The sequence below is a fragment of the Achromobacter sp. NFACC18-2 genome (assembly GCF_900108985.1).
Lineage (GTDB): Bacteria > Pseudomonadota > Gammaproteobacteria > Burkholderiales > Burkholderiaceae_B > Achromobacter.
On record NZ_FNYM01000011.1, the window covers coordinates 57,181 to 172,523 of the forward strand.

The window sequence follows — 115,343 nt, forward strand, 5'->3', positions numbered from 1 at the left end:
GTGGATCTTCGACGACACCAAGGGCAAGCTGCGCACGCGCCTGGCCAGCTCTACGGCGGCCACGCAACTGGGGCTGGGCCATCTGGTGGAACAGGGCCTGGACGAGGCCAGCCGGGGCCAATGGCGTGGCACGGGCTTCGAGCTACGCACGGATGCCTGGGCCGTGGTGCGTTCGGGCCAGGGCATGCTGATATCGGCCAGGGCGCGCGAACAGGGCAAGTCGACGCAGGCCGACGCGCAGGAAGCGCTGCTGCTGCTGCGCGGCGCGCAGGACGCCTCGCGCCGGCTCAACGACAGCGCGCGGCAGCATCAGGCGCGGCCCCTGGCCGCCGCCGACGGCTACGACGACCTGCTCAAGGCGCTGGACCCCGAGCAGGACGGCCGCTACCCGCGCCAGGTCAACGGCCAGGCCGCGGGCAAGGCCGCCAATGGCCAACGCACGGCCGAGGCCAATATCGAACGCATCGATGGCCCACACCTGCTGGTCGATGCGCCGAACTCGCTGAATCTGGCCACGCCGGCCAGCGCCGTGCTGCACGCGGGCGAACATCTGCATGCCACCGCGCAATCCGATGCGCATGTGGCGGCCACGCAAACCTACGCCGCCGTTTCGGCCAAGTCGGCAAGCGTCTTCGCGCAGCAAGGTCCGCTGCGCGCGATCTCGGCGCAGGCACCCGTGTCCCTGCATGCGCACACCGATATCCTGGAGGCGCTGGCAGGCCAGGACATCACCGTGACCTCGTCGGCCGAGGGCATCGAAATCCTCGGCAACCAGCGCGTCACCCTGCAGGCGGCGGGCGGCAGCGTCACGCTCGATGGCGCGGACATCGTGTTCAAGGGTCCTGGCCTGTTTTCGGTCAAGGGCGCCACGCACAATTTCGTGGGACCGGGCAGCGATGCCGCCAGCCTGCCTGCCCTGCCCAGCACGACCGTCGATGATCCGCTCATCGTGAGCGCCGAGCTGGTGCACAAGGACGGCGTCGTCGCCGCGGCAGCCAAGAAGGCCGGCGCCAGCCTGATGGCGGGCTTTGGCGGCGCAGCGGGTGCGGGGGCTGGTGAAGCTGCGGCTGCGGGCACGGGCATGGGCGCATTGGGCGATGCCGTGCCTGGCGGCTTGAGCGCGCTGGGCAAGACCGCCGCCGGCGCCGCAGGCAAGCTTTCCCAGTTGGCCGGGCAGGCAAGTTCGCTGGCCGGTCAGGCGAACGCGCTGGCCGGCAAGGCAAGCGCGCTGGCCAGCCTGGCCAAGAATCCGATGGGCGCACTGTCGGCCGCCCCCGGCCTGCTGGGCTCGGTCGCGCCGGGCGCAAGCGGCATGCTGAACAGCGCCGCGTCCGCCGTGGGCACCGTCTCCAAGGCGGCTGACCTCATCAAGAACCCGATGTCCGCCCTGCCCGCCGCCACCGACATGCTGGCGGCAGTCGCGCCGGAGGGCGCGTCCAACATGATCCGCAGCGCGGCGGGACTGGCGGGCGTGGGATCTGGTGCGGCGGGTGTCGATGCGGGTGCGGAGGCAAGCGCGGCGACGGCGTCGGCCGCTGGTGACGTTGCGGGCGCGACGGCCGCAGCCGGTACTGCCGGAAGTGCAGGCGCCAACGCGGGCGCAACCGGTGCTGGCGGTGTTGCTGGAAGCGCAGGCGCCGCCACAAGCGCAACCGCCGCTGGCGCAGTTGCCGGAGGTGCAGGCGCCACCGCAGGCGCAACCGCCGCTGGCACTGTTGCCGGAGGCGCGGGCTCCACCGCAGGCGCAACCGCTGCTGGCGCTGTTGCCGGAGGCGCGGGCTCCACCACAGGCGCAACTGCTGCTGGCGGTGATGCCGGAAGCGCGGGCGCCACCGCAGGCGCAACCGATGCTGGCGCTGTTGCCGGAAGCACAGGCGCCACCACGGGCGCAACCGCCGCTGGCGCTGTTGCCGGTAGCGCAGGCGCCACCACAAGCGCAACCGCTGCCGGCGCTGTTGCCGGAAGCGCAGGCGCGGCCACAAGCGCAACCGCTGCTGGCGCTGTTACCGGAGGCGCAGGCGCAGCGGCCTTTGCCGGCGCGGCCTCGTCCGCTCCGGGAAGTCCCGCGGTCGGAACTGGAATGGACATCGCCCAAGACAACGTGGCGACCCAATATGCAACGCAGGCCGCGCCCCCTTCGTCAATGGCCCCGACCATGACCGCGACGCCGGCATTGGCATCGGCGTCGGCGGCGGGCGCGGCGGCGCCAAATGCAGAGGCCGTGCCATTAGCAACTGCCGCGACGGCCGCAACGCCCGACGCATCCTCCAGCACGACGCCGATGCAAGCCAGCGCGACAACAGGCGTCGCCTACGCGGATTCTGGGTCGGGCTTGGGTTCAGGCTTGAATTCGGACTCCGGTTCGGGTTCGGGTTCGGATTCGGGTTCGGATTCGGATTCGGATTCGGGTTCGGGTTCGGGTTCGGATTTGGATTCTGGCTCGGGCGCGGGCTCAGCGGCAGGCGACGCTTTCAGCCGCGCCGCCGCGACCGCCGACGTCTCGTACCCCTCCTCCACGGGAGCCGCATCGGGTGTCGCCCCCAACGCCATGCCTGCAGGCGCGGGCGGGGCCTTGGCCGCCAGCGCCGCCGATGCAAGCACTCCGGCCGCTTTGACCGCTGGGGCAGTTGGCGCGCGTACCGCCGCCGCCTTCACCGCAGGAACGGCAGGCGCGGCTGCGGGCGGGGAGCTCACGGCTGGCGTATTCGCCGCCAGCCCTGCCGCAGGCGCGCTCGCTGGCGCAGCCGCCGCGAGCAACGGCTCGAACCTTGCCGCCGGAACCGGGGCGAGCGCAACACCAGCAGCGGCAGCCGCAGCAACAACGGCAGGAGCAAACGCAGCAACCACGGCAGTAACAACGGCAGCCGCAACGCCAGCAACAACGGCAGCAGCAATGGCAGGACCAGGAGCAGGCACCGGCAATGCGACGAACCTCGATAGTGGAGCAACGAGCACCAACGCCCGAGCGACAAGTGCAAACAGCGGCGTGACGAACACGACCGACACGACCAACACGAACACCCATCTGGCCGCCCGCATCTCCGACGGCAGCATCGCCACAACGGGAGCGTCGGCGCAACACGGCGCCGGTGCCTCGCCGTCCGACTCCGCCCTGAATGCCGCGCGACCCTGGACCGCCCCCGATTCCGCCATCACGACACCGCAGGCGGCGGCCGTCTCGGCTTCGCAACCGGATGCGGACCGCGCCGGCGCGTGGGGCTCGGCCGCAAGCCTGCTCGCGACGGCCGCCGGCGCGATGGCGGCGGCCCAGCCCGCAACGGCCCACGCCGAAGGCGACAGCCGCCATGCCGAAAACACACGCGGCACGCCTCCCGACGCTGATGGCTCCACACAGCCCGCGCCACATGGCCTGACGCAGACCGCCCACGCAGCGCCTCTTGCCCCCCTCTCGCCCGATGCCCCCGATGCGCTCAACCCGCAATCCGGATCGACAGAGGCCAAGCAGACCGCACAGGCGGCGATGGCGCTGTTCGCGGGCAGCGCGGCGCATACCTCCACGGCCTCGCCCCCGTCAGCCGACAAACCGGCCTACTACGGCGCCATCAGGCCGGCAACCCCGCCGACCGACTCGCAAGGCGGCACTGCGCAGCACGGCACGGCCCGCGACGGCACCACGGCGCGCCCGGCCAAGCGGCCGGACGCGGCATTGCTCGCGTCGCTGGCTGCGGGCGCGGGCAGCTTGCTCAGCGCCACGGCGTCGGCGGCCAGCGATGCCGGACACCTGGCGTCCGCCGCATCTACCGACCATGGCGCCACGCCTTTCGCGGCGGATGCGCCCTCTCCCGCCTCTCCGTCCGGCGTGGCCACGTCCGGGATGCCCGGGCGCGGCGCGATGCACGGCGATCTCTCCACCGCCGCCACGGCCACGACCGCCCCGATGCAGGACGGGTCCGCCGCCGCCATGTCTGCTTCCGGCACGGTGCCGCAAGGTGCGCCGTCGCTTGCCGGGTCCGATTCCGTCCTGAACGAAGCGCCGTCGCTTGCCGGGTCCGATTCCGCCCTGAACGAAGCCCCAACGCTCGCCGGGTCCGATCCCGTCCTGAACGAAGCCCCAACGCTCGCCGGGTCTGACGCCGTCTTATCCCCAACGCAGACGCTGCCGGCCTCCGATACTGGCTTGAACACGGCGCCCGTCTTGGCAAACGCCTCCGCGCAAACGCCGGGCTTCGTGCCGGGCTCCGGCATGGCAGGCCTGCCGCAAGACGCCGGCATGCCGCCCGGAACGGGCGCAGGCATCGCAGAAACCGGCGTCGCCGCCGGCACCGCGACGTCCGGCAGCGCCGCGGCGGCAGATGCTGCGCCCGCGGTAGCCACCGGCGCCAGCGCCGCGGGCGTGGGCGCAGAAGCAGGACCGGGCGCAGCGGCGGCTACGGGCGCGAGCGCCAGTGCGTCTGCATCCGCCAGTACAGACATGGATGCCGGAGCAAGCGCAAGTACCGGAGCCGGAGCTGCTGCGGATGCGGGTTCCAATGCTGGAGCCGCTGCCGGTTCGGATGCCGGCGCTGGTGCTGGTGCGGGTGCTGGTGCCGGTGCCACTGCGGGTGCCGGTGCCACTGCGGGCGCTGGTGCCACTGCGGGGGCTGGTGCCCCTGCCGCTCCCGGAGCCAATGCCGATCCCCGCGTCACTGCCGCTCCCGGTGCCGATGCTGCCCCTGGCCCAAGTGCTGGCGCTGTTGGACAAGCCGGTCCGGCCACAGGCACAGGCTCCGTCACTGACGCAGGTTCACCCCCCATCGCCAGCCCTGGCGCGGCTTCCGCCCCCACCGACGCTTCCCCGATGAGCGGCCCTGCGGCGACGCCAGGCATTTCCCCCTCCAACACCGGCCCCGCCACGGCGGCCCCGCCTACGGCGGTCTCCCCGGCCGCCAGCCCTGACACCGTGCTCGGCAGCACGACGGCGCGCGCGGCCGGCATGTCCGACAGCGCGCCGGCCACCCGCGCCACCGACCTGTCCGCCGCAGGCGGCGCAGGCGCGGCGGCGGGCGCAGCCACCACCGCAAGCGCCGGCGCGGCGGGCGCGTCGGCCGGCAGCTCGGGCGCCGCGGGCATCGCCGCCGTGGGCGCTGGCGGCGGGCTCGCCGCCTTTGCGCAGCAGGCCAGCGCCGCATCCACGGCCATGAACAGCGCGTCCACGCTCATGTCCGGCGGCGTCAGCGCCAACGTCGGCGCCGCCATCGTGCCCGTCATGACGCAGGCGCTGAACGCGGCCGGCGACCGCGCCGCCGCGCTGGGGTCGGCCGTCGACACCCTCTTCAACCTGCCCGACGTCAAGCAGGCCAACATCCCCGCCGTCGCCGGCGCCATCCTCAGCATGCCGGGGCTGTCGTCCTCGTCGGTGCCGGGCGTGATCGGCGCCATCCTGCAGTCCCCCACGCTGGCCACCGAGACGCTGCCCAAGGTGGCCGAGGTGCTGATGAAGATCCCCGGCGTGGCGGATTCGCCGCTGCCGCAGATCGCCCGCGACGTGCTGGACACGATCGGCCTGGGACCCGTGGCGCGCACGCAGGGCACCAACCTGCCCGGCGGCATGCCCTCGGCGGGCGGCGCCGGCCACGGGGTGCCGGGCATATCGACGTATCGCGGCCGCCAGGACGGCGCCCGCCTGCAATACGTGAACCTCGAAACGGCGGACGAACGCTGGAACGACGGCAGCGCGTTGACCACCACCGAACGGCAAACCCGCCGCCCGCGCATCCACGTGGAGTTCAACCGCCCCGGCGCGCACCGGTTCACCATCACCGTCAAGGCCGACCCCGGCAACATCGCCTACTCCTCCCGCGAACGCGGCCGCCGCGCCAGCTATCAGGAACCGCACGCCAACCCGCGCAGCTACGTCACGAACGCCGACGGCACCCGCATCGTCGATGACATCGACCTGCCCGCCGCCGGCCGCAACGTCTACCTGTTCGAAGTGCGCGACGAACGCGGCCAACTGATCAAGACAGAACGCGTCGAGACCGCGCGCCGCCTGTACATCCAGGAAGTCATGTGCATGAGCGCGCGCCCGGCGGCCCACCTGGCCGACGTGACCCCGGTCACGGCGGAGTTCGCGCTGCACGGCATCGACATGATCCAGTTGCCGCGCCTGCAATTCCGGGGCCGCTCGGCGGTGGACGCGGCCGACAACGTCGACGCCCAGCAGGCCATCATGGACGCCGTGCGCCGCGTGTACGCCAACTCCCCCGGCAAACAGCGCGAGCCCTACACCCTGGTGGTCTGCCACGTCGACCGCCTGGCCGCGCCCGGCACCAGCGGCGACATGCGCATGCCGGTGCCCGCCGGCCCCGGCGGGCGCGTCATGACCGTCCCTATCGTCAACGACGACCGCACGCTTGCCAGCCTCTGGTACGAGTTCGACGACAGCGACGACTGGCTGGTCCACGCCCGTTATATCTACACGGACGCCTCGGGCGCGGAACGGTCGATTCCCATCCCGCGCCACCTGATGACGCCGATCCGCGAAAGCTCCGGCGCCGTCTTCTCCGTGAAAGTCGACCTGACCCAGATTTCGTCCACGCCCTTGCGCGGCGTGCTCAACATCCAGTTCAACACGGTGGCCGCCAGCTACGCGGGCCTGGCCATCACGGGCACCAACCTGCTGTTCGTGTCCACGCTGGACCCGTACGAGCCCAACTCGCAAGCGTACCTGACGGAAACGCTGGCGCACGAAATGGGCCACTTGCTCGGCATGGTGCCCAGCGGCCCCGACTGGCCCGGCCTGCGCAACGAAGACCCCTCGGCCGACGACTCCAAGCTGGATCCGCCGCCGCACTTCTACTACAACATGGGGGGGCACTGCTACTTTGGCCTGCCCAACCGGAATGGACAGTACAGCGATGAGATCGGGCAATGCGTGATGTACGGCATCACCTGCGCCAACATCCACTTCTGCCCCAGCTGCAGCAAGGCCGTGCGCAAGGTGGATTGCTCCGAAGGCTGGACCTCATTCTGACGAAGCCACCCGCCACCGAAGACCATTGCAGCCCAATACGATTTCGACATGCCCATCATGACTACCGACTGGATCGAGCCCGCCACCTTCGCCTCGGTGCCCTCGCACTCGCAGAAAGAGCACGCCTGCATGCCGCCGCTGCAAGGCTATGACGCGCAGATGCGCATCGCCGCGCCCTCGCGCGTGAAGATCCGCGACGGCAACACGCTCACCATTCCCATCTGCGCGCGCGGCATCCTGCCCGTGGTCGACAACCCGCAACTGCCGCGCTTCGTGGCGGTGGATACACGCACCGGCAAGGTGTATCGCGGCATCGCGTTCAACTACGTGCGTCCCACGCTGCCCAATGTGTCGGTCGACCCCAGGGAGGGCGGCCCGACGCCCCCGAAGATCCCCCTGCCGCCCGGCATGACGGTCGAAACGCGCTTCACCACGGACATGGCCGGCGTGCTGCACCTGCCCGCCACGCCGGCGACGTATGAAGTCTATATCGAGGCCGAGGACGTGAAATCGAACACCGTGACCATCGAGGTCGAAGACGGCCAGAAGTAAAAGACGTTCAAACAAAAAAAGACGGCCCTGCTTCGCAGGGCCGTCATGCCATCACCGCCACGCCGCCGCTCAGGGCCGCACGGGCGTCATCTGCCGGATGTTCTGCTCGTTGCGCGCGGCCATCGCCTCCACCCGTTCGGCATTACGCATGTCCTTGGCGCGCTGCTCCATCTCCGCCTTCGTGTCGGTCTTGGCGAACACATCCTTGTCGCGCACGCGGAAATACATCGAGGTGCTGGCCAGCAGATGGTCAGGCCAGCTGCTCAGCATGGCGTCATGCACCAGCCAGTCGAACAGCGTCATGACCTTGGGCGGCAATTGCGTCTTGCCATCGCGCGCATCGCGCCAGGCATTCAGCAGGCGCTTCTGCACGGCGCGTTCAGCCTTCATGTCGGCAAGCGGATCGGGGAGCTTATCCACATAGTCCGGATCGCCCGGCTTTCTGCCATGGCGCATGTTTTCGTTGACGATCGTGTCCCGATCCCACATTTCGAGAGTGCGAAGCTGGTCCGGCATGTCGCGCTCCCATTCCTGCCGCCGCTGCTCCGTCGCCGCATCCTGGCGCTCGGCCTTTTCAAGGCTCTCGTACTCCGCTTCTAGGCGTTCCCACAACGGCAGAAAGCGCTGCGGCGGCGCTTCGCCCCGGCTGGCATTGGCGCGCTCCCGGCGTTCATTCACCAGCGCTTCCAGCTCGCGCGCGCGCGCCGTGGTCTCGGGCTTGGCGAGTTCCTCGGACGACAGCATGGACAGGCGGCGGTGTTCTTCCCTGAGCTCCTGCTCCGGTGTGAAGAAATCCCGGTCCTTGATCCATTGCTCGGCAGGGTCCGACATCCCGGCGCGAAACACGGGGTCCTGATAACGCACGGCGAGCCAGCGCAGGAAGACTTCCATGTGCGGCACGAAATCGCAGCCGGGTTCGTATTTGACGAGTTCGCGATAGGCGGCGACCAGTTCCTGGACATAGTGTTTCTCGCCTTCGTCTTCGATGGGGTTGGCGAGGGTCAGCATGCGATAGACGGGCGGATTTTCCAACAGCAAGCTCTCCATGCTGTGGATCGCCGCGCCATGCGAGATTGCTAGATTCATCATTTCGCGCAGCGGAACACGCGATAACGACGTTCGGGTGCCCAACGAACCCATAGGTGCGACGCCGGCGACGTCACCGCTGGAACCGGGGTAAAGGTACTGCATCCCCCGCGTCTTCTCCAGCGAATCCATCCGCTGATTGCGGCGCAGTTCGTGCGCCGCCGCGAAATGCACACACTTTTCGACCGCTGCGGGTACGGTAAGGGTTCGATCCTTGAAGTTTTGCTTGAGCAAATCAGTAAACGGAAAAAAACCCAGGAAGGTCCTTTCGTCCATGATCGACGCGACTGAATCAAAAAGCCCCAGAAACCGGATGCGAATCTCCGCATCCGGCGCACCGTCCTTGCCCGCGATAACGAGATCCAGATCATGGCGCCGCTTGTACTTTTTCACGATGTCGTTGACGAACTGCTTCGCAATCACCCCGCCACGGTCCGCGCCGAAAACCGAGATCTCGATCCTCACGACTTTCTCCGTGCCTGCGTTCGACGCTTGGTAGGCCTGCTCAAATTGCCGCTTGGCCGCGTCCAGACGCGTGTCCACGCCCGTTCCCATTAAGTAGGCGACAGACTCATTGTCACGCACGACCGGAACGCCTTCCATGATCGTCGCCTTGGCTGCATTCTTCGTCGCCGTCCAGGCGACTTTCAGAGGGTTCTTTTTAAAGTCGGCCCAGAAGCCGCGAACCGTTGCCTTTGCCCGGGCTTTAATCCGATCTGGATCCAGGGCGGTCCAGATTCTGACGGTCTTGTCAGGAAGGCTCTTAACGTCCTGGATGACGTCCTTGTACGCCTTGACCATGGGTTGATAGGAGCCATCCTTGATCGACTGTTGGGTGGCCGTCCGCAACCGACCTACCCCATCCACATCAGGCACTTCATCCAGACGAGTGACGTTCTTCGCTGCATCTTGCGCACTGGAAATCGCCTTCTCAGCCATCTTTCCGCCGGCAATCGAGAGTGCACTGACAATGACGTCGGCCTTCGCGCCCTCGTTCAACTCCACGCCCAACCCAGAGTAATAGAACGAGAACCAACGTTGCTTCTTTGGCTGGGAGCGGTCGTCCTGGGCGAAGTGCGCCATCCATAACCGGCTTACGTTCGAGAAGAACGTCGGATTCGCCTTATCCAGGTCCTTGTTGCGGCCGAACCCATCGAAGAAAAATCCCATTCGTAAGGTAAGACCGCATTCCGTGCAGGAGTCTTTGGGGTACGCGGCTTCGTTCTGCGCCATTGCTTTCAAGACGGATGCAGGCGTGCGATCCTGCTCTGGCAATTCGATGTCAGACATTCTTATCTCCGGGCGGCGAGCCAGACGCCTTCAACTGTGCCAGCTTTTCTTTCGACAGCGACGCCACTGCGCGACCAAAGGCTCCGGGCGTTCGGTTCGGGTCTTTCAAGATGGCCGCAAGTTGCGCATCCTTGTCGAAATTCGAAGCCACAGTGAAATAGAGATACATGTATGCCCGCATATCTTCCGCGTCTTCGATCCGGTACTGCACCCAGCCCTGCTTGGCGACTTTAGGAAGAACGTCCGCCAACTCGTGGATATTCTTGTATCCAGCAAGTTGGTCGCGATGGTTTTCATACAACCACCGAAGGGTATCAACGATAGGGATCCTGACCTGCCCCAGCAATTTGCGACTCAGCGCAAGTTCCATATGTTCATCAGGATAGATGTGCAACTCCAGGATAAGCGACCCTTCGCCTTCGGGAACTTTTGCGGGGGAAAACTGCAGCGCCGTTTCCTTCTTGAAGATTACATCTTCGTACTTCCCGTCGAACATGTGCTTGCGCATCAGCGCAGCATCGCCGCCACTCCACGTCACGGTAAAGTTCGTTCCGCTCAATGTATAGCAGCATGCCACTCGCCCTTCTCCCCCGCCAGCGGGAATCGCGCCGGACCCGGCAGTATTGCCTGAGGCGTCACGTAGCTGCACTGACTCGAGATTCCAAGGCGTATAGTTGTAAGTAATGAAACTAACGCCGTGGTATGTGGGTTCACCATTGCAGCCTGCCAACAGACCCAGCCATAGCAGTACACCGATCAAGCCCTTACGCATTCCTTGCTCCCAAATCGTTCCGCGCCATACCTGCCCATCGCGACGGCTTCATAATCCTTGCCCATGTCACAGCCCGTTCGTCGGGGCAGGCAGACCTGACAGCATCGTCAGACATTCTTGTCTCCCGGCGCCGTTCCCGCAGCCTTGATCTGCGCGAGCCTGTCCTTGGACAACTTGAACACCGCCCGGCCAAAATCGCCGGGCTTTCTGTTCGGATCTTTCAGCAACGCCGTGATATCCGGGTCCGTGTCGAAATCCGAGGCGACAACAAAATACAAATACATGTAGCCGCGCATATCCTCGGCATCTTGGATGCGATAGCGAACCCACGCTTGCTTCGCAACCTTGGCGAGGACATAACGCAATTCGTGTATATCTTCGTAGCCCGCCAGTTCCTTTCGGTGGTGTTCGTAGAGCCACCTGGTCGTATCCGGGATTGGAATTCTGACTTGGCCCAACAGCTGTCGGCTCAATGCCAACTCCATAAGCTCGTCGGGGTAGATGTGCAATTCCAAAATGACGGGTCCGTCGCCAGGAGGGGCATCCTGAGATGGCAGATGCACCGTCGTCTCTTTGGCAAAGATCACCTCGTCGAACTTTCCATCGAACATGTGTTTACGCATCAAGTCGGCATCACCACCTTTCCACTTGACCGTGAAGTCAGTGCCCTTTAGCGTGTAGCAACACGAGACACTTCCCTCACCTCCTCCCGATCGAATCATGCCGCTTCCGGCAACGCCGCCGAACGCATCTGCTATTCGAACGGATGTCAGATCCCAAGGCGTGTAGTTGTAGGTAACTACGCTGACCCCCTGATAAGTGGGCTCGGCTTTGCAGCCCGCCACCAGGCCCAGGCAAAGCAATACGCCGACCAATGCCTTACGCATCGCGGCCATCCCGTCCAGCCCGATGCAGCGACTGAACCTCATCCCACACCGCATCCGGCACGCCTTCCAACGCCCGCGCCAACCCGCCCTCGGCACCCGGCCGATACGCGCGCAGTCCCTCGCGGATCAAGGCGTGTTCATCAAAGCGCGGCGAGATCGACACGCCCCAGGCCACGTAGTCGAACGTGTCCTTGTCGCCCGCCACACCGTGCGCACGCGCACGTTCCAGCTGCGCTTCCACGCGCGGCACCAGCGCATCCTGATCGGGATTGCCAGGCAACAGGCCTGCATAAAGGCGGCGCAGCTGCACCGCCAGCTTGTCGGGGTAGTCCAGATCGAACAGCATCTGATGCTGTTCGGGCGTGAAGCGTTCGATCCCGGCCGCACGCGCGGCCGGGAGCCGGCCCTCGCCGGCCAGCTCGGCCAGCGCGCCATCGCGCTGCGCATAGCGCAACGTGATGACGGGCGCCGCGAAGCGCGCACGCTGCTCGGGCGTCCACACCTGCAAGGCCCGCGCCAGGATGCGGCTGTCGTACCAATGCAGGAAGAACTCGCTGGCGTCCGGCAAGGCGTAGTCGCAGAAGGGGCCGAAGTGCGCAATCAGCTTTTCCAGCGGCACGGCCGACGCGAAACTCATCATCGCGTAGCGGCCGCCCGGGCGTTCGTGCAGCGCCTCCAGCACGCGCACCAGCACGGTGTTGAAGTCTTCGTAGCGCGGCCCGCGCAACACGCCCTGCGAGGCGCCGTCGATTTCGATCAGCAAGGGCGCCACGTCGCCATAGATGTCCAGGCCCGTCTGTGCCCAGATCGAGCCGAAGCTCAGGTCTTCCGTGGTGCGCAGCCGCGCCAGCAGATCGGGATGGCCGCGGAAATCGACGATCGCATAGACGCGCGCAGCCTCGCCGTAGGGGCCGCGGTGATGGGGCAGTTCATCGAAGGTGGAGCGCAGCGCGTCCTGCCAGGAATATTCCATCGCCGTCATGCCTTGTCGGTAATGGACTGCACGCTCTCCTGGGCGTCCAGGATGCAGGTCTTGCAGACGGTGAATTGCGGGAACGGATACGGCATCTGCGTCGGCCCGGAAAATTGCTTGTTGCCGGTCTTGACGTCGATGCGGCCCGGCGCCGTCACGGTGATGTTGCCGCCTTCGATCACGATGCTGGCGCCCGCCGCGTTGGCGATGCGGATGCGCTGGGGCGAGGCGTATTCGATGCCGGCGTTGGCGCTGACCATGCGCAGGTCCTGCTGCGCCTGCACCGTCAGCGTGTCGTGTTGCGAGATGACGTCGACCTCGCCGGTGCCGGCGATGAGATCCAGGCCGGATTCCGCGCCGCCCTTCTGCACGCCGGCCACGATGCCCAGCGCCTGGCCGGTATGCACGCGCAGCGAGCCGATGACGGCCAGGTTGTGGTCCTGGCCCGACGACCAATGCACCAGTTCGCCGGCCGCGACCTGGACGTTGCGCCCCGCCGCCTGCGTCAGCCCCGCGCGGCCCGCCATCAACACCAGCGGATCGGTCAGGTGCGGCACCTTGCCGTCGACCACTTCGGTGTGCTTGGCCGATGCGTCGCCCGCGGCGCCGCCCACTGCCTCACCTGCCACGGTGCCCGACACCGCGTGCGCCATGGCAGCCAGCGGCGAACGTTCGCCGTCCAGCCGGCTGGCTCCCGCGGAGGCCGTGCCGCGCGCCGAGGCCAGCCGCACGCCCTGGTGCGCGCCGATCACGCCATCGAACGACTGCGCCATGATGTCGGCCTGCCCGGCCAGCGCCAGCGGCGCCGCGGCGTCGCCTGCCGGCTCGCTGCCGCCGGCGGAATACGTGGTGAGCAGCACGCCGCCCCCGCCACGCACCGCGCCGAACGCGTCGGTGCGCAGTTCCGCGCCCACGCCGCGCACATTGCCGCGATAGTTGCCGCTCTGGTGAATCAGGTGGCCCAGGTTCAATTCGCTGGCCGCCTGCGAGGACTTGATCTGCATGCGCAGTTGACCGTCGCTGTCGTCGAATACGATCTGGTTGTAGCCGTCGCCGCCGAATTCCTTGCTCTTGAAGCCGCTCAAGGCGGCCGCGTTGCGATGCTGATCGTCGCCGCTTGCCGCGCCATGCCATGCGGGCGCGTTGCCGCTGGCCAGGTTGGCCTGCGCGCTGGGCTTGCCATCGGCGGCCGCCGCGTAGACCTCGGTGTTCATCGGCTCGCCCGCCTTGCCGCCGGGCGTGGACGGAATGCCGCCTTCGCCGCGCCCGTTGTAGAGCGCGCCCACGACCAGGGGTTGGTCGATGTCTTCATCCAGGAATCGCACCAGCACTTCCTGGCCGATGCGCGGCACGAAGCTCATCCCCATGCCCGCGCCCGCCTGGCGCTGCGCCACGCGCGCCCAGCGGCTTTTCGCCAGGCCCTCGCCATCGGATTGCCAATGGAAGCGCACGCGCACGTCGCCGCGCGCGTTGCGGTGGATCTCGTCTTCCCCGCTGGCCTCGGTGGCGCCTTCGGCGTTGGTGACGATGGCCGTGTGGACACCGACGGCGGAGGGCGCGCCCGCCAGCCTGGCGCCGCGCGCCGCCCGGGGCAAGGGGCGCCACGGCCGGTCGCAGCGCACCGCGCGGAACCGGTTGGCGTAGCCGACGTCGTGCGCGCGCGCCATCACCGCCGCCTCGGGGCGTCCCACGCCGATCGCGGCGTCGTCCTGGTCCTGCCTTATGTCCTGACTTCTGTCCTGACTTCCGTCCTGATCGTAGTCCGGGTCATCGTCCGACGTTTGCCCCTGGCCGGCATCGTCCTCATCTTCAAAGCAAAGAAAGTCGTCCAACGCGCCCAGCCTGTCCGCCAGGCTGGCGTCGTTCTGTCCGGGCAGGTTGTTGACGCCCACATGCTCCACGCGGTCGAGCGCGAAGACGGGCTCAAAGCCGGATTCCCCCGCGGGCCCCAGCGGCGACATGTCTTGCAGCGTGAAGCGCGTGCCCGACCGGAAGGTGCGCACATTGCCGCGCCCGACGAAGGTCTCGGCGCTGGCCTGCACCGCCTCCATCAGCAAGGTCGCCTGAAACTGGGCATGTGTCTGGTTCAGCAGTCCGCCGTGCCCCAGCGGCTCAAACCATTCCAGCCCGGCGCTCTCGTCGTCGGCGCCGCTGGCGGCGCCGGCCAACGCCTGGCCGGCAATGGCGTGCTTGCCGCTGTCATGCCAGGCCAGCACCGTCACGCTTTCCACGCTCCGGCGCATCCGGCGCGCGATGGCCTGCACGCCATCGCGCGATTCTGTGGCATGGGCGCGCTGGAAGCGCACGCCCGCGCCCGCGGACTCGGCGTCTTCGGCCAGGCCGCGGCTATCGGCAAAGATCAGCACGGCGTGGCGCGCGGGCGCGCTGTCGTCTTCGACGGTGGTCCAACCCAATCCGGCTTCCACCAGAAGACGCGAAAGAAAGGCGTAATCGGTTTCGCGATACTGCGTGGTGTAAGGGCGCGCCGGCAGGTCGGCCAGGTGGTTCTCGACGTCGGCGGACAGCTTGTAGGTGTAGCCTTCGTAGCCGTCCAGCACGTGGCGCACGATATCCAGGACGGACTGGTTCTCATAGATACGGCTGTCGCGCCGCTGCGTGGCCAGCCACAGCCAGGGCGCCACGGTCAGGCGATAACGCGCCATGCCCGCATTGCTGCCCAGCAATTCGGCCGCACGCACCACGCCGCTGCGACCGGCCTCGGTGCCATCGGCGCGCGTGGTCCACAGGGTGGCGGGCCGCGTCACCATGTCGTCCAGATCCAGCGCGGCGTCTTCGGCCAGCGCGACCACGCGCATCTCGCCCAGCATGGACAGGCCTTCGCGCGCGACCCAGCCTTCGACCTGCAGGGACGACAGCGCGCCCTCGCCATCGAGCCGGTAAAGACGGGACTGGGCGCTGAAACCGCCGCTGCTTGCGTTGACAGCCATGGAACAAAAACCTCGTGGGGACGTGGGCAATACCAGCCGATTCCGGCCGGAAGAAATTCAGGGTTCGATCGTGGCTTGCGGCGTGGGGCATTCCACTGCCGTGCCCCATTGGCCCGCGCACACGCGCAGGCGGCACTGCTCGCTCTCGATGAAGCTCAGCCTGCGGCATTCCTTCAGCCGCTCGGACAACGGCGAGCCCGGCATTTCGCGCATGAAGACGCCTTCCGTCTTATAGACGCGCGTGCCCGGCGGCGATGCCGGCGGCAGACCGTAGCTCATGAGCGCCGACAAGAGCGCGGCATCCTTGTCGGCGGGCCGGGTGTTCTTGCCCGGCACTGGCGCGGCGGGCTTGGCCGCGCGCGGCCCATTGCCCTGCTGCGCGAGTTGCGCCGCGGCCTGGCGCGTGGGACCGGGCGCGGGCGCTGCGGCGGCCGGTGACGGCGTCATCGCCAGCACGGACAGAGGGTTGGTGGGCTCGCCTTGCGGATCGGGTTCGCCGCGTCCCAGGTTCGCATCGCGCGCGGGCGGCGCTTCATCGATGATGGAGGCCACTTCGGCCGGCTTTTCCAAGGCGGCGAGCGGATTGTTGGCGGTGGCCGCGGACGACGGGGAATGCGATGCCTGCTGCGCGGAAGGCGCGGGAGTGGACCCGGGCACGGACCCAGGCACGGACGCGGGCGCGGCGGCAGGGGCCTGCGCCACCATCGGCGCGGCGCCTTCTTCATGAATCGTCCAGACGATGCCGCCCGCCAGCAGCGCCAGCACCACAGCCAGCGCCATCCAGCGGCGGGCGCGCGAGCCGCGCGTTGTCGTCAGGGGGTTGGCCTCGACTTGCGGCGCACGTCCTTCCAGTGCGGCCAGGATTCGCGTCGAGTCGGCATCGCCACGCGCGGCGCGTGATGCGCCGAGCAGACTCGGCGCGGTCATCGTGGGGCGAGCGTCTTTTTTCTCTTCTGCCATGCGGATTCCCGTGTCAGCAGGAGGCGTGTGCAGCCCCCCTGTAACCAAGCCCGCCGAGAATACCCGATAGGGGTCTTTCAATCATCGATTCTTGTTACGATTCCTAAGGCTCCGACGCTGTTTGCAACGCCCGAGCACTTGCCTCATGGGCGAATAGAACAAAAGATTACGCCTTCACATGAGGGACACATCTTGCTGTTGCTACTGCCCCTGTATTTTTTACTGGCGGTGGGCGTCTCCGCGCTCCTGTTTTTCCCGGCTCTGCGACAAGGCGCCGTGCGGGGATTGCGCGCGTGCGTAACGGGCGTGGCGCGGGGCGCAACGCGCGGCGCGAGCCATGCCGGAGGCGCCGTGGGCGGCACCGCGGGCGCCATCGGCAAAGGGGTCGGCGCGTGGATGGACTGGGTTTCAAGGTACCGATGGCAGGTGGCGATCGGGCTGACAGTTGTGTCCGTTCCGTCACTTTTCGCTTTCGTCATGCGACACAATCACACATTCGTTTACAGCACCTCGATGACCGGTCCGGACCCCCGGATCCAGGCCTTGCTGGAAGGCGAACGACTGGCTCCGCCCCCCGCCCTGCCCCCCGAAGCGTTCACCACGCGCGAAGTGGAACTGGTGCGTCCCAAGCTGGGTGGCGCGAGCCGGAACTGGGATCTGCTGGATGCCGACTTCCGTCAGCGGCTGCTGCTGGCCTATCGCATCATGCGCGAGCAGCATGGCTATGAAATGGCGCTGATCGAGGGCTATCGCAGTCCCGAGCGGCAGGAAGAGCTGGCCGGCATGGGCTCGCACGTGACCAACGCCGGCGCGTTCCAGAGCTATCACCAATTTGGCCTGGCCGCGGACAGCGCGTTCTATCGCGACGGCAAGATCGTGATTTCCGAAAAAGACCCCTGGGCGATGCGCGGCTATGAGCTGTTCGGCGAGACGGCGGAGCTTGTCGGCCTGACCTGGGGCGGCCGCTGGAAGATGATGGACTTCGGCCACGTGGAGTTGCGCCGGCCTGGCGTCATGCAACGGGCGCGGGAGGCCGCGAAATAATGGCTCGCGTGTTGAAAAAGGGGCTGCTCGTCCTGGCCCTGTTCGCCGTCGCATGGCTGGCCGTCATCATCTGGTGGCAGGAGTCGCGCACCCTGCCCACCGGCGTGGACATCGGCCTGTATCTGTTTGCGTTGCCGCTGGCGATCCTGATTGCCTTCCTGGTGGGCGCGCGTCTCGTGCGGGCCGCCCGCGCCCCCAAGGCTGCGCCCGTCCAGGCCGGGACAGACGCGCCGGCCGACGTGCCGGCCCGCCCGGCCGAACTGCGGCTCGTGGCGGTCGCCGCGCGCGCCGCCGCGGGCGCCGACGCCCCGGCCATCGTCGAGGCGCTGGCCGAACACAAGCGTCCCGAGCTGGACCCCGAACTCAAGACGCCGCAGGGCTTTCCGATCTTCGCCGCGCGCGTGCCCGGCATGGACGACATGGAACTGTACGCGGCCGCGCGCGATCTGGGCGCGCCGCCGGAAGCCTTGGCCACGGCCCCCTTGCGCGTCACCGCCTTGCTGACCGAGATCGCACGCGCGTTGACCCGCGATGCGCATGCGCGCGTGACCGAACTGGACGTGCCCGCGCGCGAAGAAGACTGGCCGCTGCTGCGCCTGGACGTGCTGATGCCGGCGCACTGGCCCGAAGCCGCGCGCCTGCGCGCGCTCGCGGCCGTGCGCGCGGCCGCCGGCGCCTGGCCCGATGCCCGCATCAGCACCGCCGAACATCCGGCCCAAGACGCCATGGCCGCCGACCATCTGCTGCGTCAGCTCGCCAGCGAGCCGCGCGACGCCCAATCCGAACCGCAATGGCGCATCGTGCTGGCTGGCGACGGCTATATCGACGCGGCACAGGTCGCCCAGTGGGATGGCTTGTCCATGCTGTTGACGCACGCCAATCCGCAAGGCCGCGTTCCGGGCGAAGCGGCCGCCGGCCTGCTGCTGGCGCCGCCCGATGCCGACGCGGACCTGCGGGTCACGCTGTCGCCCGTGTTGCAGCGGCAGAAGTCGGCCGACGCGCGCGGCGCCCAGGCCGAAGCGCCGCTGGCGGACCTGGCGCGCGATCTGCTCAACGCCGCCGACGTCTCGCCCGACAGCGTCGTGCACCTCGTCAGCGACGCCGATCACCGCGGCAGCCGCCCGCTGGAACCGCTGGGCGTGGCCTCGCAATTGTTTCCCCACCTGGATGCCGGCAAAGACTGCCAGGCCGTCGGCGTGGCCTGTGGCCACACCGGCGTGGCGGCATCGCTGCTGACGCTGGCCGTGGCCGGCGAAACCTGCCTGCAGTTCGACCAGCCAGTGCTGGCCCTTACCCTGCAAGACCCCGCATTGCGCGCTGCCGCGCTGGTCTCCCGGCCAGCCGCCAGCGCCACCGCCTGACCCCTAAAAAAAACAGCGAAAACCATGCGTAGCCCATCAGGATTGCTTTCTCGATTTTCCAGCGCCATGAGCGACGCCCGCTACTGGACCGGGCGCGCGTTCGCCAACCCGCGCACCTTCATGCTCATCGGCCTGATCGCGCTGGCCGTTTTCCTTTTCCTGTTCGCAGACACCCTGCAGATCGGCCTGTCCTGGGCGGGCGCGGCGCTGGGCGTGCTGCTGCTCCTGTGGCTCTGCGTCTACCTCTGGCGGCGGCGCCGCACGCGGCGCGCCAACCAGAAACTGGGCGACATGCTGGAACAGCAGGTGCAGGCGGGGGCCGCCGCCAGCCCCGCCACCAACCGCAGCGAAATCGACGCGCTGCGCACCCGCCTGGCGCAGGCCGTGCGCACCATCAAGACGTCCAAGATCGGGCAGACGTCCGGCAACGAGGCGCTGTACGAGCTGCCCTGGTACATCGTCATCGGCAACCCCGCGGCGGGCAAAAGCAGCGCCGTCATCAATTCGGGCCTGCAGTTCCCCTTTGCCGACAAGAACGGCGCGGCCGTGCGGGGCGTGGGCGGCACCCGCAACTGCGACTGGTTCTTCACCACGGAAGGCATCCTGCTGGACACGGCCGGCCGGTATTCGGTGCACGAAGAAGACCGCAACGAGTGGATGAGCTTTCTGGATCTGCTCAAGCGGCATCGCCCGAAGGCGCCGATCAACGGCATCATCGTGGCGGCCAGCATCAGCGAGCTGACGGACGCCGGCCCCGAGTTCGCCATCAACCTCGCCAAGAATCTGCGCCAGCGCGTGCAGGAGCTGACCGACCGGCTGGAAGTCTTCGCACCGGTATATGTGATTTTCACGAAGGCCGACCTGATCGCGGGCTTTTCCGAGTTCTTCGCCGATGCCGACGCGCGCGAGCGCGACCGCGTCTGGGGCGCGACGCTGCCGTACGGCGCCGACGAAAGCCGTGACGTGCTGGCGCTGTTCGACGAACGCTTCGACGAACTCTATGAAGGCCTGAAGGAAATGGGCACGGCGCAGATCTCGCTGCGCCGCAGCGGCGCCCTGCCCCCGGGGCTCTTGACCTTCCCGCTGGAATTCGCCGGCATCAAGCCGGCGCTGCGCACCTTTCTGTCCACGCTGTTCGAAACCAACCCGTTCCAGTACAAGCCCGTATTCCGGGGCTTTTACTTCACCAGCGCGCTGCAGGAAGGCGTGTCGCGCAGCACCTCGACCGAGAAGCTCGCGGAACGCTTCGCCTTGCGTCCCGCCTCGCGCGAAGCGGCGCGCAGCGTGACCTCGCACAATGGGTTCTTCCTGCGCGACCTGTTCTCCAGCGTGATCTTCGCCGACAAGAAACTGGTGCGCCAGCACGCCAGCCCGAACAAGGTCCGCATGCGCTACCTGACCTTCTTCGGCCTGGTGCTGGCGTTGGGGCTGGTGCTGGGCGGCTGGAGCTGGTCGTACCTGGGCAACCGGCAACTGGCCAGCAATGTGCAGGCGGACCTGGACAAGGTGGTGCGCCTGCAAAGCGAACGCACCGACCTGCAAAGCCGCCTGGAAGCCATGGAGATCCTGCAGGACCGCATCGAGCAGCTGGACCGCTATTCGACGAGCCGGCCGCTGTCGCTGGGCCTGGGCCTGTACCAGGGCGATGTGCTCAAGCAGCGCCTGCTGGCCGAGTACTACAACGGCCTGCGCCAGTTCATGCTGGTGCCGGTCAAGGCCAGCCTGGAAGACTATCTGGGCCGCGTGGACGTCTCGCAGGCCGCGGCGGCCGGCGCCGCTCGCGCGGCGACGCCGCCGCAGGCCCAGCCGGTGCGCGCCAATGCCGGCGATACGCTGTTCCAGGACGCCTCGCCCACCAACGTCGACGACGCCTATAACGCGCTCAAGACGTACCTGATGATGGCCAACCGCGAACACGTGGACCCCACGCACCTGTCCGACCAGATCACGCGGTTCTGGCGCGGCTGGCTGGAGACCAACCGCGGCGCCATGCCGCGCGACCAATTGATCCGCAGCGCCGAGCGCCTGATTTCGTTCTACGTGGCGCGTGCCGCCGATGCGGACTGGCCGCAGATCGAAACCAACCTCGCCATGGTGGAACGCACGCGCGGCAACCTGCGCAGCGTGATGCAGGGCATGCCGGCGCGCGAACGCGCCTATGCCACACTGAAGGCGCGCGCCGCCACGCGCTTCCCCGCGATGACCGTCGCGCGCATCATGGGCGAGGCCGACGCCGCCATCGTGGCGGGCAGCTACGCGGTGCCGGGCACGTTCACGCGCGAGGCCTGGGAGCAGTACATCGAGCCGGCCATCGGCGAAGCCGCGCGCCACGAAGTGCAGACCAGCGACTGGGTGCTGGGCGTGAATGCGCGCGACGATCTCACGCTGGAAGGCAGCCCCGAGCAGATCCAGAAGAGCCTGGCGACGATGTACAAGACCGAGTACGCGCAGGAGTGGCAGAAGATGCTGCGCGGCGTCACCATCAAGCCCTTTACGAGCTTCGATCAGGCGGTGCAGGGTATGAACCGTCTGGGCGACCCGCAGAACTCGCCGCTGGTCAAGCTCATCAACACCACGTACGAACAGACCTCCTGGGACAACCCGTCGCTGATCAACACCGGCATTGCGCAGGCGCAGACCGGCGTCGTGGCCTGGTTCAAGCGCGTGATCCTGCGCCAGAACCAGCCCAGGCCGACCGAGGCGGCGCCCGGCGGCGAGCAGATTCCGATGGGACCGGTGGGCCGCGAGTTCTCCGACGTGGCGCGCCTGGTCGTCACGCGCGACAACCAGTCCCTGCTGGGCAATTACATGAATGCCCTGTCCAAGATCCGCACGCGCTTTAACCAGATCAACAACCAGGGCGATCCCGGCCCGGGCGCGTTGCTGCTGATGCGCCAGACGCTGGAAGGCAAGGATTCGGAACTGGCCGACGCGCTCAAGCTGGTGGACGAGCAGATGCTCGCCGGCCTGACGCCGGCCCAGCGCGAGACGCTGCGGCCGCTGCTGGTGCGCCCGCTGATCCAGGGCTACGCCGTCGTCATGCAGCCGGCCCAGGCCGAGCTGAACAAGGTCTGGAACGCGCAGGTCTATCAGGCCTTCATGCAGAACCTGTCGGAGAAGTATCCGTTCTCGACCAAGGCGGGCCTGGAGGCCAGCGGCGAGGAGATCGCGCAGGTGTTCGGCCCGCAGGGCAGCATCGCCAAGTACGTCAATGAAACCCTGGGGCCGCTGACCGTGCGCCGGGGCGACATCCTCACGGCCCGCACGTGGGGCGACATGGGCATCGATCTGCAACCGTCGTTCACCGCCAACTTCGCGCAATGGGTCGCGCCGCTGTCGGGTGGCGCCGCCGGTTCGGGCGCGGCCAGCCAGCCGCAGACCCTGTTCCAGATCCAGCCCAAGCCCGCGGGCGGGATCACGGAATACACCATCGAGATCGACGGCCAGCAACTGCGCTACCGCAACACGCCGCCGCAATGGGTCAACTTCGTCTGGCCCAACGCGCAAGGGGCGCCCGGCGCGCGCATCACGGCCACCGCCTTCGATGGCACCGTGGTCGAAATCGTGAACGAGCCCGGCCGCTTCGGCCTGGAGCGCCTCATTTCCGGCGCCCAGCGCAAGCCCAACCCGGACGGCAGCTTCGAGATGAGCTGGACCAAGTCCAACATCACCGTCCCGGTCCGGCTGCGCATCATCAGCAATGCCCAGGCCGCCAGCGCCGGCGGCACCGAGCCGGGCAGCCAGGGCCTGCGCAACCTGCGCCTGCCCGCCACGGTCGCGGGCACGTCCTCTCAACCCTCCGTCGCCCCGACGCCTGCCGGAGCGCAGCAATGAGCAATCCGCAGTCCCCCATGTTCCGTACGGCCTACTTCGGCAAGATTCCGTCGCGTGGCGACTTCGTCAAAAACACCTCGCATCCGCAGTTGATGGCGACGCTGGACGCCTGGGTCGCCAACACCATGGAGATCCTGGCGCAGGACCCGCACTGGAAAGCCCTGTACGACGAGGCGCAGCCGGTGCCGTTCGCGGTGCTGGGCTCGCGCGGAAAGCTGGCCATCGCCGGCCATCTGCAGCCCAGCCGGGACCAGTCCGGGCGGCGTTTCCCCTTCATCAGCGCGACCTCCGTGGAAGTGTCGCGCCCGCTGGACTTCATCGCGCGCAGCCCGCTGGCCTTCAGCCGCATGTGGAATCGCATGGATGCGGCCGCCTCGCGCCTGATGCAGGAAGGCGACCCGGCTGCCGTGCTGCAGACGCTGAATGACCTGGAAGGCGAAATCCGCACGGCGGCGGATGACGGCTTCGACGCCTTCATCGACCTGCAGACGATCGAGCGGGTGGAAGCCATGCTGCGCGGCAACGGCCACGCCGCCAACATGCACGACATCGTGCTGGCGCTGGGCATCCTGCTCGCGCCGGTCATGTCCAGCGGCTCATCGCAACTGGACACCGGCCTGGCGCTGCCCCTGCCGGACGACCCGCTCTACATCAATCTGGTCGCGACCTACTGGATGACGCTCATCGCGCCCTTCCTCACCCGCGCCGACTTCGAGATCGCCATTTTCATCGGGCGGATCGCGGGCAAGCACCGGCTGGTGGTGGGCTTCCGCGGCGCGTCGCCCCAGACGCTGGCGACGCTGCTGTCGACGCCGCAAACCCTGTCGCAGCACTACATCGTGCTGGAAGACGCGCCTTGGGTGCGTGACCACGTCAACGCCAGCCACGGCCTGGCCAAGCTGTCGAGCTATCTGGATCAACCGCGGCTGTCCCTGCGGCAGGCGCTGGAAACTTTCCGCGAAGTCTTTATCGGAGCCTAGGACATGCGCACTCTCTCTCTGGTCCTGGCCGCCGCCTGCTCCTGGTCGGCCTATGCCCAGGACGCGGCCACGGTGGTTCCGGCCAATGTCATTCCCCAACCCGGCCAGGTGGTCGCCAGCGGCGCGGTGCCGGACGAGGCCACCAAGGCCGACGTGCTGCAACGGCTGCAAAAAGTGTATGGCGTGGGCAACGTGATCGACCGCATCGATGTGGGCGGCGTCGTGGCCCCGCCCAACTGGTCGCAACACGTCGGCAAGCTGCTGGACAGTCCGCTCAAGCAGATCAACCGCGGCCAGCTTGAAATCGACGGCACGCAGATCCGGCTGCGCGGCGAGGTGGACAACGAAGCCTCGCGCCAGCAGATCGCCAGCACCTTCGCGACTTCGCTCAATCCCACCTACAAGATCGTCAACGGCTTGCGCGTGTCGGCCAGCAAGGACGAGCAGGACGTGCTGGACAACCTGCTGAGCAATCGGGTCGTGGAATTCGAGACCGGCAGCGCCCGCTTGACGGCGCGCGGCCGCGAGCTGCTGGACCGGGTGGCCGACGCGGTGCCCAAGCTGCGCGCCGACAAGATCCAGATCATCGGCCACACGGACAGCTCCGGCAGCCGCAGCACCAACCTGGCGCTCAGCCAGGCCCGCGCGGACGCGGTGCGGGATTATCTGGTGGACAAGGGACTGCCGGTGTCGCGCTTCGAGGCCATGGGCGCGGGCCCCGACCAGCCGGTGGCCACCAACGCCACGCCGGAAGGCCGTGCCAAGAACCGGCGCATCGAATTCCGCGCCGCGCGGTAAGGGCGCGCGTGGCGGTCAGCGGGACCGGGCCGGTCCCGCCAAGCCGGCGCATGACACGGGGAGCGCCCGGCCAGCGCCGCGATCCCTGCGCGCCGGCTCGCCACGTCATGCGGCGGCCAGGCCGCCTCAACTGCCCTCGCCGGCCTTCTTGATGCCGAGCAGCTCTTCCAGGCCCGACAGCGTTTCGTCGTTCTTGACCACCGTGCGCAGCCACAGGTGCAAGGACATTTCGCCCCAGCTCGCCGCCTTCTCGGCCAGATACGCGACCGGACTGTGCGGCTCGGTGCGCCGGAAGAAATCGGCGACCTCGCGCAGTTGCGCCAGCGCCTGTTCGCGGGTCTGGATGGGTCCGCGCGCGGCGGCCGGTGCAGCGCCATGCGCCGGCGCATCGACGGCGGGATGAGAATCGGTGGCGGACAAGGTGGGCTCCACTCGGACAGGCTCCGCGGGCGCGATGGACGCGGCCGGCGGGGCCGCTGCCTGGTCGGCGCGGACCAGCAGGCCGGCGTCGCGCGCGAACCGATGCACCAGCTCCCTGACCGTGCGCAGCGACTCGCGCACGCGCGAGAACGCCGGGCTGTCTTCGCCCAGCCGCTCGTCCAGCGTGCGCTCCAATTGCGCGAGCGCCTGCGCGCAACCGTCGAGCTGCACATCCAGCTCGGAATAGAACGACGGCGGCGTATCGCGCCGCGCGGCATCGAAGCGGTCCAGCGTCAGCTTGCCGCGCGTCAGTTCATGGGCGTTGTCCGGCGTGCGTTTGACGGCATTGGCCAACTGGCTCGCCGCCTCCCACAGCACCGCGCCGTAACGCGCGCCATCGGCCTGGGTCAGCGGAATCTCGCCGATAAGCTGCTGCGACCGCGACAACAGCCACGCCAGATTGCCGACGCGCTGCTGCACGTCGCCATCTTCCGGCACCGGATGCAAGCCCTCCCAGTAATCGCGGCAAAGCCCATCGATCAGCAGGTACCCATCACGCAGGCCGGCAAATCCGCGCGTCTTGGCCCAGGCTTCCGCCAGCCAGGACGCAATGCGGATGTCTTTGCTGCGATCGCGCAGCACCGTCGTGCAGATGCGCGTCACCTCCGGCCAGTCGGCCTCTTTCAGGTCGATGACCCAGTCGCCCTGGTCGAGTTGCGGATCATCATGCCGACGCGCCTCGCGTATCGCGTCGAACTCAGGCGAAAAAACCAGATCGACGCCGCAAGGCGCGTCGCCGGGAATCGGTTGCAACAAGGCGTTGATGTCGGTCATAGGCGCAGGCATGTAAGTAGGCGCAAATCATCCCACAACTGTTTACGTATAAGGTTCAAAGATGACACGTCCTATTACAAAGCGCATCACGATGCTTCGCTATGATTTGCGCTCTACCGAGGAGCCTCCATGACGACGAAATCGATCCGCATGCTGCCCGACGGGCGCTTCATTGCCGGCACCCCGCGCCGCGCACCCGACGGCACACTCGTCGGCGGCGACGGCCCGATCACTCGGGCGCCGGACGGCACCTACGTGGCCGGAACCCCGCAACGCGCGCCGGACGGCTCCTACAAAGGCGGCGGCGGCCCCGTGCGCATGGCGCCCGACGGCACGTTCGTGGTCGGCCCGGCGCGGCTCGCGCCGGACGGCTCGTATCTGTAAATCACTCTCTCGCGCGCACCATGTCCCAACGCTCCGTCATCCGCAAAGGCGATAGAACCTCGCACGGCGGCGTCGTCGTGACCGGCGACGAAACCGTCGTCATCTTCGGCCAACCCATGGCCCGCGTCGGCGACCGCGTCACCTGCCCGCAATGCGGCGACACCCATACCATCGTCGAAGGCGTGCAGAACGTCAGCTCGGACCGCATGACGGCGCTGGAGGGCATGCGCACGTCGTGCGGGGCGACGTTGATCGCGAGCCAGCATTTTTATCAGTTGGAATATGGTTGAGGCGGGGATGCGGCAAAGTGAATGTGCGCCCATGCCTGGATCCGCGCAGCATGCGACGTCTTCACCGCAGTGATAATCCATGGCACACCCCCCTTGCAACCGCTCGGGCATCCTTGTAGAGTCTGACCATTCTAGTCAGAATTGGGGATTGCCATGCACGCCTGGCAAATGCAAGAAGCCAAATCCCGCCTGTCCGAAGTCGTCAAAGCGGCCGGAACCCAAGGTCCGCAGGAAATCACTGTGCACGGACGTTCCGTCGCGGTCGTGCTGTCTCGGTCGGACTTCGACAAATTGTCGGGCACCGGGGAATCTCTCGTCGCTTTCATGCGCCGATCGCCGCTGGCCGGTGACGAAGAACTCGACTTTCCCCGAGACAACAGCCTGACGCGCGAGGATGGACTTTGAGCTATCTCGTCGATACCAATGTCTTGTCGGAGTTGCGTCGAAAACAACCAGATGGCAACGTGGTCAGATGGCTGGAGAAGAGACCGCCCACCACCCTGTTCCTCTCTGCCCTGACGATGGGGGAGTTGCGCAAAGGCATCGAGCTGATGTCGGAAAGCGAACGCAAGCGCAGCTATCTGGACTGGTTGGAGGTTGAGCTTCCCCGGTTCTTCGGTGGCCGCATATTGGCCATTGATGAACCTGTCGCGGATTGCTGGGGGCGCCTGGTGGCTCAAGCCAGGCGCGCGTTGCCGGCTATCGACAGCTTGCTCGCCGCCACGGCGCTGACGCATGGACTGACGCTGGTCACGCGCAATGAACGGGATTTTCGGCACCCAGGTCTGGATGTCATCAATCCTTGGGCGGACTGAATCGTAGGAAGGGACGCTTCGGCGGTGGCACCGGCCGTGGTCCTCGAAGACCGTAGTTCGAACAAAGTGCGGTCAAAATTCCCAGAAAGCAAAAAGCCCACCGTTTCCGGTGGGCTTTTGCAGATTCTCCGCAAGAGAGAATCCAGAATTCTGGTGGGCTGTGAGTGGCTCGAACACTCGACCTACGGATTAAGAGTCCGCTGCTCTACCAACTGAGCTAACAGCCCTGCAAGTCACTCAGTTTTGACCGCGGTTAGCGCGTTGCGCTGTTGCGTCTCAATACGTGTGTGCTGCGAAGAAGAAAGATTATATGGGGCTTTTTTTCTTTGTGCAAGTCGTCCTGCAAAAAATTTGATGCGGATCGGCATCACGCCGCGTAGCCGCCGTCCACGGCGAGGCTGGCGCCGGTGAGGTAGCGGCCTTCGGGGCCGGCCAGGAAGGCTACCGTTCCGGCGATGTCGCGGGGTTCGCCATAGTGGGGCAAGGACAGCACGGCCACCAGGTCCGCGGCGCGGTCGCCGTCGGCGGGGTTCATGTCGGTGTCGATGGGGCCGGGGTGCACGATGTTTACCGTGATGCCGCGCGGGCCCAGGTCGCGCGCCAGGCCCTGGGTCAGGCCGACCAGCGCCGCCTTGCTGGCGGCATACAGCGCGACGCCGGCGCGGCCTGCGCGGGCGGCCAGGCAACTGCCGATGTTGATGATGCGTCCGCCGTCGGGCATGGACGCCTGCGCTGCCTGGATGGCGACGAATGGGGCGCGCACGTTGATGTCCATCGTCCGCTCGTAGTCGTCCAGGCTGGCGTCGCCGATGGCGCCGGCCAGGAAGACGCCGGCGTTGTTGACCAGGATGTCGACCGGGCCGAGTTCGCGGATGGCCTCTTTTACGGCGTGGCTGACCGCGGCGGCGTCCGCGGAATCGGCCTGGATCGCCCTGGCGCGGCGGCCCTGCGCCGCCAATTCCTGCACCAGCGCCTGCGCGGGCGCGGCGGAGGAAGCGCTGACGTACGTGAAGGCCACGTCCGCGCCGTCGGCGGCGAGTCGTCGCACGATGGCGGCGCCGATGCCGCGGCTGCCGCCGGTGACGAAGGCCACTTTTCCGTTCAGGTTCTGCATCTTCAACCTTATTTTGTATTGATCAGTACAAATATCATCGCCGCGGCCGTCGCCTCGCGTCAACAATTTTTTATCGATCAACACAGAATAGGCCGCACGGGTAAAATCGCGGGCATGGCTGAACGTGGGCGCCCCCGGAACTTTGACCGTGACCAGGCTTTGAAGAAGGCCATGGAAGTTTTCTGGTCGAAGGGATATGAAGGAGCATCGCTGACCGATCTGACGGAAGCGATGGGCATCAATTCGCCCAGTCTTTATGGGGCGTTCGGGTCCAAAGAGAGCCTGTTCCGCGAAGCCGTCGCGCTCTACCGGGAAACCGAGGGAGGTTCCGCGCGGCGCGCGCTGCTCGAGGCCCCGACCGCGCGCGATGCCATGCACGCGATGCTGCTTGCGTCCGCCGAACGCTTCACGACGCCGGGCCTGCCGCCTGGCTGCATGATCGTGCTGGGCGCGCCCGCCGGCTGTGAAAGCCACGCCGGCGTGGGCGATTTTCTGGGGGACAACCGGCGCGAGATGCAGAGCCGCATCCTGGCGCGCCTGAGCGCGGGCGCCGCGCAAGGCGAACTGCCCGCCGGGGCCGACCTGAAGGGACTGGCGGCCTTTTACACGACGGTGCTGCACGGCATGTCCATCCAGGCCCGCGACGGCGCCTGCCGCAAGACGCTGCAGGCGGTGGCGCGGCAGGCAATGCGCGCCTGGGACGCACTGGCCGGCGACGTGACGCCCCCCTCCGGCGCTCCCCCGGGTCGCGCCCGCAACTGACGGATGCCGTCATGTTCCGCGTTGACCTGCGGCGTCTCATCCTGTGGATCAGCCTGCTGTCGGTCATTGTGGTGCTGGCGGGCGGGCTGCACGCCAGTTACCTGGTGCAGCGCGACCTGTTGCTGCAGAACGCGCTTGAAGTGAACCGGGTGTACGCGGCCAAGCTTGCCGTCACCACCGACAGCCTGCTCAGCGACATCCGCCGCTATCTGGCGTACAGCGCCGACGCCCTGGCCAACATGGAAAGCCACCCCGAGCAGATGACCGCCGAGACGCGGCGGCTCGAGCAGCAGCTTGGCCACTTCAATTCCACCTTCGTCGCGTCGCCGCAAGGCAAGGTGCTGGCGGTGTCGACGTCCTACCCGCAACTGCTGGGGCATCAGCTCGTCAGCGATGCGGTCAGGGAGGCGCTGGCGGCCCGGCAGCCGACGATCAGCGAACCCTTCAAGGCGAGCAACGGCCGATGGCAGATCCTCTACACCCAGCCGATCTTTTCGCGCGATTACCGGTATCTGGGATTCATCGCCGGTTCGCTCTACCTGCACGAGGACAACGTGCTGGACCGGCTGCTGGACCGGCACTTCTACCGCGACGGGTCGTTTCTTTACGTCATCGACCGCAAGGGCACGCTGATCTACCACCCCGATCGCAGCCAGCTCGGCAAGACCGCGCCCGACAGCGAGGTGTTCGCGCCCGCCCGGCGCGGAGAGGCCGGCGGACGGCGCTTTGTGGACGCCGAGGGGCAAGAGATGGTGGCGGGCTACGCGCCCGTGGCCAGCACCGGCTGGAGCATCATCGCCCAGCGTCCCGTGGCCAGCACGCTGCAGCCGCTGGGCGACCTGCTGATGGCCACGGCGCGCAACACCTTGCCACTGTTGCTGCTTGCTGTGGCGCTGATCTGGCTGCTGTCGCGCTGGATCGCGCGGCCGCTGGGCCAGATGGCCAGCATCGCCAAGCGCATGCAGGATCCGGATTCCGCCGACCGCATCCGCGAGGTCCGCTCATGGTATTTCGAGGCGGCGCAGCTCAAGCGCGCGCTGTCGATGGGGCTGGCGTCGATTCACCACAAGCTCACCGACCTGCGCCGCGAAAGCACGACCGATACGTTGACGGGGCTCTTGAACCGGCGCGGCATGGACGAGGCGCTTGCCCTGGTGGCGGCCGAGGGCACGCCGGTGGCGATCGTGGCGGTGGACGTCGACCACTTCAAGCGCATCAACGATCGCTATGGCCACGCCGCGGGCGATCGGGCGCTGCAGGCGCTGGCGCAAGTCATGCGTGAGTGCTCGCGCGGCGGCGATGTGCTCGCGCGCACGGGGGGAGAGGAATTCGTCATGCTGCTGCCGGGCGCCAGCATGACGGCGGCCATCGCCATCGCGCAGCGGCTGCGCATGCGCCTGGCGTCCAGCGAGGCCTCGCCGCTGCCCGCCCCCATCACCATTTCGGCGGGCGTGGCGCACCATCCGAAACAGGGCGCGACGCTGGACGCCGCGCTGCAGCGCGCTGACCAGGCGCTCTACTACGCCAAGAACCACGGGCGGGACGGGGTTTGCGTGGCGGACGGTACCGTGCCGGAAGGTTTCCGGCGGGTATCCGCTCCCTGACCCGGCGTCGCGGCCGCCCCGCGCCTGAACTACTTGCCCTTGGCGGGCGCGGGCGCCTTGGGCGGCTTGCGCATCTGCTCCAGCAGCGGGCCGCAGGCGTTCTCGTCCGTGGTGCTGGGCGCGATCAGCGCCAGCAGGCCGGCCGCGGGCGTCAGCAACACCCCCAACGCCACCATACCCGCGCCGCGCGCCGCGAGCGGCGCCACGTGCACGCCCACGTCGGGCGACCCGAAAGACCCGCGCACGTACAGCGGCGAGCGCAGCGAAAAGATGCGGAATCCCTTGCTGTCGGGCGAGATGTCCAGGTCCACCGTCTCGTCCTTGAAGTTGGCCGTGCCCGAAATGCTGATCAGCGCGTTATCGGTATCGAAGACGAAGACGCGCGGGGTCATTACGCCACGCTTGAGTTCAAGGTCGGCCGCGCCGCAGTTGATCTGCACTTCGTCGTCGCCGAACAGTTTGGAGACGACGTAATTGGCCACGTTCAGGCCCGCCAGCTCCATCAGGCTGCGGCTGATCACGCCGTCGTTGACCAGCATTTTCACGTCGCCCGTCGCGGTGCCGAGCAGGGCGGCGACGGAGTTTCCGGCGCCGCTTATCGCCAGGTCGCCGTTCAGTTCGCCCAGCGTCTTCTGCATGGATTCGGCCGACGGAAAGAGCTGCTTGAGCTGCAGGCGGCGCGCGCGCATATCGACGCGGCCCGTGAGGGGCGTGCCGGACCCGTCCAGCCGCGCCGTGGCGCTCATGGTTCCCCCCGCCATGCCGAAGCGCAGCGGATCGAGCGTGAGCTTGCCATCCTGCAGCACGACGTGCGCCGACAGGTCGGACAGCGGCAGCTTGCTGTCGTGGACGATGCGCGCGGCGTCCAGCGAGACGTCGGCATCCATGTCGCGCCAGCGGTCGGTGCGAAACGCCTGGGTGGGCAGCACCTTGCCGCCCTTGGGCTTGGCGGGCGCGTCCGCGGACTTGTCCGAGGCGGCGGCCGCCCCCCCGCCCGAGGGCACGCCGATCAGGGGCCCCAGGTCGGCCATGCGCAGGAGCTTGGAGGACAGCTTGCCGGTCAGCTTGGGACGCGGCGCACCCAGCGCGAAAGTGATGTCCCCGCGCAGGTCGCTGTCGCCGACCTTGCCATTGAAATCCCGGTACTCGAACACCGCGCCGCCCGGATTCTGCAGCTTGGCCACGAGATGGCCGTCGGTGCTGTAGGGCGGCGTGTCGGGCAGCGTCACGCCGGTCAGCGGATAGAGCTGCGCCATGGAGGCGCCCGACAGTTTCAGGTGCAGGTCGAGCGCGCCCAGGTTGACGGGATCGGTCAGCGTGCCGGCGACCGACGCGCGCGTGCCGCCGATGGCGACGTCGGCCTGCAAGGGGAATGGCTGCCGGGGATCCTGCATTGCCAACATGCCGCCGACCTTGCCCTCGCCCTTGGTCGGCAGCCCCTTGTACTTGCCGTCGACCTTCCAGCCAAACACATAATCGCGGGGCGCCGGGGCCGAGCCGTCCTGCGGCACGAAGGACTTGCCGGCCACGTCGGCGAACGGCACGGGCTTGCCCAGCGGGTCGACCAGCACGGTCAGGTCGGCCTTGAGCATCTGGTCGACGAACCCGACGCGTCCTTTGTCGAAGCCGATTTCGTTGATGTCCAGCACCCAGGGCGACGGCTCGCCCGACTCGGGAAGGGTGAAGACCCAGTTCGCGCGGCCGTCTTCCAGACGCTCCAGGTCCGCGGCCGGCTCGGTCAGCTGGATGCGGCGGATGACCACGCGCTGGGCGAGCAGCGGCAAGGGCGCCAGGCTGAACTCGCCGCGCTTGAGCGTGGCGAAATGCGGCGCCTTGGCCCAGGGCGCGTTGGCGATCGTAATGTCGTGGGCGACCACGCGCGGCCAGGGCACCCACGACCGCCAGCCGCCTTCGCCGGTTTCGCGCTCCCAGCGCACGCTCAGGTCGCCGTTGATCGCAAAGGGCCGGCCGAGGGCGGCACTGGCCCGCTCATTGATCATGGGCTTGGCGCGGTTCCAATCAAAAGTGGCGATCACGACCACCAAGACCGCCACCAACAGGGCAATGCCCCCTACAATCCCGATCGCTATTTTTCTTGTTCGCGTCATGGTTACTATCCTTGGCTTGCTGCCGGCCACCCGGTGCCGGCCATGGTTACCACCCAAGGGTATCGCGGCCCGCAGCGCCGGCCGGACTGGGCAGCGCCATAATGTGTACGGATTTTTCCAGGCGTCGCATCGGAGATGTCCGGCCCGGCGCAGGCGCCCGCGTGACGGGGCAGCAAGTGCCGTACCCGGGCGGCGCGCGACCGTTACAAAGAGAGATGACTCGGGCGGGCGGAATCAGCCGGATTCCCCGCAATTGCCGAATTTTTGACGACGGCGCGGTTCCAATGGCATTTGATCGAATCCGCCCGAGCCGGGCCGGAAAGCAGAACAACCTGGAGGCCCGATGCGGCATTCAACCCTGATTTTCGTAGTGGCGGCCTTTGCGCTGCTGACGCTCAGCCGCCTGGCCCTGGCGCTCTGGCAATGGCAGCGCGTGCGCAATGCGGGCGGCCTAGCGCCCCTGCTGCTGCGCGGGCTGCGCATCGACGCGCATCAGATCGCGGTGCTGGCGGCGCTGCCGGCCGTGCTGTCGCCGCTGTTCGGCCACATCCCCGCCGCCGCCGCCGTGACTTCGGTGTGGTACCTGGTTGCCTTCGTCCTGCTGGCTTTCCTGGAAGTGGCCACGCCGCCCTTCATCATCGAGTACGACTCGCGCCCCAACCGGCTGTTCGTGGAATACCTGAAGCACCCGCGCGAAGTCTCGGGCATGCTCTGGCGCGGCTACAAGGGCGCGCTGCTGGGCGGACTGGGCGCCCTGGCGGTGATCGGCTGGGCCGCCTGGGCCCTGCTCGGCCATGCGCGCCCCGATGCGCCCCTGACGTGGTGGCAGATGCCGCTTGCCAGCGTCGCGATCCTGGCGGTGGTGATCCTGGCCATCCGCGGCACCTTGAGCCATCGCCCCATCAATCCCTCGTCGGTGGCCTACTGCGCCGACGGCATGCTCAATACCCTGGCGCTGAACTCGCTCTATAACGTCTTTTATGCGGTCTACAGCATGAAGAACGAGAAGTCGGCGTCCGCGGTGTATGGCGGCATGGACGACGACAAGATGCACGAAATCGTGCTTGCGCAGTCCGGCCTGCCGTATCCGCCGCCCAATCCCGACTTCCCCAGCCTGCATCCCCAGCCCGCGACGCGCCAGACGCCGCGTCCGCTCAACCTGGTGATCATTCTTGAAGAGAGCCTGGGCGCGCAGTACAGCGCCGCGCTGGGCGGGGCCGACCTGACGCCGGAGCTGGACGCGCTGGCGCGCGAGGCCTGGACCTTCACGCGCGCCTACGCCACCGGCACCCGCTCGGTGCGCGGCCTGGAGGCCGTGACCACGGGCTTTTTGCCCACCCCCGCGCAGGCGGTGCTCAAGCTGCCCCGGTCGCAACGCGGCTTTTTCTCGCTGGCCGACCTGCTGGGCCGCCATGGCTATCACTCGCGCTTCATCTATGGCGGCGAGTCGCACTTCGACAACATGAAGGGCTTTTTCCTGGGCAACGGCTTCCGGGAGATCGTGGACCGGCCAGACTTCGTCGACCCCGCCTTCGTCGGCACCTGGGGCGCGTCGGACGAGGACATGTTCAACCAGCTCGACCGCCTGCTGCGCGAGGACGGCGACCGGCCTTCCTTCACGCTGGCCTTCAGCGTATCCAACCATTCGCCCTGGGAGTACCCGGAGGGCCGCATCCAGACCGAGGGCAATCCGGCCACGGTGGAAAACACCGTGCGCTACGCGGACTGGGCGCTGGGCCGCTTCTTTGAACGGGCCAAGGCCTCGCCCTACTGGGAAAACACCGTCTTCCTGGTGGCGGCCGACCACGACTCGCGCGTGTTCGGCGCCAGCCTGGTGCCGGTGCGCCATTTCCATATCCCCGCGGTCATCCTGGGCGCCGGCATCGCGGCGCGGCGCGACGACCGCCTGATCAGCCAGATCGACCTGCCGCCGACGCTGCTGTCGCTGATCGGCGTGGATACGGAACACCCGATGATCGGGCACGACCTCACGCGCAGCACGCCGGGGCGCGCCATCATGCAGTACGACAACACCTACGGTTACCTGAAGGGCGATGACCTGCTGGTGCTGGCGCCCAACAAGACCCCGGTGCAGTACCGCTACACGGCGCCCGAAGACTACGCGCCCGTGCCGCTGGACGCGGGCCTGGCCACCGAGGCGCTGGCGCACGCGCTGTGGCCGAGCTGGGCTTACCGCGAGGGCCGGTATTGCCTGCCGTCGCAGGCTCCGGTGCAGACCGAGCCGCGCACGCAGCCGGCCAGCTGAGCCGGCGCCGCGGCCCGGCAACGGGCGACGAGCGATGGGCGACCAGCGACGAGCGATGGGCGACCAGCTACCAGCTACCGCCCCGCCGGCCGCACGAAGGCCTTGCGCTTTTTCTCGATGACGGCGTGGCAATGGCAATCGGGACTGTGGTCGTTGACCATGCCCACGGACTGCATGAACGCATAGACCGTGGTCGGCCCGACGAATTTCCAACCCAGTTTCTTGAGCGCCTTGGACAGGGCTTCGGACTGCTCGGAGGTGGACGCGCCGTAGGTGGATGCGTCGCTGGCCGGGGCTTCGAAGCGCCAGAAGTAGGCCGCCAGCGACCCCTCGCGCTCGACCATTTCCAGCGCCCGGGTCGCGTTGTGGATCATGGCTTCGATCTTGCCGCGATGGCGCACGATGCCCGGATCGGCCAGCAGCGCCTGGACTTCCTTTTCGCCGAAGCGGGCGAGCGCCGCGGGATCGAAGTTGGCGAAACCGCGGCGGAAGGCCTCGCGCTTGTTCAGGATGGTGCGCCAGCTCAGGCCCGACTGGAAGCCTTCCAGGCAGAGCTGTTCGAACAGCGCGCGATCATCGGCCTCGGGGCGGCCCCATTCGGCATCATGGTAGGCCATGTATTCGGGGGAGGTGTCCACCCAGCCGCAGCGGGCCAGGCCATCGGGAAAATCGGTTTTGGCGGACAAGGGAATGCTCCTGAGGGCAGACGGGCCACCGATGCTACTCCAGCAACGTCCCTGGAAAAAGTCGTAGCGGCCGGCATTCAAATCCAGATAATATTTCCCGCCTTGATTCGGCGCCGGCCTGGGCCGCGCGCACCCCGGATCAGCATGGCGGGCCGGCGCGATGCGGGCCCCATGCGTCAATGCGGGGAGCCGGACAGGCCAACCCGGACTTCTGCCCCATGTCCCTGCCACTGACCACGCTCATCTCGTTCGTATCGCCCGCCGTGCTGGCCGGCGACGATCCCGCCGCCAATCCCTGCCTGGACTGCGGCGCCTGTTGCGCCCACTTCCGCGTGTCCTTCTACATCGGCGAGCTGGCCGGCGAAAACGGCGGCCAGGTGCCGCTGGACCTCGTCACCCAGATGAGCCCATTGCGAGCCTGCATGAAGGGCACGGAATTGGGTGGAGGACGCTGCATTTCGCTGCGCGGCGAACTGGGCAAGCCCGGCATCCACTGCGCCATCTACGAGAACCGCCCCACGCCCTGCCGAGAATTCGATATCTGGATGCCGGACGGCTCGCCCAACCCGGACTGCCAGCGCCTGCGCCTGGGACTGGGGCTGGCGCCCGTCCCGCCCCGGCCCGATGCCGAGAACGATCCCGAGGGGCCGCTGCATCCGGACCAGCCCGCCGCGGCCTGAATTCCGCACCGCCCCGCCCTGCCGCCGCGCGGGGACGCCCTAGGCGCGGCCCGCGAGATACCGCGTGGGCGTCATCCCGAAGGCCGTGCGGAAACTGCCGATGAACGCGCTGGTGCTCTCGTAGCCGACCGACAGCGCGACCTGCGTGACCGACCCGCCGCGGAACAGCATTTCCAGCGCCCGCAACAGCCGCGCCTGCTGGCGCCACTGCCCCAGCGTCACGCCGGTTTCCCGGCGAAAGCGCCGCATCAGGGTACGCGAAGACATGTTCAGCCGATGGGCCCATTCGTCGATGCCGGCCGTGTCGTCCGGGGTGTCCAGCAGGGTGTTCGCTAACTCTTGCAGGCGCGGATCCGCCGGCATCGGCAAGGGCACGCACGCCTCGCCGCTGCGCTGCCTGAGCTCTTCCAGCAGCACGTCGAACAATTGCGCTTGATAGGACGGCGGCGCGTCTTGCCACGCGCCCTGGGTAAAGCGCTCGACCAGCGCCTCGATCAGCCGGGAAGAAGGCCACGACCGGCAGACCGGCGGCAAGCGCCCGCAGATGCCGGGGTGCACATGCAGGAACGATCCGCGCGCCTCGCCAAACCAACGCGCCCCATGCAGCACGCCCGGCGGCACCCAGCCCAGGGTGCCCGGCAGCACCGACAGCACGCGCCCGCCCGACTGCACCACCACCAGCCCTTCGTGGACGAGCACCAGCATGCCCTCCTGATGCACATGCGCGGGCACCGAAATGCCCTTGGATTCGCGCCGCCTGCGCACGCTGAACGGCGTCAGGAGGACGTCGGGCAAGGTGGGAGCGGCGGCCGCTTCAAGCATGATTGGCAGGTTTGAGCTACAGGTTGTCGGGTTCCCGTTAGCGGGTCTACTTGAAAATGTACATCATTCTCATCAATCGGACATCAGCCCCCGAATGGAGAAATTTCATGGACCACACACGGCTGCGCGACGCCGGCATCAAAGCCACCTTCCCGCGTTTGAAGATCCTGGACATCTTCTACCGCCACGCGGACCAGCACATGAGCGCCGCGGACATCCACCGCCGCCTCGTCTCGGACCACAGCAATATCGGCCTGGCCACGGTTTACCGGGTGATCACGCAACTGGAACAGGCAGGCCTGCTCCGGCGCACCCAGCTCGATACGCACAACATGGTGTTCGAACTCAGCGACAAAGGCCATCACGACCACTTGGTCTGCACGCGCTGCGGGCAGATCCGGGAAGCCAGCGATCCCGCCATGGCGCAACGGGTCGGAAAGATCGCCCGGCGCAGCGGCTTCGCGCTGGATTCCTACAGCCTCGTCCTCTATGGCAGCTGCGGCTGCGCCGACGACCAACCCGCCCTGCCCCACGGAGCCTTCGAATGAACCCCGATCAGTTTTTCTTCCACGACCTGACGCACTTTCCCATCGTCACAGCGCGCCACGACGGCGCGCAACCGGGTTACTCGACCGGGTGGATCCGGGAAATGGAGTGGCTGGTGGAGAACCCGCACAGTTTTGTCATGGTGGTGCCCGACATGCGGCACGAGGCCGCGCACGAAGACCGCAAGGCCATGATTGCGTGGCAGACGGCCAACCTGCCGCGTCTGCGGGCGCGCTGCCGGGCGTTCATCGGCGTGGAGCGGGATCCCGCCGCGCGGGACACGCTGCGCAAGCGCGCCGAAAAGATGTCCCGCGCCTTCGGCCTGCCGTTCCTGACCGTGGCCACGCCGGGCGAAGCCCTGCAATGCGCCCGCGAACTGCTGGGGCAAGCGGGGCCGGGCGGCTTCAACGTGGATTGAGGGTCGGATCGCCGATTTAAGACTGGGCGCGCGCGGCCGTTGTTCAAGGCAGGCGCCGACCTTGCGCGGCCGCTTTTCGCCCACCCCATCCCGGCCGCCCCGATGAATCACGCCCTCGCCTGTCTGTTTTGCCAATCCACGCTCGCGCAGGGCGCGGCGCTGCTCGAACAGAACGGCGCGGCCATCTGCAAGGCCTGTGTCGACCGGTTCTCCGTGCGCTTTGCCGAGCGCGCGTGGGCGATGGCGGCCACGCCGCAGGAGCAGCTGGATGTGTTGCTGGAAGAAAGCCGGCGCGCCCTGGAGCAGAGCGAAACGCTGGCCGAGCGGGCGCGTTGCTGCGGCCTCAGCCTGAACGAGCTATCGGCGGCGCTGCCCGCCCGCTCGCTGTCCTGAGCGCACGGCGGGTCGCATCGCGTCGCATCGCGTTGCGTCAGAACGATGTCAGAACGATCCCACCGCGCTGCCCAGCGCGATGACGGCGGCCAGCCCGATGATGGGCCCCACGATGCCCACCACGACGATGTTCATGTAGCCCTCGCGGTGCGTCGATCCGCATACGGCCAGCAGCGTCACGACGGCGCCGTTGTGCGGCAGGCTGTCCAGCGTGCCCGCGCCGATCACCGACACGCGGTGCATCAGCGCCGGATCGATACCCAGGGTCTGCGCCAGTTCCATGTACGTGCCGGCCAGCGACTGCAGGGCGATGGTCAGGCCCCCGGAGGCCGACCCGGTCAACGCCGCCAACACGTTGGTCGCCACGGCCAGCGACACCAGCGGCCCGCCCTCGATCGACAGCACCCAGTCGCGCACCATTGCGAAGGACGGCAGCGACGCGACCACCGCGCCAAACCCGACCAGGCTCGCCACGCTCAGCAACGGCAGCGCCGACGCATTCACGCCCGCGTCCATGGTGTCCCGCACCGAAGGCAGCCGCCGGAAGTTCAGCGCCACCAGCACCGCAATCGCGGCCAGCAGCGCGGTGATCACCGACCAGACCCCGCCCACGGCCGCCAGGCTGGTGCCGCCCCAGCGCGCATCGGCAAGCCAGCCAGTGTCCATGCGCGGCAGGACGACCAGCGTCATCAGCAGATTCACCAGGATCACCACCACCAGCGGCGTCGCGGCCACCAGCGTCGAGGGCGCGTCCGGGCTGCGCTGGCCGTGCTGGATCTCGGCGGGATCGAACTCGCGCGCCACGGTCGCGCGTTCGCGCACGACCACGTCTTCGGAGACGTCGACGGCCATGCCCGCCGGCGCGACGTAGCCTTCGCCCGCGCGCCGCGCCGCCGCCTCCGCGCGCGTCAGCCACCACAGGCCGAATCCCAGCATGATCGCGCTGGCGACAATGCCCAGCCCCGGCGCGGCGAACGGCGTGGTCGCAAAGAACGGCATCGGGATGGCGTTCTGCACGGCCGGCGTGCCGGGCAAGGCGGACATCGTGAACGTGGACGTGCCCAGCAGGATGGCGGCGGGCATCAGGCGCACCGGAATCCCCGCGGACTTGAAAAGGGCATGCGCCATGGGCGCCAGCACGAAGAACGCGACGAACAAGCTGACGCCGCCGTAGGTCACGATGGCGCCGGCCAGCACCACCGCCAGGATGGCGCGCCGGGCGCCCAGCTTGCGCGTCATGGCATCGGCGATGGCCGTGACGGACCCGCTGTCGTCCATCAGCTTGCCGAACAGCGCGCCCAAGAGGAACAGCGGGAAGAACTGGGCCACGAAGCCGGCCGCGCCGCCCATGAAGGTCTGGGTCCAGTGCGCCAGCAAGGGCTCGCCGGCCGCTGCCGCGGTGATCGTGGCGGCCGCCGGCGCCAGCAGCAGGATGCTCCAGCCGCGATAGGCCAGCCAGATGAGCAGTACGAGGGCGAGCAGGATGCCTGAGAGTCCCATGATCAGACCTCGCCCAGCATTTCATCGATGTCGAGCGTGGACCGCTTGCCCAGGTCGGCGCCGTGGGCCTGCAAAAAGCTGTCCGCCGCCCTGCGCCCTTCGTCGCGCAGCATGCACAGGAAGGCCCATTCGGCATTGAGCTTGGACGAATAGCCCAGCTTCACCATGAGGTCCGACGACACCCGGTGGATCCGCATGCCCGCCCACATCGCGCCTTCGCCGTTGCCGGGATCGGCCACCTGGCGCAGCAGCGCGATCATGCGCAGCTCTTTGAGGAGCGAGGCATTGAAGGTCACTTCGTTCAGGCGGTTCATGATCTCGCGCGCGCTGCTGGGCAGCCCCGGGCGTTCGACGGGATTGATCTGCACCAGGATGGTGTCGCGGGACTTGCATTCGCGCACAAGCGGCGTGATGGTGGGGTTGCCGCTGTAGCCCCCGTCCCAGTAGGGGTCGCCGTCTATCATCACGGCCCGGAACATGGTGGGCAGGCAGGCCGAGGCCAGCAGCACGTCGGCGTTCACCTCGGCGTTCTTGAACACGCGGCCGCGGCCCGTGCGCGCGTTGGTCGCGGTGACGAACAGGTGGATGGGCGCCCGCGCCAGCTCGTCGAAATCGATCAGTTCGTCGAGGATCCCGGCCAGTGGATTGGCCGAGGACGCGGTCAGGTCATATGGGGAAAACACGCGCGAGGCGAGGTCGAAGGCGACGAACATGGGCGAGTGGTCCAGCGACCACGAGCCCATCAGCACGTCGAGCGGACTGCGGCGAAACGGACTGAACGTGGCCGCCTGCGACACGCGGCGCCAGAAATCGTCGAGCGCGGCGCGGGCCCCCTCGGCGCCGCCGCGCGCGTGGCCCAGCACCAGCACCGCGGCGTTCATGGCGCCGGCCGAGGTGCCCGAAATGCCGTCTATGCCCAACCAGGGCTCTTGCAGCAGGCGATCCAGCACGCCCCAGGTGAACGCGCCATGCGCGCCCCCGCCCTGCAGGGCAAGGTCGATCAACAGGGGCTCGGGTGCTGTCGCTGACGCTTTGGATCGGGCCACGGCGGTACTCCTTGCGGGAGGCTTAGGGGTGAGCTTGCGATCGGTGTGACTGCGACATGCACCATGTTGCGCTGCACATATCGTACGGTTGTTATACGCGATGCACCTGGAAAACGGAAGGCAGCGCGCGCGCCGTCCCGCCGCGGCGCGCCGGCATGGCTTGCGAGCACCGGTATGGCCGGACCTCCCGCGGCGCGGCGCGGCGTTGACGTCAGTCCGCGCGCGCGCGCTCGCAGAGTCCGCGTATACCGGCGATATCGCCCTGGCGGGCCAGGCGGCGGAACTGTTCCCCGAGGTCCCGGAAGGCCGCGTCGCGGGCCTGCAGCGCGCGCGCCCAATCGATCAGGTCCGAGATGGCGCCGCTGTCCAGCAGCCGTTGCACCTGGGCGAGATCGGCGCCGGACAGGCGCGGGGTCTGCACCGGCGCCGGCTCGGCGTCGTTGGCCGTTTGATTGACCGGCAGATGCAGCAGCCTGCCCAGCACATGGCGCAGTTCGACCAGGCTGATGGGCTTGAGCAGACTGGCGTCGTAGCGCGCGCCGTCCACGGCCAGCGTGTCATGGGGCGTTGCCGACACCGCGACGACCGGCAGGTCCGGCCAGCGCGCGCGGGCGGCCGCGAGCACGGCCGCGCCGTCGGCGCCTTCCATGCGGTGGTCCGTCAGGATCAGGTCGGGACGGCGCGCGTCGCTGGCCTGGATGCGCGCCACGATGCCCCGGCCATCGGATTCGCTGTCCACGTCAAAGCCCATGCTGGCCAGTTCCTCGACCAGGAATTCACGGATCTCCGGCGTGTCCTCGGCCAGCCAGAGCAGCTTGCCCGAGCCATCCAGCGTCGGCAGGACATGCGGCGCGGCGGCGATGTAATGATGCGAGATGCGGGATTCGTCCATCCTCCGGACCGGCAGCGACACGCTAACCAGCGTGCCCTGCCCCACGCCGCTCTCGACGACAATGCTGCCGTCCATGCGCTGCACCCATTGCTGGACGATGGGCAGGCCCAGCCCCACGCCCGGCTGGTTGTCCGCGGAAGCCAGCCGCTGGAAGGGTTCGAAAATGCGCTGCCGGTCCTGCGGCGCGATGCCGCAGCCCGTGTCGCGCACCGACAGCACGAGCAGCCCCGACGCCTCGCCCGCGCCGGGCTCCGTGTAGTCGGCCGTGAGCGTCAGCACGCCGCCCCGGGTGAACTTGGCGGCGTTGTCGATCAGGTTGGACAGCACCTGCCGCACACGCTTGCCATCCATGTCCAGCACGGCGGGCACCGACGCCGACACCCGCAACAGGAACTGGTTGTTCTGCCTGGCCGCGATCGGCGCGGATTCCTTGGCCACGGCGTCCAGCAGGGCATGCACATACTCGGGCGAGACGCGCAGCGCCTGGCCGCCAGCGCCCGCGGCGTAGTCGATCAGGTCATTGACCATGCCCAGCATGTGGTCGGCGCTGCGGCGGATGATCGCGCCGCGCGGCGCGTCGTCGCGCCCGCCCGCCTGGATCAGGTCCGCGAACCCGATGATCGAGGTCAGCGGCGTGCGCAGGTCATGGCTGATGCGGGCCAGGAAATCCTGGCGCACGCGGCCGGCCTCGTCGGCCTGGATGAGCGCCGCCTGCAAGGCCTGGGTGCGCTCGGTAACGGCCTGGTCCAGCCGCTTGTGTTCGCGTTCGCGCGCCTGCGTCAGTTCGCGCTCGACCGCCAGCTTGTCCTGGCGGTGCTGACGCGTGCGTCCATGCACCAGGATCGCCAGCATCAGCGAGATCGACAACAGATCCCAGGCCACCTCCGGCCCCCCCTCCCATCGTCCGGGCAGCAGCCCCAGGATGAAGGCCAGCCGCAGGAAGAAGCAGGCGCAGTACACCGCGAAGGACAGCAGGAAGATCCGGGCGTTTGCGTGTCCTCGCCGCCAGCCGTCGGCCATGGACACCAGCCAGACCAGCGCCCACAGCAGCATCAGTCCGATCAGCGTCTGCGAGGCGGCGCGATAGTCGCCCCATGCCGACCACGCGGTGCCCGCGAGGCCCAGGGCGATCAGGGCGCCATACACCCAGCGCCAGAGCCGCACCCGGTGCAAGTCCGCGAACCGCATCACCGTGAAGCCGAACAAGGTGGCCGCCAGCGTCCCCAGCACGCTGGGCGCGCGCAGCACCGCTTCGCCCCCGCCCGTCAGCACATAGCGATATAGCAATCCCTGGAACGCGATGCTGTAGAAAATTTCGATCAGGATGGTGGCGCCCATCAACAGGAACACCAGGTCGCGCTGCGCCACGCCCAGCACCCCCGTGTAGATCACCACCATCAACAGCGCGCCGATCAGCAGCGCCAGGACCAGGGTGCCTTGCTGCGCGGCGCCCACGAACGCGGACGGCGTCCACAAGGCGGGTTCCATGCTGATGGCCGAGCGGCTCTGCACGCGGACCAGCACCGTCATGCGCTCGCCGGGCGCGAGCAGTAGCGACACCACCGACACGGCAGACGGCACTTCGCGCTGCGCGAGCGGCTCGCGGTTGCCCGCCAGCACGACTTTGAAGGGCTGCCGCTGGCCGTCGGGAAACAGGTAGAAGCGCACGTCTTCCAGCCGGGGCACGCCCAGGGACAGCCAGCGTTCAACCAAACCGGCTGTGGGATTGCGCACGTCCAGCCTGAGCCAGAACGCCGACGCGGAAAAGCCCCGGTTCAGCCAGGCGGGCGTCACGGGCTGCCAGGGGCCGTCCAGGAGCTCGCTGGCGTCCTTGGCGCCGGTCGGGTCCTCGATGCCCTGCAGTTCACCGACTAGCGGCAATTTTCCGGTCACGGCGGTCAGGTCCACCGACGGCGGCGCGGCGCCCGCGCGCACGGGCGCCAGCAGGCACGACAGGACCAGCAGCAACAACAGGGAGAGCGGCAGCCAACCCGGCCAACCCAGGCGGCGATCAGGCATGGGGATCGAATTCCTGGCGCAGGGCCGTCGGCGGCATGCCGAAGCGCTCGCGGAAGGCGGTGGAAAAATTGCCCCGGTTGCCATAGCCCACCGCTTGCGAAATGGCCTGGATGTCCAGGCTGGTCTCGCACAGCAGGCGGCGAGCCTCGCGCATGCGCTCTTCCCGCAGAAACTCGAAGACGGTCGTTCCGGCGCAGCGCCGGAAGGCCTGGTTCAGCCGCCGCGCGTTGGTGTTCAACGCCTGGGCCAGCGCCATCAGTTCGGGCGTGTGATCCAGCCGCTCGCGCAGCAGCTTGCGGGCGGCGCGGAACAGGACGCCATCCAGCGTCGCCCCCGCCGCCGCGGCGGAAGTGCCATCTTCCGCCCCCCCCGCTGCCAAGGCGGGCGCGGGCGCAGGCGCGGACGCCACGCGCAGATGAATCAGCAGGCGCAGGCGCACTTCCTCGAAATCGAACGGCTTGGCCACGTAATCCACGGCGCCCGCCGACAGCCCCGCCACCCGTTCGCCGGGAAGGGCCGCCGCGGTCAGGAAGATGACGGGGATGCCGCGCGTGGCCTGGTCCGCCTTCAACAGCCGGCAGGCCGCCAGGCCGTCGCAGACCGGCATGGACACGTCCATCAGGATGATGTCCGGCTGCACCATTTGCGCTTTGCGGTAGCCGTCGTTGCCGTCCTCGGCGACATAGACCCGGCAGTCCTGGCTGGTCAGGAAGTCCACCAGCAGCATGCGGTCTTCGGGGCGATCCTCGACCACCAGCACGCGCAGGCCGGCGAGTTGGCCCGGCGCCATCGAAAGGAAGTCGTCGTTCATGCCGCGCATTCTTTCATGCCGCCCGACGCCCGCGTGGCGAACAGGAGACAGTACCGAGGCCGCAGCTCGAATAATTTTCCTTGCGGCAAACCTACCCTGCATTCCAGCAAACCTCGGTAATGGAATAACTGCGCACTTACGATAATGTTTGTTACAGCGCGAAACTGGATTAGTGACAGTTCGTTCCATGACTTTGTGGCTTGCACGCGACAAAGGGACGGAACACCGCATTTTTTCCAGCGTTCCCGGGCGGTTACCGCCAGAGAGCCGGCATGTTTCAGCGCTTAACAACGACGCAGAATAGTGTTTACGCACGCCTGAATCGTATGTCAAATAGCTTCTGCTAAGTCGAAATGTAACAAATCGCCGTCCGAGCTTTCATGCCCCGCCTATCCCGATTCTGTCGTCCCGCCGTCCGTTTCCTGTCCCCCATTTCCCTGCAAGTCGGTCTTGCCTCAACGGTTCTGGCGCTGGTCGCCGGCCCCGTCCAGGCGCAGAGCGTGCGTCCGCAACTGCCTTCGGCCGCCGAGCCGGGGCGCCCGCTGCCGCAACCCGTGCTGCCCGAAAGCACACCCGGCGCACCCCAGGTGACCGTGCAGCAGGGCAGCGCGTCCGAGGCGCCGGCCGGCGCCGACAAGCTGAGCTTCACGCTCACGGACATGCGCGTGGACGGGGTCACGCACTACCCTCCCGCGAAAGTGAGCGCGTTCTATCAGGATCTGGTGGGAAAGACGATCACGGTGGCCGATGCCTTCAAGGTGGCCAACGACATCGAACTGCTCTATCGCAATGACGGCTACGTGACCACGCGCGTCATCGTGCCGGAGCAGACCGTCGAGGGCGGCGTGTTCCGCATCGTGGTGGTCGAAGGCTATGTCTTCGATGTGATGTACGACGGCGACATCGGACCGGCGCAAGCCGCGGTCGAGAAGCTGGTGGCGCGCCTGCGCGGCGTGCGCCCGATCAACGTGGCCGAGGTCGAACGCCAACTGCTGCTGGCCAACGACCTGAATGGCCTGATCGTGCGCGCATCGCTGGAGGCTTCGCCCAAGGAAGTGGGCGGCTCGGTGCTGGTGGTGCGCAGTGAACGCAAGCCGGTCGACGCGGCCGTGGGCTTTGACAACCGTGGCTCGCCCTATCTGGGCTGGAGCGAAATGACCGGCCAGGTCACGCTCAATTCGTTCGGCGCGCGCGCCGACACCTTCACGCTGAGCGGCCGCCTGGGCTTTCCCTCCTATCGCAGCCAGGCCGTGGCCGGCAACTACGACATGCTGGTCACCGACAGCGGCATGACCTTCGGCCTGGCCGCCAGCTATGCCAAGAGCGAGCCCGGCCGCGACCTCGCCCCGTTGAACGTCGCCAGCGACGTGCAGGCCTACGCGGCCACCGTCACCTACCCGCTGATCCGCTCGCGCCTGGAAAACCTGCGCGCCTTCGGCACGTTCGACGTGCGCAACGTCACCACCGACATCACCGAAGCGCCCTTCACGCGTGACCGCCTGCGCGTCCTGCGCGCGGGCCTGAGCTACGACCGCACCGACAGCTGGAACGGCATCACCGCCATCCGCGGCACGGTGCATCAGGGCCTGGACGCGATGGGCGCGACGCAGCAAGGCGCCGAACTCGCCTCGCGCGCCAATGGCCGTTCGGATTTCCTGAAGTTCACCGCCGAATTGACCCGCCTGCAGCAATTCACCGAACGCCTGTCCATGGTGGCCACGTTCGCGGGCCAGTACAGCACCAGCCCGCTCCTGGCCAGCGAGGAATTCGCGCTGGGCGGCCCGAATTTCGGCCGCGCCTACGACGATGGCGAAATGTCCGCCGACAACGGCGTGGCCGGCTCGCTGGAGCTGCGTTACGCCGTGTCGACCGACCGCTTCCTGCCGCACGGCGCGCACGTCTATTCGTTCATCGATGGCGGCCGCATCTGGTCGCGCAGCGAAAGCGCGCCCCTGACCCGCTCGAACGTGTCCTCCATTGGCGCGGGCATGCGCGCCAACCTGAGCAAAACCGTATACGCCACCTTTGAAGTGGCCAAGCCCACCAGCGGGGATGTCCTGACCCAGGGCAACAAGAATCCCCGTGTGTTCTTCAGCATTTCGGCCCAGTACTAAGCAAGCGACCGACAAGAGACCGACCATGAATGGCAAACCCCGCAGCCTCGCCCAACCCGCTCGCCGCTTGCGCCTGAAAAAAGAAGCCACCCTGCCCGCGCTCAGCACGCTGGCCATGGTGATCGGCTCGCTCGCATCAAGCGGTGCGCATGCCAATCCCACCGGCGGCAACGTGGTGGGCGGCTCGGCCACCATCATCGACCGTGGCAACGGCACGCTGGACATCAAGCAGTCGACCGGCAAGGCGATCATCAACTGGAAAGACTTCAGCATCGGCGCCAACGAGACGGTCAACTTCCGCCAGCCCGGCAGCAAGAGCGTCACGCTGAACCGCGTGGTCGGCAATGACCCGTCGGCCATCTTCGGCCAGTTGAACGCCAACGGCACGGTGATGCTGGTCAACCCGAACGGCGTGGTGTTCGGCAAGGGCGCGCGGATCGACGTGGGCGGCCTGGTCGCCACCACGGCGAACATCAGCGACAAGGACTTCCTGGCCGGCAAGTACAAGTTCAACCAGGCGTCGTCCAAGACCGATGCCATGATCGTCAACGAAGGCACGATCAGCATCAAGGACAGCGGCCTGGCCGCGCTGGTCGCGCCGTCGGTGCGCAACTCGGGCGTGATTCAGGCCAAGCTGGGGCGTGTGGCCCTGGCTGGCGCCAACACCGTCACGGTCGACTTCCACGGCGACGGGCTGCTCAGCTTCGACGCCACCTCGACCATCAACGAACTGCCCAAGGATGAAAACGGCAAGCCGGTTTCGGTGCTGGTCACCAACACCGGCGAAATCCGCGCCGATGGCGGCATGGTGCTGATGACCGCGCGCACGGTCAAGGGCGTGATCGACAATGTCGTGAACACCGATGGCATCGTCACCGCCCGGTCGGTCGGCACGCAGAACGGCAAGATCGTGCTGTCCGGCGGCGACGCCGGCACGGTCAGGATCGCCGGCACGGTCGACGCCTCGGGCGTGGGCGCGGGCCAGCAAGGCGGCAAGGTCGTCGTCACGGGCGAGCATGTGGATGTCACCCGCACCGCGGCCATCGACGTCTCGGGCGCCGCCGGCGGCGGCGAGATTGCCCTGGGCAGCCTGGGCGTCGCGCCGGACGACGGTTCGGCCGCGTTCAGCGGCAAGTCGACCAGCGTCAAGGTGGCGGCGGGCGCCACGCTCAAGGCCGATGCGCTGGTCAAGGGCAACGGCGGCAGCGTCACGATGTGGTCCAACGAGGCCACGGCGTTTGCCGGCAGCCTGTCGGCGCGTGGCGGCGAACAGGGCGGCGACGGCGGCTTTGCCGAAGTCTCCAGCAAGAAGAACATCGGCCTGACCGGTTCGGTCGACATGCGCGCCCCCAAGGGCAAGACGGGCCTGTTGCTCATCGACCCGACCGACCTGCGCATCGTCGATTCCGCCAACGGCTCGGGCGCGCTGGACGGCAGCGCGGGCGACGGCGCCATCAATGGCGGCGATGCCAACGCCGCCAACAACACCGTGTCGCGCGGCCTGCTGGAAAGCCTGGCCGGCACGACGAACATCAAGCTCGAAGCCACCGGCCAGATCACGATCGCGGACATGGCCGCGATCAATCTGCAAACCGTGTCGGGCAACAGCTTCACGCTGCGTTCGACGCAGACGGGCGGCATCCGCTTCGAGAATTCGAACACCGAAATCAGCACCCAGGGCGGCGCCATCACGCTGGAAGCCCTGGGCGTGGGCAGCACGCTGGACAACATCGGCAAGCTGACCAGCCGCGGCGGCGCGATCACGCTGAACGCCACCGGCGACATCAACCTGGCCAACGTCATCGATGCCGGCAGCGGCGCGGCGCTGGTGCGCGCCAGCGCGGGCGCCATCCGCAATACCGGCGGCGCCAATCAGGTGGTGGCGGGCAACACCGTCACGCTGGACGCCAGCGGCGGCAGCATCGGCGAGGCCGGCAAGGCCGTCAACACCCAGACCGCCCGGCTGGCGCTGGCCACGGGCGGCAACCTCGCCGTGGCCAACCGCTCCGTGCTGAGCTCGCTGGACATCACCAGCCGCCACGCGCAACCCGGCGTCAACAACACGTATCAGCTTACGTCCGCCGGCGGCATGGTGTTCTCACTGACCGACACGGGCAGCTACCAGCTGAACACGGTCGCCCAGGACGGCCTGAACTTCTCGTTCACGGGCGATCGCACGATCAACGCGGGCAATATCGCGCTGGGCGCCGGCGCCCTGGCGCTCACTTCCACGGCCGGCGACATCCTGGCCCGCAACGGCTCGGACATCATCACCGCTGGCAGCATCGCGCTCAAGGCGGCCGGCAGCACCGGCAACAACGGCGCCATCGGCGCCGCCGCCCAGGCCCTGAACACGCAGACCGCCACGCTGACGGCCGCCAGCGGCGCCGGCGGCGTGTTTCTGAACAATACGGGCAGCCTGGCGCTGCGCTCGATCGACACCACCGGCTCGCTGTCCGTCTCGGCCGGCGGCCCATTGACGGTCGGCGCCATCAAGGCGGGCGCGATGGCCACGCTGACGTCGGGCCTGGGCGGCATCGTCGACGACGGCGACGACGCCACCATGATCTCCGCCAACGCGCTGACGCTGTCGGCGCAGAACGGCATCATCGGCGCCGCGTCCCGCAGCCTCAAGACCAATGCCAGCAGCGTGTCCGCCACCGCGGGCTCGGGCGGCGTCTATCTGGACAGCGCCAGCACCAACCTGACCATCACCCAGGCGCAGGCCAACAACGCCGGCATTGTGATCACCGGCGCGGGCAGCGTGTCGGCCAACAACGTCAGCTCGGGCGGCGGCGCCATCAACCTCACCGGCAACAGCATCTCCGCCGGCCAGGTCAACGCGGGCGGCGGCAACGTCACGCTCACCGCGCGGGCGGGCAGCATCACGGGGTCGTCGGCATCGCTTATCACGGGCAATGTGGTCACCCTGCTGGCCCCGACGGCCAGCAGCGCCTACACCGTGGGCACGGCGGGCACCTACCTGCGCACCGCCGCGGGCGAACTGAAAGCCACCGGCAACGCCATCTACCTCAGCCAGGCGCAGGGCTCGGTCCTGCTCGATGACCTGAAGGCCACCAACGGCATTTACGTCCTGGGCGCGGTGGACCTGACCGCCAACCGGCTGGATGCCGGCACCGGCACCCTGTTCCTCAATGCCCTGGGCGGCGACATCCTGCGCGCCAATGCGAACAGCGAACTGGCGGGCAACAGCATCAACCTGCAGGCCCAGCGGCACATCGGCACGGCCAGCGATCGCATCAAGACCGCCACGACCAGCCTGGCGCTGGCCAGCGGCGGCGACATCTACGTCGACAACCCCGGCAAGACGCTGACCTACCTGGCGGTCAGCAATACGCACGCCGACCCCGCCCGCCGCAACACCCTGCTGGTGTCCGCGCCCTTCCTCGCTTTCGACGTCAACGACGACCTGGGCACCGCGTATGAGCTCAAGCAGGTCTACAGCTCGCTGCTGAACCAGTTCGTGTTCACCGGCGACCAGAGCCTGAAACTGGGCAACATCCGCGCCGGCAGCATGGTCACGCTGACCTCCACGCAAGGCAGCATCCTGGACGATGGCATCGCGGATACGCGGGTCACCGCCAGCACGGTCACCCTTTCCGCCAATCAGGACATCGGCACGAACGCCGACTTCGTGTCGGTCAATGCGCCCTACCTGTCGCTGGCCACGCGCGGCAACCTCTACGCCACCAACATCGCCGACCTGGCCTCCCTGACCGTCAACGCGCGCCACAAGGGCGAGGACGACCACTATGTACTGGACGTGCGCGCGCCGTCGCTGCTGTTCAACGTCATCGATGATGCCAGCGGGCACACGATCCGCGAAGTGCGCGACGCCAACTGGGTGAGCTTCAACTTCACCGGCGACCGAGACATCACCGTCGGCAGCATCGATGCCGGCTACGGCGGCAGCATCACGCTGAACGCGACCGGCGCGATTCACGATGACGGTGACAAGACCACCCAGTTGCTGGCCAATTCGGTGAACCTGAATGCGGGACGCGGCATCGGCGCCGCGGGCACGGGGCACCTGGACATCCTGACCAGCTACCTGTCCGGCTCGGCCGCCGATGGCGGCTTCTACGTCCAGTTGCCCAACCCCGTCGGATCCGGCAACACCACCAGCAGCGTCACGCTGAACAACATCAGCGCGACGGAAAAGGTGGAGATCGACGCGCGCCAGGGCGACATGCTGGTATCCGGCTCGGTGCGCAGCTGGAACGACGACGTCATCCTGAACGCCGCCAACGGATCGATCCTGAGCAGCGGCTCGGGCAACGCCTACGCCGGCGGCGGCGATGTGACGCTGACGGCCGCGGGCTCGATCGGCGGCGCCTACCTGGGCAGCGTGCGTTACGTGGGCATTAGCGGCCCGGGCGCGGTCAATGTCCGCGCCAATGCGGGCGGCGACGTCTACCTGAATGGCACCTCCAGCGACATCCGGCTCGTTTCGGTGACGGCGGGCGGCCAACTGGGCTACACCCAGTCGTACGGCACCACCACGGTCGGCAGCCTGCAGGCCACCGGCGCGGCCACGCTGACCAACTACGGGGGCTCGATCCTCGACGACGGCGACGCGGCCACGAAGATCCAGGCCGGCAGCATCGCGCTGTCGGCATCCGGGGCGCTGGGCGCAACGGGCGCCGCGCTGACCCTGCAGGCGCCCGACGTCAGCCTGACCAGCACGGGCGACGTTGCCGTCGACAACCTGGCCGGCCTGACGCGCCTGGCCATCACGCGCAATGGCTCGGCCTACGGGACCTATGCGATCACCGCCCCCAACCTGTCGGCCTTCACGCTGACGGACGACGCCAGCGGCATCCATCTCAAGGACATCGCCAGCGCGACGGACCTGGATTTCGGGTTCTCCGCAAACGGCAAACACCTCCTGGTCGGCAATATCGATGCCGGCGCGGGCGGCAAAGTCACCCTGGTGTCGGGCGGCAACATCGCCAACGACGATCTGGCCAACCCCGGCGCGATCCACGCGGCGACGGTCTCGCTGACGGCGGGATCCGGCGCCATCGGCTCGTCGGCCGACGGCGGCACGCTCGCCCTGACCGGCACGTCGGCGCTGAGCCTGACCGCGGGCAGCGATATCCACGTCGACAGCGACACCGTGCTGCGCAACCTGGCGATCAACAGCCTGCGTTCGGCCGGCACGGCCAGCACCATCGAGATCGGTGGCGGCGTGGGCCAGGTCATCACCATCAGCGACGACGGCACCACGCAGTACCTGGAACAAGTCACCGGCGGATTGACGGACTTCAGTTTCACGGGCCGCAAGAACATCCAGGTCGGGACCATCGCCGCCAGCAATTCGGTCAGCCTGACCACGGCCAACGGCGGCGTCAATTCCAGCATCACCAGCGATGCCGGCGCGGGCCGCATCACGGCGGGCAGCGTCAAGCTGTCGGCCACCGGCAGCGACAGCTACACCGCGCGCGACGCCAATACCGGGGCGATCGGCAGCAGCGCCCGCGCGCTGCGCACCACGACCAGCAACCTGACGATCGCCAACAACGGCGATATCTACCTGGACAACGGGGGCCAGGCGCTCAACAGCGTCGACCTCAATCTGACGCGCCGCGACGCCTACAGCTCCACCATTTACGACACCAACACGTATGCCTTTGGCGGGCTGGGCAGCCAATCGCTGGTGATCATCGGCGGCACGACCCTGACGATCGGCGCCATCATGAGCGGCGCCGCGCTGGCCATCAACGCCGATTCGGCCATCTCGACCGCCACGATCACCGCCGGCATGACGGGTTCGGTGTCGTTGACCTCGCGCTACGCGAATAACTCGATCAACCCGACCATCATTCGCAGTTCTGGCCAGATCACCGGCAACACCGTAAGCCTGAATGCGCTGGGCACGAACGGCAGCATCAACGTCTCCACCTCCGCCGACAACCTGTCGATCAGTTCGGCAGGCAACGTGTCCGTCGCCAACGCCAAGCAACTGGCATCGCTGGACCTGAAGCTGAACCACAGCAACTCCACCGGCGCCTCCACCAACACCTACGCCATTTCCGCCACCGGCCTGGCGTTCTCGCTGACCGATACGGTCGGCCAGAACGGCCTGACGCTCAACAATATCTCCACCGCCGGCAACCTGGCGCTGTCCATCGCGTCCGACCGCACGCTGACGGTCAACCATATCGGCACCGGCGCGGGCGGCTCGGTCGCGCTCACCAGCAGCGGCAGCATCTATGGCGTCAGCACCAGCGCCGGCAGCCCCGATATCATCACGGGCGACCTGACGCTCAACATCACGGGCAATGGGTCTGTCACCGGTCTGATCAATACCTACAATCCGCTGTACACCAGCGTCGATTCGCTGTCGTCGAACGTCAACGGCAGCCTGTGGGTGTCCAACAACAAGACGCTCACGCTGCTGAACAACAGCGTCACCAGCTCGGCGCAGGTCAACGTCACCAACGGCTCGATCCTGCAAGGCGCCGGCACCCGCTTCGTGGCCCCGGCGCTGACGCTGACCGCCTCGCAATCCATCGGCGCGGCCGGCAACGCGGTGCTGACCGACACGCGTCAACTAACCACGCAGACCGGCCGCGACCTGTACCTGGACAACGCCTCGAACCTGTTCAGCCTGAACGTCACGGCCAACCACGCGGACACCGCCGTCAACAACGTGGTGCAGGTCGCGGCCCAGGGCCTGACCTTCAACGTCACGGACACCGGCGCCTACAACGTGTTCGACGTGCGCGACACCACCGGCCTGAACTTCTGGTTCACCGGCGACCGCACGCTGAACCTTGGCACCGTCGACACCGGCCCCGCGCACACCGTCAGCCTGAACGCGACGGGCGCGGGCAGCAACATTGTCAACCTGTCGCCCGCCTCGCACGTCACGGGCGATTCGGTGTCGCTGTTCGCCACCGGCCAGATCGGCGCGGGCCCGGCCGACAAGATCGAGACGACGACCGGCGACCTCTACCTGACGGCGGGCGGCGATGTCTACGTGGGCAACGACCGCGACCTGACCGGCCTGTCGCTGTACGCGACCGGCGTGGCGCCGGCCACCTACGACATCACGTCCAACAAACTGCTGTTCGACGTGGTCCACAACGGCCGCCTGCAGGTCAACGAGGTCCGTGACAACACCGGCCTGAACCTGTCGCTGTCCAGCAGCGTCGGCCAGGACATCGGCATCATCGACACGCTGCCCACCGGCACCGTCCGCCTGTCCTCGAACAACAGCATCCTGGGCAGCGCCGACGACAGCCAACGCATCACTGCCGGCCAGGTGACGATCGTCGCCCAGGGTACGGGCGGCATCGGCGCCGCGGGCCGCGAGATCAATCTGTCCGCGCCGCTAGTCAGCATCCAGAACGTCGGCGACGTCTACATCGATTCCGACACGCACATCGATTCGCTGTCGCTGTATTCGACGGGCAACGGCGCCCGCACCTACAGCATCAACTCGCCGACGCGCGATGGAGGCAACATCGGCTTTACCGCCACCGACGGCGGCAGCGCCAGCGCGGCCGGCCTGGTGCTGGGCGACATCACGGACGCGGGCGGCCTGAACCTGTCCGTCACCAGCGACCGCACCATCACGGTCGGCACGATCGACGTCGGCTACGACAACGTGTCGCTGACCTCGCGCTATGGCTCCCTGCTGGGCGACGGCGACGGCGACACCAAGATCGACGCCGCCTCGCTGACCCTCAACGCCAACAATGCGATCGGCGCCACGGGCGCCGGCAACGCCATCGACACCCGCGTCAGCACGCTGACCGGCCGCGCCGCCAATGGCGGGGCGTTCATCACCGTGGAAGGCAATACCAGCCTGCCCAGCCTGACCTCGACGGGCGCCAGCTCGGTCAGCAACACTGTCGGCGATATCGAACTGGGCACCGTCAACACCAACGGCAACGCGTTCTCGGTCAACAACACCGGCGGCTCCATCCTGAGCGGCACGATCAACAACGCCACCACCGTCGATCTGACGGCGAACGGCTCGATCGGCAACAAGAGCGCCATCCGGACCACCAACCTGACCGGCGGCACGACCATCGTCACCCTGAGCGCCCGCAAGACGGACACGGCGGACGGCAGCATCGCGCTGACCGAAACCTACGGCCTGCAGGTCGCGTCGGCGACCGCCGACGGCAACATCACGCTGACCAACGACACCGCCGGCGCGGGCCGCGACCTGGTCGTGGGCACCATCGCCACCACCGATGGCGCCGTCTCGCTGACGACCAACCGCGGCAACATCGTCGGCGCGGACAACAGCAACCTGATCATGGCCGATAGCGTCACCCTGACGGCCAACTACGGCACGAACCGCTCCATCGGGTCGTCGCAGTCGAACCGCCTGCACCTGGATACGCCGTCCCTGACGCTGGCCACGCCCGGCAGCATCTACGTCGACAACCTGGCCGACCTGACCGACCTGACCATCAACCGGGCCAACGGACAGGGCAGCAACCTGGGCAGCGCCGGCTTCCTGGCCATCGACGCCCAGAACCTGACGTTCAGCGGCGCCGACACCGGCAACACGACCCAGCTGACCACCGTTCGCGACACCACGGGCCTGAACTTCACGTACCAGGCGATTGGCGCGATCAACCTGAACGAGATCGACGTCACGCAGAACGGATCGGTCAACCTGTCGACCAATCCGTACTACTACACCGGCGGCGCGATCCAGGGCATCAATTCGACCTCGAAGATCACGGCCGGCGACCTGACGCTGTCCACCGCGTCGGGCAACACCAGCAACGCCATCGGCTCGGCCGGCAACGCCCTGAACACCCAGGTCAACAACATCACGGCCAATGCCTCCGGCGGCATCTTCCTCAAGCAGACCGGCTCGATCAACCTGGGCAACCTGAGCGCTGGCGAAGACCTGTCGGTCACGACGACCAGCGGCGACATCCTGGTCGGATCCGTCAGCTATGGCACCAACCGTACGCTGACGCTCAACGCCCAGACCGGCAGCATCCTGGCGGGCGGCGGCGCCATCTCCGGGTCGGGCACGGGCGCCATCACGCTGACCGCGCGCGACGGCATCGGCACGCGCGACGCGGCGATCCAGATCGCCGCGCCGAACAACCCTGTGTCGGCCACCGTCACCGGCGACGGCTCGCTGTATTTGAACAGCACCTCCAACCTGCTGGGCGGCCTGACGACCTCGGTCGCCAACGGTGAAACCCGCGTCACGTCTTCGGGCAACGTGGTGGTGACCAGCATGACGTCGGCCACCGACGCCGCCGGCAACGGCATTTCGGTGAACACCACGTCGGGCAACATCACGGTCAAGAACGTGCAGGCGGGCGCCACGCAGGGCCAGATCACGCTGAGCGCGGAGAACGGCTCCATCCTGGCCGACGCGGCCGGCGCCAACATCCAGGCTTATGGCGTCGCGCTCAATGGCCGCTACGGCATCGGCGCGAACACCGCGCAGGGCCGCATCAACGCCACCGGCCAGCGCGTGGAAGCCACCACCGATGGCGCCATGTACCTGGCGGCGGACAACAATGCCGTCTACTCGTACCTGTCGGGCAACGTCATCGACATCGCCGCGGCCGGCAATCTGCAGATCGCGAACGCCATCGCCGCCAACGGCAACGGCACGATCAAGATCGTGGGCAACGGCGCCAACAGCCAGTTGGTGGCCGGCAATATCGACGCGGGCGCGGGCACCGTCAACATCGACTACAGCAAGGCAGGCAGCACCATCGTCGACGACCGCGAGGAATCCACGCGCATCATCGGCAATTCGGTCGCGCTGAAGGCAGGCGCGGGCATCGGCGGCGCCGAAGGCTCGGCCGACAACCTGCAGACGACCGCCGCCTCCTTGACGGCCGAAGTCACCGGCAACGGCTCGATCTACCTGGACGACAACCGCGCGGCCGGCACCACGCTCGCGTCGGTCGTCACGCAGAACGGCGCCATCGGCATCACCACCGCCGGCCCCACGCTGGTCACCAGCGCCATCAGCAAGACCAACTCGACCGACAATGACATCTCGATCGCCACGTCCAATGGCGACCTGTCCATCAACACGATCGACGCCAAGACGTCGGGCGACGTCACCCTGAACGCGGCCGGCTCCATCCTGGGCGCGCTGGCGGGCAACCTGGTCTTCGGCAACAGCCTGACGGCCACGGCGGGCGGCAGCATCGGCTCGGCCACCGACCTGGCCACCGGCGTGGGCGGTATCGCCCTGCGCACCAACGTCGCGTCGCTGGGCGACCTGTCGACCGGCGCCGATGGCGCGGTCATCGTGCTGAACAACGTCGGCGCGCGCGCCCTGACGCTGGCGGGAGACGTGGACCAGGCGGGCGACAACAGCTCGGTCTACATCCGTTCGGCCGGCGACCTGGATGCCCGTTCGGGCCTGGCCGGCACCGCCGACAACCTGCTGCTGTCCTCCGGCGGCACCCTGACCGTCGCCGGCGCCGGCGTGCAGGCCCAGGACACCGTCACGCTGACGGGCGCGACCGACGTGGTCGCCGCGAGCGGCACGCCGCGCACCATCGCCATGCAGGGCGACACGGTGAACTTCACCAGCGGCGCCGCGGGCGGCGACACGACGTTGACGACGCAAGCCGCCAACGCCAACGTCAGCCTGACCGGCACCACGACCGCCGCCGACCTGACGCTGAACAACACCGGCGCGCTGACGGCCACGCTGAACGCGGCCAACGGCGACATCACGGCGACCGCCACCGATACGCTGAACGCATCCGCCTCGGTCAGCGGCAGCAACCGCACCATCGACCTGACCGCGCAGCACGGCGATCTGGCGTTCGGCGCCATCGACGCCGGCGCGGCCAACGGCACGATCATCCTGAACGCCGCCGCCGGTTCGCTGGTGGGCGACGGCCTGGACCTGACGGCCAACGGCCTTGCACTGACCAGCCTGAACGGCATTGGGGACAAGAACGCCGCCTTCGCCACGTCGGCGCGCGAACTCGACGCCGAGGTGCTGGGCGCGGGCGACATCGTGGTGGACGGCGCCGGTGCGCTGACGCTCGGCCGCATCGCGACCGCCGACGGCGATATCCAGATCGCCGCCACGGGCGATCTGACCAGCGCGGTCGGCCTGTCGGCCGGCCACGGCGGCGATGTCTTGCTGGCCTCTTCCAACGGCAACGTCTCGGTCAGCCACGCCATCGCCGCCGGTGATGTCAACGACCTCACCGTGAATGGCGCGCAGATCGCCATGACGGCCGGGGCCGTCACGGCCGGCGCGCAGTCCTACACCGGCAACGTCACCCTCAACGGCGACCTGACGGGCACGGCCATCGACATCGCGGGCAACGCCACGCTGGCCGGCGGCACGCGCACGCTGACCGCCACCGGCGCCAACGGCAACGTCGGCATCTCGGGCACCCTGAACGGCAGCGGCCTGGACGCCGCGATCGTCGCCCAAGACGGCGACGTCACGCTGGGCGGCAACGCGCTCAGCCTGGCCAGCCTGACCATCGACGCCGCCCGCATCGACCTGCAAGGCGTCGACACGGTCGGCTCCCAGCAATACAACGGCGACACCACGCTGCGCGGCGTGTACTCGGCGGCCAATGGCGCCTTCGGCGTCGATGGCGCCACCCAACTGGGCAGCGCGGTCTTTGTGCTCAACGGCGACGTCACGTTCACCGGCGAGGTATCGGGCGCCAATGCGCTGACCGTCATCACCGCCGGCGTCACGACCTACGGCGGTGCGGTCGACATCGCCTCGCTGAACCACGTGGGCACGGGGCGGGTCGCCATCAATGGCGGCAGCGTCACCACGACGGGCACGCAAAATTACGCCGCCCGTGTCGAACTGGGTGACGACACGACGCTGTCCGGCAGCACGGTCACGCTGCGCGACGGGGTGGATGGCGCGCATGCGCTGCAGATCGACGGCACGGCATCGCTGGCGGGCGCCATCGGCGCCAACACCCGGTTGGCCAGCCTGACCGTGACCGGTCCGGTCACGCTGAACACCAGCAGCATCGCCACCACCGGCGACCAGCACTACGGCGACGCGGTCACGATGGCCCGCAACCAATCCCTGTCCACCACCACGGGCGACGTCACGTTCGACGGCACGCTGGACGGCGCCTACGACGTGGCCATCGTCTCGACGGCAGGCGGCGACGTCACCCTGGGCGGCGTGGGCAACGCCGGGCTGCGCCTGGGCAACCTGACGGTCGACACCGCCGGCGCGACCACCTTCAACGGCGCGGTGTACGCCGCGTCGGCGCAGACCGACGCCCCCGGCACGGTCGCCATCAATGGCGGCCTGGTCGACACCACCGGCATCCAGACGTTCCGCGAACGGGTCGTGCTGGGCGCCGACACGGTGCTCAAGGGCAGTTCCGTCAACCTGCTGGGCGGCGGCGACGGCCCGCACGGCCTGACGATCGACGGCGACGCCGTGCTGAAGGGCGCGTTCGGCGCGCAGGACGCGCTGGCCAGCCTGACGGTCAATGGCCCGGCCAGCCTGGACGGCAGCATCGGCACCACCGGCGAGCAGTCGTACAACGGCGCGGTCGTCCTGGACGGCGATGTGGCGCTGGCCACGCAGGGCGGCAGCGTCGCGTTCAACGACACGGTCGCCAGCAGCCAGGGCGATGCCCACGGCTTGGCCGTGACCGCCGGCGCGGGCAATGTCACCTTCACGGACACGGTCGGCGACGCCGCCGGCGGCCGCCTGGGCGACATCACCATCGCCAGCAGCGGCGCCACCACGCTGGACGCCCCCGTATACGCGGCATCGGTCACGACGGACGCCGGCGGCACGCTGTTCATCAACGGCGGCCTGGTTGACACGACCGGCGCCCAGTCGTACGGCGAGCGGGTCGTGCTGGGCGGCGACACCGTGCTCACGGGCACCACCGTCAGCCTGCTGGGCGGCGGCGACGGCCCGCATGACCTGACCATCGACGGCGACGCCGTGCTCAAGGGCGCGTTCGGCGCCCAGGACGCGCTGGCCAGCCTGACCGTGACCGGCGCGTCCACCTTGGGCGAGGGCAGCCTCGCCACCACGGGCGACCAGTCGTACACCGGCACGGTCACCCTGGACGGCGACATGACGGTGGCCAGCCGTGACGGCGACATCCGCTTCAATGACGCGGTGGACGGCGCCCACGACCTGACGGTCTCCACCGGCACGGGCGAGGTCGCCTTTGCCGGTCCGGTCGGCCAGGACGAGCGCCTGGGCAACCTGACGATCAACGCCGCGGGCGACACCGTCCTGGACGGTCCGGTCCGCGCCGCCACGCTGCAGACCAGCGGCAACGGCGACCTGCTGATCAACGGCGGTTCGGTCGACACCACCGGCGCGCAGCAATACGGCCAGCACGTGATCCTCTCGGGCGTGGACACCACGCTCACCGGCACGACCGTGCAGCTCAAGGCGGGCGTGGATGGCACCGAGCCGGGGCAGCAGGGCCTGATCATCGCCGGCAACGCGGATATCCAGGGCGACGTCGGGGCCACCACGCCGCTGCGCGGCCTGGCCATCCAGGGCGCCACCACGATGGGTCCGGGCAAGGTCGTCACCACGGGCGACCAGGTCTACACCGGCGCGGTGACGCTGACCGGCGACCGCGAGCTGACCAGCAGCACCGGCTCGGTCGTGCTGGGCAGCACGCTGGACGGCGGCAATGGCAACAACCTGGCCATCGACGCCGGCAAGAACGTGCAGGTGGCGGGCGACGCCACCGGCCTGGGCTCGCTGACCCTGCGCGCCGTCGACACGATCGTGTTCAACGGCGACGTCACCGCCTACCGCGTGCAGCAACTGGAAGCCAGCACCGCCAGCTACAACGGCGCGGTGCGCGCCACGGGCCCGGACGGCATCGACATCTCGGGCGGCAGCGTGTCGTTCGGCAATGACGTCACCGCCGACACCGGCGCGATCCGCATCGCCAACACGGATCCGGCCGGCACCACCGGCTTTGCCGCCGGTTCGACGGTCCGGGCGGCCACCGGCTTCACCCAGACCGGCGGCGCCGGCCTGACCCTGCCCGCGCAACTGCTGGTCGCCCAAGGCCCCATCAGCCTGGGCGCACCGGCCAGGCTGCAAGGCGCGGCCGCCACCATCAGCACCATCGGGGACATCACCGCGGTCGGCCTGACCGGTCCGCAAACCGCGCTGACGCTGGCCGCCGGCCCGCTGGGCGCGATCCGCATCGGCCTGAACGACGCCGACCCGAGCCACAAGCTGGACGTGGCCGACCTCATCGTTCCCACCGCCGGTTCGGCCGACGTGTGGGGCACGGTCGGCGGCAAGACGGGCGCCCTGGGGGCCGCCTCGATCAAGAGCTCGCTGGCCGGCTCGCCGTTCTACCTGAACGGCTTCACGTGGGGCCCGACGGGCGCGATCAACCGGCTGGCCGCCATCACGGCGCCGAGCATGGTCATCCCGACCACGCCGACCGCCGACTCGCTGTTCCGTGGTACGGTCCCACCGGACGGTTTCGGCCCCGACGCCCTGGGCGCGTACGCCGATCCGCAGGTGCTGAAGGTGGCTGACGCCAGCGTCAACTGGCTGTTGCCCTCCGGCGTCAACGCCCTGCTGACCGTACCGGCCGGCAACAACCCGGTGCTGCAAGGCGCCGGCGACAACCCGCAACAACCCGCCGCCGAAGGCAACCCGCCTTCCGACGACGAGCGTCGCAACGACGACGCGCAAACCCGCACTCTTTGATTCGACACCATGACTACGCAGACTTCGCTTCCCCTGTTCTACGAGCAACCCCGTCCCCTGGCTGCCGGCGTGCACGCCAACCTGTCGCTGGCCGGCAACACGGGCTTTGGCTATGCCGCCCGCACCAACGCCGTGCCGCTGGTCGCCACCGAACTGCCGACCGCCTGCCGCCACTTCCCCATCGTCTTCACGGACGGGGATCAGCCCACGCCCGTCGCGGTGCTGGGCGTGCGCGGCCAGGAAAACCTGTTCGTCGACGCAGACGGCCAATGGCGCGCCGGCACCTACATTCCGGCCTACGTGCGCCGCTATCCCTTCATCTTCATGGAGAACGAAGACCGCAGCCAGTTCACGCTGTGCGTGGACGAGAAGGCGGCGTCGGTCGTCGAAGGCCGCGACAATCCGTTCTTCGACGAGGCCGGCGAGCCCACCGACCTGGCACGCAGCGCCCTGGAATTCTGCCGCGACTACCAGAACCAGCACGCCTACACGATGAAGTTCGCGGAAGCGCTGGCCGCTGCCGACCTGCTGATCGAAAACCGCGCCGACATCACCCTGCCCGATGGCCAGCGCCTGGCCATGTCCGGCTTCAAGGTGATCGACGAGGCCAAGTTCAACAAGCTGTCGGACGAAGAGTTCCTGCGCTGGCGCGCCAACGGCTGGCTGCCGCTGGTCTATTGCCACCTGCTGTCGATCAATACCTGGCCCGCCCTGATCAACCAGGTGGCGCCTGCCGCCGGCGTCGAGACCGCCTCGACCGACGCGTAAGTCCCGGCAGCGCGCCGGCAACTTGCCCCTCCCGCGGGTCCGGCCCGGCCCGCGGCGATGAATACGCCCGAAAGCAGAAAATGGGGGCGCACCCTAAGTCGACATATAGGCGCCAACCCAGGCGTTTTTTGCGGCTTTGGAATTTTCAGCTATCCGTAAGATCGTTTACGCGCGTGGCAACAGGCAAGCTTGCCCAGCATGAAGGGCAAGCGCATTCCCCGCATCCCCGTCCCAGCAGACTCAGAACCATTGACGGCGGCTGCGGCCCCTCGGGCGGCGCCCTGTTGCGCCGATGCCCGCCACGTGCCGCCTTGCCCGAATCACCTCCCTTCGTGCGCGCCATGGCTTTTTCAGGACTTGCGCCATTCCGCCGTAGCCCTTGTCACTACTGAAAAAAGCCAAATGCCTCACAACAAACTCAAAAAACGGGCGATTGTCCTCGCCTTGCAAACGCTAGGCCTGGCCGGTTCCGGCATGCTGACCCTGGCCGCCTCGCCGGCGATGGCCCAAAGCATCACCTGGAACGGCTCGCAGAGCAGCGATTGGCAAGACCCGCTGAACTGGTCGTCGGCGACGCTGCCGGGCTCGACCGGCAATCTGTTCATCAACAGCATGACGGCCAACGCACCGGTCATCGAACACAGCAGCGCCCAGGCGGGCGTCATCTTCCTTGGCGCGATCGGCGGGCCCTCGCTCACCGTGCGAAACGCCGGCGTGCTGGTCAGCAACAGCGCCATCATCAGCAACCCCACGAATGGCTACACGGCGGGCACGTCCGAACTGCAATCCGGCTCGGCCACCATCGACGGCATCGGCTCCCAGTGGACCGCGGAGTCCTTCAACGTCGGCTTTTACGGCACGGGTACGCTGAACGTGACGGGGGGCGGCAAGGCCATCGCCACCACGACCGTCTCGCTGGGCTCGCACGTCGGCTCCCTGGGCACCCTGAACATTTCGGGCGCCGGCAGCACGTTGCAGTCCGGGCAGCTCACCGTCAGCGACAACGGCACCAGCGTCGTCACGATCTCCGATCACGGCACGGCGCAAGCGAGCGGCCTGCTGGCGGGCAATAGCGCAGGCTCGACGGGCACGGTCAACATCATCGGCGCCGGCGCGTCGCTGACGACCAGTGGCGGCATGACGATCGGCTCGCGCGGCACGGGCACGGTGGACATCAAGGGCGGCGCCACTGCCAGCTCCGGCGCTCGAACTTATGTGGGCATGTACTCGGGCGGCGTCGGCAAGCTCCTGGTTTCCGGCGCCGGCAGCCAGTTTTCATCGTTGAACGACTACATTGCCGTGGGCCTGAGTACGGGCGCCAAGGGCGAGCTGACCGTGACGGACGGCGCGCTGGTCGATGCCTTTCAGGTGGTGGCCGGGTTCAACGCATCGGGCGAAGGCACCATCGTCGCGGACGGCCCGCAGACTCGGATCAAGACGTCCAGCGTCTTCCTCATCGGCTTCTATGGCGATGGCACGGCCACCCTGTCCAACGGCGCCACTTTCGAAACCGCCAATCGCCTGCGCATCGCCGATGTGGCGGGATCGACCGGCACCCTGAATATCGGCGCCGCCGCGGGCGACGCCGCCACGGCGCCGGGTGACGTGCAGGCAGCACTTGGCGTGCGCTTTGGCAACGGGACCGGCAAGCTGGTCTTCAACCATACCGGCACGGACTACGTCTTCGCGCCGGCCATCAGTTCCTTGTCGCCCGGCATGGGCGCGATCGACCTGGTGGCGGGATCGACCACCTTCACGGGCGATTCCAGCGGTTTCAGCGGTCAGACCCAGGTGCTGGGCGGCGCCCTGACGGTGGATGGCGCCCTGGGCGGCACCCTGAACATCGCCAGCGGCGCATCGCTGCACGGCACGGGCCAAGTCGGCACGACCACGCTGCAAAGCGGCGCCACGCTGGCGCCCGGCCAGGCCGGCGGCACCCTGAACGTGGCGGGCGACCTGACGTTCTCGCCGGGTTCGGTCTACCAGGTGGCGGCCGATTCGCAGTCGTCGGCAAGCAGCCGCGTGGTGGTCAGCGGCACGGCCAACCTGGCCGGATCGGCGGTCCATGTCGGGCCGGACGGCGGGTTCCAGACCCGGCGCGAGTACACCATTCTCAGCGCGGGCACGGTCAATGGGCAGTTCGACACCGTGTCCTCCAACTACGCCTTCCTGGACCCGGCCTTGCGCTACGACGGCCAGAACGTCGTGATGCAGCTTGGCCGCAAGGAAGTGCCGGTGGATCCCGGCACGCCCGTAGATCCCGGCACGCCGGGCACGCCAAGCATCCCGGGAACGCCGAGCACGCCCGGCACCCCCAGCACCCCGGAAACCCCGACCCGTCCCATCGCCTTTGCCGACGCGGCGCAAAGCGCCAACCAGCGCGCCGTGGCCAACGCCCTGGACAGCCTGCCCGAGGGCAATCCGCTGCACGACTACATCCTGACGCTGCCCGAGGGCGCCCCGGCCGCGGCCTTCAACAGCCTGTCCGGCGAAGCGCATGCCAGCGTCACTTCCAGCCTGACGGGTCTGAACACCACGGTGCGCGCCGTGCCCCTCGCCTACCTGCGCGCCAATCTGGGCGCGGGCATGCGCGCGGGCGCGCCGACCGCGCAAGCCGGCGGCACGCCGTCCGCGTCCGCCCTGCCGTCCTCCAATGCGCAGCCCGCCTGGGCCGAAGTCATCGGCAACTGGCAGACCTGGAAGGGCAACGGCGATTCCGCGCAAGTGCGCCAGAAGACCGGCGGCGTCTTCGCCGGCGTCGACCACGCCTTGGGCGGCGGCTGGCGACTGGGCGGCGCGCTGGGCTTTACCGACAGCAACATCCGCGTGGACGACCGGTCCTCCAAGGCGGACGTTGCTGGCTACAGCGCGGCGTTGTTCGGCGGCAAGGTGTTCGACGCCGGCCCCGGCAAGCTGAACCTGATGGCCGGCGCGGCCTACACCTGGCACGACATCTCCACCGAGCGCTACGCCAGCGTCTCCGGCGTGTCCCAGACGCTGACCGCCGACTATGGCGCCAGCACCACCCAGTTGTTCGGCGAACTCGGCTACGCCCTGCCGGTGTCCGAGCGGTTCAGTGTCGAACCCTTCGCCGGCCTGGCCTGGAGCGATTCGCGCACCCGCAGCTTCTCGGAATCCGGCGGATCGGCCGCCTTGCGCGGCCAGAGCGACAGCAATACGCAAACCACGTCCACGCTGGGCCTGCGCGGGTTGATGAACTTCACGGTGGGCCAAACCGAAGGACGCCTGCAGGCGACCCTGGGCTGGCGGCATGCCTTCGGCGATGTGCAGCCCCAGACCGTCATGTCCTTCGATGGCGGCCAGGCCTTCACCGTGGCGGGCGCACCCGTCGCGCGCGACTCGGCCCTGGCCGAGCTTGGCGTCGAAGCCGCGATCACGCGCAACGCAACCATCGGCCTGACCTACAGCGGCCAGTTCGGCGGCGGCAACCGTGAAAACGCCGGTTCGCTCCACATGACCTGGCGGTACTAAGGCGCAAGGTCAGTCGCGGACAGATGCCCGGTCCGGCGCCCGCAGGGGCAGACCGGGCATCTGTTAAAGTCGCCCACAGGCTGCGGCCGCGCGCCGCTTGACGCCCCCAGTCCAGGCAGGTCTCCCCTCCCCCTTCTTCTGCCGGAACCCGCCAAGACATGAATCGAATCCTCGCCGCATCCCAGGCATCCTCACCAGGCGGTCCGTGCCAGGGCTGCAAATCCGGTCAGGACGGCGCCATCGACATGGCGTTTGCCTTCCAGCCCATCGTCGACCTCACCACCGGACAGCCCTATGCGTACGAAGCCCTCGTGCGCGGACCCGACGGCCAGCCTGCCGCCTCCGTGCTGTCCCAAGTGGACGACGCCAATCGCTATCAATTCGACCAGCGATGCCGCACGACGGCGATCGAACTTGCCGCAAGCATGGGAATGGACCGATACCTGTCCATCAATTTCATGCCGAACGCGGTCTACCAGCCCGCCGCCTGTATCCGCACGACATTCGAGGCCGCCGAGCGAACCGGCTTTCCGCCCGATCGAATCATTTTTGAAACGGTCGAGGGCGAGAGCATCGTCGACCGCGCACACCTGTTGTCGATCTTCCGCGCCTACAAGTCGTATGGATTTCAGACGGCCATCGACGATTTTGGCGCGGGCTACTCGGGCCTCACGCTCCTGGCCGACTTCCAACCAGACCTGATCAAGCTGGATATGGCGCTGGTGCGCGGCATCGATGCCGATGTTCCCCGCCAACGCATCGTTGCAGGCGTGCAGGCCATCTGCACCGACCTGGGCATCCGCGTCGTTGCCGAAGGGATCGAAACCGTGGGCGAGCGCGACTTCCTGGCCGCGCAAGGCATCACGCTCATGCAAGGGTATCTCTTCGCCAAGCCGGCGTTCAAGGCGATGCCGCCCGTTTGCAATGTCGCCTGATTGGCTTGACAACTCCGAGGACGGAGCGCGCACCACCCGACCGGTAATCGTGACAACGCGTTCTATGCGGCCATGCGCCGCGCCCCCTATCGCGGCGTTCGTTTCACCGGGATAGCCCCGGCCGCTCATCCCGAGGCGATTCGCCGGGACCGCCGGTGATCTAGCCCAACCCCGCCAGCAGCGCCTGTGTCGGCCGCGACGCCTTCCCGGTTTCCGAGCACACCAGGCCGAACTCGCGGTGGACGGCTGGCGTCAGCGACATCACGCGCAGGCCGCGCTGTTCGACGGGCAAGGTCGATTCGGGCACCAGCGCCACCCCCATGCCTTCCCGCACCAGCACACAGGCGCTGGCCCAATCACGGACCGTCACCCGCACGTCCGACAGGTGCAGGCCCGCTTGCGTCATCAGGCTTTGCCCGTTCACCGCGCATCCGCCCGTGGCAAGGATGAAGGGCTGCGCGGCCAGTTCTTCCAAGGTGACGCCGCGCTCGCTGGCGCGGCGACCCAGCGGATGACTGATCGGCAGCACCGCGACCCAGGCGTCTCGCCCCAATATCGCCGCAGCGCGGCCGGGCGCCGGGTTCAGCACCACACCCAATTCCACGGTTCCCGCCGCCAGCCAGTCTTCCACTTCTTCATCCGTGCCTTCCAATGCCACCAGCTCGATGCCGGGATGGCGGCGCTGAAAAGTGCGCAGCAGACCGGGCAGCAGCGTCGACATCACCGAGGGAAAGCTCGCCAGCCGGATGCGCCCGCCGTTGAGGCCGCGGCTGTCATCGGCCAGGACACGGATCGCGTCCAGACTCGCCAGCATCGCCCGCGCGTGCGCGATGACCTGCTCGCCCAAGGCTGTCACGCCGATGTGCCGCCGCTCGCGGACGAACACCTGGAATCCCAGCGCCGCTTCCAACTGCGCGATGGCCTGGCTGGCCCCCGATTGGGTAATGCCCACGCGCTCGGCGGCGCGCGAAATATTGCCCGCGTCCGCCACGGCCGCCAGCAGGCGCCAGTGCAGGAGGTTCATCATGGTTATCAGTAGCCCAGCTAATGCTCAAGAAATTGAGCATTAATTTTACGGCCTCACCCTGGACAAGCAGACTGCCACGCAGCACCCGGCAACACGCGGCGCACAGGTTTTCAACTTTTCCTGGAGTCTTGATGAAGCTGTATTACGCCCCTCACACCTGCTCGCTGTCGCCGCATATCGTGCTGCGCGAACTCGGCCTGCCGTTCGATCTGGTCAAGGTGGACAACAAAACCAAGCAGACCGCCGACGGCCGCGACTTCCGCGCCATCAATCCCAAGGGCTATGTGGCCGCATTGGAACTGGACAATGGCCACGTCCTGACCGAAGGCCCGGCCATCCTGCAATACCTGGCCGACCTCAAGCCTGAAAGCCGGCTGGCGCCCGCTGCGGGCACATGGGAACGCGTACGGCTGCAAGAGTGGCTGAACTTCGTCAGCGGCGAAATCCACGCGGGTTCGGCGCCGCTGTTCAACGCGGCGCTGCCCGAAGAAGCCAAGGCGATCTTCCGCGAGAAACTGTTCAAGCGGTTCGACTTCCTGCAAGACACTTTGACCCGCCAGGATCATCTGACGGGCGCAGCATTCAGCGTGGTCGATGCCTACCTGTACACCGTGCTGGGCTGGTGCAAGTTCTTCGCTATCGACCTCGGCCGCTGGCCCGCGCTGCCGGCGTATGTGAAGCGCATCGGCGCGCGGCCCGCCGTGCAGGCGGCCTTGCGCGCCGAAGCCGGGCAATAACGGCACCCCGTTCCCCTTGCCCGCCATCCGGCCATGGTCCCATGCCGGTCATAGCGGCGCCGCCCGCAACCCGGGTTCTACGCCTCCACCGGGGGCGCCGCCTCCGCTTCAGCGGATTGCTTCTGGACACGCACCGCATTCGCGCCCGAATCGTAGGTAACCGTTACCTTGTCGCCGTCGCGCACGTCGCCTCGTAGCAGCGCATCGGCGATTTGAGATTCCACCTCCGCCCGAATCTTGCGCTTGAGCATCCGAGCACCGAATTCCGGGTCATAGCCGACCTCCGCCAGATAATCCCGCAGCGAATCATCGAACGACAACTCAATACTCTGCCCGGCCGCGGTGCGCTGCACGCGCGCGAGTTGCAGGTCGACGATACTGCGAATCTGCGCCTTGCCCAGAGCATGGAACACCACCACTTCGTCCACGCGGTTCAGAAACTCGGGCCTGAAATGATGCCGCAGAACCTCCATCAGACGATCGCGCAGCGCGGGGTACTCGAGCTGCTTCTTGTCGGCACGCATGTTGTCCTGGATCATCTGCGACCCGATATTGCTTGTCGCGATGATGATCGTGTTCGTGAAATCCACGAGACGTCCTTTTCCGTCGGTAAGACGGCCTTCGTCGAAGAGCTGCAACAGGATGTTGTGCACCTCCGAATGCGCCTTCTCGATCTCGTCGAGCAGCACCACGCAATAGGGACGGCGCCGCACCCGCTCCGTCAACTGACCGCCTTCCTCATAACCGACATAGCCCGGAGGCGACCCCACCAACCGCGCCACGTTATGCCGCTCGGAATACTCGCTCATGTCGATGCGAACCAGCGCGTTCTCGTCGCCGAACACGGAAGCAGCCAGGGCCTTGGCGAGTTCGGTCTTGCCCACGCCAGTGGGTCCAAGAAACAGGAAACTCGCAGTCGGCTTGCCACCTTCGGTGAGACCGGCACGTGAGAGCCGGACGGCCTTCGCAACGGCGCTGACCGCCTCGTCCTGACCGACCACACGCTCCCTTAGATGATCTTCGAGACGCAGCAGCTTCTCCCGGTCTTCTGCGGTAAGTTCGGATACCGGCACGCCGGTCAGCGATGCCACGACCTGCGCAATATCCTCTCCCGTGACCTTTTGCGAACTGGTGCCGCGCTCTTTCTTCCACGCCTCTGTCGCATCTTTGAGGCGCTCCTGATCGTTGACAAGTTTCTCTTCCAGTTCCTTCGCCTTGTCAAACTGCTTGGTGGCGCTTGCCGCATCCTGCTCCTGGCGTGTGCGGCGGATGCTTGCCTCCATGTCGTGCAATTGCTTCGGCCGGGAATTCGATGCAATGCGCACCCGAGCGGCCGCCTGATCGAGCAGGTCGATAGCCTTGTCCGGCAGGAATCGCGCGGCGATATACCGGTCCGACAGCTTCGCCGCCGCCGCGATGGCCTCCTCGGTGATCTTCACTTTATGATGTGCTTCAAGGCGGTCGCGCAGCCCGCGCAGGATTTCGATGGTTTCCGCGACGCTCGGCTCCGGTACGTTCACCGGCTGGAAGCGGCGCTCGAGGGCGGAGTCCTTCTCGATGTACTTTTGGTATTCGTTGAGCGTCGTGGCGCCCACAAGATGCAGTTCGCCGCGCGCGAGCGCCGGCTTGAACACGTTGCCGATGTCCAGCCCCCCTTCGCCGCCGCCCTGCCCCGCACCCACGATCGTGTGCAGTTCATCGATGAAGACGATCAGCCGGTCCTGGTTCTCGACGATCTCATCGAGCACCTGCTTTACGCGCTCTTCAAACTCGCCACGGTACTTTGCCCCCGCCACGACGCTGTTGATGTTCAACTCAACGACGCGCTTGCCGCGCAGCACTTCCGGGACCTGATCCTGCACGATACGCTGCGCAAGTCCTTCCACGATCGCAGTTTTCCCGACGCCCGGTTCACCGATCAGCACCGGGTTATTCTTGCGCCGGCGTGCCAGGACCTCGATAGTGGTTTCGATTTCCTTGTCGCGGCCGATCACCGGATCGAGCTTGCCGCGCCGTGCGAGATCGCTGAGATCGCGTGCGTACTTGTCGAGCGTCGGCGTGGTGGATCGCCCTTCGACGTTGCCTTCCTCGGCGCCCTTGCCGACCACCTTGACCGTCTTCTGCCGGAGCGCATGCGACGTTAGCCCGTACTTGCGCAGCAATTCGCCGGCGAAGCCGTCTTCTTCTTCGACGAGTCCGATCAGGACATGCTCCGGCCCGACATAACTGTGGCCGAGTTCCCGCGATGCCGTGAGTGCGTGCTCTAGCGCACTCTTTGCGCGCGGCGATACGCCGATGCTTTCCTCATCCGTTCTCTCCGCGCGAGTGCCACGCGGAGCGCTCTGATCGACATCCTTCTTGATTTCATCGGCATCCAGCTTGAACTCGCGCAGGATCTCCCGTACGACGTTGCTGTCAGTGAGTGCGAGCAGCAGGTGTTCCGTATCGACTTCGGACTTGCCATACTGCACCGCCTTTTGCGCGGCTTCCTGCAAGCGGTCCAAGCCACTTTCGCTCAGGAGCGTATGCAGGTCAACAGCCTCGCGCGCCCGGCGATGCCGACCCGGCCGACCGCCGGATGAGCCCGCGGATGCACCCACGCCTGGGCCGCTTTTTCCGCCTTCGCCAGCGCTCGCGCGCGCCCCGTTCGCCTCGTCCAGCGAAAGCCCGCCACGCCGCCCGGCTTCAAGCGGTGACCACATATCGTCGAAGAATCTGTCGAAGAGGCCGCCGTGAAAGAGCGACTCAAGCGGAGATAGGCTGCGTTGGTTGCGCGCCATGAACTGCACGTAGTGCTGGTCGCACAGCGTCGACTGACGACGCTGGCCGTTCTCGGTGATCGTGATCTGCGAAGTCGCCGGCTTTCCACACACGCTGCAAGTGGCCATGATGACCTCCGTTGGATGGATACTGGAAGAGTAAAAGCGACGCACCGAGCGCAAGGGGTAAGAACATTGTCAGTGCGGGCCGGACCGCATCCGTTGATCGTCAACGCCCGTGTGTGGCATGCAGCGCAGCGGTGTCACCCTGCGAATCCCCCTACTTGATCTCGATGCGCCGCGTTGCCGCGGCCTCCACGGCTGCTTTGGGCACCCGCACGGTGAGCATGCCGTTTTCGAAATTCGCCTCGGCGCGTTCAAGATCGACGCCTGAGGGAAGCGGAATCGCGCGCTGGAATTTTCCGAACGCCCGTTCCACCCGATAACACCCTTTCTCGTTGCTCTTCAATTCGATACGCTTCTCTCCGGTCAGCACCAACATGTCCTCAACGGCCTCGAGCACCACGTCCTCGCGTGACAGTCCTGGCAACTCGGCGACGATACGCAGCGCGTCGCCGTCGTCGATCACATCAAGGCGCGGCTGAAAGCGGCTGGGGCTGAAATCGCCGAACCAGTTTCCGAGCGGCCCCATTCCCCCGAACGGGTCGCGTATCAGGTCCGCGAAAAGATGCCGCGGATCAGGCAGTGGCCAACGCGCGGTATCGAATGATGCCGGCCATGCGGGCGCGGTCGCATCCGGGGTCGCCGGCGCGGGTGCCTGCTGTGAGGTCGCAGGCGCGGTATTTGCCTTCGTGCCTGCGCCTTTTTCCTCGGGACTCTTGCGCAGAAAACGGAAGGGGTTCCACCTATCGAGATCCAGTGTCATCGCCATGCTCCTTGTTCCAGCGAGCCGCCGGGGCGGCCCGGCTCGTCAGTACCTCGCGCCGCGGCCTCACTACCCGATGTCAGCCCTTGGCATACTCGAACTCCGGCAGATTTTTCAGCGCCTCCTTGCTTGCGCCCGGGAGAATTGGCTTTGGCGCTATCTGCTGGAAATTCTGAATGGGGATGGCGACACGATGTGTCGCCATCCCTAGAAAGCCACCCACATCGATAATTGCAGCCGAGAGCGTTCCATCGGGTGACACAATCAGGTCGTCCACCCGGCCGATCTTTTCGTCCTTTTCGTTGTACACATCGACGTGGATCATCTTCGATGCGCGCCACCCCGTCGCAACCAGTTCCGCTTCGGTGACGGATACGCCAAGTTTCGCCTTGCCCACGATGGGAGCATCCTGGGCGCTCGCGTGGCCGCCCATCAGGCCGCCAGCGATTAGCGCAAGCGCGAGCGTTGACTGCCTTGCGGCTGAGATGAGTTGAGTCTTCATGGTGTTCTCCGGGCTGCGCAGCACGATAGGCGGACGCCGGACGCGGGATGCGCGACGGCGATCAGGATCCCGGCGATGCAGCTTCAGGCCTTGGCATGCACCGCGAACATCGCGACAGGACGCGCCGCAATACCAAGCCGCAAACGCACGAGGAGGTCGTGAAGAATGCCTCGGGCGCCGCCACGCGCGTCCGAGCGGTTCTTCCCTTGTTGGGTACCTGGATCGAGGGGACAGTATCCGGCTGGCACAGCGCGCGCAATTGTCGTGCCGCGACTTTTCTCAAGCATACGTCCGAGAAGCGCACAGTTCTTTCGAGATCCTGCCCAGAGGTGTCGGAATCCTGCGTGCATCGGTCACCACGGACCGGGTCTCAAGCCTTCACCGGATCGTAGGACGGTTATGTGCAAGGCGGAAAGCCCGGGGCGTGCAGCCTGCATACTGATGAAACACCGCGGTGAAGTGCTGCTGCGTCTGGAAGCCTGCGCGTGCCGCCACATCGATCAGCGGGAGACTCCCTTCAAAAAGCATCAACTCCGCAAATCTCAATCTCTTGGTGATCAGATAAAAGTGTGGCGTAAGCCCCGTCGCGTTTTTGAAAGCATGCGCAAAATGCGACGCGCTCATGTTCACTAGCGCAGCAAGGCGCTCGATCGGGATATTCTCCGCGATGTGTTCATGTATGAAGTGTTCCACCGCGCTCAGCTTTAGCTGGGAGAGACTCGTACCTGCCTCGTTCGCATCGTTGTGGCGGCCATACCGGCGCGCGAGATGAAGTGAGATTACGTCGGCAAACGCGGCGAGGCACACGGGGTCCGGGCTGATGCCGGAATGCAACGCGGTAAGGATGTCGGCCGTTTCGCGCAGGAAAGGGTCCCACGCCGTGAACCAGCACGGGATCTCACAAGTCCCGAGACCGAGTCCCTTTTGAGCGGACTCCCTCACCCTGGTTGAATTGAGCGCGAGGACGAGGCCACGCGGATCGTCATCATTGTCCATTTCGATGCGAGCCCAGGCCGGCACGATACCGATGAACGGCGCCCTGACGCTAAGGTGGCGACAGGAGCGCGCGGTGCCTGCGCCGGCGCTCGCACGTGCGATAGTCCGGTCTGCCGGGATGATGCACAGGATCCATTGCTCCGATCCTCCGGAGCTGCTCGTGCTGGGCGTGCCGATCGAGTGGCAGTAAAGACAACTCAATTCTGAAGAACGAGACATTTTCTCCATGGCGCGTTCTCCAAGAGAGGTGTTCGATCAGGACGCATTGGAATCAAGCGTACCATGTTCGTCCATGCCAGATGCCTTTACATCCATAGGGACGCACCGCACTGACCTCTTGAAGCGAAACCTGAAGCCTGAACGCCTCCGCCTGCCTCTCAGGGACTTTCAACCTCTTCGGACTCTGTGGGCTCCGGCCAACCCGCCGGCTGCCATCCGCCCACTTCCTTGATCATTATCAGTTCTGGTATCAAGCATTCGAAGCTCCGCAGAGCTCGTTCCTTGATGAGTCTCCAAAACTCGGCTTTATAGATTGCAAGCCCCTCCTCAAAATTGATCAGTGCAACGGGCGCTGCCAGAATGGACGCTTCGTGGGCGCTCTCTGTAAAGATTTTCTTCATGGCATCATGCCGCTGCGACCACGACACAGTCGCATAGAGGACGCTATTTGCCGACCGAATATGTAGTGTCGGCATTACCATATGGAAGCCGCAGCTTTTATCCCTTAAGTACGCCAATTCAAGCACCCATTTTGTTTCGTCAATGAGCTTGATTGATGTGAGACGGATTCTGTGTGGTTCCAGGAATTGGCAATCGCTATGCTTAGCGCGCGCCAGCTCGCTCGCTCGCTCAGCGACGGCCCGATCCTCGGGCTCGCCGTGGTGAACAGTTACGACATTCTTCGACTCTCTTAACGGGGGAACCGCCTGCAGGTACTCCTCCCCGATATGAACGAGTCGATAGCCATCATGGCCAAGATTTCGTTCCCGTTCCGGACACAGCTCAGGGATCCTCGAATAGGCATTGCCTTCATAGACGGCATGAAGCCATTCAACCTCATCGAACTTTTTCTGCACTCCGCGCCACGTGAAAGTGGTATTCAGAAAGAGACCGAACTCCTCGCCGGTCAGTCCTGGCGGATGATTCTGGTTGAATTCGCCAAGCCGTGCGGCCACATAGGGAAGTACCGCGCCATGATGAGCAGGAGCGTAGGCTTGAAAGGCATCGACAAGCGCCTGGCGCACGCCGACTTCAAGCGAGCCCTGTAGTCCAAGGACCGCGTTTGCGTGGACAGCCAACGTGGTCCGCATTGGGATCAGGATGAAGCAATCAGCAAGAGGCTGCTTGAAGCGCTCAATACGGTAGTGCCGGCGAATCGCCGAGACAATCTGGACCTCGCCAAGCGATCCAGGCAGAGAATGCTGCGAGCCTGCAATAAATCCACGCGCGGTCAGCCGTGACGGGTCTGGCGCCAGGTTAAAAGTATCTCCGTCCCTGCGCGGTTGGCAGACCCAGTCAAGTAATTGGGGATTGCTTAGGTGCACAGGATCGGTGATTGCGTCCATGGTATGCCTCGCGCGGTGAGTCAGGGCATAGCGTCATCGCCAGCAGACGGGATCGACAACAGCGGTAGACCAACGGTAGAGGCATGGCAGAGGCGTGTCTTTCGCGATCCTGCCGGATTTTGTTGGCGTTCTGCCTCACTTACACAGCCCAGGTCATGGTAAGCAGTATCTTCGGCAGTTTTTTGGGGGGGGTTATTCAAGCTTGAATATCGGATACCAAAACCGTCAATCGATATTCTTACTGCCTATTTTCTACCCTGCCGCAGCGCATCTTGGATATTTGCGCGTCGTCGAGCCATACGCTTTATTGCGGCAAACCCGGGCCGGCTGGCCTGTGCAGGCTGGCACGCCTCTCGTGGTTCTCAAGGACTTGGGGCGCTTGGGAGACGCTGGACATGGTGCGGCGACACGGGCCCACCTTGCCCCGTCCCTCCTTGCGCATCATTCGGCGACGGTCGAATTTCGGTCAAAATCGGCACGCAAAGAAAAACGCCGCTCATGAGAGCGGCGTCAGTTCTGGGTACTACAAGAATTGGGGTGGTGGGTTGTGCGAGACTCGAACTCGCGACCAACGGATTAAAAGTCCTGCCAGTTTCTCCTAAGCTGTTGATATTAGGAGATAAAGTTGACTCACGCTACCGAGTTCCTGTCGGATCAATTAGATACGGAGGACGCAGTTTCGGACACACCCCTGTCCTTCCCCGAGCCGGTGGGCATCCACGATTACAAGGCCCAACGCGAATGGGAACGACACCAAGTCCAGCGCGGAATCGAACGCTACCGCTCGTCGCTCCAGAAGATCGGAGAGGACGGCAGCATCCGCGCCCGTGCCCTGGTCGACTTGGAGCCGGGCCAAGTCATTGCCCGGGACCTCATCGGTCCGGTTTTGGAGCGGGTCCAGGCGACCCAAACCGAATACCTTGCCGCGTTCCAAAACCCGGACCTCAAGAAGCTCCCCGAGGCGTCCTGGCCGATCACGGCCCTCCCCGCCGACCGGCTGGCGGCCTGCGCCGTCCTGACCGCCCTGGCCCGCCCGGACCCCGCCAGCTTCACCGTGGTCGCCCGCGACTGCGGGACCCGGGTGATGCACGAGATTGAATTCGAGACCTGGAAGGCCAACGAGGCCGCCGCCGCCAAGGAGCGGAAGGCAACCAACGCCCCCTTCGAGCCTGACCTGTTCAAGCTCATGCTCCACCGTAACACGGAGGTGGACATGCGCGTGTTCAAGAAGTGGTCCAACAAGGCCGCGCACTTTGTGAAGGGCGACTGGACCCCGGAGACCAAAATCCATGTGGGGTCCGTCCTGATGACCCTGCTGGTCGAAGCGTCCAATTGGTTCAACGTCGAGAACGAATGGGGCGAGGCCAAGAACCGCCGCCGCCTGACGTTCTCCATGTCGGACGAGGGCCGGGCCTTCGTGGCCTGCCGCCACAACCAGAACGAACTCATGCGTCCGTTCATGCTCCCGATGATCGCGGAGCCGAAGGACTATGAGTATCCCCCGGAGCCGGAGACGGCCCTGGAACCCGCGCTTTCTCTCGAAGACAACTAGCACGAGTCACCGTCGTTTTTATAAATGACCGGAGGGTGACGACCCAATCGGGCCGTTGCCCTTTTTTCATTCCCTCAACTAGCACAAGTTGCCTATGTGGACCTCCCCTGAACTCGAACGCGCCATGGCGCACCTGGAAGCAGGCAACCGCAAGTTGCCTCTCGAACTCGTCAAGGAACTGCAAGAGCAGGGCTTTGACCCCGAATCCCTCGTTGAACACTACTCCAAGGCCAAAGCATGAAGAAGCAAACCATCCTGACCTGGGCCGCCGCCCTCGCCCTCGGCATCGCCATCTCGGCGGTCCCGAATGACGCCGACGCTCGCGGCAGCTTCTCCGGTGGCCGGAGCTTCAGCGCACCCCGCAGCTACAGCGCCCCGCGCCCGGCCCCCAAGCCTGCCCCGCGTGTCGTGAACAAGACGACGAACAACACCACGGTCATCCAGCAGTCGGCTCCGGCCGCAGGCGGTGGCTTCTGGTCCACGTTCTTCGGCGCTGCCGCTGGCAGCACTGTCGGGTCGGTGATCGGCAACGAACTGACCAAGGACGACCCGCAACCCCAGGCCGCCCCCGCGCCTGCCGAGACCCCCAAGCAGTAAGCAGTACGGCTGACCCACGCACGGGTCCCTCTCAAGCTCTCCCTCATCGCTGACTACTCGCTGACTACCCGAAGGACTGAACCAATGACGCAACTGAAAGGCGGCTATCTCTCCCTGCGCACCCGTGCCGTGAAATCCATGGAACACGGCAACGCCCACACCGCAGCTATCGCCCGTCCCATGGACGGCGCGTCGCTCGAAGCTCTGAACTGGATTCAGAAGACGCGGTGGGCCATCAACACCCAGGTGTTGGACGTGGCGATGCAGGTTCGGAATCTGGGCCTAGACCTGGCTGGATTCCCCGCCGCCGAGAACGCACCGCTACCTGCGCCGATCCCCGACCATCAATGGGCACTCTTCACCGAAGAGGAACGCAAGGCCCACATGAAGGTCATCAGCACCGTGCGTGACAAGAACGCCGCGCTGGAAGGGATGCGTGCCCGCACGTACCGTATGCTCGATCTCGCCAAGGACTTGGCAAAGTTCCCGACCATTTGGTTCCCGCACTACGCGGACTTTCGTGGCCGCTTCTACCCGCGCCCCCAAGACCTCCACACGCAAGGCGACTCCCTCATCAAGGGACTGCTGACCTTCTCCGAGAAGGAGAAGATGGGCGTGAACGGACAGTTCTGGCTGCTGGTGGCCGCCGCGAACACCTTCGGAGAGGACAAGTTGCCCCTGGAGGCCCGCGCCGACTGGGCCGAGAACCACATGAAGTGGATTCTCCAGACGGCCAAGGATCCCTTGGACAACTTGGACTTCTGGGCAGACACCGACTCCCCCTGGGAGTTCCTGTCCATGTGCTTCGAGGTCGCCCGTATGGCCGACTTCGTTTCTAAGCACGGCGAAGCAGCGATGGGGGAGTTTGAATCCCACATTCCCATCCGCCTGGATGCAACTTGCTCCGGTATCCAACACCTGAGCGCGATGATGAAGGACCCGTTGTCCGCCGCCGCAGTCAACGTGCTGCCCACCGGCAAGCGCGAGGACATCTATGGCGAGGTGGCCCGCATCGTCCAGCAGCGCATTGCTCTGGACGCCGCCAACGGCAACCCCATCGCAGTGAAGTGGCTCGGTCACGTCGAGCGTAAGACCGTGAAACGTGCGGTCATGACGACTCCCTACGGCGTGACCGAGCCGGGCATCCTGGCCCAACTGGTGTCAGATGGATTCTGCAAGCACTTCGAGAACGGCAAGGAACGCTACGCCGCCGCTGGCTACCTCACGGAAGCCATCGTGTCCTCCCTGGACGCGAACATCGGCCAGCCCCGCGCCGCCATGAAGTTCTTCCAAGCCACTGCGCGTCACCTGGGCGAGCAGAACAAGCCGCTCGTCTGGACGACGCCCTCGGGGTTCACCGTGCGTCAAGCCTACTACCCGACCGATGAGAAGCGCGTGAAGACTCTCGGCGGGAAGGTCGTGGTCTACCGCGAGAACACTGAGGCCCCCATGAAGCTCGACAAGCAGGCCAACGCCGCCGCACCCAACGTGGTTCACAGCTACGACGCGGCGCACTTGGCACTTACGTGCGTCGAGATGAAGCGTGATGGCATCCGCGACCTCGCGTTTGTCCATGACTCCTTCGGTGCCCACGCGGGCAACGTGGACGTCCTGAACCTCCATATCCGCGAGCAGTTCGTTCGCATGTACGACGGTCCGGCGCTGGAACAGTGGCGCGACAACGTGGCCGAGCATACCGGCTGCACCGACCTGCCGCCCGTGCCCACGCTGGGCGACAGCGACGGCAAGCTCCTGGACGTCACCGCAGTCCTGAAATCCGAGTTCTTTTTCTCCTGAACTAGCACGAGTTACCCACGTATTTTTTAAATACCCGGAGGGTGACGACCCTATCGGCCGTCCCTCTCAAACCCAAACCTCTCAAGGAACACCATGAACACCTTCGCTGCCCTCGCCTTCACCAACATCCTGCAATTGATCGCCGCCTTCAAGAATGGTGCGGTGTTCGAGATCGCGTTCAAGGACGGCACGCCCAGCCTCGTCATCACGGACATCGCAGAAGAATCGGCCGGAAAGATGCGCGTTACCTACGTGAGCAGCTGGGGCTGCACATTCACGTCCACCGACTTCCGGGAGGACGGTCGCTACAACGGCTCCCCGAATTGCTGGCTGAAGATGGTCAAGGAAGCCGACCCGCAGCCGTTCCTGAAGCAGTTCGTCAACGGCACGCCTGCCTACAACCCGAAGACCCGCGAGACCGTGAAGTCCATCGACTTCGTGAGCGGCGCGATCAAGGTCACGTTGGTTAGCGAGGACGGCATCGAGCGCGTCTCGACCCGCTACGACCACGAAGGTCGTCACCGCTGGGTCGCGGAACGCTCGCTGGTCCTGGGCGACCTGCCGCCGAAGCCGGTGGTCCTGGAAGAAGTGACGATGGAGGTCTTCAAGAGCCTCAACTTCCAAGGCAAGTACGTTGCTTTTGTCGCGGGTACGCACAGCCGCAAGGAAGCGCCCATCGCCACCGTGGCCGTCAAGGTCCCCGCCTAACCCCTCTCCCCTCCCTGTGACCCCGGCTAACCCCGGGGTCTTTTCATTTCTATCCCCACATCTGCAAGGAAGCTCTCCTAATGGCTGACAAGAAGTCCCCCGTCAAAGTCGTATTCAAAGGCCGCACCCCGGCAGGCATCGCTGCCTGGGCCTGGGTCGATAAGCCCGACAACTCGGAATACGGCAAGGGCAAATACAAGTGCGCCCTGAAGCTGGAGAAGGGCGTCGAAGCCAACGACACCTTCGCCCGCAAGCTCATCGACCTGCACAAGGCCGCCAAGGGCAAGAAGGACACCTGCCCGGTCAAGGACGGCGACGCGCTGGCCGAGGACAACGAGAAGCGCGAGAACATGCGCGGCTTCTGGGTCCTGACCGCGAAGTCGAAGAACAAGCCGGACCAAGTGGACGCCAAGAAGCAGCCGCTGAAGGCCACGGCGAAGTCCGGCGACCTCGTGAAGCTGTCCATCGCCGCCGCCGAGTTCGACACCGGCGCGAACAAGGGCGTGACGCTGTACCTGAACGCGCTGCAACTGCTGGAACGTCGCGCCGCCTCGGCCACCGACGACTTCGAGGACGAGGACGAGTACGAAGGTGACTCGGCCCGCGCCGAGACGCCGGACAACCGCGACGACGACCAGGACGACTCGACGCCGGATGACGACGACGACTTCTAACCACACGCTGGTCGTGGTGCCCAAACCGGCACCGCGTCCTCGTGCGGCGACGATCCGGGGTCATGCAGTGATGTACGACCCCGCCGATTACAAGGCCCACAAGCTGGCGCTCAAGTCCCTCCTGCCCACGCTGGACGCCCCCGCTCTGACGGGAGAACTCCGCATGGACATCGAGTTCGTCTGCGAACCCATCAAGAAATCCAAGTTCACCACGCCCAAGGGCGACCTGGACAACCTTGCCAAGCCCCTCATGGACGTGCTGACGCAAGAAGGATGGTACGGCGACGACCGCCAGATCACCGCGCTTCACCTCACCAAGCGCTTCCCGGCTCCCGGCGAAGACCCCCACATCAACTTCAAGCTCACCGAACTCACATGATCCTGATCCTCATCAAGCTGACCACGAAGATCGCCACCGTCCTGGACACCCTGGCGAACCGCGAGACCCAGAAGACGCAGAAGGCGCTGACGGAAGCCAGCGAATTGGTCGCCAAGGCCAACAAGCACCGCGCCTCGGCGGCCACGGGTCGCAAGGTCGCCTCGGCCCTGCGCGATCTCGTCAACACCGACGAGGCCAAGCGCGTCGGCGATGACTTCCTGAAAGCCAAGGAATGACCGGGCATCTCGTCTTCGCCTGGATGGTCCTCGACCTCACGAAGCCGGGCCTGATTGCCCGCCTGGGCCGCGCCCTTCGCAAAGGCACGCTGACTCTCCGCTGAGTCACCTCGGGGCTTCGGCCCCGCCTCTCACACAAGACACACGCCATGCACGTTGCCATCAAGCAGACTGTCCTCGACAAAATCCTGAAGCGCATCCACGAAATCAAGCGCGACAACCGCGAACCCGAATACATCGTGGTGAGCCACGAAGAGTATGCCGAGCTTCGCGCTGATCGTCGCTGGCACGCCTACGTCGATTACCCGACCTTCGGCTTCGTCTCCACGTCCCCCGCCGACGTGCAGCTTACGTGCGAAACCCGCACGTTCGAGCGCCAGCGCGGCCCCCGCACGGGGCACCCGTTCATCAAAGCCCTCACCAACGCGAAGCTTATGGGCTACCCGCTGTACGCGGTGCCCGCTGAATTCGTACCCGCCTAACCTGGAACCAACATGACCGACCGCCAAACCATCCGCACCACCCCGCAACTCCGCACCATCGCCAAGCACCTGAAGAACCACGGCACGATCACGAACGTCGAAGCCCACGCTGTCTACGGCATCCGCTCGGTCTCCAGCCGCATCGCTGAACTGCGCAAGCTGGGCCTGAACATCGCCAAGGACCAGCGCAAGGACGCCACCGGCCAGCGCTACACGCGCTATCGCCTGCAAGCGAGCGTCATCAAGACCGAGGTGAACCAAGCCCTGTACGGGAGCGCCAACTGATGCGCCGCGCCACGAAAGCCGCCCTCGCGGCCCTCGTCGCCGCATGGCGTCTCGCCATGGTCCCGCCGTTCTTCGTCGGCGTCCTGGTGATGTGGCTGGCGATGTTCCTGGCGCGGGGTCCCCGCGAAGCCGGGATTCTGTTCGACCGCCTGACCTACTAAGCCCCACCTTCCAACACCCCAGCCCGCCCTAACACGGCGGGCATTTTTTTGGACCTCTCAAATGAACAAGCCCTCCCCCGCCACCTTCACCATCAAGGCCCGTGGTTACTTCGCGCAGTCCCGCCCGGACGGCAAGGTCGTCGTCAAGGGCCGTGGTCCCCGCCGCGTCATGACGCTCGAAGAGTTCGCGGCGCTGCTGCAACCGAAGCCGAAGACGGCATGAGTGGCGTAGTCCTCTTCGACAAAGGCCGCGCCTGCCTCTACCTGCGGGACGTCAAGCGTCACGAAGACGGCTCCATCAAACAGGCTTGGGTAGTGAACGGGCTTTGGACTTTCAAGCGCCGCGACGGCGTTTGCGAGGCCTACGACTACTGGCATCCCAACACCCCCGTGAACTCCTGGCCCGACCCGGGCTTCGAGGAACGTCCCGCGCCTAGCGGGAATGACTACCAGGACGTCATGAACAAGGCGCAGGAGGACTATGACCGAACACGATAGCGACTCGGCCCTGGTATCCAAGGGTCCTTGCGACGATTGTGGGAGCAGTGACGCATGTGCAACCTACGACGACGGCCACTCCTTCTGCTTCGCGTGTCCCCCGGAGACTGCCTACAAGCGCGGCGACGGCGAGACACACACTCCCTCCGCACCGAAAGGCCCCTCGGACCTGATCCGAAACGGCAAGTACCAGGAACTCAAGAAGCGCGGCATCTTTGAAGAGACCTGCCGTCGCTACGGCTACACCGTGGCAGAGCGGGACGGACGCAAAGTTCAGGTCGCAACCTACGGCGACCCCGTGACCGGCGAACCGCTGGCGCAGAAGGTCCGCACCCCGGACAAAGACTTCTACGCCCTGGGCAGCATGAAGAAGGCGGGCCTCTACGGGCAACACCTCTGGCGCACGGGCGGCAACAAGCTGGTCATCACCGAAGGTGAGATCGACTGCCTCTCCGTGGCACAGGCGCTAGCCCTGAAGTGGCCCGTGGTCTCCCTGCCCACCGGGGCAGCCGGGGCCGCCCGCGCCATCGCCGCCCAACTCGAATGGGTCAGCAGCTACAAGGAAGTGGTCCTCTGGTTCGACAACGACGAGCCGGGACGCGCCGCCGTCGAAGAGGTCGCCAAAATCCTCCCCGCAGGCAAGGTCAAGGTTCTCTTCTGCCAGGACGGTATGAAGGATGCCAACGACATGCTCCGCGAGAAGGGTGCGCAGGCGGTCGCCCAGGCCATCTGGGACGCCAAGACCTATCGACCTGACGGCGTGATCGCTGGTGAGGACCTGACCGTCGAACGGCTCAAGGCCAAGACCGCGCCGGGCTGGCAGACCCCGTATCCATTACTGAACGCCAAGACCCGAGGCATCCGCCCCCGGCAACTCTGGCTGTTCACGGCGGGAACGGGGGTCGGCAAATCCACGGATGCGCGAGAGTTCATGTACGCCGCGCTGTGCGAAGGAATCAAGGTCGGTGCTGTGTATCTGGAAGAGTCCGTAGAGGACACGGCCAAGTACCTCGTCGCCTTGGACAACAACGTGCTTGCCGAGGACCTGGAAGACAACCCGGAACTCTTGACCGACGCTCAGTGGGCCGCCAGCACCGCGAAGCTTCTGTACTCCGGCAACTATCAAGCCTACGACCACTTCGGCTCCACCGACCCCGATGGTCTCCTGGCGAAGATGGAGTTCATGGCGGCCAATGGGGCGGTCCTGCTTTTCCTGGATCACTTGACCATCGCTGCTACCGGCCTGGAGAACGAAGACCAGGACAAGCTGCTGGTGAAGCTGCGCTCCCTGATCGAACGGACCGGGTGCAGTGTCGTCGCCATCGCGCATCTCCGCAAGGAGAGCAGTGGTAAGCGAACGGCCGAGGAAGGTGCAGCGATCACATTGTCCGACATCAAAGGCACCGCTGCGTTCAAGCAAATCCCTGACGTCATCGTGGCGAAAGAGCGCAACCAGCAGGCCGATGACCCAGACGAACGTGACGTAGCAATGCTGCGCGTCCTGAAGGTCCGGCGCGGTGGCAAGACCGGCCCTGCCGACTACCTCCGCTACGACCCCAAGACGGGCCGCGTGAAGCCATGCGAAGCCCCGCCGAAGCGCGGCAAGAGCGACGACTTTGAAGACGAAAGCAACAACGACTTCTAAGTCCGTTGCCCGTTCGCTACTCAAGTCCAGCCGTTACCGCGCCAAGCAAGCCGCCATCCCCCACACCCTGAAGCTCGAAGACATCCGAGTACCGGAGCGGTGCCCTGTCCTGGGCATTCGCCTACGGCCAACAGCGGGCCGCCAAGGCCCCAACTCACCCTCCCTCGACCGCATCAACCCGCGCAAAGGCTACGTGCCAAGCAACGTGGTTGTCGTGTCCTGGCGGGCCAACTCAATCAAGAAGGACGCGACCCCGACCGAACTGGAACGGGTCGCCTGCTTCTATCGCCAAATCTCACACGAATGTCCGGAACCCAGCATCCCGCTACGACGCCCGAAGTCGTAGACCCCCGCGCCACGATCACCGGCTTCGCCATGGTCGCAGCCCACGACGGCAACCCGTTGAAGGCTGTCCAGGCGGCGTACAACAGCGCGGCGGCCCGTGCCGCTGGCGCGAACCGCAAGCCCGTGATGATCTCCGTGATCGTTCACGTCGCGCCGGAGGGCCAGCAATGAGCCTCGCCACGCTGTCCCTGGAACAACACGTCGCCATCATCACTCAAGCGATTGAACAGCAGTACCGCGAAGCTCTGTACGCTCGCCTCAGCGAGATCGCAAAAGAGGTGGCCGAGCAGGCCGCCCGCGATACCGTCAAGCGCGTAGAAAGCTACCGGAACGTAGCGTGGGACAGGACTGAAGTGCAGGTCCTGTTCAACTTGCCGCCCGCGAAATGACCCAGGACCTCACCGACGACCTGTTGGTGTGGGACCTGGAGACGGACGGGCTGCTGAAGGAACTGACTCGCATCTGGGTCATGTCCATCGGCAACGTCCGCACGGGCGAGGTCATCACCTACACCGATCACGACCCGCTCTACCCCTCCTTGATGGAGGGCGTGAAGCGCCTCTCAACCCACGTATTCAACAACCCCGGACGTCGCTGCACCGTTGCCCACAACGGTATCGGCTTCGACCGCAAGGCGCTCAAGAAGGTCACGGGCGTCAACATCCCCGCCGAGGCCATCTACGACACCATGATTATGGGTCGTCTCCGCGATCCCGAACGACTCGGCGGCCACAAGCTGGAGTCCTACGGCATCGAGATGGGCGTTCTCAAAGGCTCCTACGACGGCGGCTGGGATCACTACAACGAGCCGATGCGCGACTACTGCGGCCAGGACTCGGTGGTCACTATCGCCCTGTTCAAGAAGCTGCAACACGTCACGACCTGGGGTGAGTCCTGCGAACTGGAACACAAGGTCTCGTACCTCGTTGACCTCCAGATGGAGAACGGCTTCAAGCTGGACGTGAAGGCAGGCATCCTACTGGCCGCCCAGCTGAACGACTCCCGGCAGGCGCTGGTGGCCGAGCTTCAGCGCACGTTCCCTCCGCGCTTCCTGCCGACCGAGACCAAGAACCCCAAGCGCACCATGACCCGCCAGGGCGTCGGATACACCCAGGGCGCACAGTACACCGCGATCAAGCTGGTGGACTTCAACCCCGGCAGCGAGTTCCACGTCGCCCGGGAACTCAAGGCCCGCCACGATTGGACTGCCCCGCTCACCGAGAAGGGCAACCCGAACATCACCGAGGCGGTCCTGAAGAAGCTGGACTTCCCCGAGGCCCAGCTGCTGATCCGCTTCGCCCGTGAAGAGAAGCGGTGGACCCAGCTGGCAGGTCCCCCGAAGATCGCCAAGAAGACCGGCAAGCAGACGGGCGGCGGCTGGCTGCATCACGCCGACGACGAGGACCGCGTGCATGGCTACGTGAACTCGAACGGCGCGGTGACGGGCCGCATGACTCACCGGATGCCCAACTCCGCGAACATCGACAAGGACCCGCTGATGCGGGCGCTGTGGATTCCGCGAGACGGCTGGAAGCTGGTGGGCTGCGATGCCGAGGGTCTAGAGCTTCGCGTCCTGGCGCACTACCTGTCGCGCTACGACGACGGCATCCTGACCCGCGCTCTCCTGGAAGGCGACAAGTCCAACGGGACCGACGCGCATTCCATGAACCGGAAGAACACCGACCTGTTCTCCCGGGACGGCGCGAAGACCCTGCTGTATGGCGCTCTGTACGGCGCTGGCGACGAGAAGGCCGGGTCCATCTGGATCGCGGACTGGCGCACCAGCGGCAAGCCTCTGGAAGAGTGGCCGAAGTGGGCCATCGAGTGGAACAAGGCACGCACCCGCTGCCGCCTGCGCTCCACCATCGCCATCGGACGCATCGTCAAGTCGCGTCTGATCGACGGTATCAAGGGCTTCAAGGAACTCAAGAACGCCATCGCCGCCAAGGCCAAGGCCCAGGGCTGGATCAAGGGTATCGACGGTCGCCGCATTCGCATCCGCCATGCCCACGCCGCGCTCAACACCCTGCTGCAAGGCACGGGCGCAATCATCATGAAGCAAGCCCTGGTCATGTACCACGAAGAGATCACGACCAAACACGGTCTGGTCCACGGCGAGGACTTCGGATACTGCGCCAACGTCCACGACGAAGTTCAGCAGGAAACCCTCCCCCAACACGCCGACCTCTGCGGCTCCACGTTCAAGCAGGCCATCACGGATGCTGGGACGCACTTCAATTTCAGGTGCCGCCTCGACGGTGCCTACGACATCGGAAACAACTGGCATGAAACACACTGATTTCCTCGGCAACCCCGTTGCCGTGGGTGACATGGTGGCTTACGTCGAGCCGAACTACCGCAGCATGGCGCTGGGCAAAGTCCTGGCGCTGACGCCGCAGGGCTTCTGGGTGAGCCGCCGCGACTACCGTGGCGAAGAGGGGAAGACCCTACGCACCCGGGAGTACATCTCCAAGGTGACTGGATGAAGCTGTCACTCCTGCAACTCCAGGCCCTCGCCAAGATCGCGGTCAAGTATTTCCCGACCTGCGTGATCGGCGGCGGTGCCCCGCGCGACGCGGCGGCGGACGTGGATATCAAGGACATCGACCTGTTCATCGACATCCGCCTGATGGACCACCCCGAGTACGAGAAGGCGGTGGAGGGCTTCCGCGCTGCCCTAGGCGGCACTGTGCGTCCGACGTCCACGCCGAGCGTCGAGGCGGAACGCAGCTACGACCTGGACGCGCCGGGCTTCCCGGTGATCCAGTTGCTCCCGGTCTTTCGCTGTGTCTACCGCGACATCTTCGACTACGACTTCGGCTTCTCGCAGATCGCTGTGACCGAACATGGGCCGCTGACGTCGAGCGCTTGGCTCAAGGACGTCTGGAACGACACCATCACCTACATGAAGAAATCGCCGGACCCCAAGTCCGCCGCCCGCCTTCAACGTCTGAAGGCCAAGTACCCGAAGCGGACCTTCGTGAACTGCGAGGAACTGGAAGGGTGAGGGGTCTGATCGACGGCGACGAGGCCATCTACAAGGCCTGCGTCATCAAGGTCGATGAGATCGACTGGGACAGCGACGACGGCGAGAACACATCGCGCCTCCCGACCCTCCGAGAAGCCAAGCGAAAGCTGGTCGAACTCGTGGACTCCTGGTTAACCGCGGCTGGCTGCGACGAGTCCACCTTCGTCATCTCCCCTCCCACCCGTGGCCTCTTCCGGCGCGGCCTGTTCCCGACGTACAAGTCGGGCCGCAGCGACAAGCCGGAAATCTATGCGGAACTCGAAGCCTGGGCCATCAAGCGCTGGGATGCCGTCTGGTATCCCGGCCTGGAGGCCGACGACACCCTGGGCTTTCTCTCCGGCAAGGGCACGACCATCCTGTCCACCGACAAGGACATGAAGACCGTGCCGGGCCGCCTGTACATCCCCAAGGCCGACAAGATCATGACCATCAGTCAGGATCGCGCGGATCACTGGTGGATGATGCAGACCCTCATGGGTGACAGCACTGACGGCTTCGCTGGCTGCATCGGTTGCGGCCCCACGGGTGCCGAGGAAGTCTTGCTGGGCGGCTCCACCATGAAGCATTGGTGGCCTGCCGTCGAGCGGCGCTTCGAGGAACCCAAAAAGGGCAAGTTCAAGGCGGTCTCCCAGACCCGCCAGGACGCCCTGGTCCAAGCACAACTCTCCCGCATCCTCCGACCCGGCGAATACGACCCCCAAGGTGGCGGCGTGTTCTACCGGATCGGCAACCACGACATCTCTTTCAATGCCCATGACATCGCAAGGTAAACAACTGAACCTTATCGGCATCGCCGCGAAGGCGCAGTCCGGGAAAAGCACGGTCGCCGGAATGCTCCAGCAGATTTGCGCGTACACCGAACTGTCCTTCGCCTCCCCGATCCGTGAGTTCGTCGCGGGCCTCCTGGGCTGCACGGTGCCGGAACTCGAACCCATCAAGGAAGACGTGATCCCCTGGTGCGGCAAGAGTCCCCGGCAACTCATGCAGACCCTCGGGACCGAGTGGGGACGCAACATGGTCTCCGAGACTTTCTGGATCGACCAAGCCATGCAGCGCATCCAGCGCGAATGGGCACGGGGCCGGATGGTCCTCATCAGCGACGTTCGTTTCGACAACGAGGCCGAGGCCATCCGCAATGCTGGTGGCTGCATTCTGCATCTGAGTCGCCCCGACGGTGCCCGCACCGTGGCCCAGCATCTCAGCGAAGCAGGCGTCGAGCGCAAGCCCGGTGATTTCTGCATCGTCAACGACGGCTCCCTGCGGGCGCTGCGCCACTCGGTCGGTGTATGGCACTACGGGGTGTGGGACGGCAACGTGGACCCGGAGTTCGTGGTTTGAACTTGGCCGCTCTCAAGGCTCTCTGGTCGAACAAGCCCCTCCGGTATGTCCTGGCCACCGCCGCGATTCTCGTGGCTGGCCTGATGTACCGGGGGCACCTGATCGACTATGGGGCCGACCAAGAGCGGGCCGCCGCCCAGGTCCGCCAGGACCAGGCCGTGTCCGCCGCCCGGGACGCCGACGCCAAGGCGACCGCCCGCGTCACCTCCGACCTTAACCAGCGCCTCCGCGCTCAACAGGAATCCCATGATCGCGTTACCTCTGAACTCCAAGCTGCACTCGCTGATTCTGATCTCCGTCGCCGCCGCGCTGATGATCGGGTTGTCGGGTTGCTCAACGAAGCAGCCGGGCTACGTTCGCAGCTTGCCACCCTTGCCGGCCGAACTGGCAGCGCCGCCCGAACCCCTGCGAGCCATCCGACCGACCCTGTATCCATCCCCGTCGTCTCCGACGCCGACATCCTCGTTTCCGTGACGGAGAACTATGCGATTTGTAACCGCAATGCTGAACGCCTTTCGGCGCTTCAAAAGTGGTACGAAGAAGTCCGCTCCGGGCGGGCAGAGCCATCGGATTAAATGCCCGGATGGTAGTAGCCAGCCTATCTCTTTAATCCTAGGAGAAGGCGAGCTACCGCCGAACCTCCCCGGTTCCCAAGAAATCCGCACCCTCGCGGCCTACCTTGCCTCCCTGGTCCCCGCCGACTCAGCCCTCGCGCTTGTCCAGGCCAAGGACTACACGGGTGCCCACGAACTCTCCGGCTACCATGAAGCGATCCAAGCCCTCCGCGACATCGCGGACAACGTGGATGCGGCTAACGAGGAAGCCCAAGCGCAAGCAACGCAAGGAACAAGCCTGTGACCTCTCACGCTTCCTCCGGCGCACCGGCTACCCCTTCGCTACCGAATGGTCGCCATCTGCCCTGGCGTCGTGCCAAACGCACGTACTCCCTGGTCCTGACGGCTATCTCGGCGCGGTATGGTTCCAGCCAATATCGCCCTCTCGAACCAACTTCCACATCCACATCTCGCCCGCCCTTCGTGGCCGGTGGCTCACACCCCGAGTCTTCCGGTATCTGATCGAAGCGGCGCGGTCCACGGGGTTCCCAGAAGTCCTGGCATACCCCCTTCCCCAACACATCCAGTTCGTCCTCCGCATCGGCTTTGTGCCCATCGGGAACGGCTGGTATTCCCTGGACCTCCGCAACCAATGAGTTCCTCGAAAGCCCCCTCTCCACCGCCGCCGCCGCAGCCTGATCCCCCGGCCGCCAAGGCGGTCTTCGGTTCCGAGGATTCGCCCCTGACGGCCACTAAGAAGCGGACGGCCCAGCGCCAGTCCCTGGCCGCCTCGTACCTCACCGCACCGCCCACGTCCTCCCCGGGAGTCGGCGTCCAGCTGTGAAACTGGCGGATCGGTACAACGAACTGACCAGCGACCGCGAACCCTACCTCACCCGAGCGCGGGCCTGCGCATCGCTGACTGTGCCGAGTGTCTGCCCTCCCCAGGGCCAGTCGCCCAGCACGGTACTCCCCCAGACCTACCAATCCTTTGGTGCCCGAGCGACGGTCAATTTGGCCGCCAAGCTCCTGATGGCTCTCCTGCCTCCCGGGACTTCCTCGTTCAACCTGAAGGTCCCGACCAAGCTCCTGATCGAGCAAGGCACCCTGACCCCTCCGCCTGACGTGACCCTGGGTCTCGCCAAGTGCGAGAAGCTGGTCAACGACCGTATCGAGACGCTGCAATGGCGGCGTCCCACCTACACCTCTCTGCTGCATCTGATCGTCGCTGGCAACATTGCCGAGTACATCACGCCGGAAGGCAAGATCAAGCAGTTCCGCCTGGAGCAGTACGTCTGCGTCCGGGACTGGAATGGCAAGGTGATCGAAGTGGTCACTGCCGAGCAGATGAAAGTGCGGGCATTGCCCAAGGACCTTCGGCACAAGACCGAGAAGAAGGAAGACGCATCCTGCGTCCTCTACACCCGCTTCGTCCTCAAGGACGAGAACACCTACTCGATCCAGCAAGACCTGGACAACGTGTCGGTGGAAGCGGAGCGGGACCATCACGGCATCATGCCCTGCAACGCCCTGGCCTGGGAACTCGTCCCTGGCGAGAACTACGGGCGCTCCCACGCTGAAGCGAACTACGCGGACCTCTTGGGTCTCGACGCGACCTCTCAGCAAATCCGGGAGATGGGGGCCATTGCAGCCCGCAACCTGATCTTCGTTCGCCCCAATGCGGCAGGCGGCAATCTGCGCAAGCGGATCGCTGAAGCCCGCAACGGCTCAGTCCTCTCCGGCAACGGCGGGGACAGTGGCGACGTTCAGCCTTTCCAGTTCAACAACTCCGCAGCGATCCAAACGCTCAGTGCGGAGAAGCAGGACCTTCAGCGTGGACTGGCGCAAGCCTTCCTGCTGACCGGCGACCTGCGCCGTGACGCCGAGCGCGTGACGGCCTACGAACTGCAAATGCTGGCGTCCGAGATCGAACAGGCGCTGGGCGGCACGTACTCCCTACTGTCCGTGGAACTCCAGGCGTGGCGCATCCGCAAGCTCATTGCGCAGATGCAGTCCCGCCAAGAGCTTCCCCCGATTGGCGACAAGATCGCCATCGAAGTCACCACGGGTCTCGAAGCCCTGGGCAAAGACGCCCAGGTCAACAAGGCCCGCACCCTCTTCGGTCTGTTCAACGAAGTGCCCCAGGCATTCCAACAGCAGGCCGCAGCGAAGCTCGACTTCGACGTGATCCTCACCCCGACCATCGCAGCCCTCGGCTTCCCTGGAGGCGTCAAGTCTGACGCGCAAGTCCAGCAGGAGCAGCAGGCACTCCAACAACAGGCCCTGGCCGGTGACGTAATGAAGGCAGCAGCCGGACCCGTCGCAGGTGCAGTGGCTCAGAACCAACTTGGACAATGAGCGACACCGCGCAATCCCAAGCAACTCCCTCCGCGACCCCTGAAGCCCAAGCGGCTCCGGTGGTCCCGGGGTCTCCCGAGCATCGTGCCGCGATGATCGCCGCTTACGACGCCCAGTTCACCCAGCACGCTCCGGCTCCCGCCGCGCAAGCTGAGGTGGCTCCGGCGACGCAAGCACAGACTGCAAATCAGCAGCAACTGCCGAGCGATCAAAGCGCCTCCCCCAAACCTACCGACGAGCCGAAGGTCGAGGGCGAACAGCCCAAGACTGACGAAGCCAAGAAGGGCGACCAGCCTAAGAACCTCGGTGATCTCTTCGCCTCCGGCGACCTCGTGGCTGGCTTCAACGCTGAAGCAGTCCCGGACACCGTGGTCTCGGCGTTCAAGGCCGCAGGCCTGGACGACGCAGCCATCGCTGCGATGCACGCGCAGTTCCGCGCCGGGCAGCAAGCCTTGCAGCGCGAACACGCCAGCAACCTGCATCAAGCCGCTGGCGGCAAGGCGCAGTTCGACGCCCTGGTTGCCTGGGGTCAGAAGAACCTGAGCCAAGAGCAGCGTCAGTTCTACGACGAGCAGCTGAATGGCCCGAATGCCGCCGAGGCAATCGCGGTCCTGGCGCAGCGCATGACCGCAGGCCAAGACCCCAAGGTCGTCCTGGCGAACACCAGCGCCGCCCCGGCAGTCACGGGCTTCCGTGACAAGACCGAGATGATGGCTGCGATGTCTGACCCCCGGTACAAGACCTCCGAGGCATACCGACAAGACGTCCGCGTCAAGCTCGCCGCCTCGCGCTTCTAAGCAACACCCCTCTTCAAGCCCCGCCTTTCTGCGTCCCATTCCCCGGGACCGGGCGGGGCTTCTCACATCCCTTCCCTATTAAGGAAAAGACGCAATGTCTTTCACGACTGACAACGGCAATCCCATCGCTTTCGGTACTGGCGCTTCCGGCACTGACGACCGCGCCCTCTTCCTGAAGCAGTTCGGCGGCGAAGTGCTGACCGCACTGACGGCCAATACGCTGACCGCAGGCAAGACCCGCGAGAAGTCCATCGGTGCTGGCAAGTCCTGGCAGTTCCCGCGTACTGGCGTGTCGAAGGCCGAGTACATCACTCGCGGCCAAGAGATGCTGGGCAACGGCTTCCTGACGGACGAAGTGACCATCACGGTCGATGCGCCGCTGACGGCCTCGCACTCGCTGTGGGACCTGGACCAACTGATGTCGCACTTCGACATGTCCTCGCCCATCTCGACGGAAATGGGCGCGGTCCTGGCCCGCACCGTGGACCAGAACGTGTTCCGTTCGATCATGCTGGCGGCCCGCACCGCCCCGTCCTCGGCCATCCCGGGTTCGGGCGGCACGCGAATCCTCGGCACCGGCCTGACCGGCGCTGAAGGCACCAAGGGCACCGACTGGATGGACGCCATCCGCAAGGCCAAGCGTGCCCTGTACGCCAAGAACGTCCCCGTGGGCGCAGCCATCTACATGGCCGTGAACTACACGACCTTCGACGCGATCAAGTACGCGCAAGACCCGAGCGGCCACTACCTCAACCTGAACTCCATGCTCAATCTGGCTGCGGCCGGTCTGGGTTCGGCAGTCTCGGAAGCCATCCGCTTCGAGGGCGTGACCATCATGCCGTCGAACCTGATCCCGAACACGGACGAGTCGGCGGAAGCCTCGGTGTTCTCGAAGTACCGCGCCGACTACTCGAAGTCGGCTGGCGTGATGTGGCTGTCGGATGCCGTCGCCACCCTGTCCCTGCTGGACGTGACGGTTGAAACGACCCGCGACGTTCGCCGCCAGGAAGACTTCATGGTCGCCAAGACCGTGAAGGGTCACGGCACCCTGCGTTCGGAATTCGCCGTGGAATTCGCCACGGAGTAATCCTCAACCTGCCCTCTCCCCTCACCGGGAGGGGGCATTTTTTTCGTCTCTTTCCCAATGCTTACTCGACTCCAAGCAGTAAACCAGATGCTCCTGCCCGCTGGCGAAAGCGTAATCCTCGTACTCGAAGAGGGCGCGGGGGACTACGCGAATTGCTCCGCGATCCTGGACGCCGAGACCGCGAAGGTATTGGCAAAGGGATGGCACTTCAACACCGACCGAGGGATCAAGCTGGTCCCCGACGTCGATGGAAAAATCCTGGTCCCGGCCAACACCCTGCGTCTGGACTACTGCGATCCCAAGCTCGACATCGCCCAGCGCGATGGCTACCTGTACGACCTCATCAATCACACCGACGTCTTCACGGAACCCGTGGTCGTGGACCGCGTGGTCCTGCTGACGTTTGAGGGGTGCCCCTACCACGTCCAGCGCGAGATCGTCGGCAAGGCCGCGCAGTTCTACCAGCGCAGCTTCGTCGGCTCCGACACCCTGGACAAGTACACCACTGAAGAACGGGCCGAGGCCACCGCCGACTCCCGCGACTCCGAGGTGGACGAGGACGACTACAACATCCTGAACAACCCTGACCTCGCCTACCTGCGTCGTCATTCCTTCCGCCGAGGCATCTGATGGACGGTCTTCTCCAGCCGCGCATCGGCGGTCTCTACCACGGCGTGAGCCGACAAGCAGACCTGCAACGCTCCCCGAGCCAGATGCAGGACCTGGAAAACTTCCTGCCCTCCGTGGACTACGCGGGCTTCGTTGACCGCAGCGGCACCAAGCTCATCAACGCGCTGGCCGCGCCGAACTACGCGACCGCAGGGCACCACTTCTTCCGCACGACTGATGGCGGACGCTGGGTCCTCCTGCGCCGCATGGAGTTCGGGACCATCGAAGTCCGCAGTCTCGACACCGGCATCCTGGCGACTCTCACGCTGGGACCTTACGTCCAGAACTACATCGGGTCGTCCACGGACGCCCTGCGATTCCTAACGATCTCGGACACCACCCTGATCCTCAATACCGCCGTGACGACCCAAGCGACCGTCACGCCTGCGCCGACCCTGACCTCGGCCTACCTCGTGGTCAAGCGGACGTCCACTGCTGCCCAGGCGTTCACTGCGACGTCTGCGGCTGGCGCGGGCCAGTTCGTCCTGAATAAGAACTCTGACTACACCCGCGACTTCATCGCGCTCCAGCTGGCACAGAACATCGCCACGGGGATGCCCGGGGTCAACACCTTCCGCGTGGCCCCGAACGTCATCCGCGTCTCGGGCACTCCCGCAGTCATCGCCTCCCTGGTCTTTACCAACGACTGGGATGATGGGGCCGCCGTGACCATCAAGGGCCGCGTGGGTGCCCTTAGCGACCTGCCGCCTACGTTCGAGCCTGGGGTCCCCATCATGGTGGACCTGGGCCAAGGTGACGCCAAGTCTTCCTATTACGTCCAGTACGACGCCAGCCGCAACGCCTGGGTCGAGTGCAGCTACGCTGTGCCGATCACCGCGACGACCGGCAGCTACCAGCCGGGCACCATGCCTATTCGCCTGCACCAGACCGGCCCCGCCGCGTTCGAGTTGCAGCCCTGCGACTGGGAACAGCGGAAGGTGGGCGACGACGACAGCAACCCGCTGGCGGGCTTTGTCGGCAAGCGCATCTCTGCCTTGGCTCAGTGGAAGGGCCGCCTCTGGTTCGCCGCTGGCGACACGGTGTACTCCACCCAGGCCGATGACCTCTTCAACTTCTGGCGCTCCAGCGCACGCGAAGTCCTCCCTGCCGACCCGATCACTCTGCCCGTTGAAGCTGACGACGTAGAGAACATCGAGTGGCTGGTGGGCTTCCGCTCCAAGCTGATGGTCCTGTGCGACAACGCGCAACTTGAAATCCCTGGTGAAGACCCAGTAACTCCGACGTCCGCCGTGATCGGCGTGGCGACCCGCTACCAGCTGGACGGAGCCTGCGAACCCAAGGTGATCGGGGACGCGCTCTACTACACCGGGCCGATGCCGAATCGTTCCGCACTCTGGGAATACCAATACGAGCAGCAGACCTCCAACAACTTCGCGGAGGACCTGAGCAAGCACGTCCCTGGCTATGTGCCTGGGCACGTCCGGCGCATCCGGGGCGCGTCCCAATCGGGCCGCGTCTTCATGCAGGCGTCAGGCGATCCTGGTGGCCTGTACGTCCAAACCTCCTACTGGAAGGACGGGCAGCGCCAGCAGAACGCATGGAGCCGCATGTCCTTCTCGGGCGTCACGACGATCCTGAGCTTCTGGGTCTACGCCGATACCGTCTTTCTGGCCGGGACCGGCGAGGGTCAGCTGAAGCTCCTGACCTTCGCGGTCGAGGCTGGGCTTGGTAATGACCCCCAGGCCGACGTTCGACTGGACTACCGCTCGACTGTGCAGCTGACCTGGAACGCCGCACGCAACCGCTCCGAACTCATCCTGCCTCCGGGCTACAGCCAGTACCCCTCCGTGGTCGTCCTGGTTGACATGGGTGACGGCTGGTTCCGCGAGTTCACCGGCACCTCGGTCTACGACGGGACGCAATGGCTCGCGCACTTCCCCGAGAACACCGGCAAGCCCTCGTGCCTCGTGGGGCTGCGCTACGCCCGCTCTGCGACGTTCTCGCCGTTCTACCCAACCGTGGGGGACAAGACGACGCCACTGGGCCGCCTCCAGGTCGCCCGGATCACGGTGGACTGCATGGTCTCCTGCGACTTCAAGGCGACCGTCACCCGGTCTGACCGAGTGCCCATGGTGAAAGCTGTGTCCCCCCGGACCATCGGGGCCGCCCTGGTTCCCAAGGTCTACCGGGACACCGCCATGACCGTCCCCTTCAACTCGCAGGGCCACAAGGCCGAACTGACGATCACCTCCACCAGCACGGGTCCCCTGTGCATCACCGGCCTGACCCTCCAGGGTCGCTACACCAACCCGAGACTCCCATGATCCGCGACGACCTCCCATCCACCTCTGACATGCTGATACTGGCCCGGACCCTACGGGCACCTGACCGCGAGGAACTGTTCCTCGGCACCGGCCAGCCGGACCCAGTGGACAGCATTCGGGATGCGATGGACGCGTCCTACCTCTGCGAGTCCCTGCGCTTCGATAACGGCACACTCGCCGCCATCTGGGGCGTGGTCCCCCAACCTGCCGCCACCGGCTCCATCTGGATGCTCTGTTCCGATGGGGTCGAGGCGCGGCCCTCTCAATTCCTCCGTGCGTGTCCTGCCCTAGTGCAATACGCGCACACCATATATCCGACGTTGCTCTGCGCCCCCTGGCGCGGCAATGCCCTCCACCTCCGCTGGCTCGAATGGCTGGGCTTCACGCCCGGCGCGGTCCACGGACACTTCCAACTCTACTCACATGTGCGGACCACTTGTAGTTCCCATCCTGATGCTGGCAGTTACAGCGGCCAGCGCAGTGATGCAACAGAACGCGGCAGACAACGCCGCTGACGCCAACGCAAAGGCTCAAGCAAACAACGCCCGTGAAGGCTACCGAGTCGCCCAGGAGAACGCCCGCAATGCGGACGCCCAGGCGTTCGAGGCTCAGACGGATCGCGCCCGCAAGGCGCAGCAACAACTCTCTATGGCCCGAGTGATCGCCGCGCAAAACGGCGGGTCTCTCGCTGCCCGAGCGATCAACATCAATGCCGGTGCCGCCGAGGACTACTCGCGTATCGACGCGGGCCTGACCAATCAACGGTCGTCCGTCCAAGGTCAGATGGCCGCTCTGCAAACGCAGAGCCAGGACGCAGTGGCCCAGACGCGTGCGCAGTTCTCCGCGAACCAGACGCAGTTCCTGTCCACCATCGGGTCCGCCGCCGTCAGTTCCGCTGGCATGGCCTATTCCAATATGTCCGCCATCGACGCCGCGAAGAACAAGACGCCGGACTACCAACTTCCGAAGAAATAACCCATGGCCGAAGGCAATCAGCAGCAACGCAAGATGTCTGCGACCCCACGACGCTTCGCGTCTGCTGGGGACTTCGCGGACGCGCCCAGTACCAAGACCGACCTGTACCGCCCGACCGCCGCCCAGGTGCAAGGGACGGGGCAGCAGATCGCCGCACTTGGCGAGGCCCTGGGGTCGTTCTTCAACACGACGGTCCAGACCATGGCGTCCGTCAATCAGATCAACCAGCGCGAACAACTCATCCAGATTGAGCGCGAGAACCACGCCCTGTCTCTCCAGGCCGGTGTGGATCGGGCGGCAGGTAAAGAGAAGGACCCGCGCTATTCGGATCGCCAAGCGTACGCGGCGGCCTATGAAATCTCCGCAGCCGACGATCACGCCCTGGACCTGAACGAAGGCCTCCGGGCAAAGTTCGCGGGGCTGGACCTATCGGACCCGACCATCGACCTTCACAAGATGGCCGAGGACTACTACCGCGAGAACGTGGGTAACGGCACCGGCCAGGGTCAATATGACGCCCGGCTCCTGCACCGCTACACGTCCGCATCGCAGTCACTGATCCAGCAGTTCAACGACGGCCAACGCTCGACCATCGAGTCGAACGCCCGCGCCGACCTGATCTCCAACACGACCCGGCAACTCCTAAGTCCCACCGGAATCACGACGCCCCAACTGGCGACCCTGCGAGAAGACGTCCTTCGCCTGTCGCACGGCGACGTCGCGGTGGCCGACAAGCTCATGATGACCGCCCTGTCCGGGCAGCAGAACGCCTTCCAGGGCGACTCGATCCTGCGGTCCATGCAGGACCTCGGGATGGACCGGAGCGAGCCGGAGTTGTTCAACAACATCTCGGCGCAGGTCTGGAAGAACCAGTCCACGGTCAAGACCCGCGACGCGGGCATCGCGCTCCAAAACTGGAATATGGACCTCGCGGTCGAGCAGGCCAAGTACCCCAACGGCGTCCTCCCTATCGAGCGCGTCATGGAGTTCGCCAGCCGCGCTCAAGCCATCGACGGCGTTCACGGCGTCGGTATCGAGCGCTTCAACATCGAGCGCCTGATGGAGCAGTCCGCAAAGCAGAAGGTCCGCAACAACGTCATGCTTGGCGTCATGCGCGGCACCTACGGCAATGCGGACCTCGCAGCGGCGTCCCGCGCCAACGGCGACTCATCGCCCGCCGAGACGATCAAGAAGGACTTCCAGTCCTACATGCAAGCGGCGCTGGGCAGCGACCCGGACCTCAACGCTACACGCGATGACCTGGGCAATATCCGCCCTCTCCTGACCGCCGCATCCAGCGCCAAGTTTGGCGTCTGGACCGCGCAGAATTTCCAACGCTTCGGCATGTCCCCCTGGGACAAGGAGACCGTCGAGCGCGTCAGTTCCGGCCTTATGGGCAATGACCTCGACGCCATCAAGAACTCGTACACGGCCCTTCGCGCCGCCCGAGACGCCGGGGTGTCCCGCGACAACGCGGGCGAACTCTTCGGCGGCAACTCGGTGGCCGAGGCGCACTTCAACGGCCTCGACATCCTGGTGCGTGGTGGCATGCCCCTCGACCAAGCGGCCAAGTCCCAGGTCGAACATTACTTCGACGCCAAGGAGATCGGTGACGCCGCCAAGACCGGCAACGTGCCCCAGGCCATCGCCAACGTCCTGGGTCCCGTGTCCGGCAGGAAGCCCGCCGAGATCGTGGAAGCTCTCGCCAAGGCGCAGAAGTCAGCGATCCTGGACAGCACGGACCGCAACAGCTTCTGGGGCAGCACGTACATCGCTGTGAACGAACAGGACCGCGTGCCGCTACAGGCGTCCATGCTCGCCATTGCCCAGCAGTGGCGCAACGCGGGCAAGGCCATCGACATTGATGAGCTTGCCAAGGCGGCTGTGGGCGGCGCAGGTAAATGGGTCGTGTACCCAGGAGCCGGTGGTGGCCTCACGGCTTACCGGAATTCCTTTGGCGACCTGGGCACATCCCTGGCCGCGCCAATCAACCACACCGGCCCGATGTCCACCGAGAAGGGCTACCGCCCCATCATGGCTTTCGGGGCCAAGGTCATCAACGCGGCCGGTGAGGTCGAGGACACACTGGCGACCTTCCGCGAAGACAGCGAGCGTGCGATCAAGACCTTCCCCGGCAAGTTCACGGGGGACTACGACAAGTTCTACGTGGACCGCCAAGGTCCTGACGGCCTCGCGCTTCTCCACGACTCCAACGGCATGGTCCCCATGTTCCGGCCCGGCGAGTCGATCACCTTTGAGGGTAAAGCGGTCAAGGTCCCTGTGGACCCCCAGGCCGCCGCTGCGTTCTTCCGCGAACACTTCCAGGACTCTGGCTTCATGTTCAAGCAGGACGGCGCACCCGGCCCTGATGGACAGACGTGGCAGGCGTATTACGCGCCCCGCGTGAAGCTGGACGAACGCGCCCGCGACCGAGCCATCCGTAACCGCAACGCGAACGCCTCCGGGCCGTGGTGGCGCGGGAACGACTCGATGGTCCCGACGGTCCCGGACATCCCCGAGCAACAACCCAACATTGAGTAAGACATGAACCCCACCGCAACCCCCGAGCGGGTCCTGCCTCCGACACGGGCCATGCCCTCCGATCTGGACTACCGCCAGGTAGCCAGTGAGGCGTGGCAGCGCCAGCTGGACGGGATGCAGTCCCGTGGCGAACTCAATTTCACCTCCTGGACCGGATCATCCCGCCCCACCCGGGGCTGGGACTTCGGGTCCTTCTCGAACCACGTCAAGATGAACACTCCCTCTGTACCCAAGTTTGAAGGCGCGAACGTGGCGATGCCTTGGCTGGCCCAGGCCACCAACATCGTCCGTGGCGCTGAAGGCTTCGAGGCTGCGGCCTATCACGGCTTCGGCAGCGCGGCCCGCAACGCTGGCAAGTTCCGCGTGACCCCCGGCGACACCATCGGCTCCGATGAGGTCTCGGTGGGCTACGGGTTCAACCTGACCCAGAAGGGCGGTCGTCAGATGTACGAAGCTGCGCTCGCCGGTCAGGACGCCCCTGGCTTTGACGACGTGCTGAACGGACGCAAGCCGATCTCCCGCGCCAACGCCGACCGCCTCCAGGAATACATGATCCTGGAGAAGTCCCGCATCCTCGACTCGCTGAACCGCAAGGCAGGCAACGTGCCCCTGCGCGATCACCAGCGTGCTGCGATGGTCTCGATGCTCTACCAGGGCTACAGCCCCAAGGCTCTCCTGGAGGCCATGGCGCGAGGCGACTCCGACGAGGCCGTCGCTGACCTCCTGCGCAGCACCGGCAATGCGAAGTTCAAGACCCGCCGCAACCTGGAGGCCGCCCTGTTCCTCGGGGCCAAGGCTGAAAGCTACTACGACAACTCCACCAACCAACTGCAAGGCCGAGCAGGCTGACGCAAACCCGGAACCCCATGGACATCTCGAATCAACCCGAAGCCTCGGGTTCCCCTCTCGACACCCCGGCCCCTGCGGTCGCCCCTGGCAACCAGATGGTCGCCGCCCAGCCCTCCGCGCCTCCGCTGAACGACGGCTGGAAGGCTGACGAAACCGTTGCCCACCTGGACGACCCTGATTGGGTCGATGCCTTCAAGGCCAACTGGATGGTCAGCACCATCGCCGGTCAGCTTTTCCGACACGCTGGCCTGGACGACGCGGACCCGGCAGACCCGACGAAGGGCACCTTCGACCCTTTTAAGCACTACGGCGCAGTCAAGGACACGCTGCCTGAAGAAATCAAGCGTGCTGTCTTCGACGGGCAGTTCGATCACGTCCGCTCCGAATCGGAGTGGGACCGGCAGCAAGCCCTCGTGACCATGAACCTTGCTGACCGGCGCACCGCCGCCAGCGAGAACTCATCGGGCGTGGCGAACTTCATGGGGTCCATGCTGGACATCCCGACGCTCCTGAGTTTCGGTGTCCTGATGCCGACTGTGGCTGGCGGGACCATCGCGGCCCGTGCTGCCCAAGGCGCGGCCATTGGTCTCCTAGACGCTGGTGCGTCCGAGGCGGCCCTGCAAAACCTGGACCCCACTCGCACGAAGGAAGAGGCCATCATGTCCATCGGCGGCGGCGTCTTCATCGGCGCTGGCCTGGGCACTGCCGCTGGTCTGATCTCCAAGAAGTTCCACCCTGGCTCCCCGGACAATCCCCTGATCGAAGGCGCTCCTGCGATGGACACCTTCGAGCAACGGGTCGGCCAAGCCTACCCCGAGGGCGACGCCCGCTCCACGGTTGACGCCGCGACGGGCGGGTCCATCGGTGCCGCCGCAGTGCGGCACGACGACTTCTCGATTGCCGTGGGCGACTCCAAGTCGGCCCGGCTGGTCGATGCGGCCCTGAGTGCCCCCACGCCCATCGGACGTCTGAACGGCTACATGGGCAACGCCCAGGAAGCCATCGTCAAACTGTTCGACCTGGGCGGGCTGGCGACCAAGCGCAACATGCGCGGCCAAGCCCACGGCGTCGAGGCCGAATCCTGGCTGCGCCACTACCAGCACATGGGCGAAGCCACCGTCCGCGACATCGACACGCACATGCGTGAAGCGATGATCGAGGTGAACGGCTGGACTAGCTCCAAGCTGGGCGGCGCTGCCGACCAGATCACCCAAGGTCTCTGGGACCCGCGCAAGCTGACACGGGAGGTCTACATCGACCTCCTGCGCAACCAGCGAGCCGCCATCGTCACCGGCAACACTAAGGTGGATGTCGAGGCACTGAAGACCCTGACCGACCTGGGACTCCACCAGGAGCAGGCCGCCATGGTGCTGGGCAAGGTGAAAGCCTCCAGCAAAGCCTACGGCGATCACCTGGACTCCATGTGGGCCGAGGCCGAGCGCATCGGGCTGGCGACTCCCGAAATGCGCAAAGAGAACTACGGGATGCCGGTGATCTACAACACCCAGGCGCTCGCTGAGAAGCGCGGGATCGCCCGTGCCTTACTCATGCGCAACCGGGCGGATAACCCGTCCGAAGAGTTCCTGATCGAACACGGCTACATCAAGGACCCCAACGCCAAAGTCCCCGCAGGCGAGACTGAAGCCGCTGGCCCTACCTACTCATCCTGGCAACAGATCGTGGACGCTCAAGACCACGGGATGCAGGACGATATCCTGACCCACTACCGTGGGACGCTGGAAGACCTCCGCATGGAGGAAGTACACCAGCGTGTGATGAGTGCCCAGCAGGCGCAGTTGAAGGCCACCGAAGAGTTCGGTGACTTGGCCTCGGGTCTCTCAGAAGCCAAGAAGGACCTGAAGAACGCATCGCTCAAGATGATGCGTGCCGAGGTCCGCAACTCCGAGGCCAGCTGGCACGCCCGGTCTCTCGCGTCCGCTACCCGCGCCGCAGAGAAGGCCGAGCGAGACCTGATCGCCATCCGCAAGAAGGTCGATGATCCCGATAGCCTCCTGGCCGACGTGGAACGTCAGGTCGATGCGGACGGTCGCCAGCAGGACGCCGACACGGCACTCCACCTGGAGTCCGCCGTGGAGGTCAAGGACGCCCGCGCCCTGGTCAACGACCTGCGCGGCCAAACCTACAAGGAAAAGCGCCGCCCTTCCCTGGAACCTGCCGAAGCTGCAAAGCTCCAGCAGGAACTGGCCGAGGCCATCGAGCGCCGCAACGCTGCCGTCGCAACCCTCAAGGAAGCGCGTGCTGCGTTCGACGCTACTGCGGCCCAGCGCCGCATGGGACTCACTTGGCGCGAGGCGGTGGGCAAGGAGGTCAAGCGCCTCATGCACGCCGAGGAACTGGCCCCGGACGCGCCCGGTCTTCGCTCGACCCTCATGGCCCAGCGCGAACGCTTGGACGCCATGGCCGACGCATACGCCCGCGCAGAAGCCCACTGGCGAAACGCCAGTAGCATCTACCGCGAAGCCCGGACCGCCAGCAAGCTAGGCAGGATCGAACTGGCTCAGTCCGCCAAGGAACTGCGCCGCGCCATCCGCGCCCGCACTCGCGCCGAAAGCCGCAGCCCACTCTCTCACGAAGTGGACGACTGGCTCGACCGGATGTCCGGTGCCGACTCCCGACGCCCTGGTGGCCTTCTGCTTGACGCTGACCCCATCACGGGTCGCCTGCGCGAGCGGACGATCAAGTGGCGTCCCGACGAGTTCAAGGAACTCATGGACGAGGGCTTGCTTCACAGCGACCCCATCTATGGCCTCCAGCGCTACTCGAAGGACATGGGGGCCGAGATCGCCATCCATAAGGCGTTCGACGGTCGAAGCAACGTGGACATCATGAAGGGCATCCGTGACGAGTACCACGCCCAGATCGAGAAAGCCCGCGCCGCTGGCGACACCAAGTGGGTCGAGCGCCTGAATCACTCACTCCAGAAAGCGGAGAAGGACGTGGCTCAAGGGTTCGACCGCATTCGCGGGATCGCCTACGAGAACACTGACCGCAACGGTCTCCTGTGGCTCGCTGACACCATTGGCCGCATTGGCCTCCTGCGCTATGTGGGCGGCTTCGTGCAGGGCTTTGTGGGTGAGGTAGCCACGTCTGCTGTTGCGGCCCGTGGCGGCGCTCTGGGCCTCGGCAAGACCATCACCACGATGGGCCGAGACATCCGGTACATCCTGAAGAACGCTGAGAAGGGCGACCCTGGCTACAGGGAACTCGCCAAGATTCTCGGGACCTTCGAGAACTCCATCCACATGGGCCTGAGCGATCGGGCCTACGGCGGCGGCCCCGGCGACATCGCTGGGATCGGCACCGGGCTGGTGAAGAAGACCACCGCCGCGTTCGACCGCGCAACGCACCTCGCCGCCGACAAGATCGCCACCGTGACCCTGCTGAAAGGCTGGTCCGACATGGCACGTCGCAGCGCCGGTCTGGTGCAGCTGTCGAACATCGCGGAGTGGACGAAGAAGGTCCACGCGGCCAAGGGGTCCTGGGACACCGTGCTGCCCGAGAAGGTCAGGCTGGACCTGCTGACCCTGGGCATCGGTGAACAAGAGGCTCGCAGTATGGGCCGACAGTTCGCCATGCACTCCGAGACCGTCAAGGATCACGGCGGGCTGGTCAAGCCGAACATGCACAAGTGGATTGCCTCCGGCAACCCCGAAGGGCGTGAGATGGCTGACCTGCTGTCAGTGGTCCTGGAGAAGACGCAGAACCGCGCCAGCTACGCCAAAGGCATGGGCCACATGCCCCTGCTGATGGACAAGTGGTATGGCAAGCTGTTCCTCCAGTTCCAGTCCTACGGTCTCCAGTTCTTCAGCAACTTCATGCGGGTCAATGCGCAACGCATGGCCCTGACGCCCACCGACCTCCGGGCCTACCAGGCCATGAGCCTGATGCTCGCCGCTGGCGTCATCACGACCGAGATTGCCTATGTCCGCGCCAGGGGTCGCAGTGACCTCCAAGGAACCACTGCGTCTCTCCCTGAGCGCGGCAGCAGCGAACACATCAAGGACGTCGTGATGCGCAGCGGGATGCTTGGCTACATGAGCAGCTACGTCGATGCGGGGCTGACCACGGCATTCCCTGCCCTCAAGGGCGCGGGGTCCAAGTACAGCAACAACTCGAACTGGCTGGTGAACCTGCTGGGTCCCGGCTACGGGGTCCTCGACACCGTATCCAGTGCCTCTGCCAACGCGGCAGCGGGCGACTGGAGCCGCGCCGGGCGGCAACTGAAGACGCTGATTCCAGCGCGACAACCCGTCGATCTCCTGCATGGACTCGGCATGACACTAACCAACTAGGGCGGCGATGGCCGCCGTTTTCAATGACGACGACCATCTCCCAACCCTGGGCCGCCTACACAACGGACGGCATTACCAAGCGGTACACCTTCGGGTTCCCCTACCTCAACCGCGCACACATCATGGTGACGCGGAATGGCGGGGCACCCGCCCTCTTTCGCTTCGTTGACGATCACACCCTCGAAGTCCACACGCTCTTTGGGGAACCGATCCCCGAGGGCGAACCTCTCAAGATTTTCCGACAGACCCCCGACCTGGACGCTTTCGCGGACTACAAGGACGGGGCGCTCCTGACCGCTGACGAACTGAACCGCGCACGCCTGCAAGTCCTGTATCTCATCCAGGAACGCTCAGGCGGCATTGCAGGCTCAGTGGCCGTCGTGGTCTCTGCGCTGACCAATGAGATCGAGACGATCTCCGGCGCACTCTCCGGTCTCCAGTACGCGCAGGGCCAGCTTCTCGCCGGCCTGCAAACGCTCGACGTCCTGGGCGCTCGCATGGAGGCGATTGAAGACGGCCAAGCTGCGCTTCAGACGCTCATTGACGAAACCATTGCCTCCTTCGAGGGGACCACTGGCCTCGTCGTGACGCGACTGGATAAGGTGGAAGCCGAGCAGAACAACCTGCGCTCTGCGGTGTCATCGCAAATCGCAACGCTGGCCGGGAACGACATGGCCTTCGCGTCTCGCGTGGATTCCGTCGAGGCCAAGGTGGACGCCCTGGAATCCGCCGAGGGCGGCGGCGACCGCGATGACGACATCATCGCCGCGTCGATCATCACCACCACGATTGCCGAGGCGAAGTCCCACTACTCCCAGGCCAAGACCCTGACCACCCTCAAGTCCCAGTTCGGTGACGTCGAGGCGATGATCCAAACAGAGTCCACCACCCGGGCGTCCAAAGACGCCGCACTGGCCCAGCAGATCACCCAGCTTCAAGCGGAGATCGGGGACAACTTGGCCCAGGTCATTGAGGACATGAGTGCCGAGATCACTTCGGTGAACGGGCGCGTCTCCCGGGTCGAATCTAACTACGCCCTCAAGGTCATGGCCCAGCGGGCAGATGGTCGTCCCGTCATGGCGGGCATCGCCCTGAACGCCACGGCTTCGGACGACTACACCGGGTCCGAGATCGTCATGGCCGCGCAGCGGCTGGTCTTTGTGGACTCCAGCAACCCGAACGGCGACCTGAAGCCCATGTTCATGGCGGGCAACGTGGACGGCTCCCCGACCTTCGTGATCCCCTCGAACGTCATGGGCGACAGGATGTACCCGGGACGCCTGCTGGTCGATGGGTCCGTTGAAGCCCGGAGCATCGCTGCGAACTCGATCACCGCTGACAAGCTGGTGGCGGGGACCATCACAACCGACAAGCTGGCCGTGGGCCTCGGCGCGAACCTCCTGACCGCTTCGGAATTCACCGAGCGTCAGGGGACGTCCCAGATTCCCGCTGGCTGGTATCTATCCACGGCGGGCAACATCAATGCCAACTGGATCGCAGGGCAATACGACTGGCCCGGCTACACCATCCTGGGCGGTCACACCTTCGCCATCCGCCAGTTGAACGGCACCATTGGCTCGACTGTGATTGACCTGGGCTATGCCTTCATTTACAGCGACCTGATCCCCGTGATCGCGGGTACTCGTTACGAGTTCTCAGCATACGTGGGCGCTCACCGCTGCGCCGGGGATATCTCAATCTGGTGGTACGACTCCGCTGGTGCTGGCGTCGCTTCAGTCGCCCCGGTCACGCCCCTCGCTGACACCCAAATCGCTGACGGCGTAGCCGCTGGCGGCACTGCGCTCGCAGGGTATCGCCGGATCGGCGGGATCATGCAAGCCCCGGCCGGTGCCGCTGGTGCCCGGGTCATCATCCGCAAAGGTCAGCACACGTCCGCCAACGCCGACAGCTGGCTGTTCATCACGAAGCCTTTCTTTGCTGAGACGACCACCACGGCCACGCGGCTCTCGCCTTACACGCCTGGCGGCCTTCGCACCCTCATCACCCCCAGCGGCATCTCGACCCCCTCGCTCTCTGCGCTCTCCGCGAACCTGGGATTCCTGATGAGCGGCACAGCCGGGGGTCTCCGCACCGAGATGGACGGCGCTCAAATCCGCGTCTACGACGCGAACAACGTGATGCGCGTGCGTATGGGTATCTGGTAATGCCCGCTGGTCTCCAAGTCTTCGACGGGAATGGCCGGATCACATTCGATACGAACTACCGCGTCTCCCGGATGTTGGGGTCTTTCCAGCCCCCTATGGGCACGGGCGTCTACACGGACAACCGCCTGACCACGGGCATCCCCTTCGCCTTCTATGTGTATGAGGGGATCGTGGACACCTTCGGTCCCTACGACGCCATGCCACACCTGACCGCACCGAAGGTCAGCTTCTCTGGAAACACCATGACAGTCACACGCAACTACTTCCCGACCGAGGGGCAGAACGAAGTCTGCACCCTCTACTACGGAGTTCGCTGATGCCTGGAGGTCTCGAAGTCTACGGTGACTCCGGGCAGGTCCAGATCGACGGCTCCACCGCTCACATCACTCTCCTGCGTAAAGGGACGGTAGTGAGCGGTACCACGACGCCCACCGGCTACGGCACCAGCTTCGCCAGGATCGCCGTGAATGCCGGGGAAATCCTGGCGTTCCGGCCCGCGCCCGGTCAGTACGCGAACCTCTATGGCCGCTACAACGGCGTGGTGTCCCTGATCGTCACTGGTCTCGGGACCGCCGTTGATTACTGGGTCTTCTCGCCGCACCAAGCCTCCGGCCTGAACTATGGGCTGCAAGTCTTCAACGAGTCGGGCGGCCTGATCTACGACACCGGACGCCCCGTCATGAACGTCGTGGGTGAACACGGCGGCACAGGCGGCCCAGTAGCCTGGGCGGCGTCAAGCGTCGCAGTGATCCCCGTGACGACCTACGCCGGCATCGACCGCCGCATTGAATACCTCGCCCCAGGCGCGACGGGCGCTCCCGACTACATGATGTTCATCATCGCCACGATGGGCCTCATCGCCATCTCAGGCAACACGACCACCACCGCCAATCAACTCATTTCCCAAGCAGCCACCGGCCCGTATAACGCGGGCGGCGTCGGCCCGCCGACTGGCTGGGTCTACGAAGGCAACAACGGCGTGGACAACCGATTCATGGTCATCTCGACCGACAACTTATAGGAGGCCCATGGCCGAACTCTGGTATCGCACCGGGACGCTCACGTTGACCCAAGGGTCGCGGGAAGTCTCAGGTGCAGGATCGGCGTTCCTTGCGAACGTCCGAGCCGGTGACATGCTCATCGGCCCCATCATGGATATGTACGAGGTCACGGCTGTCCTGTCGGATACCGCGCTTCGCATCAACAAAGAATATGCTGCTGCGTCGTACGTCGGGACTGACTGGTCCATCGCGCCGACCACTGCAAACTTGAAGCAGTTGTCCCAGCAAATCTCATCGCTGGTGGCGCTGTATCAGGAAATCCCTGCCGACGTTGAGGCCGCCCAGGCCGCAGCCAACGCAGCTGCGTCATCCGCAGAAAGCGTCAGGGCCGCCGAGGCCAACGCCAAGGCGAGCGAGACGGCAGCGAAAAGCTCTCAGACCGCCGCGGCTACTTCCGCCACGAACGCGAACACGTACCGGGGCAACGCCCTGACGTACTCCACCAACGCCAAGACTTCTGAGACGAACGCCAAGACCTCCGAGACCAATGCGAAAGCATCGGAGACGGCGGCGAAGACGAGCGAGACGAACGCAGCTGCTTCGGCGGCTGCGGCAGTGGTCTCGGCCTCGGCACTGAACAACCTCACGAACACTGTGGCGGCTGTGCAAACCGTGGCGAACGCGGCGATCCCCATGGTCCAGAAGGGCGCGAATGGTGGCGTAGCAGACCTCGACTCCCTGGGCCGTCTGCCGGTCGAGCGACTGCCTTACGCGACCACGCTTCCGACCGCTGCGCACAACCTCAATACGTATGTCGCCCCCGGCGAGTGGTATCAAGGCACCACGGCATCGGCGTCCGTGGCAAACGGATACCCGGAGGGCGCGGCGCTAGGCATGTTGGCCGTCAAGGCTTATGGGACGGCTGTGGTGCAGGAGTACACGAACCGTGCTTCGGCGGGCCGAAAGTGGTGGCGCACCCAGGTCAATTCGACTACGTGGTCTCTGTGGTTCGAGGTCGCAAGCACCGCCACCGCTATGACCAGGACGGCGCTCGCCGTAACGACTGACGCCAATACGATGACGGCGGACAACACGTTCTACATCTGGACCGCTTCGTCAGTAATCGGCGCGAACTTCCCCACCTTCTCCGCAGGATTCACACCAGCCGCAGGCTACATGCGCGTTTATTACGGAAACGCGGCACAAGTCTCCCAGGAGCTTACGTTCCTCATTAGCGGGAACAAGCCTCGAACATTCTTCCGCTTCGGGAACTCGACCACCGGGGTGTGGCAACCCTGGAAGTCCACCAGTGCGTGGCACTCTGCTGTCGGCCTACCGAACACCAACTGCGGCGATATCTACGTCGATGGTCAGGGCTGGTATTCCTGGGACGGTACGGCCTACGCGCTGACCGGCCCAAACGCGCTGGCCCACGGCCAGTGTCGGTTCTACTACACCAGCGCCACCGAATGCCGCCTTTATCCCTACGGCGGTAACGGGCTGGCGATCAACGGGAAGCAGTATCGGCTCCCGTCAACCTACGTGTCCGTCAGCAACGCATCCTTGGCGGCAAGCACGCTGTATTACGCGTACGCCCGAGATAACGGAAGTGGCGGCATTGCCGTGGATTTTCTACTGGCGTCTAGCAACCCCCACTCCACGCATACGGACGGCGTGGAGATTCGTACCGGGGACCCCCGCTACACGCTGGTCGGAATGGCGATCACAAGCCCGTCAGGTCAGTTCTCTCAAACCGGGAGCGGGCGTTACGTGGCCTCCTGGTTTAACCGCCGCCCCGTAGCGATAGCAGAGTCAGCGAGCAACAACACCACGGCGTCTACTTCCTACGTGAAGCTGCAAAACGGCGTCTACACGTTGCTGTGGGCTGGAGACTCGGCCATGTTGTCCGCGACCGGCATCGTCCGGCCTGGGGTAAATGGAGGTGGCGGCGGCTATATGGTGATGACGGTCAACGGCACCGCGATCTCTGGAGGCCAGGGGTACACCCTCAGCGCAACATCAGGCACCCAACAAGCAAGCGTCGCCACCACCAGCTATTACGCCAACTCTGATGGGTACTACAACTTTGCCCCGTATGGGTTCACGAGTGCGTCTGCTAATCCAGCCACTTTCTATCACGACGTTTCGGCATTGACTTACGTATGAAAAAAATCGGCCCGACCTTCACCCAGGAACTGGAGGCCAAGGGGCTTCTCGGCCTGGGATTTTCGTGGGGCAACGACACAGGCGAACTACGGTTCAACGATGACGTCACCGCAGCAGAGCGGGCCGCAGTCGAGGCGGTCCTTGCCGCCCACGACCCCGACGCCGCTCTGCCTGCACCCGCGCCCGAGTCCGTCTCGCGCTACCAAGGCCGCGAGGCGATGCGCCTGACTCCCTACGGCAACCCCGAGGACGGCGTGTCCCTATTCGACGCCGCCGAGACGCTGCTGGCCCGTGAGGACACTCCGGCTTACTACGTCCGCGCCTGGGAAGAACTCCAGACCTTCGACTTCGATAGCCCCATGCTCATCGCGGTCGCTGACGAACTCGGACTCACCCGCGAGGATCGAGTCAGCCTGTTCCTCTTTGCGGCCTCCCTGAAGGCCTAACGTCAAACCATAACCTGAGAAATCGCATGACCACTTTGCTCCGCATCTACGCCCACAACGGCCAAGTCACCGGCCTCGTTTTCGGCAACGAACACCCCAGCGCCATTGGCGTCGAGGTCCACTCCGATAAGGTCGAAGACCTCAAGGCCTCCCTGGCTACCCTGGCACCTCGCGGTGTCGGCTCGCCGTGGCCTCCGGTCGGCTCCAAGCCCGCCGAGATGCCCAAGCCCGCCCGTCGTGGCGCGGCCAAGGACTAAGCCGTGAATGACGACCTGAACCTCTGGAAGTCGCTGGGAGTCCTGGCACTCGTGGGGGTCGTGATCGCCATCGGCAAGATGCTCGTGTCCAACGAGAAGTTCTGCTGGCGGCTGGCCGTGGGCCGCGCCATCGTGAGCGCCGGTCTCGCCATCGCCGCTGGGTCCATCCTCGCGTTCATCCCGGGGGTCTCCATGCTCGCCGTGGTCGGCTTGGCCGCCGCGTCTGCCGTGCTGGGCGAACAGTTCCTGGAGCGTCTGATCCAGGCCAAAGCCTCGGGCAGCTAATGCCTGCACGTCCCAAGCCTCCCCCGGAATCCCTGGGGGTCTTGGGGCAGTCCTACACCATCCAGTCTCTCCCCGCCGACCAGCTGCCAGAAGCCTACGGGCTGCACTGGGCTGACGACCGGCGCATTGAAGTGCGGGACTCCATGTCCCCCTTCGACCTCCGCGACACCACGCTCCACGAAGTCTTCCACGCCATCCGCGCCGCCCAGGGCCGTGAGTACGGCGGGGAGACCGAAGAGGACTACGTGCGCTCTCTCGCCACCGGATTGACCGTGGTGCTTCGGGACAACCCCGCATTCGCCAAGTGGCTCATCAATCACCCCAAACGGAAATGACCGACGAACAAATCAACAACGAGCCGCTGATCCGCCAAGCCTTCGAGGCCGCGCTGATCCGTGGCCTGAATGGTCAACCCCTCACCAACAAGGAAGGGGCAATCACTGACGACGAGGGGAACGTCCTGATGGGCGCTCCCGAGGCCTCGTTCCTCTCCGTGGTCCGGGCCTACCTGAAGGACCTGGAGAAAGACAGCGACGGCAAGGGCAAGGTGCCCCAGCAAGGCAAGCCCACGGCGCTCATGGACTCGTTCCTGAAGTCTCAGGCAGGCAAGAAGCTGCCGTTCGCTAACCGGGTGCAATGACGGAGCGGACGTCACCCTGGTGGTGGGACTACCCAGACGACCCCATCAAGAGCGACTTCCGCAACCTAGCCTTCCTCATCTGGGAGCATCTGGCGCTCCCCTCCCCAACTCCCGCGCAGTTCGACATTGCCTACTTCCTCCAGCATGGCTGGGCTGGCTACGGCCAGCGTGATGACGGCACCTACTTCGAGTGGTTCGGACCAGAAGCAGTCGAGCCTGACCGCACCGGCTGCGTCCGGCTGGCCGAGCCTCACCTGTTCCGCGAGGACGTCCTGGAAGCTTTCCGGGGCATCGGTAAGTCCTACCTGACTTCCGGCTTCTGTCTGTGGCGGCTGCTTCGCCGCCCGTACGAAGAAAAGATTCTGGTGGTCTCCGCGTCCGGCACCAAGGCCAAGGAGTTCGTCTCGATGACGAAGACGCTCCTGAACACCATGGACCTCTTCGCGCATCTGCGATCACGGGACGACCAGCGCGACACCGCCTACGCCTTTGACGTGGACGGAGCCAGCATCTCCCAGTCGCCTTCGGTGAAGGCCGGTGGTATCACCGGGCAGATCACTGGCTCCCGGGCCACGCTGATCGTCGCGGACGACATCGAGGTCACGGACAACTCCCGGACCGTCGAGGCCCGCGAGCGCCTGCTGTACAAGACCAACGAGTTCTCCGCGATCAAGGTGACTGGCGGGGCCGACGTCATCATGCTGGGCACGCCCCAGACTGAAGAGTCGATCTACACCAAGCTCATCAAGTCAGCTGGCTACATGGGCTGGATTCTCCCGGCCCGCTATCCCACCGCCGAGAAGCGCGACTCCTACCGGATCACGCGTGAAGGCGGGATGGTCCTGGACTGCCTGTGCCCCCGCGCACGTCAGGTGGACCTGGACCCGCTGCTGGCCTGGAAGCCCACGGACGCCGAGCGCTTCACCGAGTTCGAGTTGCTGAACCGGGAGTCCAAGGGCCGGGCGTACTTCGCCCTCCAGTTCCAGCTGGACACCTCCCTCAGCGATGCCGAGCGGTATCCGCTCAAGCTGCGTGACCTGATCGTCATGCACATCGACACGTCGTCCAAGAACCCCAAGGCTCCCCGAGCCGTCGTGTGGGGTCCCGACTCGCAGTCCAAGAATCGCCGGGACGACCTGCCGGTCGCCGGGTTCTCTGGGGACCACTGGCTTGGGCCGCTCTTCGTTGACCCCGAGTGGGCCAGCTTCGAGCAGGCCGTGATGTTCGTGGACCCCAGCGGTCGCGGGAAGGACGAGACGGCCTGGGCCATCGTGAAGGTCCTCAACGGCCTCATGTACGTCGTGGAGGTCGATGGCTTCGCTGGTGATCCTGGCGAGGCGATGATTCGGCTGGCCCTGGCCGCCCGAAACCACAACGTTCACGAGATCGTGGTCGAGCCGAACTTCGCTGGTGGAGTTTGGATCAACGCCTTCCAGCCTGTCCTGGCGAAGCAGTGGCCCCCGTCGAAACCCGGGGAGACCGCTGGATGCTCCGTGATCGAAGCGGAGTGGGCGCGAGCGCAGAAGGAAGTGCGCATCATCGACACGCTGGAACCCGTCATGACCAACCATCGTCTCGTCTTCAACGAGTCGGTGGCGAAGGACGAGGTGCTGTGCTACCAGCTGACGCACATCTCCCGCGAGCGGGGATGCCTGACTCACGATGACCGTGTGGACGCCCTGGCTGGCGCTGTCTCCCATCTCCATAAGGTCCTGGCGCAAGATGTCGCCCAGGCCGTCCAGGACATGGAAGCGGCGTGGCAGGACGAAGAGGTCGAACGCTTCCTGCGCTCCCACGAGCGGATCGGCAAGTCTCCCCGTGGGACTATCTGGTCCGTCGATGAGGACGAGGACGGCGAAGCGGTCGAAGTGTTCCGTGTGACGCTGTAGGAAGCCCCAGGAGCGCCTGGGACTCGTGGTGATGGGTCAGCCTATCCCTGCGAGTCCTGGCGGCTCCTGGGGCGCTTTGCGGCCCTCTGCGCAATGAACCACAACACCAGTGCAAGTACAGCCGATGCCACCACCCCACGAACCAAGAGCGCTTCCAGATTCCCTGGAGCGCCCAGGGGCACATTGGCAATGATGATCGTGCCGATAAGCCATATCCAAAAATACTTCATACGAGCCTCTACAGAGCGTTAGGAGGCGATGGTAGCCCATCCATGCAGGACGAGAACGCCAGCGCCTCCTGGGGCTTCCTGGTGAGTCCTGGAGGGCGTGGTGAGTCCTGGGAGTTCCCGGGACACCCCGGCTTAAAAATTTCCCAAAAATGCGTGACCTGTCTTCGAGCCGCCGCGTGGGGAAATCCCCCCGTGCGGGGCGGCCTGAATCGTGGCGCAGCAGGGCCGTGGCCGCCTCCCGGCGTGCATCCAGGCCCGGCCTAGGCCTGTACCGCCCCGCCCTGGTTCGCCCTGGTGCGTGCTGTGCCCTGCCTATGGGACGCATCCATAGGACACACCGGGCACTCCGGGCCGCCCCGCCCCCTATGGGAAACGGTTTGCTGCCTTCGGATAAGACATCCTATGGACGCTGGGAATCGTGGGATGCGTGGGCCGTCGCTGGGACGTGCTGCCGCCCTGGTGGCCGTGGCTGGCTGGCCTGCTGCCTTGTTTGAGTGGACGCGCACACTTGCGAGCCACTGTTTTTTTCTTCGCCCTCTGGACCAGCGACACCCAGCACTCCCGGGACACCCGGCGCACCCATCGGACCTGACGTATCCCGGCGCATCGCTGGCCCGTCCTAAGCCGTCCTGGTGCGTCCCGGGACACCCGGCGCACCCAATGATCCCGGCGAGTCCCGGCGCATCGCTGGGCGTCCTGTGCCTGCCGCCCTAAGCCGTCCTAGGGACTCGTGGTGTGCGTGGGCTGATCCTTGCCTGTCG

At 66.0% G+C, this 115,343-nt stretch carries 87 protein-coding genes and 1 tRNA gene (1 of these 88 running past the window's edge); 66 read left to right on the forward strand and 22 right to left on the reverse strand.

Annotated elements, in window-relative coordinates:
• Both tssI and BMW75_RS17540 read left to right on the forward strand, forming a co-directional pair.
• On the forward strand, positions 1 to 6,973 hold the 3' portion of the coding sequence (gene tssI / locus BMW75_RS17535; protein ID WP_175493209.1) for a type VI secretion system tip protein TssI/VgrG. It extends 1,637 nt beyond the left edge of the window; the window shows 6,973 of its 8,610 coding nt (coding positions 1,638-8,610); its start codon lies beyond the left edge, outside the window; its stop codon occupies positions 6,971 to 6,973.
• A gap of 48 nt (positions 6,974 to 7,021) precedes the next feature.
• A complete protein-coding gene (locus tag BMW75_RS17540; protein ID WP_092581189.1) occupies positions 7,022 to 7,525 on the forward strand; it encodes a hypothetical protein in 504 nt (167 codons plus the stop codon).
• A 69-nt stretch (positions 7,526 to 7,594) separates the two neighbouring features.
• Here BMW75_RS17540 and BMW75_RS17545 read toward each other — a convergent pair whose 3' ends face one another.
• The 6 genes from BMW75_RS17545 to BMW75_RS17570 form a co-directional block, all read right to left on the reverse strand.
• The gene (locus BMW75_RS17545; RefSeq protein ID WP_092581190.1) at positions 7,595 to 9,901 is read right to left on the reverse strand and encodes a DUF2235 domain-containing protein; all 2,307 of its coding nucleotides are present in this window, start codon (positions 9,899 to 9,901) and stop codon (positions 7,595 to 7,597) included.
• The gene (locus BMW75_RS17550; RefSeq protein ID WP_092581191.1) at positions 9,894 to 10,673 is read right to left on the reverse strand and encodes a DUF3304 domain-containing protein; all 780 of its coding nucleotides are present in this window, start codon (positions 10,671 to 10,673) and stop codon (positions 9,894 to 9,896) included. The genes BMW75_RS17545 and BMW75_RS17550 overlap by 8 nt, the downstream gene beginning before the upstream one ends.
• A gap of 107 nt (positions 10,674 to 10,780) precedes the next feature.
• Positions 10,781 to 11,560: a DUF3304 domain-containing protein gene (locus tag BMW75_RS17555; RefSeq protein WP_092581292.1), complete on the reverse strand. Its 780-nt coding sequence runs from the start codon at positions 11,558 to 11,560 to the stop codon at positions 10,781 to 10,783.
• Positions 11,553 to 12,542, reverse strand: a complete 990-nt coding sequence (locus BMW75_RS17560; RefSeq protein ID WP_254792051.1) for a DUF4123 domain-containing protein — start codon at positions 12,540 to 12,542, stop codon at positions 11,553 to 11,555. Before BMW75_RS17560 ends, BMW75_RS17555 begins: the two co-directional genes overlap by 8 nt.
• The gene (locus BMW75_RS17565; RefSeq protein WP_092581192.1) at positions 12,539 to 15,481 is read right to left on the reverse strand and encodes a type VI secretion system Vgr family protein; all 2,943 of its coding nucleotides are present in this window, start codon (positions 15,479 to 15,481) and stop codon (positions 12,539 to 12,541) included. The genes BMW75_RS17560 and BMW75_RS17565 overlap by 4 nt, the downstream gene beginning before the upstream one ends.
• A 57-nt stretch (positions 15,482 to 15,538) precedes the next feature.
• Positions 15,539 to 16,441, reverse strand: a complete 903-nt coding sequence (locus BMW75_RS17570; RefSeq protein WP_139208557.1) for a hypothetical protein — start codon at positions 16,439 to 16,441, stop codon at positions 15,539 to 15,541.
• Positions 16,442 to 16,630: 189 nt separating this feature from the next.
• On the opposite strand from BMW75_RS17570, the gene BMW75_RS17575 reads away from it, so the two are divergent.
• The 5 genes from BMW75_RS17575 (at position 16,631) to BMW75_RS17595 (ending at position 24,458) form a co-directional block, all read left to right on the forward strand.
• Positions 16,631 to 17,485 carry a M15 family metallopeptidase gene (locus BMW75_RS17575; protein WP_092581293.1) on the forward strand — a complete coding sequence of 285 codons (855 nt, stop codon included), beginning with the start codon at positions 16,631 to 16,633 and terminating at the stop codon, positions 17,483 to 17,485.
• Positions 17,485 to 18,846, forward strand: coding sequence for a hypothetical protein (locus BMW75_RS17580; RefSeq protein WP_092581194.1), 1,362 nt, complete (start codon positions 17,485 to 17,487; stop codon positions 18,844 to 18,846). The genes BMW75_RS17575 and BMW75_RS17580 overlap by 1 nt, the downstream gene beginning before the upstream one ends.
• Positions 18,847 to 18,912: 66 nt before the next feature.
• The gene (gene tssM / locus BMW75_RS17585; RefSeq protein WP_254792052.1) at positions 18,913 to 22,680 is read left to right on the forward strand and encodes a type VI secretion system membrane subunit TssM; all 3,768 of its coding nucleotides are present in this window, start codon (positions 18,913 to 18,915) and stop codon (positions 22,678 to 22,680) included.
• On the forward strand, positions 22,677 to 23,660 hold the full coding sequence (gene tagF, locus BMW75_RS17590; protein WP_092581195.1) for a type VI secretion system-associated protein TagF: 984 nt from the start codon (positions 22,677 to 22,679) through the stop codon (positions 23,658 to 23,660). The genes tssM and tagF overlap by 4 nt, the downstream gene beginning before the upstream one ends.
• 3 nt (positions 23,661 to 23,663) lie before the next feature.
• On the forward strand, positions 23,664 to 24,458 hold the full coding sequence (locus BMW75_RS17595) for an OmpA family protein (RefSeq protein ID WP_076518906.1): 795 nt from the start codon (positions 23,664 to 23,666) through the stop codon (positions 24,456 to 24,458).
• 126 nt (positions 24,459 to 24,584) lie between these two features.
• Here BMW75_RS17595 and tssA read toward each other — a convergent pair whose 3' ends face one another.
• Complete coding sequence (gene tssA / locus BMW75_RS17600; RefSeq protein WP_092581196.1) at positions 24,585 to 25,712, reverse strand: type VI secretion system protein TssA; 1,128 nt, start codon at positions 25,710 to 25,712, stop codon at positions 24,585 to 24,587.
• A 129-nt stretch (positions 25,713 to 25,841) separates the two neighbouring features.
• Between tssA and BMW75_RS17605 the strand changes: the two genes are divergently transcribed.
• From BMW75_RS17605 to BMW75_RS17620, 4 genes are all read left to right on the forward strand, one after another.
• A complete protein-coding gene (locus BMW75_RS17605; protein ID WP_092581197.1) occupies positions 25,842 to 26,096 on the forward strand; it encodes a hypothetical protein in 255 nt (84 codons plus the stop codon).
• A 20-nt stretch (positions 26,097 to 26,116) separates the two neighbouring features.
• Positions 26,117 to 26,386, forward strand: coding sequence for a PAAR domain-containing protein (locus tag BMW75_RS17610; protein ID WP_076518903.1), 270 nt, complete (start codon positions 26,117 to 26,119; stop codon positions 26,384 to 26,386).
• A gap of 153 nt (positions 26,387 to 26,539) precedes the next feature.
• The gene (locus BMW75_RS17615) at positions 26,540 to 26,791 is read left to right on the forward strand and encodes a type II toxin-antitoxin system Phd/YefM family antitoxin (protein ID WP_092581198.1); all 252 of its coding nucleotides are present in this window, start codon (positions 26,540 to 26,542) and stop codon (positions 26,789 to 26,791) included.
• Entirely contained in the window at positions 26,788 to 27,201 is a 414-nt protein-coding gene (locus BMW75_RS17620) for a type II toxin-antitoxin system VapC family toxin (RefSeq protein ID WP_092581199.1), read from the forward strand. Before BMW75_RS17615 ends, BMW75_RS17620 begins: the two co-directional genes overlap by 4 nt.
• 151 nt (positions 27,202 to 27,352) lie before the next feature.
• Here the strand turns inward: BMW75_RS17620 and BMW75_RS17625 are convergent.
• Positions 27,353 to 27,428: transfer RNA gene (locus tag BMW75_RS17625), tRNA-Lys, on the reverse strand.
• Positions 27,429 to 27,568: 140 nt separating this feature from the next.
• Positions 27,569 to 28,315: an SDR family oxidoreductase gene (locus BMW75_RS17630; protein WP_092581200.1), complete on the reverse strand. Its 747-nt coding sequence runs from the start codon at positions 28,313 to 28,315 to the stop codon at positions 27,569 to 27,571.
• A gap of 114 nt (positions 28,316 to 28,429) precedes the next feature.
• On the opposite strand from BMW75_RS17630, the gene BMW75_RS17635 reads away from it, so the two are divergent.
• Together BMW75_RS17635 and BMW75_RS17640 are read left to right on the forward strand one after the other, a co-directional pair.
• A complete protein-coding gene (locus BMW75_RS17635; protein ID WP_092581201.1) occupies positions 28,430 to 29,077 on the forward strand; it encodes a TetR/AcrR family transcriptional regulator in 648 nt (215 codons plus the stop codon).
• An 11-nt stretch (positions 29,078 to 29,088) separates the two neighbouring features.
• Complete coding sequence (locus BMW75_RS17640) at positions 29,089 to 30,681, forward strand: GGDEF domain-containing protein (protein WP_092581202.1); 1,593 nt, start codon at positions 29,089 to 29,091, stop codon at positions 30,679 to 30,681.
• 29 nt (positions 30,682 to 30,710) lie between these two features.
• On the opposite strand, the gene BMW75_RS17645 is transcribed toward BMW75_RS17640, so the two are convergent.
• Positions 30,711 to 32,789 carry an AsmA family protein gene (locus tag BMW75_RS17645; protein WP_092581203.1) on the reverse strand — a complete coding sequence of 693 codons (2,079 nt, stop codon included), beginning with the start codon at positions 32,787 to 32,789 and terminating at the stop codon, positions 30,711 to 30,713.
• 343 nt (positions 32,790 to 33,132) lie between these two features.
• Between BMW75_RS17645 and BMW75_RS17650 the strand changes: the two genes are divergently transcribed.
• Positions 33,133 to 35,055 (forward strand): LTA synthase family protein, encoded by a 1,923-nt coding sequence (locus BMW75_RS17650; protein ID WP_092581204.1) that lies wholly within the window; start codon positions 33,133 to 33,135, stop codon positions 35,053 to 35,055.
• 74 nt (positions 35,056 to 35,129) lie between these two features.
• On the opposite strand, the gene BMW75_RS17655 is transcribed toward BMW75_RS17650, so the two are convergent.
• Positions 35,130 to 35,741 carry a DNA-3-methyladenine glycosylase I gene (locus tag BMW75_RS17655; RefSeq protein WP_092581205.1) on the reverse strand — a complete coding sequence of 204 codons (612 nt, stop codon included), beginning with the start codon at positions 35,739 to 35,741 and terminating at the stop codon, positions 35,130 to 35,132.
• A gap of 218 nt (positions 35,742 to 35,959) precedes the next feature.
• Between BMW75_RS17655 and BMW75_RS17660 the strand changes: the two genes are divergently transcribed.
• Positions 35,960 to 36,421 (forward strand): YkgJ family cysteine cluster protein, encoded by a 462-nt coding sequence (locus BMW75_RS17660; protein WP_076518894.1) that lies wholly within the window; start codon positions 35,960 to 35,962, stop codon positions 36,419 to 36,421.
• A gap of 39 nt (positions 36,422 to 36,460) precedes the next feature.
• Here the strand turns inward: BMW75_RS17660 and BMW75_RS17665 are convergent, their stop codons facing one another.
• Positions 36,461 to 37,243, reverse strand: coding sequence for a helix-turn-helix domain-containing protein (locus tag BMW75_RS17665; RefSeq protein WP_092581206.1), 783 nt, complete (start codon positions 37,241 to 37,243; stop codon positions 36,461 to 36,463).
• A 107-nt stretch (positions 37,244 to 37,350) separates the two neighbouring features.
• Between BMW75_RS17665 and BMW75_RS17670 the strand changes: the two genes are divergently transcribed.
• From BMW75_RS17670 to BMW75_RS17680, 3 genes are all read left to right on the forward strand, one after another.
• The gene (locus BMW75_RS17670) at positions 37,351 to 37,791 is read left to right on the forward strand and encodes a Fur family transcriptional regulator (RefSeq protein ID WP_092581207.1); all 441 of its coding nucleotides are present in this window, start codon (positions 37,351 to 37,353) and stop codon (positions 37,789 to 37,791) included.
• Positions 37,788 to 38,207, forward strand: a complete 420-nt coding sequence (locus tag BMW75_RS17675) for a hypothetical protein (RefSeq protein ID WP_092581208.1) — start codon at positions 37,788 to 37,790, stop codon at positions 38,205 to 38,207. Before BMW75_RS17670 ends, BMW75_RS17675 begins: the two co-directional genes overlap by 4 nt.
• A 102-nt stretch (positions 38,208 to 38,309) precedes the next feature.
• Positions 38,310 to 38,600, forward strand: a complete 291-nt coding sequence (locus tag BMW75_RS17680; RefSeq protein ID WP_076518890.1) for an MSHA biogenesis protein MshH — start codon at positions 38,310 to 38,312, stop codon at positions 38,598 to 38,600.
• A 48-nt stretch (positions 38,601 to 38,648) separates the two neighbouring features.
• Here BMW75_RS17680 and BMW75_RS17685 read toward each other — a convergent pair whose 3' ends face one another.
• From BMW75_RS17685 to BMW75_RS17700, 4 genes are all read right to left on the reverse strand, one after another.
• Complete coding sequence (locus tag BMW75_RS17685; RefSeq protein WP_076518889.1) at positions 38,649 to 40,100, reverse strand: GntP family permease; 1,452 nt, start codon at positions 40,098 to 40,100, stop codon at positions 38,649 to 38,651.
• Positions 40,101 to 40,102: 2 nt separating this feature from the next.
• A complete protein-coding gene (locus BMW75_RS17690) occupies positions 40,103 to 41,146 on the reverse strand; it encodes a patatin-like phospholipase family protein (protein WP_254792053.1) in 1,044 nt (347 codons plus the stop codon).
• A gap of 211 nt (positions 41,147 to 41,357) precedes the next feature.
• On the reverse strand, positions 41,358 to 44,057 hold the full coding sequence (locus BMW75_RS17695; protein ID WP_092581210.1) for a hybrid sensor histidine kinase/response regulator: 2,700 nt from the start codon (positions 44,055 to 44,057) through the stop codon (positions 41,358 to 41,360).
• The gene (locus tag BMW75_RS17700; RefSeq protein WP_092581211.1) at positions 44,050 to 44,877 is read right to left on the reverse strand and encodes a response regulator transcription factor; all 828 of its coding nucleotides are present in this window, start codon (positions 44,875 to 44,877) and stop codon (positions 44,050 to 44,052) included. The genes BMW75_RS17695 and BMW75_RS17700 overlap by 8 nt, the downstream gene beginning before the upstream one ends.
• 371 nt (positions 44,878 to 45,248) lie before the next feature.
• On the opposite strand from BMW75_RS17700, the gene BMW75_RS17705 reads away from it, so the two are divergent.
• The 5 genes from BMW75_RS17705 to BMW75_RS17725 all read left to right on the forward strand — a co-directional run bounded on the left by BMW75_RS17705 (position 45,249) and on the right by BMW75_RS17725 (position 66,878).
• Entirely contained in the window at positions 45,249 to 46,982 is a 1,734-nt protein-coding gene (locus tag BMW75_RS17705; protein ID WP_092581212.1) for a ShlB/FhaC/HecB family hemolysin secretion/activation protein, read from the forward strand.
• Between the two features lie 25 nt (positions 46,983 to 47,007).
• Entirely contained in the window at positions 47,008 to 61,683 is a 14,676-nt protein-coding gene (locus BMW75_RS17710) for a two-partner secretion domain-containing protein (protein ID WP_092581213.1), read from the forward strand.
• A gap of 9 nt (positions 61,684 to 61,692) precedes the next feature.
• On the forward strand, positions 61,693 to 62,451 hold the full coding sequence (locus BMW75_RS17715) for a SapC family protein (protein WP_076518884.1): 759 nt from the start codon (positions 61,693 to 61,695) through the stop codon (positions 62,449 to 62,451).
• Positions 62,452 to 62,895: 444 nt separating this feature from the next.
• A complete protein-coding gene (locus BMW75_RS29920; RefSeq protein WP_175493210.1) occupies positions 62,896 to 65,943 on the forward strand; it encodes an autotransporter family protein in 3,048 nt (1,015 codons plus the stop codon).
• A 158-nt stretch (positions 65,944 to 66,101) separates the two neighbouring features.
• Positions 66,102 to 66,878, forward strand: coding sequence for an EAL domain-containing protein (locus BMW75_RS17725; protein WP_092581215.1), 777 nt, complete (start codon positions 66,102 to 66,104; stop codon positions 66,876 to 66,878).
• Positions 66,879 to 67,038: 160 nt separating this feature from the next.
• Here the strand turns inward: BMW75_RS17725 and BMW75_RS17730 are convergent, their stop codons facing one another.
• Positions 67,039 to 67,905: a LysR family transcriptional regulator gene (locus BMW75_RS17730; RefSeq protein WP_175493211.1), complete on the reverse strand. Its 867-nt coding sequence runs from the start codon at positions 67,903 to 67,905 to the stop codon at positions 67,039 to 67,041.
• A gap of 131 nt (positions 67,906 to 68,036) precedes the next feature.
• Between BMW75_RS17730 and gstA the strand changes: the two genes are divergently transcribed.
• On the forward strand, positions 68,037 to 68,642 hold the full coding sequence (gene gstA, locus BMW75_RS17735; protein ID WP_092581217.1) for a glutathione transferase GstA: 606 nt from the start codon (positions 68,037 to 68,039) through the stop codon (positions 68,640 to 68,642).
• 77 nt (positions 68,643 to 68,719) lie between these two features.
• On the opposite strand, the gene BMW75_RS17740 is transcribed toward gstA, so the two are convergent.
• From BMW75_RS17740 to BMW75_RS17760, 5 genes are all read right to left on the reverse strand, one after another.
• Entirely contained in the window at positions 68,720 to 71,530 is a 2,811-nt protein-coding gene (locus tag BMW75_RS17740) for an ATP-dependent Clp protease ATP-binding subunit (RefSeq protein WP_092581218.1), read from the reverse strand.
• A 151-nt stretch (positions 71,531 to 71,681) separates the two neighbouring features.
• The gene (locus BMW75_RS17745; protein WP_254792054.1) at positions 71,682 to 72,287 is read right to left on the reverse strand and encodes an Hsp20/alpha crystallin family protein; all 606 of its coding nucleotides are present in this window, start codon (positions 72,285 to 72,287) and stop codon (positions 71,682 to 71,684) included.
• A gap of 79 nt (positions 72,288 to 72,366) precedes the next feature.
• Positions 72,367 to 72,789, reverse strand: coding sequence for a PRC-barrel domain-containing protein (locus BMW75_RS17750; protein WP_092581220.1), 423 nt, complete (start codon positions 72,787 to 72,789; stop codon positions 72,367 to 72,369).
• A gap of 378 nt (positions 72,790 to 73,167) precedes the next feature.
• Positions 73,168 to 74,013, reverse strand: coding sequence for a helix-turn-helix transcriptional regulator (locus BMW75_RS17755; protein ID WP_092581221.1), 846 nt, complete (start codon positions 74,011 to 74,013; stop codon positions 73,168 to 73,170).
• 149 nt (positions 74,014 to 74,162) lie between these two features.
• Positions 74,163 to 75,350, reverse strand: coding sequence for a hypothetical protein (locus tag BMW75_RS17760; protein ID WP_254792055.1), 1,188 nt, complete (start codon positions 75,348 to 75,350; stop codon positions 74,163 to 74,165).
• Between the two features lie 625 nt (positions 75,351 to 75,975).
• On the opposite strand from BMW75_RS17760, the gene BMW75_RS17770 reads away from it, so the two are divergent.
• From BMW75_RS17770 to terL, 42 genes are all read left to right on the forward strand, one after another.
• Positions 75,976 to 76,902 carry a hypothetical protein gene (locus BMW75_RS17770; RefSeq protein WP_175493212.1) on the forward strand — a complete coding sequence of 309 codons (927 nt, stop codon included), beginning with the start codon at positions 75,976 to 75,978 and terminating at the stop codon, positions 76,900 to 76,902.
• Positions 76,903 to 76,996: 94 nt separating this feature from the next.
• Positions 76,997 to 77,143, forward strand: coding sequence for a hypothetical protein (locus BMW75_RS29490; protein ID WP_175493213.1), 147 nt, complete (start codon positions 76,997 to 76,999; stop codon positions 77,141 to 77,143).
• Positions 77,140 to 77,499, forward strand: a complete 360-nt coding sequence (locus tag BMW75_RS17775) for a hypothetical protein (RefSeq protein ID WP_092581223.1) — start codon at positions 77,140 to 77,142, stop codon at positions 77,497 to 77,499. The genes BMW75_RS29490 and BMW75_RS17775 overlap by 4 nt, the downstream gene beginning before the upstream one ends.
• Before the next feature lie 84 nt (positions 77,500 to 77,583).
• On the forward strand, positions 77,584 to 79,296 hold the full coding sequence (locus tag BMW75_RS17780) for a DNA-directed RNA polymerase (protein WP_092581224.1): 1,713 nt from the start codon (positions 77,584 to 77,586) through the stop codon (positions 79,294 to 79,296).
• Between the two features lie 93 nt (positions 79,297 to 79,389).
• Positions 79,390 to 80,004 carry a hypothetical protein gene (locus BMW75_RS17785; RefSeq protein ID WP_092581225.1) on the forward strand — a complete coding sequence of 205 codons (615 nt, stop codon included), beginning with the start codon at positions 79,390 to 79,392 and terminating at the stop codon, positions 80,002 to 80,004.
• Positions 80,005 to 80,084: 80 nt separating this feature from the next.
• The gene (locus BMW75_RS17790) at positions 80,085 to 80,678 is read left to right on the forward strand and encodes an ssDNA-binding protein (RefSeq protein WP_092581226.1); all 594 of its coding nucleotides are present in this window, start codon (positions 80,085 to 80,087) and stop codon (positions 80,676 to 80,678) included.
• Positions 80,659 to 81,057 carry a RusA family crossover junction endodeoxyribonuclease gene (locus BMW75_RS17795; RefSeq protein WP_092581227.1) on the forward strand — a complete coding sequence of 133 codons (399 nt, stop codon included), beginning with the start codon at positions 80,659 to 80,661 and terminating at the stop codon, positions 81,055 to 81,057. Before BMW75_RS17790 ends, BMW75_RS17795 begins: the two co-directional genes overlap by 20 nt.
• The gene (locus BMW75_RS17800) at positions 81,054 to 81,293 is read left to right on the forward strand and encodes a hypothetical protein (RefSeq protein WP_092581228.1); all 240 of its coding nucleotides are present in this window, start codon (positions 81,054 to 81,056) and stop codon (positions 81,291 to 81,293) included. Before BMW75_RS17795 ends, BMW75_RS17800 begins: the two co-directional genes overlap by 4 nt.
• Before the next feature lie 149 nt (positions 81,294 to 81,442).
• Positions 81,443 to 81,775, forward strand: coding sequence for a hypothetical protein (locus tag BMW75_RS17805; RefSeq protein WP_092581229.1), 333 nt, complete (start codon positions 81,443 to 81,445; stop codon positions 81,773 to 81,775).
• A gap of 12 nt (positions 81,776 to 81,787) precedes the next feature.
• Entirely contained in the window at positions 81,788 to 82,060 is a 273-nt protein-coding gene (locus BMW75_RS17810; protein ID WP_092581230.1) for a helix-turn-helix domain-containing protein, read from the forward strand.
• The gene (locus BMW75_RS29495; protein ID WP_175493215.1) at positions 82,060 to 82,221 is read left to right on the forward strand and encodes a hypothetical protein; all 162 of its coding nucleotides are present in this window, start codon (positions 82,060 to 82,062) and stop codon (positions 82,219 to 82,221) included. Before BMW75_RS17810 ends, BMW75_RS29495 begins: the two co-directional genes overlap by 1 nt.
• A gap of 61 nt (positions 82,222 to 82,282) precedes the next feature.
• Positions 82,283 to 82,444: a hypothetical protein gene (locus BMW75_RS29500; protein ID WP_175493216.1), complete on the forward strand. Its 162-nt coding sequence runs from the start codon at positions 82,283 to 82,285 to the stop codon at positions 82,442 to 82,444.
• Positions 82,441 to 82,719 (forward strand): hypothetical protein, encoded by a 279-nt coding sequence (locus BMW75_RS17815; protein ID WP_092581231.1) that lies wholly within the window; start codon positions 82,441 to 82,443, stop codon positions 82,717 to 82,719. The genes BMW75_RS29500 and BMW75_RS17815 overlap by 4 nt, the downstream gene beginning before the upstream one ends.
• Positions 82,703 to 84,364 carry a toprim domain-containing protein gene (locus BMW75_RS17820; RefSeq protein WP_092581232.1) on the forward strand — a complete coding sequence of 554 codons (1,662 nt, stop codon included), beginning with the start codon at positions 82,703 to 82,705 and terminating at the stop codon, positions 84,362 to 84,364. Before BMW75_RS17815 ends, BMW75_RS17820 begins: the two co-directional genes overlap by 17 nt.
• 303 nt (positions 84,365 to 84,667) lie before the next feature.
• On the forward strand, positions 84,668 to 84,880 hold the full coding sequence (locus BMW75_RS17825) for a hypothetical protein (RefSeq protein WP_092581233.1): 213 nt from the start codon (positions 84,668 to 84,670) through the stop codon (positions 84,878 to 84,880).
• Complete coding sequence (locus BMW75_RS17830) at positions 84,877 to 85,098, forward strand: hypothetical protein (protein ID WP_092581234.1); 222 nt, start codon at positions 84,877 to 84,879, stop codon at positions 85,096 to 85,098. The genes BMW75_RS17825 and BMW75_RS17830 overlap by 4 nt, the downstream gene beginning before the upstream one ends.
• Positions 85,095 to 87,008, forward strand: a complete 1,914-nt coding sequence (locus tag BMW75_RS17835; protein ID WP_092581235.1) for a DNA polymerase — start codon at positions 85,095 to 85,097, stop codon at positions 87,006 to 87,008. The genes BMW75_RS17830 and BMW75_RS17835 overlap by 4 nt, the downstream gene beginning before the upstream one ends.
• Positions 86,995 to 87,195 (forward strand): hypothetical protein, encoded by a 201-nt coding sequence (locus BMW75_RS17840; RefSeq protein WP_092581236.1) that lies wholly within the window; start codon positions 86,995 to 86,997, stop codon positions 87,193 to 87,195. Before BMW75_RS17835 ends, BMW75_RS17840 begins: the two co-directional genes overlap by 14 nt.
• Complete coding sequence (locus tag BMW75_RS29505; protein ID WP_092581237.1) at positions 87,192 to 87,716, forward strand: hypothetical protein; 525 nt, start codon at positions 87,192 to 87,194, stop codon at positions 87,714 to 87,716. Before BMW75_RS17840 ends, BMW75_RS29505 begins: the two co-directional genes overlap by 4 nt.
• Entirely contained in the window at positions 87,713 to 88,507 is a 795-nt protein-coding gene (locus BMW75_RS29510; RefSeq protein WP_092581238.1) for a hypothetical protein, read from the forward strand. The genes BMW75_RS29505 and BMW75_RS29510 overlap by 4 nt, the downstream gene beginning before the upstream one ends.
• Positions 88,491 to 89,075, forward strand: a complete 585-nt coding sequence (locus BMW75_RS17855) for a deoxynucleotide monophosphate kinase family protein (RefSeq protein ID WP_092581239.1) — start codon at positions 88,491 to 88,493, stop codon at positions 89,073 to 89,075. The genes BMW75_RS29510 and BMW75_RS17855 overlap by 17 nt, the downstream gene beginning before the upstream one ends.
• A complete protein-coding gene (locus tag BMW75_RS17860; protein ID WP_092581240.1) occupies positions 89,072 to 89,650 on the forward strand; it encodes a hypothetical protein in 579 nt (192 codons plus the stop codon). Before BMW75_RS17855 ends, BMW75_RS17860 begins: the two co-directional genes overlap by 4 nt.
• 819 nt (positions 89,651 to 90,469) lie before the next feature.
• On the forward strand, positions 90,470 to 91,987 hold the full coding sequence (locus tag BMW75_RS17865; RefSeq protein WP_092581241.1) for a portal protein: 1,518 nt from the start codon (positions 90,470 to 90,472) through the stop codon (positions 91,985 to 91,987).
• 92 nt (positions 91,988 to 92,079) lie between these two features.
• Positions 92,080 to 92,784, forward strand: coding sequence for a capsid assembly protein (locus tag BMW75_RS17870; protein WP_092581242.1), 705 nt, complete (start codon positions 92,080 to 92,082; stop codon positions 92,782 to 92,784).
• A 94-nt stretch (positions 92,785 to 92,878) separates the two neighbouring features.
• Positions 92,879 to 93,871, forward strand: a complete 993-nt coding sequence (locus BMW75_RS17875; protein WP_092581243.1) for a major capsid protein — start codon at positions 92,879 to 92,881, stop codon at positions 93,869 to 93,871.
• Positions 93,872 to 93,928: 57 nt separating this feature from the next.
• The gene (locus tag BMW75_RS17880) at positions 93,929 to 94,501 is read left to right on the forward strand and encodes a hypothetical protein (RefSeq protein ID WP_092581244.1); all 573 of its coding nucleotides are present in this window, start codon (positions 93,929 to 93,931) and stop codon (positions 94,499 to 94,501) included.
• Positions 94,501 to 96,825, forward strand: coding sequence for a phage nozzle protein (locus BMW75_RS17885; RefSeq protein WP_092581245.1), 2,325 nt, complete (start codon positions 94,501 to 94,503; stop codon positions 96,823 to 96,825). Before BMW75_RS17880 ends, BMW75_RS17885 begins: the two co-directional genes overlap by 1 nt.
• Positions 96,822 to 97,340 (forward strand): hypothetical protein, encoded by a 519-nt coding sequence (locus BMW75_RS17890; protein WP_092581246.1) that lies wholly within the window; start codon positions 96,822 to 96,824, stop codon positions 97,338 to 97,340. The genes BMW75_RS17885 and BMW75_RS17890 overlap by 4 nt, the downstream gene beginning before the upstream one ends.
• The gene (locus BMW75_RS17895) at positions 97,309 to 97,800 is read left to right on the forward strand and encodes a hypothetical protein (protein WP_092581247.1); all 492 of its coding nucleotides are present in this window, start codon (positions 97,309 to 97,311) and stop codon (positions 97,798 to 97,800) included. The genes BMW75_RS17890 and BMW75_RS17895 overlap by 32 nt, the downstream gene beginning before the upstream one ends.
• A gap of 3 nt (positions 97,801 to 97,803) precedes the next feature.
• Positions 97,804 to 100,341, forward strand: a complete 2,538-nt coding sequence (locus BMW75_RS17900) for a hypothetical protein (RefSeq protein ID WP_092581248.1) — start codon at positions 97,804 to 97,806, stop codon at positions 100,339 to 100,341.
• A gap of 3 nt (positions 100,342 to 100,344) precedes the next feature.
• Positions 100,345 to 101,190, forward strand: a complete 846-nt coding sequence (locus BMW75_RS17905; protein WP_139208560.1) for a lysozyme family protein — start codon at positions 100,345 to 100,347, stop codon at positions 101,188 to 101,190.
• A 17-nt stretch (positions 101,191 to 101,207) separates the two neighbouring features.
• The gene (locus BMW75_RS17910; RefSeq protein ID WP_139208561.1) at positions 101,208 to 105,503 is read left to right on the forward strand and encodes a hypothetical protein; all 4,296 of its coding nucleotides are present in this window, start codon (positions 101,208 to 101,210) and stop codon (positions 105,501 to 105,503) included.
• Between the two features lie 23 nt (positions 105,504 to 105,526).
• A complete protein-coding gene (locus tag BMW75_RS17915; RefSeq protein WP_092581251.1) occupies positions 105,527 to 107,668 on the forward strand; it encodes a phage tail fiber domain-containing protein in 2,142 nt (713 codons plus the stop codon).
• On the forward strand, positions 107,668 to 107,985 hold the full coding sequence (locus tag BMW75_RS17920) for a hypothetical protein (RefSeq protein ID WP_092581252.1): 318 nt from the start codon (positions 107,668 to 107,670) through the stop codon (positions 107,983 to 107,985). The genes BMW75_RS17915 and BMW75_RS17920 overlap by 1 nt, the downstream gene beginning before the upstream one ends.
• Positions 107,985 to 108,689: a hypothetical protein gene (locus tag BMW75_RS17925; protein WP_139208562.1), complete on the forward strand. Its 705-nt coding sequence runs from the start codon at positions 107,985 to 107,987 to the stop codon at positions 108,687 to 108,689. Before BMW75_RS17920 ends, BMW75_RS17925 begins: the two co-directional genes overlap by 1 nt.
• A 7-nt stretch (positions 108,690 to 108,696) precedes the next feature.
• The gene (locus BMW75_RS17930; RefSeq protein WP_092581254.1) at positions 108,697 to 110,835 is read left to right on the forward strand and encodes a pyocin knob domain-containing protein; all 2,139 of its coding nucleotides are present in this window, start codon (positions 108,697 to 108,699) and stop codon (positions 110,833 to 110,835) included.
• A complete protein-coding gene (locus BMW75_RS17935; RefSeq protein WP_254792056.1) occupies positions 110,832 to 111,281 on the forward strand; it encodes a hypothetical protein in 450 nt (149 codons plus the stop codon). The genes BMW75_RS17930 and BMW75_RS17935 overlap by 4 nt, the downstream gene beginning before the upstream one ends.
• Before the next feature lie 26 nt (positions 111,282 to 111,307).
• The gene (locus BMW75_RS17940; protein ID WP_092581255.1) at positions 111,308 to 111,538 is read left to right on the forward strand and encodes a hypothetical protein; all 231 of its coding nucleotides are present in this window, start codon (positions 111,308 to 111,310) and stop codon (positions 111,536 to 111,538) included.
• Positions 111,539 to 111,541: 3 nt separating this feature from the next.
• Complete coding sequence (locus BMW75_RS17945) at positions 111,542 to 111,823, forward strand: phage holin family protein (protein ID WP_092581256.1); 282 nt, start codon at positions 111,542 to 111,544, stop codon at positions 111,821 to 111,823.
• Between the two features lie 41 nt (positions 111,824 to 111,864).
• Entirely contained in the window at positions 111,865 to 112,158 is a 294-nt protein-coding gene (locus BMW75_RS17950) for a hypothetical protein (protein ID WP_092581257.1), read from the forward strand.
• Positions 112,155 to 112,463 carry a hypothetical protein gene (locus tag BMW75_RS17955; protein ID WP_092581258.1) on the forward strand — a complete coding sequence of 103 codons (309 nt, stop codon included), beginning with the start codon at positions 112,155 to 112,157 and terminating at the stop codon, positions 112,461 to 112,463. Before BMW75_RS17950 ends, BMW75_RS17955 begins: the two co-directional genes overlap by 4 nt.
• Complete coding sequence (gene terL, locus BMW75_RS17960) at positions 112,460 to 114,352, forward strand: phage terminase large subunit (RefSeq protein WP_092581259.1); 1,893 nt, start codon at positions 112,460 to 112,462, stop codon at positions 114,350 to 114,352. Before BMW75_RS17955 ends, terL begins: the two co-directional genes overlap by 4 nt.
• The last annotated feature ends 991 nt before the right edge of the window (positions 114,353 to 115,343 follow it).

Excerpts from the sequence above, each read along its gene's own strand:
- BMW75_RS17540 (WP_092581189.1), top strand. The coding sequence starts at position 7,022 with ATGCCCATCATGACTACCGACTGGATCGAGCCCGCCACCTTCGCCTCG.
- BMW75_RS17545 (WP_092581190.1), bottom strand. The coding sequence starts at position 9,901 with ATGTCTGACATCGAATTGCCAGAGCAGGATCGCACGCCTGCATCCGTC.
- BMW75_RS17550 (WP_092581191.1), bottom strand. The coding sequence starts at position 10,673 with ATGCGTAAGGGCTTGATCGGTGTACTGCTATGGCTGGGTCTGTTGGCA.
- BMW75_RS17555 (WP_092581292.1), bottom strand. The coding sequence starts at position 11,560 with ATGCGTAAGGCATTGGTCGGCGTATTGCTTTGCCTGGGCCTGGTGGCG.
- BMW75_RS17560 (WP_254792051.1), bottom strand. The coding sequence starts at position 12,542 with ATGACGGCGATGGAATATTCCTGGCAGGACGCGCTGCGCTCCACCTTC.
- BMW75_RS17565 (WP_092581192.1), bottom strand. The coding sequence starts at position 15,481 with ATGGCTGTCAACGCAAGCAGCGGCGGTTTCAGCGCCCAGTCCCGTCTT.
- BMW75_RS17570 (WP_139208557.1), bottom strand. The coding sequence starts at position 16,441 with ATGGCAGAAGAGAAAAAAGACGCTCGCCCCACGATGACCGCGCCGAGT.
- BMW75_RS17580 (WP_092581194.1), top strand. The coding sequence starts at position 17,485 with ATGGCTCGCGTGTTGAAAAAGGGGCTGCTCGTCCTGGCCCTGTTCGCC.
- tssM (WP_254792052.1), top strand. The coding sequence starts at position 18,913 with ATGAGCGACGCCCGCTACTGGACCGGGCGCGCGTTCGCCAACCCGCGC.
- tagF (WP_092581195.1), top strand. The coding sequence starts at position 22,677 with ATGAGCAATCCGCAGTCCCCCATGTTCCGTACGGCCTACTTCGGCAAG.
- BMW75_RS17595 (WP_076518906.1), top strand. The coding sequence starts at position 23,664 with ATGCGCACTCTCTCTCTGGTCCTGGCCGCCGCCTGCTCCTGGTCGGCC.
- tssA (WP_092581196.1), bottom strand. The coding sequence starts at position 25,712 with ATGACCGACATCAACGCCTTGTTGCAACCGATTCCCGGCGACGCGCCT.
- BMW75_RS17605 (WP_092581197.1), top strand. The coding sequence starts at position 25,842 with ATGACGACGAAATCGATCCGCATGCTGCCCGACGGGCGCTTCATTGCC.
- BMW75_RS17610 (WP_076518903.1), top strand. The coding sequence starts at position 26,117 with ATGTCCCAACGCTCCGTCATCCGCAAAGGCGATAGAACCTCGCACGGC.
- BMW75_RS17615 (WP_092581198.1), top strand. The coding sequence starts at position 26,540 with ATGCACGCCTGGCAAATGCAAGAAGCCAAATCCCGCCTGTCCGAAGTC.
- BMW75_RS17630 (WP_092581200.1), bottom strand. The coding sequence starts at position 28,315 with ATGCAGAACCTGAACGGAAAAGTGGCCTTCGTCACCGGCGGCAGCCGC.
- BMW75_RS17635 (WP_092581201.1), top strand. The coding sequence starts at position 28,430 with ATGGCTGAACGTGGGCGCCCCCGGAACTTTGACCGTGACCAGGCTTTG.
- BMW75_RS17640 (WP_092581202.1), top strand. The coding sequence starts at position 29,089 with ATGTTCCGCGTTGACCTGCGGCGTCTCATCCTGTGGATCAGCCTGCTG.
- BMW75_RS17645 (WP_092581203.1), bottom strand. The coding sequence starts at position 32,789 with ATGACGCGAACAAGAAAAATAGCGATCGGGATTGTAGGGGGCATTGCC.
- BMW75_RS17650 (WP_092581204.1), top strand. The coding sequence starts at position 33,133 with ATGCGGCATTCAACCCTGATTTTCGTAGTGGCGGCCTTTGCGCTGCTG.
- BMW75_RS17660 (WP_076518894.1), top strand. The coding sequence starts at position 35,960 with ATGTCCCTGCCACTGACCACGCTCATCTCGTTCGTATCGCCCGCCGTG.
- BMW75_RS17665 (WP_092581206.1), bottom strand. The coding sequence starts at position 37,243 with ATGCTTGAAGCGGCCGCCGCTCCCACCTTGCCCGACGTCCTCCTGACG.
- BMW75_RS17670 (WP_092581207.1), top strand. The coding sequence starts at position 37,351 with ATGGACCACACACGGCTGCGCGACGCCGGCATCAAAGCCACCTTCCCG.
- BMW75_RS17675 (WP_092581208.1), top strand. The coding sequence starts at position 37,788 with ATGAACCCCGATCAGTTTTTCTTCCACGACCTGACGCACTTTCCCATC.
- BMW75_RS17680 (WP_076518890.1), top strand. The coding sequence starts at position 38,310 with ATGAATCACGCCCTCGCCTGTCTGTTTTGCCAATCCACGCTCGCGCAG.
- BMW75_RS17685 (WP_076518889.1), bottom strand. The coding sequence starts at position 40,100 with ATGGGACTCTCAGGCATCCTGCTCGCCCTCGTACTGCTCATCTGGCTG.
- BMW75_RS17695 (WP_092581210.1), bottom strand. The coding sequence starts at position 44,057 with ATGCCTGATCGCCGCCTGGGTTGGCCGGGTTGGCTGCCGCTCTCCCTG.
- BMW75_RS17700 (WP_092581211.1), bottom strand. The coding sequence starts at position 44,877 with ATGCGCGGCATGAACGACGACTTCCTTTCGATGGCGCCGGGCCAACTC.
- BMW75_RS17705 (WP_092581212.1), top strand. The coding sequence starts at position 45,249 with ATGCCCCGCCTATCCCGATTCTGTCGTCCCGCCGTCCGTTTCCTGTCC.
- BMW75_RS17710 (WP_092581213.1), top strand. The coding sequence starts at position 47,008 with ATGAATGGCAAACCCCGCAGCCTCGCCCAACCCGCTCGCCGCTTGCGC.
- BMW75_RS17715 (WP_076518884.1), top strand. The coding sequence starts at position 61,693 with ATGACTACGCAGACTTCGCTTCCCCTGTTCTACGAGCAACCCCGTCCC.
- BMW75_RS17725 (WP_092581215.1), top strand. The coding sequence starts at position 66,102 with ATGAATCGAATCCTCGCCGCATCCCAGGCATCCTCACCAGGCGGTCCG.
- BMW75_RS17730 (WP_175493211.1), bottom strand. The coding sequence starts at position 67,905 with ATGATGAACCTCCTGCACTGGCGCCTGCTGGCGGCCGTGGCGGACGCG.
- gstA (WP_092581217.1), top strand. The coding sequence starts at position 68,037 with ATGAAGCTGTATTACGCCCCTCACACCTGCTCGCTGTCGCCGCATATC.
- BMW75_RS17740 (WP_092581218.1), bottom strand. The coding sequence starts at position 71,530 with ATGGCCACTTGCAGCGTGTGTGGAAAGCCGGCGACTTCGCAGATCACG.
- BMW75_RS17745 (WP_254792054.1), bottom strand. The coding sequence starts at position 72,287 with ATGACACTGGATCTCGATAGGTGGAACCCCTTCCGTTTTCTGCGCAAG.
- BMW75_RS17750 (WP_092581220.1), bottom strand. The coding sequence starts at position 72,789 with ATGAAGACTCAACTCATCTCAGCCGCAAGGCAGTCAACGCTCGCGCTT.
- BMW75_RS17755 (WP_092581221.1), bottom strand. The coding sequence starts at position 74,013 with ATGGAGAAAATGTCTCGTTCTTCAGAATTGAGTTGTCTTTACTGCCAC.
- BMW75_RS17760 (WP_254792055.1), bottom strand. The coding sequence starts at position 75,350 with ATGGACGCAATCACCGATCCTGTGCACCTAAGCAATCCCCAATTACTT.
- BMW75_RS29490 (WP_175493213.1), top strand. The coding sequence starts at position 76,997 with ATGTGGACCTCCCCTGAACTCGAACGCGCCATGGCGCACCTGGAAGCA.
- BMW75_RS17775 (WP_092581223.1), top strand. The coding sequence starts at position 77,140 with ATGAAGAAGCAAACCATCCTGACCTGGGCCGCCGCCCTCGCCCTCGGC.
- BMW75_RS17780 (WP_092581224.1), top strand. The coding sequence starts at position 77,584 with ATGACGCAACTGAAAGGCGGCTATCTCTCCCTGCGCACCCGTGCCGTG.
- BMW75_RS17785 (WP_092581225.1), top strand. The coding sequence starts at position 79,390 with ATGAACACCTTCGCTGCCCTCGCCTTCACCAACATCCTGCAATTGATC.
- BMW75_RS17790 (WP_092581226.1), top strand. The coding sequence starts at position 80,085 with ATGGCTGACAAGAAGTCCCCCGTCAAAGTCGTATTCAAAGGCCGCACC.
- BMW75_RS17795 (WP_092581227.1), top strand. The coding sequence starts at position 80,659 with ATGACGACGACGACTTCTAACCACACGCTGGTCGTGGTGCCCAAACCG.
- BMW75_RS17800 (WP_092581228.1), top strand. The coding sequence starts at position 81,054 with ATGATCCTGATCCTCATCAAGCTGACCACGAAGATCGCCACCGTCCTG.
- BMW75_RS17805 (WP_092581229.1), top strand. The coding sequence starts at position 81,443 with ATGCACGTTGCCATCAAGCAGACTGTCCTCGACAAAATCCTGAAGCGC.
- BMW75_RS17810 (WP_092581230.1), top strand. The coding sequence starts at position 81,788 with ATGACCGACCGCCAAACCATCCGCACCACCCCGCAACTCCGCACCATC.
- BMW75_RS29495 (WP_175493215.1), top strand. The coding sequence starts at position 82,060 with ATGCGCCGCGCCACGAAAGCCGCCCTCGCGGCCCTCGTCGCCGCATGG.
- BMW75_RS29500 (WP_175493216.1), top strand. The coding sequence starts at position 82,283 with ATGAACAAGCCCTCCCCCGCCACCTTCACCATCAAGGCCCGTGGTTAC.
- BMW75_RS17815 (WP_092581231.1), top strand. The coding sequence starts at position 82,441 with ATGAGTGGCGTAGTCCTCTTCGACAAAGGCCGCGCCTGCCTCTACCTG.
- BMW75_RS17820 (WP_092581232.1), top strand. The coding sequence starts at position 82,703 with ATGACCGAACACGATAGCGACTCGGCCCTGGTATCCAAGGGTCCTTGC.
- BMW75_RS17825 (WP_092581233.1), top strand. The coding sequence starts at position 84,668 with ATGTCCGGAACCCAGCATCCCGCTACGACGCCCGAAGTCGTAGACCCC.
- BMW75_RS17830 (WP_092581234.1), top strand. The coding sequence starts at position 84,877 with ATGAGCCTCGCCACGCTGTCCCTGGAACAACACGTCGCCATCATCACT.
- BMW75_RS17835 (WP_092581235.1), top strand. The coding sequence starts at position 85,095 with ATGACCCAGGACCTCACCGACGACCTGTTGGTGTGGGACCTGGAGACG.
- BMW75_RS17840 (WP_092581236.1), top strand. The coding sequence starts at position 86,995 with ATGAAACACACTGATTTCCTCGGCAACCCCGTTGCCGTGGGTGACATG.
- BMW75_RS29505 (WP_092581237.1), top strand. The coding sequence starts at position 87,192 with ATGAAGCTGTCACTCCTGCAACTCCAGGCCCTCGCCAAGATCGCGGTC.
- BMW75_RS17855 (WP_092581239.1), top strand. The coding sequence starts at position 88,491 with ATGACATCGCAAGGTAAACAACTGAACCTTATCGGCATCGCCGCGAAG.
- BMW75_RS17870 (WP_092581242.1), top strand. The coding sequence starts at position 92,080 with ATGATCGCCGCTTACGACGCCCAGTTCACCCAGCACGCTCCGGCTCCC.
- BMW75_RS17875 (WP_092581243.1), top strand. The coding sequence starts at position 92,879 with ATGTCTTTCACGACTGACAACGGCAATCCCATCGCTTTCGGTACTGGC.
- BMW75_RS17880 (WP_092581244.1), top strand. The coding sequence starts at position 93,929 with ATGCTTACTCGACTCCAAGCAGTAAACCAGATGCTCCTGCCCGCTGGC.
- BMW75_RS17885 (WP_092581245.1), top strand. The coding sequence starts at position 94,501 with ATGGACGGTCTTCTCCAGCCGCGCATCGGCGGTCTCTACCACGGCGTG.
- BMW75_RS17890 (WP_092581246.1), top strand. The coding sequence starts at position 96,822 with ATGATCCGCGACGACCTCCCATCCACCTCTGACATGCTGATACTGGCC.
- BMW75_RS17895 (WP_092581247.1), top strand. The coding sequence starts at position 97,309 with ATGCAACAGAACGCGGCAGACAACGCCGCTGACGCCAACGCAAAGGCT.
- BMW75_RS17900 (WP_092581248.1), top strand. The coding sequence starts at position 97,804 with ATGGCCGAAGGCAATCAGCAGCAACGCAAGATGTCTGCGACCCCACGA.
- BMW75_RS17905 (WP_139208560.1), top strand. The coding sequence starts at position 100,345 with ATGAACCCCACCGCAACCCCCGAGCGGGTCCTGCCTCCGACACGGGCC.
- BMW75_RS17910 (WP_139208561.1), top strand. The coding sequence starts at position 101,208 with ATGGACATCTCGAATCAACCCGAAGCCTCGGGTTCCCCTCTCGACACC.
- BMW75_RS17915 (WP_092581251.1), top strand. The coding sequence starts at position 105,527 with ATGACGACGACCATCTCCCAACCCTGGGCCGCCTACACAACGGACGGC.
- BMW75_RS17920 (WP_092581252.1), top strand. The coding sequence starts at position 107,668 with ATGCCCGCTGGTCTCCAAGTCTTCGACGGGAATGGCCGGATCACATTC.
- BMW75_RS17925 (WP_139208562.1), top strand. The coding sequence starts at position 107,985 with ATGCCTGGAGGTCTCGAAGTCTACGGTGACTCCGGGCAGGTCCAGATC.
- BMW75_RS17930 (WP_092581254.1), top strand. The coding sequence starts at position 108,697 with ATGGCCGAACTCTGGTATCGCACCGGGACGCTCACGTTGACCCAAGGG.
- BMW75_RS17935 (WP_254792056.1), top strand. The coding sequence starts at position 110,832 with ATGAAAAAAATCGGCCCGACCTTCACCCAGGAACTGGAGGCCAAGGGG.
- BMW75_RS17940 (WP_092581255.1), top strand. The coding sequence starts at position 111,308 with ATGACCACTTTGCTCCGCATCTACGCCCACAACGGCCAAGTCACCGGC.
- BMW75_RS17955 (WP_092581258.1), top strand. The coding sequence starts at position 112,155 with ATGACCGACGAACAAATCAACAACGAGCCGCTGATCCGCCAAGCCTTC.
- terL (WP_092581259.1), top strand. The coding sequence starts at position 112,460 with ATGACGGAGCGGACGTCACCCTGGTGGTGGGACTACCCAGACGACCCC.